Below are 115343 nucleotides of genomic sequence, written 5' to 3' on the forward strand. Positions count from 1 at the left end.
ATGATGGTCAATTTTAATAACATATGCACCCTTAGTATAGCGCTGGTCGTCAATTCGTTCCGTATTTGCCGTATCAGTAACGATTACTAATGCATTTTCAAAAACCGCATCTTCAATTGCATCGGGATGCGCCATAAACGATAAGGAATCATCGTGCTGACCAATGGCATAAACTTGCTTTTCAGGATAATTCGTTCGAATAAGCTCCGCTAGCCCCATTTGTGAACCGTATGCATCGGGATCTGGGCGAACATGGCGGTGCAGTATAATTTTGTCATACTGCTGAATTGTGTCGATGATTTGTCGTTTCAAAAGCTATTCCTCCTGGTGTATAGTGAATTCCATTCGCAATTTCCTCTAAAAATCGTTACAATAATATCAGCTTTGCTCTTGGGAGGTTCACTATGTTATTAAATTTAATTTTTGTATCTTTTATTGTTGTATCACTTGTTTTTTATTTTTATTTCAAAACGAAGCAATTTCGTGCCACGCTACCAATTCGCAAAAAATGGTATACAGCTAAAGCTGGTGTTGCGCTAGGCGTATTTATTATCGCCTTCGGATTAAATGCAACAATTATTTATCCAACGCTTGTTGGCTATGGTGTTGCTGCAGTATTCTTCATTTTAGGCATTGGCATGTCTGTTAATCATTTCAAACGTGCTCGCCATGAAGGGCAATATATTCAAGAAGAGTATGAACTTAATAAATAGTTTTATGTAAAAGTAATGTGCAAATGCACATTGCTTTTTTTAATCGCTCAGAAAGGACATCTTCTAACCTCTTTTGGGAAGGGATGTGTCTTTCTAATTACCGTTCGAGTAGCTGGAACATCATCATTGCCTTGCCGACAAGAATGGCTCCATTAAATACTTCAAAGTCCATTTTTACGAATTTACGACTCATGTCTAGTATACGCGGGCGGACAGTTAATACACTTTCCATTTGCACTGGTTTAATAAAGTAAATGGTCATATTTTCTGCAACAGCATCCCCGCGTTTACGGCGCTTCAGTGCAAATGAGCCCACTTCTGAAAGTAGCGTTGTGAATGCACCGTAGGATATGGCACCAAACTGATTCGTCATTTGCGGCGTTACCGTAAATTCAACGACCACATCTTCCTCGCCCATTACTCTCATTTCATTTTTCACGAGATCATCAATCGTCTCACCGTGATGTGGCTGACGCTGCGCAAGTTGTAGGGCTTTTAACACGTCCTGACGGCTAATCACACCTTGAAGTAGACCATCGTCATTTACAACTGGAAGTAAATCAATCCCTTCCCAAATCATACGATGACCAGCAGAGGCAACACTTGTTTTCATCGAGGCGGCGATTGGATTTTTCGTCATCACTTTATCAATTGGCTCGTCTCCCTCTTTACCAATTACATCCTTACTTGTCACCATCCCGACAAGCTTGTTTTGGCTTGTCACAACTGGATAAGCACCATGTGTAGTCCGGAAATTTTGTTTGTGGAAATCCGCTATCGTATGATCATTACGTAGCACCGCGGTATCTTCTATCGGTACATAAATGTCTTCAATTAATAAAATATCTTTCTTAATTAGCTGGTCGTAAATGGCACGGTTGATCATCGTTGCTACTGTAAACGTATCGTAGCTTGTTGATATAATTGGCAAATCTAGTGAATCTGCTAACTTGATCGCCTCTTCCGATGTATCAAAGCCACCAGTAATTAAAACTGCCGCACCTGTTGTTAAAGCAGATTCATGTGCTCGCGTACGGTTCCCTACGATTAATAAGCAACCTGCATCTGTATAGCGCATCATGTCTTCAAGCTTCATCGCACCGATAACAAACTTCGTCAACGTTTTATGCAAGCCTGATTTTCCACCTAACACTTGGCCGTCAATAATATTTACAATCTCAGCAAACGTTAAACGTTCAATATTTTCTTTCTTCTTCTTTTCAATACGAATTGTTCCTACACGTTCAATCGAGCTAACTAAACGGCGATTTTCTGCTTCTTTAATGGCACGATAAGCTGTCCCTTCACTCACTTGCATTTCTTTTGCAATTTGTCGCACCGAAATTTTATCGCCTACAGGAAGTGATTCGATGTATTGTAGAATCTTCTCATGTTTTGTTGACACATTATCACCTATTTCTCATCATTCGTTCCTGTCAATAGTGTACCATATTTTGTGTCAGTAGTTCTAAAAATCAAATTCTTCCCAGCGAATTGGGCGTCCAGATTTTGAATTAGGCTTGGACCAGCTTAGTTAGCCGTTGTCGTATGCATGCTAAGAATTTCGACTCCTTACAAAATTTATGACATCCACCAAGAAAGCAGCTACTATTTCTGTCTGGTTGTAGCGAAACTGCTGTTCAGCTGCTTTCTTTTTTTGCTTATAGCTTCACAAACTCACCCGCCTGCAAAATCTGTACATCGCAATTTTCAACAAGCTTTTTAAAATCATTTGGATCCTGCTTAATCGGGGGGAACGTATTGTAATGAATTGGCACAACGATTTTTGGCTTTAACAGCGACACCGCATACGCAGCATCTTCAAGCCCCATCGTAAAATTATCGCCAATTGGTAAAAACGCCACATCAATTGTATGACGCTCCCCGATTAATTTCATATCACCAAACAATGCCGTATCTCCTGCGTGATAAATCGTTAAGCCTTCTGCCGTAAATAAAATCCCACCCGGCATGCCCATATAAATAATTTCCTTTTGCTCTGTTATATAAGAATTGCTGTGAAATGCTTGCGTGTACTTTACCGTTCCGAAATCAAACGGATGCGCTCCACCAATATTCATCGCATGTACGTTAATTCCTTGCCACGATAAATAATTTGAAAGTTCATGTGATCCAACAACAAGAGCGCCACTTGATTTTGCAATTTCCACTGTGTCACCTAGATGTTCATTATGCCCATGCGTTAATAAAATTACATCCGGTTTTTCTGTTTCCACTTGCAGATCAGTTAAGTCATTTCCTCGAATAAATGGATCAATTAAAATCGTTGTTTCGTTCGTCTGAATTTTAACAATCGAATGCCCATGAAAAGAAATTTGCATAGAAATGCCCCCTTATGAATATTTTCAATTAAAGTTATTCGATAAAAATGCGATTTTCCCTTTAATTTGGTATGCTAATAAGGCACATTCATTGAATCTGTCAATTATGCAAAAATTGCTAGGAGGTTTTTCAAATGACAAAATTACAACAATTACAACGCTATTTAAATGAAAACAATGTAGATGCTGCATTTATTACAACACCTGATAATGTATTCTACTTTTCAGGATTTAAAAGCGATCCTCATGAACGCTTACTTGGCGTGATGGTATTTAAGGATGCAAAGCCATTTTTAATTTGCCCTCAAATGGAAGTGCCTGATGCGCTTGCGGCTGGATGGAATTTCGAAGCTGTTGGGCACCAGGATACAGAAAACGCATGGGATGTTGTTGCAAAAACGATTGCTTCTCGCAATTTAGAGATTTCTGCTATGGCAATCGAAAAATCTCATTTATCAGTAGAGCGCCTAGAAGAATTACAAGCGCGCTACCCATCGGCTACATTTACTCGTCTAGACGATAAAATTAATGCAATGCGTGTCATTAAAGACGAAGCTGAGCTAGAAAAAATGCGTAAAGCGGCTGCACTAGCAGATTTCGCCATTGAAGTAGGTGTAAGTGAAATTGCTGAAGGCAAAACGGAAATGGAAGTTTTAAACGCGATTGAGTCTGCGATTAAAGCAAAAGGCTATGCCATGAGCTTTGATACAATGGTTTTAGCTGGTGAAAAAGCTGCGTCTCCACACGGTCACCCTGGTGATCGTAAAATTCAACGTGGAGATATGATTTTATTCGACCTTGGTGTACTTTACGAAGGGTACTGCTCAGATATTACGCGTACAGTTGCATTTGGTGAGCCAAACGAAGAACAAAAAGCAATCTATAATGCTGTTCGTAAAGCAAATGAAGATGCAATTGCAGCAGTAAAACCAGGCGTGCGCGCAATGGACTTGGATAAAATTGCCCGTGATGCAATTACAGAAGCTGGCTACGGTCAATATTTTACACACCGTTTAGGTCACGGTCTTGGTATTTCCGTGCATGAGTTCCCTTCTATTACAGGTACAAACGAAGTGGCATTAAACCCTGGTACAGTTTTCACAATTGAACCAGGTATTTATAAAACAAATATTGCTGGTGTTCGTATTGAAGATGATGTTGTGGTAACTGAAGACGGCGTTGAAGTATTAACGAAGTACACGAAGGAACTAGTCATTCTTTAATTTTTTGACGTTGGTAAACACTGCTGTTGTATTATCAGCTAGTTACAACCGTACTACGTGCACAAACAGCATGACTTGCAGAGGACGTGCTGACTTTTGCGTTATCACATGAATGTTACACCGCAGAAGTTCTTCTTTAACCTAGCCAATTTAAAAAGAGTAGTTGCATGAAAATTTGCAACTACTCTTTTTATTTTTGAATATAGTACATAAAATTTCATAAACTATAATAATGAACCTTTTTTTACTACTATAGAAATACTATTTCTCTACTAAATTCTTCTTTTGACTGTTTATTTGAGTGTATATCCGTATTCTTTAAATAATTTTGGCATCCTAGTATTCCAGTTTTTTTGTAACTGTAGGCTTGCAAGATCGTTTTAAAGAAGTTTTAACCTATATGGAAACAGTGATGGAAGATGTTATTAACTAACTTCAACCTAATTTTTCAAACAACGTCCTGTGTACAACTGTAAGAGCTACCTTTTTGCCAATACAACAACAAAGGAGGATTTCCAGTTAAAAAATTACTAAGGATTTTATTGTTGTGTTCCATTTTCTTATTTTGGCCTTCATTTCAAGGGGAGCAAGATCATGTCTTTGCTGCGACAACACACTATGTCCATGCAAAGGGCGATATTATTTTACGTGACGCTCCTAACAAGGATGCAAAACAAATTGGTAAGGTGAAAAATGATTCACAAGTAACCGTTTTCTCTACATCCAATGGGTGGTCATACATTCAGTCAGGTCCACTAAAAGGCTATGTATATTCAACTGCACTTAAGAAAAAAAATCCACAAGAAAAAACGTCTCCTATTATCACGTCCGGCTTATCACCTACTGTCGGTAAAAGCTATACGTACGATCCCTCATTTGAAGAGAATGGGGAGAAAACAACTTATCAAGCATCAAAGCAATACGGGGTAACGGAGCTGTTGAAGGCAGACTTACAAGGCTATGCCTATTTAGAATCAGAAGAATTATTTGAAATGGGTGTTGCGAACTCCGATGTATTTTTCTTCTCGTACACATATCCAATGAAAGCTGGTAGCTCTATTTATGATATTGATTATTCGTTTGAGGGGAACGATGCGTACACGAAAGTATTCGTGGAAAGTACAACCCATACGTTAACAACTAAAGCTGGAACGTTTAAAAATGTCATTGTATTAAAATATCCGAACGATACAAAAGTTTATTTAGCAAAAGGGATTGGCGTAATTAAAATTGCAGATAAAAACGGCAACGCATATGTTGAATTAGTTTCAGTCAAATAACTATAGTTTCAAATTACAAAAAGCTGACAAAAGTGCCTCATGCACCTCGTCAGCTTTTTTATGGTTTGCAATATACATATTCATTTCAATTTAACACTGAAATGAAATCACTTGAAAATATATTTTATACTTGTGACAGAGCAGTTAGTGCTTCATCTACTGGTACATATGGTAAGCCTTGGTCGTCTGCAACAGCTTTGTATACTATTTTGCCGGCTAATGTATTTAACCCGAGCTTTAATGCTGGATTGTCTACACATGCTTTCACATAGCCTTTATTGGCAATTTGTAACGCGTATGGCACCGTATTATTCGTTAGTGCGACTGTTGATGTACGTGGTACCGCACCTGGCATATTCGCCACTGTATAATGAACGACCCCGTGCTTAATGAATGTTGGGTTGTCATGCGTCGTAACCCGCTCAGACGTTTCAAAGCACCCACCTTGGTCGATTGCGATATCGACAACAACAGAGCCTGGAGACATCGATTGAATCATTGCTTCTGTTACTAATTTCGGTGCTTTAGCTCCAGGAATTAATACAGAACCGACAACTAAATCCGCTTCTTTTACCGCTTGTGCAATATTGTACGGATTTGAAATTAATGTCTGTACATCACGACCAAAAATATCTTCTAGCTGACGAAGACGCTCTGGGCTTAAATCAATTACCGTTACGTCTGCACCCATACCGACAGCAATTTTGGCAGCGTTCGTGCCAGCAATACCGCCACCAATTACTGCTACTTTCCCACGTTGCACCCCTGAAACGCCTCCAAGTAAAATACCTTTTCCGCCTTCCATTTTCTCTAAATACTGTGCTCCAATTTGCGTAGCCATTTTCCCAGCTACTTCACTCATTGGTGTTAATAGTGGTAATGAGCGGTTCGGCAATTGAACAGTTTCATAGGCAATGCCGACAACTTTCTTCTCTAGTAAAGCTTGTGTCAATTCCGGCTCTGGTGCTAAATGTAAGTACGTAAATAAGATTAAGCCTTCGCTAAAATATTTATATTCGCATGCAATCGGCTCTTTAACCTTCATAACCATGTCAGCAGTCCAAGCTTCTTCTGCTGTTGCTACAATGCTTGCACCTGCTGCTTGATAATCTTCGTCTGTAAACGAAGAACCTAAACCTGCACCTGTTTCGATAATTACCTTATGCCCAGCAGTTGTCAACGTCACAACCCCAGCAGGCGTCATTGCCACACGGTTTTCATTATTTTTAATTTCTTTTGGAACACCAATCTTCATCAAATTCATCCTCCCCAGATGTGAAAATAATTGTACTATTGAATTACGGATGTAAATCATATCCATTCTACCAAGTTTATCATTAGAATATAAGTGCTTAAACAAGAAAATTAGGCATTTTTTAATTAAATTATATATTTATTAGAATTTTCTAGCTTCTTTTGTCTGTTTCTCACTTGATCTCTATTAAAATATGGCTAACAATAACTATTTATTTAAAGGTGTCAACTTTATGGCTTCTACATTCATCACATTATATACAAAATTTCTACGTTTCTAACAGAATATTAGTAAAACATTAGCAATACATGAGAATTATTTACATTTTTTCTATGTAGGGTATTTCCATATGGCAAACTTTTGATATAATGTAAGCAGATACAGTATAAGGAGGAAATGAAAATGGCAAATCACTATAAAAGTATTGTAGTAGCAGTAGACGGTTCTAAAGAAGCAGAATATGCATTCCGTAAATCAATTGATGTAGCAAATCGTAACGTAGGTGCAACATTAAACCTTGTAAACGTTATCGATACTCGCTCTTTCGCGGCTATCGAAGCATACGATCGTTCAATCGCAGAGCGTGCTCAACAACATTCTGAAGAATTATTAAATGGCTATAAAAAGCAAGCTGAAGAAGCGGGCGTAGCAACTGTAAACTTAGTAATTGAATATGGTTCTCCAAAAAACATCATCACTAAAGAGCTTTCAAAAGTTGTGGAAGCGGACCTAATTATTTGTGGCGCAACTGGTTTAAACGCAGTTGAACGTTTCTTAATCGGTTCTGTATCAGAAGCAATCGTTCGTTCAGCAAGTTGCGACGTTTTAGTAATTCGTACGCCTGAGTGATTTTCATTTAGTTGACAACCCTTTAGAAAGACACAACTCGTCCAAAATAGGACGAGTTCATGTCCTTACTTATGCGAATGGGAAAGTTATACTTTCTTATCCATTAAAAAAAGAGAAAGTTCGCCTAGGCGAACTTTCTCTTTTTATTTGCTTTCTTTCCACATTTGTACTTTTTCAAAGAACATAGCAAGTGCTTGCTTATTTGACATATTTGGCACTTTTGCTAGCAGCACTTCACGCGGTGCTTTTAACTGTGCACTTTGCTTTTGCAAAATTAAAATGCTCTTCTCATGCGCACGAGTAGAGAACATATTTTCAGGTAGCTGAATGACTGCTTGGATCCAAGCATGACCTTTTAAATATTTATGCAATTGTTTCGCCTGCTCTGATTCAAATAAATTCCCAGGAACTAAGAAAAATGCATAGCCACCCTCTTTTGTGTGATTCAATGATTGCTCAATGAATAGATGATGTGCATAGCTCATGCCCTCTGCCGCACAAAGTTCATAATCGAGTGCAACTTCCTCGTTTGGATAGAAGCCAACTGGTAAATCACAAATGACAGCATCGACTGGATCTACCAATAGTTTTTCTAGTGAATCTTGACGGAATAATGTTATAGGCTGCTCTACTAAATCTGCTGTTGCAGCTGCTAAGCGAATTAATAGTTCATCCACCTCTACACCTGTTGCATGTAACTTGCCGTCCATTGCATTCATTACGGTTAATAGTAAATTTCCTGTTCCAAGTGCAGGGTCTAATACAGAAACCGAACCATTTTCAATTTCTTTTTCAAAAAACTGTTCAACAAAATATCCTACTAGTAAACCAAGTGTATCTGGTGTCATTTGATGATTTGGCTGAGCGCTTTTTCGCATTCCTTTTAAAATCGCTATTTGAATTGCCTTACGCATATCTTCCTTCGTGGCACCTTCAACTTGCCACTCGAACTTGGCATCTAATGTATCTTCTAGCGTTTGTAGTAACGCCTCTAAATAATCTATTTCTTCATCAGTTGCAATCTTTTCTGCTTGGTCGTTAATAAATCCAAAAATTTGCTCAAACTTATCCATAAAGAACACCCTTTCAAACGAACAACCCACTCAAAAATTTGAGTGGGTGTCATTTTTGTCTATTTACACTTTACTATAAAACGTATAAAAACGAAATTATTTAGTCAGTGCTTTTACAGCTTCAATCGCTGCCTCGTAATTTGGGTGATCTGTTGCTTCAGGAACATATTCCACATAAGCAACTTTACCTTCTGTATCTACTACGAAAATAGCACGTGTCAATAGGCGTAAATGTTGAATATGTACGCCGTAAGCTTCCCCGAATGAAGCATCGCGGTGATCTGAAACCGTTTGAACAGCGTCAATACCTGCAGCTCCGCACCAACGTTTTTGGGCGAACGGTAAATCCATTGATACTGTATAAATAATTACGTTGTCGCCAAGCTCTGCAGCAACCTCATTAAATTTACGTGTTTGTGCGTCACATACACCTGTATCAAGTGATGGTACTACTGAAAACAAACGAATTTTACCTTCTGAGTCTTTTAAAGAAACCGGTGATAGATCATTTGCAAGCACTGTGAAATCCGGTGCCACGTCGCCTACTTTTACTTCGTTACCGATTAATGTTACTGCATTATTTTTGAATGTTGTTTGTACCATAATAACGCCTCCTTGTTATTCCCTTATATTACTAAAAACAAAACGAACAATGCAACTAAGTTACCTTAGTAAATAAGGTATTCGTACTCGTCCACATCCAAGTGGCGATAACATTGCATCCGTGCGACAGATGTTTTTGTTGTAACCACAATGGCCAACATCATATTGTCCTCAATCGTTACAACGGTGTAGCGCCAATGCTAAAACAAGGAAAATTTCACTAAACAAACGAAAAGCCGCCCTAGATTAGGCGACTGAACGTTAATAGGAATGTCTAAAGTTTAATCTTACCATAAGTTGCAGTAATTAAACCTATTACTATTCATAAACTTTCTCATGCACAACGGTTGTATCGGCAAAGTAATCAGCTACACTTTTATTTTTTGGCGTAAAGCCGACAATTAAGTACGGTAAATAAAATACAGCATTATTAATAAAACGACCAATGCCTTCACGGAATAACACTGTTACCCAGTCAAGCTCTTCCCCATTATCCTTTTGCACACGAAGCCCAAATACCATCTTGCCGAGCGTTTGCCTGCAGAACTTTGTCATAATAACGAAATAGGCATAGTAAATAGCTGCAGAGATAATGGCAATAGGCGCATACCATTCATCTCCCGCCAAACTCCAATCCATCAAATGGAAAATTGGCTTAATCGTAATCCCAATTATTGCACTAACAATGAGTGAATCCATCACAAATGCCCATAATCGCATCCAGAAGCCTGCTGTTTTATGCGAAAAAATCTGCTCCTTAGGCTGCGGTACTTCTAGAAATGTCTCTACTATTTCTGTCATTAGGCATCCTCCTTAGTGATCACCGTATAAATACATCATACGTGGTGAATTTGTTGAAGAGATGATTTTCGAGATATACTGTGATTCAGCTGAAGGCGCAAAAAATGACCCTACCTTCATACCAAGTAACGAAGCCCAGCTATCTGACTCTGCTACATATTCAAATAACGTAGCATCTTGAAGATCATAATCTGCTCGAATGGCAGCAATGACATCTTTTTCAGTACCGATTTCATCCACTAAGCCAGCCTTTAATGCTTGTGTACCACCTAAAATCCGGCCATCCGCTACTTTTTTTATCGTAGCTTCTGACATGCCACGTCCTTCTTCAATTACATCGACAAATTCCTCATAAAGCTCATCAATCATTTCCTGAACCATCGCTAATTCTTCATCTGTAGTTGCACGCGCGCCACTAAACATATCTTTATGCGCGCCGGATTTAATCGTTTCGAATTCAATACCTACTTTCTCTGCAAGCTTCTCGTAGTTATAAGACTGCATAATTACACCAATTGAACCGGTAATTGTTTCACGCTGCGCAAAAATTTTATCTCCAGGTGCTGCAATATAGTATCCTCCTGAAGCTGCCATAGAACCCATAGATACATAGATTGGAATTTGGCGCTCCTCTTTAATTTGTACCAATTTACTATGAATCTCTGCTGACTCTAATACACCGCCACCTGGAGAGTTCACTGATAGCACAATCCCTTTTACTGATTCATCGTTTAAAATGGATTCCAGTTGTTCAAGGAAATACTGATGATCATATTCTACACTTTCCCATAGCGCTGTTGGGCCGACATCCTGAATTACACCATTTACTGTTAAATGCGCAATTCGATTATCAAAATCCCCTTCTTCTACTATCTCTTCGTATGTCATCGCGTCCATATCCATAAGGCTTTCAAAGCTCGTAAAGAAATCTGTTTTGAAAACTGCAATAATTGCATTAAGCCCTAATGAGAAAAACAGTAGTACTGCTGCAATGCCTAATGCTGCCCATCGTTTCGAATTCATTGATTATCCTCCTTTATTTACTATATACGACTCTATACTACAAAAAGCTTCAGTGTATTCTTTAAAAAAGAGATGAGGAAGCAGACAAAATACTACTTCTTCACCTATTACCCGGGAAATATTAACTATTTAAGAGTTTATTTTCTTCATTTACACGTAATTCCACACGTCGAATTTTACCGGAAATTGTTTTCGGTAGCTCGTCTAAAAATTCGATTGCACGCGGATATTTATACGGTGCTGTTAATTTCTTTACGTGATCTTGTAATTCTTGAATAATGGTCGGGCTATTTTTTAATGTTGGATTAAGTAATACAACAAATGCTTTTACAATACTACCACGAATTTCATCAGGACTTGCGACAACCGCACATTCACTGACAAAGGGGTGTTTAACAAGCGCGTCCTCAACTTCAAATGGCCCAATTGTGTAACCTGAAGAAACGATAATGTCGTCTCCGCGTCCTTCAAACCAGAAGTAGCCCTCTGCATCTTTGCGTGCCCGATCTCCGGTCATATACCAGTCACCACGAAACTGCATTGCTGTACGCTCAGGATCTTTATAGTAGCGTTTAAATAATGCTGGCGTTGAGCGATGTACGGCAATATCACCGATTTCACCCACACCCACTGGCTCACCTAAATCATCTACTAGATCAACAATATTTCCTGGCGTTGGTTTCCCCATCGAACCTGGTCGTGCCTCCATGCCAACTAAAGTACCCACGAGTAATGTATTTTCCGTCTGGCCGTAACCGTCTCGAACTTGTAAATTAAATTCACGTAAAAATATTTCAATTACTTCGCGGTTTAAAGGCTCCCCAGCAGACACTGCACTTTTTAAATTTTCTAAATTATAGCTACTTAAATTATCTACCTTAGCCATAATACGATATTCCGTTGGCGTACAGCATAGTACATTAATTTGATGCTCTTGAAGCAATCCCAAATATGTAGGAGCTTCGAATTTTCCTTTATATACGAATGCCGTTGCACCACTACCTAATACTGCTAAAAACGGACTCCAAATCCACTTTTGCCATCCTGGTGCAGCTGTTGCCCACACGATATCACCAGCGCTTACGCCAAGCCAACTAGTTGCTGTCGTACGTAAATGTGCATATGCCCAGCCATGTGTATGCACCGCACCTTTGGGATTACCTGTTGTACCACTTGTATACGCAAGAAATGCTATATCTGATGAAGTGGTCCCAATTGGCTCGAATCTTGTTTCTTCAGTTTGTGCCAATTCCATAAGCGAAATCCAGTTTTCCTTCGCTTGGCCTGTTACAAAAAGCTTTAGACCATCTAAATGCTCGACATAATCGAATTCTTCAATATAGTTTTCAAAAGCAACAACGGCCTTTGCTTCAGCGTGTACAATTCGATAATCAATATCTTTTGCACGTAGTAATTCTGAACTCGGAATAATAACGAGTCCTGCTTTTAATGCACCGATATAAGTAACATAGGCTTCTACTGAACGCGGAACCATCACGAGAATTACGTCACCTTTTGTTAAGCCATTCTTTTTAAATACATTTGCAACTTGATTCGCTTTTTTCAATAATTCCGCATATGTATAATGCTCTGTTTCACCATTCTCATGCTGAATAATTAATGCTTTTTTATTTTCATTATTGGTATGTTTTTCGAATTCATCTACTAAATTATACAGTTCTGGTGCTATTAAGTCTTCACGATTCATCTTATAATCCTCCTCGGAATATTTTCATGACCTACTCCTATTATAAGGTTAAAAAAACAGCTTTTCAAAATAATCTACTGTATTATTTAAAGTTATGACTTTTGTCATTAAAAGAAGCTGACATTTATCAAAAAAATAACGCATAGTTTCGATTTCCTTACAACAAAATAAAAAGGACTGCGACAATTGGACATGTCGCAATCCTTTTATGCGTTGATAGTATTACTATCTTTCGCATAAGCCGTTATTTGGCTTTATTATTTTGTTATTAGTTAGAAGATCCTTTTAATTGTTGTTCAGCCATTTGTACAAGACGTTTTGTAATCTCGCCACCAACTGAACCGTTTGCACGAGAAGAAGCTTCTCCTCCAAGTTGCACGCCAAACTCTTGTGCGATTTCGTATTTCATTTGATCAAGTGCTTGTTGTGCACCAGGTACATATAACTTGTTTGAACTGCGGTTGTTTGAAGTCATGTCTCTCACCTCCTTGTGCAATTAGAATGCACCATAGAGAAAATATAATACATTAAAGATGAGAGGTAATTTGTTCATGTGTTAGTGAGAAATTACTATTAAAGTAAATCTGTAAATTTATCGACAGTCGCTTCTTTTTGTGGAAGAATATGGACTTCGCGGTTTCGTACAGCACGTTCGATTAATTCATCAAACTCCGTAAAGCTTTCGTAACGTTGTACTTTTTCTAATTTTGGTTTTGTTTTTGGACTTGCAGGGGTAAAGATGGTACAACAGTCTTCATAAGGCTGAATGGATGTTTCATATGTCCCTATCTGTTCGGCAATTTTAATAATATCTAGTTTATCTGCTGCAATTAAGGGACGTAAAATTGGCGTGCTCGACACGTCATTAATTGCGGTTAGGCTTTCTAATGTTTGTGATGCAACTTGCCCTAAGCTTTCACCTGTAACAATACCTAGTGCACCAATTTCCTCACGCACTTTATCTGCTACCTTCATCATCATTCGTCGTGTTGAAGTCATCGTCATATTTTCCGGTACGTTTTCTTTAACTGCTACTTGTAATTCTGTAAATGGTATGATGTGTAAACGGATGTTCGCTCCGAATTTTGTTAATTCATTCGCTAAATCTTTTACTTTTTGTAAAGCATTATCACTTGTATATGGAGGGCTAAAGAAGTGAATCGCGTCTAAACGAACACCACGCTTCATCATTAAATAACCTGCTACTGGGCTATCAATCCCACCAGACAACATTAATAACGATTTACCGTTTGAACCAACTGGCATACCACCAGCACCTTGTACAACCTGTGCCATCATGTAAACCGCATCTTCACGCACTTCAATACGTAGTGTTACATCTGGTTTACGTACTTGTACTGAGAGATTTTGGAATTGTGGTAATACTGCGCCACCCATTGCACGTTGTAATTCATGTGAATCCAGTGGGAATGTTTTATCTGTTCGGCGCACTTCCACTTTAAATGTTAGCTCCCCTTGATCACGGTACTGTTCCATAATTTTTATTGCTAATGCTTTCATGTCGTCTAAATCTTTTGAACAAGAAGCCACTGGACTAAATGATTGAATGCCAAATACTTCTGGTAAACGGTTCATTAGTACTGCAAACTTTTCTTCATTTTCAATCGTAATGAACATCCGATCGCGCTCAGCACGGATTTTTATCGGGGCAATATCATTAAATGAATAACGTACATTTTCACGAAGTCGGTTAATAAAATCTTTTTTATTGCGTCCCTTTGTTGATAGTTCTCCGTAACGTATTAAAATTTCTTTAAAAATCATCCTATTAATTCTCCTTTTAGCTCTTTCATGACTGTAGTGAATGCTTTTTTGAATGCGGCGATGTCCTCATCCGTTGTATACGCACCAAAGCTCATGCGAAGTACACCTTTTTTAAAGGCATTATCCAGATTTAATGCTTCCACAACATGACTTGTTTTCGTTTGCTTTGAAGAACAAGCACTTGAAGTAGACACAATAATATCACGTTTTTGTAAAGCATTAATTAAAATTTCGCCTTTTAAGCCACGCACACTGAATGAGAGAATATGCGGTGCGCTCTTTTCTGTTGACAATACGTGAATGTCTGTCCCAAACTGTTCTAAAAACGCGTACAGTTCTGCTGACCATTTTTTATAGTTTTGAATGGCTGCTGGCATAATTTGCACTGCTAGACGAGCAGCCTTCGCTAAGGCTACAGCTTGCGGGACCGCTACTGTACCACTGCGTAAACCAAATTCTTGACCACCACCAACTAGATGAGAAGCGATTTTTGTATGCTTACGGAAGGCAATAACACCGGAACCTTTTAGCGCATGAATTTTATGACCAGAAATCGAAATAATATCTGGACCAGCTTCACCAGTAAACCGAACTGGTAACTTCCCGAAGCTTTGTACAGCATCAACATGGAAGGCAGCCCGACTTTGTTGATGAATAATTGCACCCGCTTCTGCGATTGGTTGAATGGCACCCATTTCATTATTCACATGCATAATGCTTACTAAAATTGTATCTTTACGAACCTTTGAACGAAGCTCCTCTAATGAAATAATACCCGCTTCATCCACAGTTAAATACTCGACCTCATAGCCTTCCTCTGCAAGCCGCTTTACGGACTCTAATACAGATGGATGTTCAATTTCCGTCGTTAGTACATGTTTACCTTTATGTGTGTTCACTTTTGCGATACCAAAAATGGCAAAATTATTTGATTCTGTTCCACCTGCAGTGAAAATAACATCCTTTGCCTCTGTATGCAAAATATCCGCGATTTGTGTACGTGCACGTGTTAGTAATATATTTGCCTCAACACCAGCTTGGTGAATGGATGATGGGTTTGCATAATACATCTCGTTTACTTGAATAAATGTAGTTAGTACATCTTTATGAGGTTTTGTTGTCGCACTATTATCTAAGTAAATCATCTGATCCAACCTTCTTTTTTTATCTGTTATGGTAGCATTTTGCTATCCTTAATTAGTTCCATTAGAAAAACATATCTCGCCTCAAAACGGGCGCGAAGATGTCTTTACTTCTGTGGATTACGTTAGAAATGAATACTTCCCTTATCCACCAAGAAAACCACCTGCACAAAATATGCATGGTGGCCTTCACTTTTGTTGTTTTATTATAACGCTTCTATCGTTTAGATGTAACCGTTATGCTTATGATTTTACAAGTAGTTGCTCCTGTACAAGCTCCTCGATACGTTTAATAGCAGCCGGGTCCACTGATTCTACAGCCTTTGCTGCATCCTCTAGCGCTTTTACATAGCGGAACTGATGAAATGCTTCCTCAGCATCCAATAGACGATTATGTACTTGTGGATTAGACGCACGGTAACGATTGCCATACTGAATGAGGCGTTCAATAAGCATGACATTTTCAATCATTTCTTCTCCGCGCTCATTAACTTCTTCAATACACCTCTTGGCACTTAATAAATTTGCATTTACAAGTCCCATATTGAGTGGTACCTCTTGTAAACTTTGTAAAACAACGAAAATTCGCTCCTCTGCTTCTTCTAAGCGCGCGTCCATTTCTTCAGGAATACCAGGAATATTAGCCTTGCTTAGTAGTCGGTCTGTATTTTGTAACAAACGCTTTAACGTCTCTAATTCAGCACGAGCTTTATTTTCGTCTATTCGTAAATTTTTCAAGCTATTTGAGAAACGCTCCTGCTCCTCACCAATACGCTCAACTTCTTCTGTAATTTCTTTAAGTTCTTCTTGCAAACTAGAATATGCTGATTGTTCTTCCTGTACACGTGTTGATAACAACTCGTAGCGTTTTTGTAATACTTCAAGTTGCTTCAAGCCCGCTTTCGGGATTTCTGCTTCCTCTTCTGGTAAACGATAGCTATGCTGCACATAAGTTGCTTCACCGCTTATTTCCTTAGTGAGGCGCACAACGTCTGAAATCGTATAAAACATTGAATTACAGTTTCGATCTACATATTTTTTAGCCATAACCTCTTTTTCAAGTAAATCGTATAAATTATCGATTTCATCATTTATTTCTTGTATACGAGGGGCTACTGTTTGAATGTTTAAGTTGGCAATGGCTTCTTTTAAAGCTTCTAACTCGTTTTCTAATTGATTTAAGTACTCCGTTAATTCGAGATGACGTAAATAGTAGGATTGCTCCTCCATTTCACGTTGACCGTTACGAAGTTCATGAATCGCTGTTGGAATTTTTGCTTGAATGTCCGTTAACAGCGTTGGCACTTCACTTAGTAGGCTGAAAATATGCTGCGCCTCAACATTGAGCGAGAGCACAATTTCACGTGCCTGTAAGTAGTTACCTTCTGCTGTAAGCGTATCAAACTCTTCAAATTTAGGTGGGAACTGCTCAAGTTTCTTTTCAAGCTGTGATAGGGCAGGTCCGAATGAATGCTGATGTGCTAAAATCGTTTTACGTGCTGAACGGTAATACTCTTTTAGCTGCTCAACTTCGATGCGATTTTTTTCCTCGCTACCAATTAGTTCTTCAAGCTCTGCTAAAATTTCAACACGACTTTGCTCACATTTCGTAATATACTGATCAATTTCTCGTTCAATGTGCGTTGCTTTTTTGAATTTAAAGCGATCTATGTATTCTTCTGCATCAAATAACATTGAATCGATTTTAATCACATGAATATCAACGACCTCTAGCCAACGATTACGCCAGTTTTCAAATAACTCTTCAGTTTGCCCATTCATATTTAAAGCTTTCACTTTCGCTAGTTCTTCAAATATAGGATAATGCTGAATTTGCATTTTTTCTTTTTCTAATCGTCCTATTTCAACATTATGCTTGCGTCTTACTATTAGACCGGCAATTAATAATGCTAATAGTACGACGACAACAATGATGATATACTTTACCATTGTAAGCCCCCTATTCCACAATCTATGAATTGGCTATTTGTAACTATAATATACCATATTTTCAACTTTTGTTTTATATATTTCATGGTTTTTTAAATCTAACATGCACTCTAAATAACTAGGAGGAATTTTTTTTGAAAAAAGACGGTCATATTCACACACCTTTTTGTCCTCATGGCTCAACAGACAGCTTCGAACAATATATTGAAAAAGCAATTGAGCAAAACTTTGCAAGTATTTCATTTACCGAGCATGCACCATTACCTGCAGGATTTATCGATCCTACACCTGACCAAGATAGTGGCATGAAAGCAGCGCTACTTCAACCCTATTTACAGGAGCTTCGTACATTAAAAGAATTATATCAAGATAAAATCACTATTCATATAGGTCTTGAAGTGGATTATATTAGTGGTTTTGAATTAGAAACACGTCATTTTTTAAATGAGGTAGGTCCTTTTCTAGATGATGCTATTTTATCTGTTCATTTTTTGAAACATGACGATGCCTATTGCTGCATTGATTTTTCAGAAGAAGTTTATTTAAACTTTGCCAAGCAAATTGGTAGTATTAGGTCAATGTACGACTTATACTATAAAACAGTTCGTAAATCCATTGATGCTGACTTAGGCTCATACAAGCCGAAGCGTATCGGTCATCCAACACTTATACATAAATTCCAGCTTGCTCATCAGGAACAGATTGATGATGCTGCGCAAATTAAGCAGTTGCTTCGTTATATGAAGGTAGCCGGCTATGAGCTTGATGTGAACAGTGCTGGACTAAGTAAACCTTTATGCAAGGAACCTTATCCACCTTTCCCATTTATTGATTTTGCGAAATCAATCGAGCTTCCACTCGTTTTCGGTTCTGATGCGCACACAGCACAAGATTTACACCAACACTATAGTATTATTTTCCCATAACATCGAAATATTACGGAGGTTTCTTATGTTTTTAAAAATTAATTATGATGGCCCTATTTTCGCTCAGTACGAAACGGTATCAAAACAGCTGGATGTATTATTAGAAGGCGAAACAGATGCAATTGCAAACTTAAGCAATGCTTCTGCCTTACTAAACCAATTTTTAAACGAGATTAACTGGGTTGGATTTTATTTAATGAAGGACGGCGAGCTTGTGCTTGGACCATTTCAAGGCTTACCTGCTTGTTTCCGTATTCCAGTAGGACGCGGTGTATGCGGAACTGCAGCCCGTGACAAAGAAACACTTGTCATAGCAGATGTACATACATTCCCAGGTCACATTGCTTGCGATGCTGCTTCAAGTTCAGAAATCGTTATCCCTCTAGTGAAAAACGAGGTCGTTATTGGTGTACTTGATATTGATAGTCCGAATAAAAATCGCTTTTCAGAAGAAGATCGTAGAGGTCTCGAGCTATTCGTTACAACACTAATGAAACATATTTAATATTAGTAAGACATATCTCGCCCAACAACGAAGGATAGTTGATGTCCTTTATGATGGTGGTTTAGTAAGTTTTACTTTCTTATCCACTCAAAAAGGCTTACAGCGCTCAGACGCTGTAAGCCTTTTAAGATGAGTGAATTTGCATCGTATCATTAAAGACGCAAACTTGATTTTTACCATTATGTTTTGCATTATATAATGCTGTATCTGCATGCAAGAAAACATTTTGGAACTCAGGTCGATCTTTTTTGTTCCAAGTAATTAAGCCTGCTGAAATCGTTACAGAAGGGTTCGTCGCTTCTGGAATTACCTTCACAATTTGCTGCGCAATTTTTAATGCCTCATCCTCTAAAATATTGGGAATATAGACTGCTAGTTCCTCGCCGCCCCAACGTGCACAAATTCCGCGCGTACCAATTGTTTTGCGTAACTGCGCACCAATTTGTATTAACACTTCATCCCCAACTTGATGTCCATATGTATCGTTTACTCGTTTGAAGTTGTCGATATCGATTAATAGGAACATGCCGGAATCATCATTTTGCAGAGAACTTTCTACATAGCAATCAGAGTAGCTACGCGCATACAACTTCGTTAAATGATCTCGGTCTACCATCTCCTGCAGTTGATCACGTAATATAGAGTTCGAAATTGCTAACGATGAGTGATGAATTAATGACTGCATTAATTTAAAGCTATCAAACGAGAAAAAATACGGATCAGGATGCAATACAATACTAAAACCGTTAATATGTTCTTCTACTAGCATAGGTATTGCCATAATTGATTTATATTCCACTTCTTCAGAAATTAAACGACTGAAGTCCGCAATAAAGAGCGAGTCTTGGGTATTTTCAAAATGTTTTTTCACATGATCAATATACAATTGACCTTCTTGTGTTGTAAATAGTTTCGTACTCGCCTCAGTCAACTCATAGTGCTGACCCGCTTTGAATACAAAGCAAAGCTCCATCGGTTGGAAAGACTTCATAAGTTGCTTTTGCAAATACAACAGCATTTCATTAATATCAAGGTTCATATTTAAACGATGTGACGTTTCATTAATTAATTGTAAGTCACTAATTAATCGATGGGACTGATGATATAATTTCGCATTTTCTAATGCATTACCCGAAGCGTGGGCAAGCATACGAATAAAATCTTTTTGTGTCGTCGAAAATACATAAGCAGGAGGCGCACTTACTTGCAAGATACCATATATGGCTTGACGCCCTTTAATCGGCGCGTTTAATAACCGGCAATTCAAATCCGTTGCGTGCTCCGTCGTAATTTCACCAGATACAAATGCCTCAATTGTGGATGGACGTTCCGATAAATAATCAAACAGCTTAATTCGAACACGCGTTTGACGATCCTGGTCATTCGATAAAATGAGGTCTACCTCAAAATCCGGGAAATTCTCCTGTATCGTAATGAGTACATTTTCTAAAATCAAATCAATATCCATCGTTGAATGGAATAAATCTGTCATATTATATAGTTTTCGATATTGAAGTTCATTTTGACGGACTTCAATACTTTCAAGAAAATAATGAAAAATTTGCGCAATCAAATTAACTAAATCTTCGGTGAATTCAGAACCCGAAAATTCCTGCCACTTTGGAGTAGAACTGAAAAGAATTATTCCTCTAGGGTTCTTTTGACCTACTTGCAATAGCATCATATGCGTTAAATGCTGAAATTCTTGCTTTTCACTTAAGAAATAAGGAACGGCAACTACTTTTTGTTGATAAAAATAAGATTCAAATAAAGCCCAAGGAATTCCATTGAAGTGGTAATTAGTTGCATTCTCTTTATTTATAGGCTTTAAAGTATCCCCTTCATAGGACAAAAAGCAACATTCTTCAATATCAAAATGTTGATTTAGGCATTGTTTAAACAACGAAAAGTATTCGCTAAAGCTATTTAGTTCTTCAGCCGAACTAACACAAAGGCTCAATACGTCCGATTTGATATTTATTATCGTCTGCTGATGCTCTATCATTAAATCACCTTTTCTTTCAACTTCACGAATCCGAATCAATTACTATTAACTTATATCCAAGTATACACATATTATGCCTATTTGACTATTAATTTATGGCTATTTTTTCTAAAAATAGATTTCTGCTCAAAAACTATTAAACAAATATGTCAACCTAACTAGTAGACCTAAATCTTCTTTATTTTGAGTAGTGGCTACGTAAAAAACATGGTTGTTTTTATAAAAATAAAGATTAGTGGCGAAGACTTTCTACACCAGCACCTTACTACCAGGATCAACATCGAATTGACCTTTAGAAAGGTTTTTATAGCTAATAACCAACAGTAGTGTTCACAGTGCCTCAATATTTAGCAATTAACCTCATATCCATTCTTAATATCATAACTTTTATCGTTTCTTCCTTGACTGTAGTTTTAAAAAAAGTTACAATGGGGGTTGTGTAAAATGAATGCAGTAGTTGTATGACTTTATCGTTTGTATTTTATTCCTTCCTTAAATAAGCGAATGGTGTATTGTGTAACCCTACGGCTGCATGGGCGAAGATACATGAAAATAAAATACCGTTATTGTTGGGTACAACTGGTTTTTTCTTTTACAACAAAAACCAAACTCAAAGGAGGAGACACAATTATGTCTCGTTATACAGGTCCATCTTGGAAAATATCTCGTCGTCTTGGAATCTCTCTAAGCGGTACAGGTAAAGAAATCGAAAAACGCCCTTACGCACCAGGTCAACACGGCCCGAACCAACGTAAAAAATTATCAGAGTATGGTTTACAATTACAAGAGAAGCAAAAACTTCGCCACACTTATGGTATGACTGAACGTCAATTCAAAAACCTTTACAACAAAGCTGGTAAATTACAAGGTGTACATGGTGAAAACTTCATGATCCTTCTTGAAACTCGCCTTGATAACTTAGTTTACCGTTTAGGATTAGCTCGTACTCGTCGTGCAGCTCGTCAATTAGTTAACCACGGTCACGTATTAGTTGATGGTAAACGCCTTGATATCCCATCTTACAGCGTTAAACCAGGTCAAACGATTTCTCTTCGTGAAAAATCTCAAAACCTTACTGTTGTAGGTGAAGCTATCGAAGTAAACAACTTCGTACCAGAATACCTTTCATTTGATGCAGACAACAAAGTAGGTACATTCGTACGTCTACCAGAACGCTCTGAATTATCTGCTGAAATCAGCGAACAATTAATCGTAGAGTTCTACTCTCGTTAATCTAAAGATTCTTTCTCAAAACTTGTTCCACACTTTTGTGGGGCAAGTTTTTTATTTCCTCAAAAATATTTTCCAGCAAAATCACTCTTCCAAAAAACTATTCCACTACTTCTATTTTTTGAATTTAGCTTACAAACCTGCAAACATCTAATAAATATATGCCATATTCTCTTTTCCAGAAAAACAAATTAGTAATATTATGTCAAAAAAGTTAATTTATTGGTTGATTTTTATATTACTAACCGTTTAATATATTAATCGAGAGGTCGCACTTCTCGATTAAACAAAAGGGGTTGGATAAATGTCAAATGTTCTTACGCAATTCGCAATGCCATCTATCAATTTATTTGGAGCAGGGGCAATTCAAGAAGTCGGTACACGTTTACAAGACTTTCAAGTGAAAAAAGCGTTAATCGTAACAGATGAAGGATTACATCAATTAGGACTTTCCGAAAACATCGCAACAATTATTCGTGAAGCTGGAATTGAAGTAGCCATTTTCCCTAAAGCAGAGCCTAATCCTACAGATAAAAATGTAGAAGAAGGCGCTCAAGTTTATGAAGCTGAAGGCTGTGATGGGATTGTATCGCTTGGTGGCGGTAGTTCTCATGATGCAGCAAAAGGAATTGGACTTATCGCTTCAAACGGCGGACGCATTCATGACTATGAAGGCGTAGATAAGTCAATCAACCCTCTTGTTCCACTAATCGCAATTAATACAACTGCGGGTACAGCGAGCGAAATGACTCGCTTTACAATAATTACAGATTTAAGTCGTAAAGTAAAAATGGCAATTGTTGATAAGCATGTGACACCACGCGTTTCGATTAACGATCCTGAGTTAATGCTCGGTTTACCACCTGCTTTAACAGCAGCTACTGGTTTAGATGCGTTAACACACGCAATCGAAGCTTATGTATCAACAGGTGCTACACCAATTACAGATGCTTGTGCAGAAAAAGTGTTACAGCTTATTCCTAAGTATTTACCACGTGCTTATGCGAATGGCGGAGATTTAGAAGCACGCGAGCAAATGGTATATGCGCAATTTTTAGCAGGTATGGCATTTAATAATGCTTCTCTTGGCTATGTTCATGCGATTGCACACCAATTTGGTGGTTTCTACAATTTACCACACGGTGTATGTAATGCAATTTTATTACCACATGTATGTAGCTTCAATTTATCAAGCCGGACAGAGCGTTTCGCGAAAATCGCTGAGCTATTAGGTGAAAATGTCGTTGGCTTAAGTGCACGTGAAGCGGCTGAAAAAGCGATTTCATCAATCAAACGACTATCGAAAGACTTAAATATTCCATCTGGTTTCCGCGAAATGGGTGCAAAAGAAGAGGATATCGAAACATTAGCGAAAAACGCTATGCTAGACGTTTGCGCAGTGTCAAACCCACGTAAAGCTAATCTTGAAGAAGTAAAACAAATTATTACAAATTCAATGGGTCCTGTTGTAGCCAAACAACTAGAGGCCGTAACAAATTAATTAGAAAGACACATATCGCCTAAAAATCGAGATGATGTCCTTTATTATGTAGTTAAGAAAGTTATCCTTTCTTAACTACATACAAAACAGCCAGTTTGTGGAATAGTAATCCACTGCTGGCTGTTTTTTATTTGTTTGGCAATATTAAATTTCGTTGCAGTTTTTCAAGTAGTTATAAAATAATATCTTTCACCAAATACGATAGAACATCCTCGCTCTATTTTTTGAGAAATATATTTTCAAACGTGATTTGTCTCATTTGGCGAAATCGATATACAACTTATTCTAAATTAAGCGCCACTTACACTTATTTACAGGTAAGTTGTATCCTTAATTCGTTTATTTTTGTGTTCACTAATAGAGTTGTACCCCTGCAGCAGTACTTAACGCGAATAAAATAATAGCTAAGATAATGACAGCTATTATAAATGCAAAAAATGCTTTCCACTTTGAAAATTTATGTACTTCTGATATTCCAATGAGGGTGATAACAAATGTCCAAATGCCCATGATCATGACAAGTCCTGAGCCAACGAACTTCATTAGTACATCCCCTAGTATTTGATCTGCACTCGCCATACTAAAATACGATTGTGGTGAAAGCTGCATCCAAAATAGTAGTACCGGTAAAATCCAAATATACGGAATGACTGTCACACACATTGCACGGAACATCTCTTTAAATTTACCCCTTCCACCTAGAGTCTTCCCTAGCGTATGAAGAAGTGCAGAAATGATTACTGTCGTTAAAATAAATAACAAAACGCCACTAATAAACGAAGAATAGACGATATCCCCTAATGTAATGGCTGCATTATATTTCGTTCCAATAAAGCTCGCTAAGTTACTACTAAACGCTCCGATGATGCCGACAAATACAAAATACCGCAGCCCTTTATGCTGCAATACGTAACGAATCGTTTCACGTGGCTTTAGTGCTATAGATAAAATGGGTTGTCGGTCATCTACAAATGGTTCTACTTGCTGATTTTGCGTCAAAATACGTCCTCCTAAAGTTATATATAAATACTATTATACTAATAACTTACGGACGGTTCAAAACTATGCTCCGTAATCCACGTATTTCTACTACTATCTACACATAAAACCTCAACAATCAAGCACGCACTCTCTGAATTTAGCCAATTACTCCATTACCGGCACATACCCCGCTTGTTCAACTAACCGCTGACCTTCATCCGATAATACCCAATCAATAAACTTCTCTACATTCGGGTTACCTGTATTTGTCGTCACTGCATAAAAATCAGATGCAATCGGGTATGTCCCCGAACGAATCGTTTCCTTAGTCGGTGAGACACCACTAATTTCTAATAATTTTATCCGATTGTCTCCAACCATTTCCGTGGAATAAAATCGAAACGTATAACCAATTGCATTTTTATAATTTTTATATTGGGATACTTCGTTTATAATACCGCCCATACCTGTTGCCACGTCTTCTGTTGGCGCTTCCATAATCGGTGTATCGCCCATTAATGATTGCAGTGCCGTTTGCGACCCACTATCTTCGGGACGTTGGAACGCACGAATCGAATCATCGCCGCCTCCTACTTCAGACCAATTCGTTACTTTACCCGAATAAATGTCTTTAATTTGCTGAAGCGTTAAGCCATCAATGTCGTTTTTTTGATTCACGAAAAACACAAATGCTTCGCGACCAATCGGCGTTAGCTTGAACTCAAGGCCTAGCTTTTTTGCTCTTTCTCTTTGCGCTTCAGAAGGACCCGCAGTAAATATAACATCCACCCTACCACTAATTAAGTTATTATACGCATCGGGTGTGGTATTCACCATGACCTCACTTTGATAAGGATGATAGCTTTTTTCTGGATAAGTCGCTTGTACAAATGCGGAATACAATGGATACATTGCCGTTGCCCCGTCTATTTTAGGGAGATTATCAATTAGTTGTAATGACGCCTCATGATCTAATGTCGCAACTTTATGACTGTCCGTAAATGGTTCATATTCATAGACGTTTACTTCCGCATCAACAGTTGGTATACGATCTACATATGTATAATAAATTGGCTGCACTAAACTTCCTGCAAGCGCAATGCCTGCAATAGACCAGAAAATGCGCACTCGTTTCTTTGTTTTAAAAAATCGAAACATATGTAATACATATGCTACATACAAACTAACCGCCACTGTCAAAATGAGTGTCGTATAATGAATATTTCCGTTAAGTAATGTCATTAATAAAACGAAACCCGTAAAGAATACCACTCCGATAAGCATAAAAATTGATGCAAAAATCGGTACAATAATAGAATTACCTTCCATTCCAAATCTCCCCCTTAAATGCTACTTCGATGCCGCTCTCAAGAATTCCTTTTAATATAAAAGAACAAAAGGCATGAGCTTAGCACTATTCCGCTAAGCTCATGCCTTTTGTTGTCATAACTCTTTTAAATAAATAAATCTAAAACTATACGCCTGCTAAGCCAACAATCGAAATAATCGTTGTCATCACAGTCCAGGTTTTAAATGTTTTACCGATTGATAGATTGAAGTACTCTTTATAAATCCAGAACCCTGCATCATTCACGTGCGAGAAGCCGACACTCCCCGCACCAGCTGCCAATGTCATTAACTCTGGGCTTGCACCTGTAGCGGCCACTAATGGCGCTGCAATCCCCGCTGCTGTCATACCAGCCACTGTCGCAGAACCTAAGGCAACACGTAATACTGCGGCGATTACCCAAGTTAAAATGATTGGCGATAATGTCGAGCCTGTAATAATATCTGCAATGTATTTATCAATACCGCTATCAATTAGCACTTGTTTAAATGCTCCACCACCAGCAATGATTAATAAAATTAACGCAATTCCTGCTCCTGCTTCTGAAAAGGAGTTCATAATCTCTTTCATTTTAAAACCGCGGTTAATACCGAATGTAAACATCGCAATAATTACTGAAATTAAGAGTGCGGTACTCGCTGTTCCTAAAAAGTCTGTTGTAGGTCGAATGGCTGAATCCGGTGCAATGATTTCTACAGCTGCTTTTAGAGCAATTAAAATAACCGGCACAATAGCAGTAAATAAACTTGTAACAAAACCTGGCATTTCATGATCTTCAAAATGTTTTGGGTTGAATAAACCTTTTGAAATTTCAACTTCTAATTCTTCTTTTTTAAATAACTTCGTGAATAATGGTCCACCAATAATAATCGCTGGAATCGCGATAATGATTCCCCAAATTAATGTTTCACCAATATTGGCATTGAACACACCTGCAACCGCTGTTGGACCAGGGTGCGGAGGAACGAATCCATGCATTGTAATAAGCGCTGCGATTACTGGCATTCCAATATAAAGAATCGGTACTCCCGCTGCTGCTGCGATTGTGAATACTAAAGGAATTAATACTACGACACCTGTTTCGAAGAATAACGCGATTCCTACGACTGAGGCAGTAAGAACAGCGGCAAATTGAACGCGTTTATGGCCAAATGCGTTAAGTAGTGTCATCGCAATACGTTGCGCACCGCCCAAATCAGTCATTAATTTACCTAATACGGCTCCAAAGATAATAACCATTGTTAAATTTCCTAGTGAAGAACCTAAACCATTTTGAACTGAAGTCATCGCAGCTGCGGGCGACATCCCTTCTAAAATCCCTACGCTTAGTGATGCAATAATCAGAGAAATGAAAGCGTTTAACTTTAATCCCATCATAAATACTAATAGAAGAATAACTCCTATACAGATTGAAACGATTGGCATAACTGAACCTCTTTCTTTTTTATCGGAATGCCAATTACAAATTGGCATTCCACTTTTTATAGATTTAAACTACGGTAATGATGCTTTTTACGATTTAGAGCCCATTAATAAACGAACAAACTTCGTAATTACTGGTTCTATTGATTGTTGCATCGAAGCCATCACTGTAGAAAGATGCGCCTTTTTTTGTTGCTCATGTTGAAACAGCGTATGTAAATGAGCCGTTGCCACTAGCGATCTAAGACATATTTTTAAAGTTCGTTTATTACTAGAGGGCTATGCTGCACAGTATTGCGCTAACTATATTACCGAGGAAGCTCTACTAAGGTTAAAAGAGTGTGTAGAAATTGGTCGTGTGGGTTCCGTTGATGAAATTATGCATGCCAATCAGCAGTTTCACGAAATCATCGTACAAGAAACAAATAATCCAGTAATAATCGATATTATCGATAAAATGTAGTCCATTATTTATTTGTTCCGGAAAACAGTTGTCCATGAAAAAAGACCCCATTTAATTGAAGAACATGCCGCTATTTGTAATGCAATTGCTGAGCACAATGACGAAAAAGCGGAACAACTAATGATTGAACATTTACAAAAAGATTTAGAGTTTTGTTTAAATCGATTTAATATGTAAATGAAAAAAAGCACCGTAACTGTCGACAGTTACGGTGCTTTTAACAAAAGAATGAATTATCCTAAAAATTTTACCATATGATATTTTTTCTTACCGCGGCGAACGATTGTAAAGGCGTCTTCTAAGCGGTCTTTGCTATTTACTACATATTCAAGATCCGTTATTTTTTCGCCGTTAATTGAAATAGCACCATTCGTTACATCTTCACGGGCTTGACGTTTTGATGAAGAAATACCTGCTTCTACAATTAATTCCACGATATTTTTATCTTCTTTTGCAACTTCTACTGAAGGAACACCTGCAAAGGCTACTTTCATTTCTTCTACTGAAAGGGCTTTAAGATCACCTGAGAATAAAGCAGCCGTAATACGTATTGCTTGCTCTAAGCCTTCTTCACCGTGAATTAAGCGCGTCATTTCTTCTGCTAAAGCTTTTTGTGCTTTACGTAAATGTGCTTCTTCTTGCACGCCTACTTCTAACGCTTCGATTTCTTCACGCGTTAAGAATGTGAAGATTTTTAAATACTTAATAACATCTGCGTCTGCAGCGTTAATCCAAAATTGGTAGAACTCGTACGGAGATGTTTTCTGAGCGTCTAACCATACTGCGCCACTAGCGGATTTACCAAATTTTGTACCGTCCGCTTTTGTTACAAGCGGAATTGTAATACCGAATGCTTTTGCTTCTTCTTCATGTGTTTTACGAATTACTTCAAGACCAGTTGTAATATTGCCCCATTGATCCGAACCACCCACTTGAATGCGAACATTATGGTTGTCGTATAAGTGATTGAAGTCAATTCCTTGAATAATTGTGTACGTGAACTCAGTAAATGAAATCCCTGTATCAAGGCGCGATGCAATTGTGTCTTTTCCTAGTAGGTAGTTTACATTGACTAATTTCCCATAATCACGTAGGAATTCAATCAAGCTCATTTTGCCAATCCAATCATAGTTGTTTACAAGTGATGCAGTGTTTGCTGCATCACTACCAAAATCAAACAGACGCTCAAATTGCTTCTTAAGCCCTTGTACGTTTTTGTCGATTTGCTCTACTGTTTGCAATTGACGCTCTTCTGAACGACCAGATGGATCACCCACCATACCTGTTGCTCCGCCCACTAATAGTACCGGTTTGTGACCAGCTTTTTGGAAACGACGAAGTGTAAGTAATGGAACAATATGACCGATATGCATTGAATCGGCTGTTGGGTCAACACCACAGTATAACGATACCGACTGTTCGTTTAATAATTTTTCCATGCCTTCCGCGTCTGTTTGTTGGTATAACAGACCGCGCCAAGCTAAATCTTCTAATAATGCGTTTGTCATAATTTTTTCCTCCTAAATGTTTTTATATATTTCCCCTGATAATAAACACGCTGTTAAAAGCGACTGTTGATTTTTCAGTAAGAGTGCATGATTATCTCTTCCATATTTATCAACAATGAAATTTAACAAAGCCAAAATTAGAAAGACACAACTCGCACAAAATAGGACGAGTTGATGTCCTTACTTATGTGGATGGGAAAGCTATACTTTTTTACCCACAAAAAAGCCCCTACACGCAAATAATTTGCATGCAGGGACGTTATTAACACTTTAACGCGGTACCACCCGGCTTGAAGATTCGAGATCTTCCACTTAAGCGTCTTATCGCGACGACACGTTCGAGCTCCAAGAACGTAATTCATAATTACATTATGTCTAGCTTTCACCGGCCGCTAGCTCTCTACCTCAGGGAATGTAATCACTACTTCAATCTTTTCATTGCTCAAAAAACTATAATGCTAATTGTACTCGTTTTCTATATTATGTCAATATATATGTTCGATTTATAACGAAATGTGCTATAATAGACAAGATTTTAGGAGGTTGATGAAGTGAAACAATGGCTCGAAAAATTTAACGAAAAAATCGAATCACTCGCATCTTCTAAATGGATGCGAACAGTAAGAATTACCGGGGGCGTTATTTGGAATTTGGCGCTTTTATTTACAATATCATTAACTGCAACTGTCATTTTTATAGGCGCTGCTGGAGCAGGTTATTTTGCTTCTCTCGTTAAAGACGAACCACTTCGAACGAAAGCAGAAATGCGTGAGCAAATTTTCAATTACGAAGAAACAAGCGAAATTTACTTTGCTGACAATATTTACATTGGTAAACTTAGAACGGATTTAGATCGTCGCGAAACGTCTTTAACATCTGTTTCACCAATGGTCGTGAATGCTGTACTCGCAACAGAAGATGAATATTTCCGCGAGCATAAGGGCATCGTGCCAAAAGCGGTACTTCGTGGATTACTACAGGATGTAACAAACTCTGCTACTCAAACAGGCGGCTCTACTTTAACTCAACAATTAATTAAAAATCAAATTTTAACGAATGAAGTTTCCTACGAAAGGAAGGCCAAGGAAATTTTACTTGCGCTTCGCGTGGAGAAATTCATGTCAAAAGAAGAAATTTTAGAAGCCTATTTAAACATTATTCCTTATGGTCGAAATGCATCTGGTCGTAATATTGCCGGCATTGTGACAGCCGCAGAGGGAATTTTCGGGGTCAAGGCGTCCGAGCTGACATTGCCTCAAGCCGCTTATATAGCTGGTATACCGCAAGCACCTTATAAATACACACCTTTTACAAATAAAGGTGTGTTAAAAAGTGCAGAAGCAATTCAACCCGGGATTGATCGTATGAAAACCGTGCTTTTCCGAATGAAGGAAGCTGGCTATATTACAGAGGCACAATATGAATTTGCTGTAAATTATGATATTACACAAGATTTCAGTGAGCCTGAGGACCGCCCTGAAGATAAGTATCCTTGGTTAACAACGGAGCTGGAAACGCGAGCAAAAATTATAATCGCTGAGTTATTAGCTGAAGAAGACGGGATTGATCCGCAGCGTCTACAAGAGGAATCAAATCTCTATGACAAATATATCATTTTAGCGGATCGTGACGTTCGCTCAAAAGGATACCGAATTTATTCTACGATTAATAAAGAAATGTATGACGGTATGCAAGAGGCTGCACAAAACTTCCAGTATTATGGTCATACGTATACAAAAAAAGAAGTTGATAGCGAAACAGGAGAGGAAAAAGAAGTACAAGTTCCTGTTCAAGTCGGCAGTATTATGATTGAAAACACTACAGGAAAAATTTTAAGCTTTGTTGGTGGTCGCGATCATAAACTTGAAGCACTGAACCATGCAACCGGAGCATATCGTTCAAACGGTTCAACAATGAAGCCATTACTTGCATACGGACCTGCACTTGAATACGGCATAATCGGTGCGGGTAGTCCCGTTGTTGACGTGAAATTCACTCGTAGCTATGACAATTATAGCCCGTCTAACTATATTGAATCACAAGAGCTTGGGCTAATCCCAGCACGCGAGGCACTTGCTTCTTCCCAAAACTTAACAGCGTTACGTCTTTATGATTCAATTTTAGACCGGAGACCAGCTACATTCCTTGAAAAAATGGGCTTCTCTAGACTAACAGACGTCGATTACACCAACTTATCGACAACAATTGGTGGAATAACGCATGGAGCAACAGTTGAGGAAAACACAAATGCCTATACAACCTTTGCAAATGGCGGAAATTTTGTTGATGCGTACATGATTGAAAAAATTGAAGATTTAGATGGCAATATCATTTATGAACATAAAGTACAGCCTGTTGAAGTATTTTCTCCAGAAACGGCCTATCTCATGACAGATATGCTACGTGATGTCCTAACGGATGGTACTGCAACACGTGCAAAAAGTTTATTAAAATTCTCATCTGATTTTGCTGCAAAAACTGGTACAACACAAGATTATAAGGACGTTTGGTTAGTCGGTTATAATCCGAACATTTCACTCGGAGTATGGCTTGGTTATGATCAGCCGCGTTCACTTTATGCATTCAATAATACGTACTATCAACCAAGCACGCGCGTCAACATGCTTTGGGCTACTCTTATGAACAAAATGTACGAGATGAATCCCAAGCTTGTCGGTACAAAAGATAGCTTTAAGCAGCCTGAAAATGTTGTTTCCGCATCATTTTGTGGTATTTCTGGACTTGCACCTTCTGGGACATGTTCAGCAGCTGGTCTAGTACGTACTGATTTATTCAATAAGCTTGTATTTTTACCAACTGAGCGGGATGATAGCTTTATTTCATCTACGTCAGTCGTAGTAGGCGACCGGAACTATGCCGCCCTTCCTTCAACACCAGCAGAATTTGTTGAAAGAAAAGGCTACGGCCTGAATAAAGCATTCATGGACCGTATGTTAGGCAGATTAGGCGGAAATGCTTCAAAATTATTACCTTACAGTTCTAACAATAGTGTTGTAGCAGGTGCAACGTTTAAGGCAGATAATTTGCCGCCTGGAGCTGTTGTAACAGTACTTGAAGGCAATATGTTAACTTGGTCTAAATCCCCATCAAATGATGTAATTGGTTATCGCGTATATCGTATAAGCGATGAAGGGCGAACACTCGTTTCCACACTGAAAACATACGAAGGTCGTCGCATTCCTATTACTGTCGGTACACGCTACGTGGTTGTTGCGGTTGATATTACAGGATTAGAATCTGGCTATTCAAATGAAGTAGGTGAATCGTTGATACAACCAGAGGATAAGCCAATCGAAGAACCCGAGATTACGGAAGAAATTGAAGAAACTGATGAGATTGAAGATGAAATAGAAACTTATGAACCTTGAGATGATGTTTATTAATATGTTGTTAAGCAAGTTATATTGACTTAACTACCGAAAAACAAGCGCCTTATTCGTTTAAAAACATACGAATAAGGCGCTTTTCATGTTGCCGGCAAAGAAAAAAAATGTGGCAATCGTGCTGCCACATCTCTTCTATTACTCTAATATAGTAGATTTCAAAATTGCTACAGCTTCATCAATTTCTGCTTCACTTACTGTTAGTGGGGGTAAAAGACGAATCACTGTTGGACCAGCTGCTACTGTTAGTAAGCCCGCTTGATCTAGTTTGCCTACATACGGCGCTACATCTTCTCCGCCTAGACTTAAACCTAGCATTAAGCCTTTACCTTGAATTGTATATTGCTCTCCAGGGAACGCCTCTTTTAGCTTTTTAACAAGGTATTTGGATTTCTGTTGTACATTTGCTAAAAATTCTGGTTGAAATACATTATCTAATACCGTTTGCGCGACTGCCACCCCTAGTGGATTACCACCAAATGTCGTGCCGTGCGTTCCTGCATTAAATGTTTCAAATAACTCCGCAGTTCCTAAAATTCCGCCGATTGGAAAGCCTCCACCAAGTCCTTTTGCCATCGAAACGATATTCGGCTTTAACACGGTTTGTTCATAAGCAAAACGTGTTCCAGTACGTCCAATACCCGTTTGCACTTCATCGACAATTAGTAAAATATCGTTCTCATTGCAAATTTCTTGAATCGCTTCTGCAAATTCAGGCGTTACCGCATTGACACCGCCCTCTCCTTGAATAAGCTCTAACATAATTGCCGCTACTGAATCATCAATTGTCGCCTTTAACGCTTCTACATCATTAAAAGGCAATGTTGTAAATTTACTTACTAATGGACCGAAGCCATTGCGCACTTTATCTTGACCTGTTGCAGACATTGCACCAAATGTACGTCCATGGAATGATTGCTCGAAGACAAGAATATGGTGTTTACCTGTATGCTTCCGCGCAATTTTAATCGCTGCTTCATTCGCCTCGGCGCCGCTATTACAGAAAAACGCATGGGACAAATGTGTATCTTTCACTAAAGTTTCTGCCAATTTTTCTTGATCTGGGCTTTCAAACAAGTTGCTAACATGCCATAGCTTTTCACTTTGAGCTTGAATGGCACTAACAAGGGCAGGGTGGGCATGGCCTAAGCTACAAACCGCTATACCGCTCGTAAAATCTAAATAGCGTTTGCCCGTTGAATCATGAACGATTGTCCCCTTCCCTTCTACTATGCTAATTGGTCGTCTTGCGTAGTTTTGAAATAATGCACTCATTTTACTAGCTCCTCACTTAGAATAGTCGTTCCGGTTAATGTATCATTGACGATTTGAACGGAAGGGATTCCTGCGTTCAAACAAGCCAGTGCCCCCTGTACTTTCGGAATCATCCCACCGTAAATATGCCCATCTTCAATCCACTGACCAATTAATGCAGGCGTTACTGCTGTTTGGTATATATCTTCAATGCGAATACCGGCAACGTCTGTTACAAGTAGTAAGCTTTCTGCACCGACCGCTAATGCTACTTCACTCGCTACAGTATCACCGTTAATATTTAATGCCTGACCCTCTTGTGTGGCACCGATACAAGCGATGACCGGTACGATCCCTGCTGCAGTAAATGAGTCAATTAGCTTCGTGTTAACGCGTTTTACTTCGCCAACATATCCGTATGTTGACTCATCTAAAAATTCACTTTGTAGTAGCTCTCCGTCAAAACCGTTTAAACCTACTGCTGTAATTCCCGCAGCATTAAGTCCATGCACAAGTGCCGGATTTACTTTACCAATTAGTGTTGATTGTACAATGCCAATTGCCTTAGCACTTGTGACACGGATGCCGTTTAGCGTATGAGATTCAACGCTTTGCTTAGCAAGCTCTCTGTTAATGGCAGGACCACCACCATGTGTAATAATAACTTGGTAACCTTGATCCTGTAAGGCTTTGAAGTTACGAAAGAAGGCTTCGTTTAAGCCTTCTAGCGTACTTCCACCTAATTTAATGACAATTTTATGAGCGGTATGATGCGTTGATTTGAACGTAGTCATAAGTTAAATCACACCCCCATGCAAAGCCGTGCCCTCCGCCAACTCCGAGTGACACATAAATTTTTACTTCATGCATTTTTAAAATTTCAATCAATTCCTCTTCAGAGAACTTAGTCGGCTCCCCGTTTTTAACCATTGTTGCGCCACCGATTTTAATTGTAATTTTTTCTGGATCTACGGTTGCACCACTATAGCCAATCGCACAAATAATACGTCCCCAGTTTGCATCACAACCAAATACAGCTGTTTTCACAAGTGGCGAACCTACGACTGTTTTCGCAATTTTACGTGCTTCTTCATCCGAAATTGCCCCTTCTACTTCTACCTCAATTAACTTTGTTGCGCCTTCGCCATCACGAGCGATTAATTTTGCTAAGTCTTCTGATACAAGACGTAAAGCTGTATAGAAGTTTTCCCAATCTGGATGTGCGGGTGTTAACGTTGCGTTGCCAGCTAAACCGTTTGCCATCACAATAACAGTGTCATTTGTTGATGTATCACCGTCAACAGTGATTGCATTAAACGTTAGATTTGTAATTTCTGACAATGCTTTTTGTAGTTCGCTAGATTCAATATTCGCATCCGTTGTAATAAAGCCCAGCATTGTTGCCATATTTGGCTCGATCATACCGGAGCCTTTTGCTGTACCTGATACTAATACTTCCTTGCCGTCAATTATAGTTGCGTATGTTGTACTTTTCATTACTTTATCTGTTGTCATAATAGCCTGTGAGAAATCAATGCCACTCTCTAATTTTGCATTTGGTGCAAGCATTGCTACCCCATTTTTTATCGGCTCCATGTTCATAATTTCACCAATTACACCTGTTGAAGCAACGCCAATAAGTTGTGCATCAATGCCTAATTTTTCTGCCGCTAAACCTTGCATTTCATAAGCATCTGCAACACCTTGCTTGCCTGTGCACGCGTTGGCATTACCCGAGTTGACGATAATTGCTTGCATCTTCCCGGTGTTATAAACTACTTCCTTCGTTACCTTTATTGGTGCTGCTTGCACGGCATTTGTCGTAAAGACACCAGCTACACTTGCAGGTACTTCACTAAAAAGAATCGCTAAATCCTTTTTCTTATGTTTAATCCCGCAATGTACACCTGCTGCTGAAAAGCCTTTTGGTGATACGATATTTTTGCTCGCTAGTTTTTTCATCTCAATTGTTGATGTCATGAATTATTCCTCCCCTTAATCCTTAAATAAAGTATGGTACGACTTGTAAGCCTGTCGTCTGCGGTAAATTCATTTGAACGTTCATATTTTGAATCGCCTGACCTGCCGCGCCTTTTACTAAATTATCAATTACTCCAATAATCGTTGCGCGGTTCGTGCGTTCATCAAGCTTCACGTGAATATCACAATAGTTCGATCCTTTTACGCGATTTGTTCCCACTGCGTCAGCCTGTTCGATCACCCGTACAAATGGATGAATTGCGTAGGTTTCTTGTAAACAATTCGTTAATTGCTGCTGTGTTACACCTGCCGTTACCTGCGCGTAAGAAGTTGCTAAAATGCCCCGCGTCATCGGCACTAAATGTGTATTGAATGAGATTTTTGTGTCAACACCGGCAAACATCAAAATCGCTTGTTCAATTTCTGGTATATGCTGATGTTCATTAATTTTATAAATTGACAATGATTCATTTGCTTCACTGTAATGTGAACTTTGAGAAGGTTTATTTCCCGCGCCGGAAATCCCACTTTTCGCATCAATGATAAGGAAGCTCGGATCAATTAATTTCTCTTTTATTAATGGAAGAAGCGATAATAGAACAGCGGTAGGATAGCACCCAGGGTTTGCAATTAATTTCGCACCCTCAATATCTTTTTCGTTCCACTCAGTTAAGCCGTATACACTCTCTGCCACTGCTTCTGCTGGTGCAGGCACTTTTTTATACCAATCCTTGTAACATGCTAAATCCTTTAACCTAAAATCCCCCGATAAATCGATCAGCTTCGGCCCTGTACCTAATAGCGGAGGAAAAAGACTGCTCGAAACCCCTGAAGGCGTGCTAGCAAATACAACGTCATATTGCGCTAAGACATCATAATCAATTTTTTTCAGCGGTTGATCATATAAATCAACTAAATGCGGAAACCTCGCTGAAAAAACTGTACCTTCCTCTGATGACGTAAATAGTGCGATGTTTTCTACTTCTTTATGATTATGCAAAAAACGTATTAACTCTAAGCCACCGTACCCAGTAGCACCAATAATTCCAACTTTCACTCCACTCACCCCAAAAATTAGAAATTAACACCTCATTCAAAAAAGAGCGAGATGCAGTCCTTATTTATTTTTTTACCAAAGCCATCCTTTTTTAAAAAACAAGATAAAAATAGTATAGTTCTGTATATTTATATAGTCAACTGTATTTTTATATAATATATCAATATTCCGAATATTAAATATTTAGGCATTATTAATCGGAACAATTGTTTTATTGACTAATACAACCGAGCCAATGGTCAACATGATGCTGACCTTGGTACAATACGTTTCGCTACTAACATATTTATACATAAAAATAAAAATTTCATTAAAAATCGACAAGTTTTTCGAAACAAATTTAACATTTTCTTTATGCGTTAAAAGAAAAATCGGCAAAATCTATTAACTCTTAGATTTTGCCGTCCACTATATTTTATTAATTTCATTGCATAAACATTAACTTTACCTATCTTCTATAAAAAGCTATGAATTATTTAAATATAACTTCCAAACATAATATAGAAAACAATTAGTCTTCCATTGTTGATAGGTCACCTGCTGGAAGATTTAACTCCCACGCCTTTAACACGCGGCGCATGATTTTACCACTACGCGTCTTCGGTAACTTTTCTTTGAATTCAATTTCGCGAGGTGCTGCATGTGCAGATAAGCCTTTTTTCACGAATTCTTTAATATCCGCTTCTAAAGCTTCTGTAGGCTGCACACCTTCACGTAAAGATACGAAGGCTTTAATAATTTCTCCGCGTACCGGGTCTGGCTTACCGATAACACCCGCCTCAATTACATCTGGATGCTCTAGTAGTTTGCTTTCTACTTCAAATGGTCCAACACGCTCACCCGCTGTCATAATTACATCGTCAACGCGACCTTGGAAAAAGAAGTAGCCTTCATCATCCATATAAGCGGAGTCACCAGAGACATACCATTCACCCTTTAAGAAGTAAGATTCATAGCGTTCCGGGTTACCCCAAATTTGGCGCATCATTGCTGGCCAACCACGTTGAATGGCTAAGTTCCCCATTGTATAAGGCGGCACTACATTCCCTGAATCATCTACAATTGTAGCGAATATGCCTGGAACCGGTTTACCCATTGATCCTGGTTTAATATCCAAACTTGGGTAGTTACAAATCATATGGCCACCCGTTTCTGTCATCCACCACGTATCATGAATACGGTGATTAAGCTCGTCCATTCCCCAACGAATAACTTCCGGATTCAACGGTTCCCCAACCGATAATACATGACGTAATGATGATAGATCATAGTTTTCTAAAATATTCGGTCCTGCACCCATTAACATGCGGAAAGCTGTCGGGGCACTGTACCAAACCGTTACACGATAATCTTGAATCGCACCATACCAAGCTTGAGGACTGAAACGACCGCCTAATATTAAGTTCGTTACACCATTCAGCCAAGGACCAAAAATACCATACGCAGTTCCCGTTACCCAACCCGGATCTGCCGTACACCAGTAAATATCCTGTTCTTTTAGATCAAGTACCCACTGAGCTGTTTGATATTGCTGTACCATTGCATAATGGACATGCAATACCCCTTTTGGTGTACCTGTAGAGCCCGATGTGTAATGGAGAAGCATTCCATCTTCCTTATCTACCCATTCAATATCAAAATGACTAGATGCAGTTGCCATCTGTTTGTTGAAATCAACAATTTTCTCTGTTTCTTCAATGTCATCCCCTACAAGAAAAACAGTTTTTAAATGTGGCAATTTTTCTAACGGCACACGGTTAAGTAATGAAGGTGTAGTAACAATTGCTACAGCCTCACTATCTGATAGACGGTCATATATCGCGCCTTCCATAAATGCTTCAAATAATGGTCCAACGATAACGCCCATTTTTAAAGCACCAAGAAGTGAAAAATATAATTCGGGTGAACGTGGCATAAAAACAAACATACGATCACCTTTCTTCATATTTGTCGTACCTTTTAACACATTTGCTGCTTTATTCGTCATCATTTTCATGTCATTAAATGAATACGCTTCTTTGCGCACACCATCATTATAATATAGCGCCACTTTGTTTTTGCGGAATGTTTCAGTATGGCGATCAATAGCTTCGTACGCTATATTTACCTTCCCTGTCTCATACCACGAAAATTCTTTTTCTGTCTCTTTCCAATCATGATTCGCAGCTGTTTCCTCATAGCTTTTAAGGCTATGTTCCCCTGGAAGTGCAGCTAATTTCTCTAATGTCTTCATCCCCATGAAATTACCCCTTTCTCAATAAAACATAAATTCATTTTACAATAAATAAATTAACATTAGCAAAATATTTTTAATTTTTTTACAATTTAGTTATTTTAAGCAAAATTAAGCGTTTTTTCGCATAAAATCTTGTATAATGGAAATATCATATTCGGGTGGTGTAAGAATGAGACATATAAAAACTTTTAATAGTGTTGAAATGGAAACAAAACATGGTACTGTTTTTGTAGAAGGTCCTATTGGCTCTGAGGAACTAGCGCAATATACATTGCATGAAAACCTAGTTGCTTTCCGACCTTCTGAGCAACAAAAAGTAGCGCTCGTAGAAATCGCCAAGTTAGAAGAAGGCCGTATTATTATTATTCGCCAAGGCGATATAGTAGTTGGCTATGTAACTTATTTATATCCGGACCCGTTAGAGCGCTGGGCCGAGGATCGTATTGATAACATGATTGAGCTTGGTGCTATTGAAGTCATACCTGCCTTCCGCGGTACAGGCTCCGGAAAACAAATGCTTAATGTGTCCTTTATGGACGATGAAATGGAAGATTATTTAGTCATTACAACTGAATATTATTGGCATTGGGATTTGAAGGGTACCGGGTTAAACGTATGGGATTACCGTAAGATGATGGAGCGTATGATGAGCTCTGCAGGGTTTAGATACTTTGCAACCGATGACCCTGAAATTACGTCCCATCCAGCAAACTGCCTCATGGCTCGAATTGGCAAACGAGTCGAAGCAGACACAATGGAGCGTTTTGACAAACTCCGCTTCAGAGATCGCTTCATGTATTAATTCTTATGACAAAGGGGATTGTATGAATGATTGTTGAAGAAATTATGAAAACGGATGTACACACGTTACTGCCAGAAAACACTGTACGTGATGCTGTACGTATTATGCGTGAGAAAAAAATACGGCACTTGCCAATCGTGAATGGCAATAATGAAGTAGTTGGAATTGTAACGGAGCATGATATTAAAAATGCGTTGCCGTCCTGCTTACGCGAGGAGCCAAATTCTACGATTTATGATGCGCCAATTGACGATATTATGGTGAAAAATCCGATTGTTGGTCATCCGCTTGATTTTGTGGGGGACGTAGCTCTTACCTTTTATGATGCAAAAATAAGCTGCCTCCCAATTGTTTCTGGTGGTGAACTGATCGGTATTGTTACGACGACGGACTTATTATATACATATATCGAACTAACAGGTGCTCATAAACCTGGATCAAAAATCGATATTCGTGTAACTGACCGTTCAGGCGTCCTATTCGATGTGACGAAAATTTTCAATAATCATAAGGCAAATGTATTAAGTGTACTAATCTATCCAGACTCCGAGAATAAAGAGAATCGTATTTTAAGTATCCGACTGCAAGTGATTAATCCGCTAGCTATTATTAAAGATTTGCGTGCACAAGGCTTTGATGTGTTGTGGCCAAATCTTCCCGGAATTACTTTATGACAAAAAATGCAGTCTTCATTTATTCACCGGATCAGCTTGGATACAAATTTTCAGATTCTCATCCGTTTAACCATAAACGACTTATATTAACGATGGATTTATTAAAAAATATTGGCGCGCTTGATGATGAACATATTATTCCTGCACGTATGGCCACTGACGAAGAAATTGCGCTTGCTCATGATCCGCAATACATCGAGATTGTCAAACGAGCTGGTCGCGGCGAATTAACAAATCAGCAAGGGGAAGCATATGGCATCGGTACAGAAGATACGCCGATGTTTGAAAATATGCACGAGGCGAGTGCCCTGCTTGTTGGGGGTACTTTGCAGGCAGTAGATCAAGTTATGCAAGGAAAAGCTAAACATGCCCTTAATTTAGGTGGCGGACTACATCATGGTTTCCGTGGCCGCGCTTCTGGCTTCTGCATATATAATGACAGCAGCGTAGCCATTCGCTATATTCAAGAAAAATACGGCATGCGCGTGCTTTATGTTGATACAGATGCGCATCACGGTGACGGTGTACAATGGACATTTTATGATGACCCAAATGTATGTACACTCTCAATTCACGAAACCGGCCGTTACCTGTTTCCAGGTACGGGAAATATTACCGAACGCGGCAACGGTGAAGGGTATGGTACTTCATTTAACTTTCCCATTGATGCCTTCACAGAGGATGAAAGCTTCCTTGAGGTGTACGAGCAATCAATGCGCGAAGTATTCGAATTTTTCAAGCCAGATGTCGTGTTAACACAAAATGGAGCCGATGCACATTACTTTGATCCGCTCACACATTTATACGGTACGATGAATATTTACAAAGAAATCCCTAAATTAGCCCACAAATTGGCCCATGAATATTGCAATGGACGTTGGATTGCTGTTGGTGGGGGTGGCTATGATATATGGCGTGTTGTGCCTCGTGCATGGTCAATGGTTTGGCTTGAAATGAATGATCAGGAATTACCAAGTGGACCACTACCACAAGCATGGCTCGATCGCTGGCAGCCAGAGTCACCTGTTCCGTTCATTCCAACATGGGAAGATCCACATCCATTATACGAGCCCATTCCTCGGAAGGCCGAGATTCAAGAAAAGAATGCCCAAATGCTCGCAAAGGCATTACATATGGTCCGCAATGAAAAACGATAAGAAAAAGGATGGAGATGGTTCATATTTTGTGAGCCATCTCCCTTTTTATTTTGAGGAATAATCGAGGTATTTCGGGAGGCGCATCTTCTAAATATTCCCTCGTTTATTGTAAATAACTTTTTGCGTTTGAATCCGTCAAAGGCTTACGATTGATTTGATAAGTAATCTTAATGTCCATCTTCTCGAAAAGTTGTAAAGTAATGCAAAGCTTGTTTGGCCATAAAAAGAGTTAGACAACCCAGATCTATGCCCAGTTAACAGAAAACTTCGATAGGAATTTTTATGAGCGATATTACTAAAAACAAGGTGGTCTCGAAAAAACTATTCGAGACCACCTTGTTATTCTATATGCTTACAAATATCATCCACCAATATCGTCATCCATGCTTCTTGATACGCAGCTTTTCGATGCTTTTCCAGTTGTTCAATCTGTTTTGTGAATAAAGGCGAAGAAACACCTTTTAGCTTTGCAAGTCGCTTGGTGATATCTTCTTCCGATTTTCCTATTTCATACATCTGCTCATCCATTCGCCATAATGATATGTGTTTTCCGTAGCGTTGAATTAATTTATCCGCAATGAGGATTCCTTCTGGATCGATGTCCCCCGAATAAAATAGAGGGCACTGAAAAACTTACGTTTTTTATGATGGTTTCGTTTTTCAAATAAGAATAAGGCACTTTCTGTTCGAATCGAACGGAAAGTGCCTTATTTCTTTGTCTATTACTTACACTTTTTCATTTAGCAGTTTCAATATTCGTTTGAGATTCACCGCAAATATCGTTGTGGCACCTTGGATTTGCATGCCAAATAAACCCGCTGATATGGCTGTTTTATAGCCATGCGGATTTTTTAATTCACTATTTTTCGCCTCTATTTTATAACGGTTTTTCGCAAGCTGTTTAAATGCATCAGTTTCTTGGAAAGCAGCTTGTTCTTCATGTTCAATTGATTTAATGGTCACATTATAGGTTTTACTTTTTGCCTCATCCTTATAACAGCCCTCACGCATCTGGCAGACTTTACATTTTTCAATATCAAAATAAAATGCCATTTTCGGATTTTTATTCTTATTTTTATTCTTAGAAAGTGCCTTTCGAATAGCTAGATGCCCAGCTGGACAGACAAACATACCAGCATCTTTATTGTAATCAAATTCGATTTTTCGTTGTCCGCTACCGTTTGTAATGACTGAATTTAACTTTGAAATTAATTGGAGCTCTTTTGATTTAGCATATTGTAAGTTATCTTTCGCAGAATAAGCGGCGTCACCAATCACCGTTTCAATTTCCATACCTGCCTCTTTACTTTTTTCAACTAGTTCTTGAAGATAATGACCATCACTTTTTTCACCTGTTGTCACAACCGCAGCCGTAATAATTCGTTCATCACTCATCGCAATATGCGTTTTGAAACCAAAGAAAGCCGAGTCAGCCGACTTATGTCCAACCCGCGCATCGGGATCATTTGAATAGCTTAACTGATTCTCATAATCATCAATCACTTCTTTTAAAACATTTAATTTTTCTTTCACAGCCGGGATTTGTGCAACCTTTGATTGCGTTTCCACCACTTCAACTACTTGACGACAGTAATCTAATTCTTCTGTGACTTCATTTGACGTAGGCTTCTCAGGGAATTTTCCAACCATGTTTTCGTCGAGTTGATACACGGCTTTACGTACATTTTTAGATTTTTCCTGTAAAAATTCTTTTGGCGATTTTTGATTATAACGAGCCTTTGTATGGGTAGCGTCAACGATGACCATTTTACTTAGTAGTAGCCCTTTTTCTAAGGCAATTTCAACTGTTTTCTGAATCAGTAAATCTATTAAATTCACATCTTGGAGACGAAGTCGACGGAATTTTGTCAGTGAACTTGAATCGATTACATCATCTTCTGGTGCCATCTCTAAAAAATATTTAAAGGACATATCGTATTTTGAACGCTCGACAAGGTCGGCATCCGATAGATCATGAATCACTTTTAATAGTAAATATTTAAACATACGAATCGGTGGAATCGCGTTACGGCCATTATCTAAACAGTATTTCGATTTTAGTTCGTCTAGAATAAATGAGAAATCCACAAGTTCATTAATTTGGCGAAGCATATTGTCCTTTGGGATAATTAAATCGTACAACGCCATGTACGGGCTCAAATTGAATGTTTCCTGTTTAGAAATCATGGTCGCACCACCTTTTATTAGTACTTTAATTATACAAGAAATGTGTGCGATTATACGAGGGAAGAGCCCTTCTTGTGATGAAAGTAGTTCCAGTTGATTGGAATGGAGGCGGCGACTTCTGCGGGAACAGCACGAGCGGAAGCACCCGGACTGAGCGAAGCGAGGGAGAAGGCTGGAGCCGTGCCCGCGAAAAGCGTCCGCCGGAATGGAAATCAACGGCATCGAAGAAAAAAAGCGTCCAGTAACGAATTTCCGTTCTTGGACGCTCTTACTTATAGCTGAAGGACTTTTTCAGTGCCCTCATAAAATAACCGGCAGCCTTGCTCTATTAATAAATCTAACAAATACCAGGCTGCCATTCTTAATTGCCCATGTGTACAGATTATTGCAGCATTCGGACATGCATCCATTAATTCAGAGGCTACACTTGAATTTTCAACAATCCAAACTTTATTACCCTGAGCAGGGAAAACTTTTTGAACTTTTAATAATTCCTTCATCGGCATATTTAATGCAGCTTGCTCATTGTTCGATGCCTCCCATACCGGATGTAGTTTTTCGTGATGGATCGCTAGCAAACCAGAACACGTTACAAAATTCCATAAGTCATCCCGCAAAATCCCGAATTCCTCTAATAAAGTATTGCGCTCCTCAGTTGTTTTCGGAAAGGAAAGCTCACGATTTAATACACTGTTAGAATACGTATACATAATGTGTAGCAATAACTTCCCTTGATGCGTATTTAAATCGAAAGCATGCGGGTTCCCAGTCGTACGCTGAGCGAAAAATGGTAAGCGCTCATAGCCATTTCTTCCACGCTGACAGAACGCATTATAAACTAATAGGATGGTGTGAAATGCTTGCTCTGCATCTTCTTTAAAATAAGCCCAAATAAACCTGCTATCCGGCATACCTAGTTTAATATGCGTTACCCACCAACCTCCTTCAGGCATCGCATCGTATATACGATTCAAAAATGCTTGCTTCGTTAGTTGAAGCATTTCCTGCTCGTCTTTCTTTGTTTGTAGACGCTCGCCCAACACATCTTCCACTAGTTCAAGTAATGAATAGGAGGAAAATGAAGACTGTGCGAGTTGTTGTTCAAAGCTATTTAACGAGACAATGCCTTTACGAGCTAAAGCATGGGAAGAAACACCTAAAAAGCTCGCAATCGATTCAATTTCACTACTAGGGAAGTCTATTATCGAAACGGTGCCACTCATCCGTGCAAGAGAACGATATTTTTGCTTAAAAAGTTGAAATAGCTTGATGAAGGCCAGATCCGACTTGAAAATTTGTGTACTGCTCACACGATGGCCTCCTTATATACTCAACATGCGCTGTTTTCCGTTCCATTTATACGGAATTACGGTAACAAAATCTGCATTTTTCGGACGTACAATTTCTGCAATCGATAAACTTGGCACCGTATCATAATCTCCCCACAATGCTTGTGAGTTCATAATATAATTAAAGCCGAGCTGCTCCACTACCTCAAACATATCTCGAATGTTTTGTTCATCTACCCCTGCAAATGCTTCATCTAATGAAATAATATACGGTGCCATATCATGCGCCTCTTTGTAGCGAGAATAAGCGGCCGTAAAGAGCGGAATATACATCGCCATCGCTTTTTCACCGCCACTAAAACGGAAAAACGCATTATTTGTGAGTTCCCGTTTTTTCTCATTTACTCGACTAAATGACAGTATGAAAGTAAACCATTTCCGGTAGTCCAATACTTCTTTTAATACTTGATGGAGTGAGACACCTTCATTTCGCAATGAAATAAGCTCCTTCGCCCGCTCAATACGCGAACGGAAATGCTTCGTTATTTTATTTAAATCCTCTTCATTTAAAAATTTACTATTGCGCTGTAGCAATTGAATCAGCTCTCTAGTATCAAGTTCATCCTCAGTCTCAGCAGTTAACGGTTTCCAACTAATTGAAAAAAGTAGACCTGAAGAATTATCACGACTTGCCATAATTTGATCCATTTCCTTTACCCATTGCCCCGCACGTTCAATCCGACGACGTAATATTGTACCGACTGAGTTTACAATAATATCTTCATAGAGCTCTCGGTCCTGCTCATCCAGTAAATGCCTACTTTTTATCAATTCTTCATTTAGTACTTTATGAAGATAATACGGACTCACTCGCTGACCACGGTACTCCATTTGGATAATGCGGCGACCTCGCTTCTGATCAAACTCATTCACAAAAAGCTTAAATGTATCATCTGCTACTTCTACTAATTCTGGTAGCTTGTCTACATCTTCTGTGAAATCCATCATTCGGTATTCTGTTAAATATGCCTGCTCAGTTAAAAAGCTTTTTGATAATTGCTCGAGTAGCTTAGATCGCTCATATTTTTGTAAAATAGGTTTGAACTGCGCCGAAATTGCTACCGCATCATTTTGTTCTAATGGAATAAAACCTAGTTCTAGCTCAAAAGCAAGTGCCTGTTGCCATTGTGAGCTTAGCTGTTGCCAAAACATTACTTCTTTTTTAGTTTGCTCTATATTCTGCTCATTCGTTCTTAAATTTTGCTGTGCTTGTGGAAGTTCGTTATGAACATTATAAATTAGGTTATTTAGTTCCTTTAATTGTGTCTGAACTGTTTCAATGCGTTGGCGGATTTGTTCAATGCCCTCTAATTGTAATTGTTGCTCAATCGACTTTATTTTCGCTTTACTTTCACTAATGGCTTGTTCACAATCAATGCATTCATTATGGTATTCTTCAATATTTTCATCGATTTCATCTAGCCTTAGTTGAACATCTTTTATGCGTTGATTTACATTACGAATTTCCACATGCCACACTATAAACTGACTCAGTCCACTACGATAAGCATCCATCGCTTGAATCGCTTGCTCTAACACTTCCTTTGTTAAAGCTTTATTTAATTGCCCACTGATTTCTCTTAATTGTTGGCGTAATTTCATTAATTCATTTCTTGTTTTCTTCCACGTCTCATCAATTTTATCCTGCTCCTTCTTTTCACTCTCAAGTAGAAGCTGTTTACTTGAAATTTCGTCCTGGAGATCTTGTAAGTGCTTGTCACTCGGAAGCGTTTCTAGCCATGCTTGAACTTGAATGAGCTGTTCATGTAGCGACTCAATTTTTTGCTCCAGTAGCATGAGCTCATTCTTACACATAGTGATGCGTTGCTCGGTTTCCTGAATTTTCTCCTGTTGATAACGTTTTCTTGATGTTCTACCGATAAACTTTGATGGACCGTCATATGGCGCATGACCTACTAAGCAACCAATTGTGTAATGGCCCTGCTCATCAATTGAAAACATCTCTCCTTCGTTACTAATCGGGATGCTTCGTAACACTTCGTCCACTACTACGCTTGAAATACCGCTATTTCCATCCATATCTGGCTGTAAAAAATCAGCAAGTGTATAGCCAAGTAACTGCGGCTGCGGACGAATCACTGCATCTTCTTGCAACTTGATCGCATCCAATGTGAGAAGGCTATCTAAAATCCCTACTTTAGCTAAAGCCGCCTCTAGACGTTCCTTTTGCTGCTCTGTCACATGCGCTTGAAATTCAACCACCGCATAGAACGGAACCATTGGAATATTTTGTTGCGCTAGCTTTTCACGAAACGCTATTGTACCTAGTGCTCTTTCCGGCTCAATCATTTTTTCTGATTTCAAACTGATAAGATGTTCATGTAGCTCTTTCAACAGATGCTCTTTATCTGTTTTCACATGTTTTTCTAACTCAATCGACGCTAAAATGCTTCCCCGGTAGTGACTAATCACTTCATCTAAAAGGGTACGTACCTTATCAAATCGATTTTCATCATACAAACCATGAATTGCACGGGCTATTTGTTGTCTCTGCTCGGCAGTAAAGGGCAGTAGGGGGTGCTGATCAATCCACTGAAAAATGTCCACTTCTAGCTTTTGCTGCTCTTCGTCAAACCAGCGTCTACACTGTTCAAGTTCTTTTTGTAGTATATCGATTTACTGACGCTTTGCAGATGAATTATGCTCAAATTCTTTATATTCGTCGTGGTATAGTTGTTCTTTTTCAACTAACTTTTCTACTTGGCGCAGGTAATCTAAATGCCCCTTCGCTTCCTTCTCCCATAGTGTGAAGTCAAATGGTGTAGCTCTTGGTTTTTGCGAATCCTCTTTGTTAATCGCATGCTGAATGAAAGCCGATTCTTCCGCGTCATCACCCATTATATCGAGCTGTTCCTGCTGTTTTTTCTGAAACGTATATAGATCATCCTGTAGCTCTCTGTCTTCATCTACCGCATGACGATGCTTTTTCTTTTGCTCTTCTACTTTGTCTGAGTAATTTTGTAGCTGTTGTTCTTTCTTTAATAATTCTTCCGTCTGTGTTGTTAAATCCTTCTGCAATCGCCAAACTTCATGGTTCTGCAAGGATTGCTCTTCTTCCTCCGCAACCCCTTTTTCGATATAGTATTGCTTCTGGTCTAATTTAAGTTGCTCAATTAGTTGCTGCAACTGATGCGCCTCTGTTATTAAGCGTTCGTTCTCATTCGTAACATTCTCTAGCTTTGCTTGAGCCTGCGCTACTTTTTCTGCACGCTCGGCTAGCATATAGTGGTTGTACGGGTCATACTGCTTCATCAGCTTTTCATTGGCTGTAAATTCGCGTTCAAGCTGATCTAATTGCTGTTGTGTTTGATCCATACTTTCGATTGTTTCCGATAAATGACGTAGCTCCTCATCTGAAAGTGGAGGCAATGCCGATTCTAAAATTTCATAAATGACGGTCGGCTTAAAGTCCTTTGAGAGCTTCGGGCTGCGTAGCTGAATTAGTAGCTTGATTAAATCTTCATAGGCTTCTGTGGACTCAAAGCCAAATACATATTTATTTACTAATTCTAAATATTCTCGTTGTGAATGAACAACATGACCTCCTGTTGCAATTCGATTCTCGAGTTCCTTTGCAGATAATGGTACCGGCTCATCACCTGTTTTATGCGCAAGCTCAAAATCCATATGAATTCGACGGTTATCCGTAATAACGAAATACCAGGACTTTAACCCTTTATTGCGTCTTGCCTGCATGCCAATACCAGTTGTAATGTATTGTTCTGCCCCTTGCTTTTTATATTCAATAAAAAGATAGCCTGTCCGTTCTTCCCGATCGACAATTTCCTTTTCTCCTAATAAGTAATCTTCCATTCTTCTCGCCTTGGAGCCAAAAGGATCGAGTCGGTCCGGAGATTTTCGACCATCTAAAAGTACAGGAATAAAGCTTTGCATGGTAACTGATTTCCCTGACCCATTCGTTCCACGTAACAATAGCTTGCCATCTTCAAAATGAAAAATTTCCTCGTCGTAATACCAAAAATTAAGTAATCCTGCCCGATTCATCACCCATTTATTTGGATTCATCAAGTGTACCTCCTTCATAATCATTTGGATAACTGCCCGCCAGTACGCCTAATAGGGGCTTAATTTTTATAAAAGTATCATCGCATTCTGCCATTATCCATTCTTCTAATGCGCCGACTAGCTCAATACGAATTGCATTTGTTGATTTATCACGAAAATATTTCGACCACCCTAGACCGAACTGTTGTTTTAAATCATCCACAATCTGATTGAACTGGCTTTCTGTTAAAATGATTTCCCCATTTTCTCGTATTTGATAACGCTCGCTATGCGTATGGATATAGTGTGAAAGCTGTAATATTAGATCGGATACAGCCTTTGTATTTGGAAATTGTTGATGATGCTGCTTCGTATCCGTATGAGATAACAATGCAACATTTTTGAAGACATGTAACTTATATTCACTATGCTTTTCAATATCATCACTTAAACGATTACGGAAATTTCGAATATATAAAAAATCCGGATCGTTCTGACTTACCCGGTGCATACCTGGAGACATAAACAACCGACGATAAACACGTTTTCGGCGTTCATCATCTGTAGTAAACTTCAAATCCTCTTGTAGCAGCTGCTCCCAATGTGTGTAGCTCGTAAAATCATCTGGATATGTACGCATAAAATAACGGCTATAAATCGTCGCCTCGTATAAAACTTCTTCCTGGTCGTTATGATCAAACCGATTCAAATCCCCATCAATCGTACGAATTAGACTGAAATCTAGTAACGTCTTCATTACACGGATAAGTGTTTTTCTATGACTAAACAGCGTCCAATCAATTTCCAACTCTTCCGGACAATCTAAACGAATTTCCTCACATGCCTCAGATAATAAAAACTGTTCGTCCACTGACTTACTCTCTAAAAATCCGAGTGCACAGCAAAAAACAGTATAGTCCATCGTTTCTGAGAACTGCTTAATGCCCATCCAACTTTCAGCCATAACTGGAATCTTCTCTAACTTTATAAAATGCTGATGGACAATTAATCGCATTCCGAATTTTTCATCTATATAACGACGTAGCACTTTCTCACGCTCACGCACAATTCTATATATGTCAGGTTGTTCTTCACGTAAAATCCAATAATATTGCAATAAATAATCTAGTCCTTGTACAGCCTTTTCATCGAATAATAGTTCTTCAGCCATTCGCTCACCTCACGCTTCAAACTCAAAAAGCACATCAGGCATTTGTAACGTCCCATCTAGGGCATGTAATGTAATCCACTCTTCTAGAACCGTTACCTTTACCGTCATGCCGTAATCTGTTTTTACTTTATTTGTTTTACTAGCCCTTGCTTTGGCAATCCAGCTTAGTAGCAATTTCCGTATATACGGTTCTACTTCATTTAATGTAGAAAGCTGAATTTGATCCTCCTTAATATATCGCAACAACAATGCACGTTCCTTATCGCGCTCTGCCAAATAAGCCTCCTGCTGCTGTCGCTTTTGTTCAGTATTTAGACGCATCGCACTTGCCTTCGTCTTTTCTCGGTAACGATTTGTCCTTGGTTTAATTTCTACATAAACGGGCTGTTCTTCCCATGTATCAACATAGAAATTGTCCGTCGTATAAGTATCCACTTGTAAATGTTGTACAGACATAGCTCCAAATACAATAGATGAAAGCTCGTGTGCTTGTTGAAGTGTTTCACAACGGCTAAACCATTTCGATAAATGCAAATAATCATTTTTACGACTTTTAAAATGAAGCTGGCGTTCGCCAATACGCTGTACATAACGTGTTATACGACGAATCATTTCATTCGTTTGCCATTGCAATACGTCAAACTCACTTTTTTGTGCAGTCGTACCGATAAACCAGCGTTGAATAGTTTTCCAGTATTCTTCGTATTCAGTACGCCATTCTTCTTCAGTAGCAACAAGCTCTTCTAAGCGTGGTGCACTTTTCCTATGTGTAATAAGCTTAGCGAACAGAGGCTGTAACTTTGCTAACGACAATGTTTGCAGGACATCAATAATCTGCAAAGAAGTCTTTTGAAGTGACACGATAAAATCACGTAAATAATTTGTGAATTGATTTTTATATACGAGAAAGGCTTCCGTTTGCATTCGCTGATCTGTTTTTTCACTATTTATGTACGCAATATAATCGGCTGTACTCGTACGAATCAACTTAAAATATTGCAGGACATCCTCCCAAATACGTGTTGCTTCTTCAGGTGAAACCTCCTCACCCATCTGCACAAGCTTTAATAAGGCTGTGAACAAGCGATCAAATTGCGTTTTTTCAAGAGAGCCCTGAAACGTATCATCTACTTTACGCTCTAACTCTACTAACATCCGTTCAATTTCAATCGTATATGGCGTTGGCTGATAGCGGAATCGCTTCTTTTTATATTCCTCAATTGTTTTTGCATTCGTCATATCCTGTCTTGCCGATAAATTATTCCACTTTACGAGTTGCGCTAGTTGCTGATGTAGCTGTTCCTCCTCATAAAGGGTAAACGAGGGCATTGAGCGCAGATAAGAGAGGATTTCCTCTGGTGTTATAAAATCACGCATCCGTTCATGCTGACTGTAACAATAGCGTAAAATTGTTCGATATTGAGGGGCAGATTCTGCAGTTAAATAGCTTGCCTCTATAATCTTTCTCATCGGATGCTCCATGGAATCCCTCCAAAGTTAAATGTTCTTTCGAAATGTTTAATATGTTCAAAATAAAAGGCTATCTAAAAGTACAATACATACTTTACAGATAACCTACATATTATTCCGTCGAATCACGCACTTCAATACGGTGAGGCAATATCACCGTCTGCTCGTCGACTTCTTCTTTATTCATATATTTCGTTAATAATCGCATTGCTACAGCACCGATATCATATAAGGGAAGGACAATACTTGTTAGTTGCGGGCGCACCATGCGTGCCAGCTTCGAGTTTTCAAAGCTGATGACTTCCACATCCCCTGGAACTGTTTTTCCGCTATCCTGTATCCCGTGAATTAAACCAATTGCGAGTTCATCATTACCTGCGAAAATAGCAGTTGGTGGGTATTCTAATGTACTTAGCGTTTCCCATGCCGCAAGACCGCTGTCATATGAGCTGTTATCGGCAACGATTAATGCTTCATCAATAGCGATACCTGCATTTTCTAACGCCTTTTTGTATGCCTGTAATTTGTATTCACCGTTTACAGTATATTGTAATGGCCCAGAAACAAAGGCAATTCGCTCATGACCATTAGTTAGTAAAAGCTGAATCCCCTCGTACGCTGCTTGCTGATAATCAATATTGACAGTTGCAATTATTTCAGATGCAGCAATAGATCCCGCTAGCACAATTGGTACCGGTGAATGTTCAATAGCCTGCTGAATACGTGGAGTAACTTCATCACTCATCATCACAATGCCATCTACTTGCTTGCCAAGCATCGTATCTAAAAGGGTTAATTCTTTTTCTTCATTTTGGTCAGAGTTCGCTAAAATGATATTATAGCGGTACATTGTCGCAATATCTTCAATACCGCGCGCAAGCTCCGCATATAAATTATTTGAAATATCTGGGATGATAACCCCTACTGACGTTGTTTTCTTACTCGCTAAACCACGCGCTACTGCATTTGGTCTATACTCTAATCGTTCAATTACTTCAAGCACTTTTTTGCGTGTTGCTGGCTTCACATTTTGGTTGCCGTTTACAACTCGTGATACAGTCGCCATCGAAACATTTGCTTCACGTGCAACATCATAAATCGTGACAGTCAAAGGAATCTCCCTCCTTTACATCCATTCTTATTCCCATCATATAATACTTTCATTTCTATTTTCAATAATAATCAGAAGGAATAATTGAATATCGACTAAATATGTCGGATTTATTAATATCATGCGTCATCTCAGCGACTTATAGTTCATGATTACTCCTATTAAAAAAACAATTCCATTGCAACTCAATCCTTTCGTGCCTTTGATGTTGTGCACGTAGATTAAAACTATAATTTCTTATTTTTCATATTTGCAATAAGCTTTTTCTGCAAGTTTATATACTGTTTAAGTTCCTCATCATCAAATACTTCAAATAGCTCTATATACAATTTCTCACCAATTTTTTGGGCCTCTTTTAAGGCTTCAATACCTTTTGGCGTAATTTGTAAGTGAATTGTACGGCGATCATTGTCATCATAAAGACGTTCAGCAAGCCCTAAATCAACTAACTTAGTGGCGATATTCGTCATTGCACCTTTTGTATATCCAATTACTTCTGCTAAATCCACTTGCTTGCGTGGACCTTTCGCCCGTAATTCACCTAATACTAAAATTGGCGAGATACTAACCGGATATGGAAATTCTCTTGTAAAGCGGACAATATTTTCATTCCTCACTTGTTCAATCATATGAATCAATTGAAAAATACTCTTTTTTTCCATTATAAATCGATCCTTTTTAGGACATTATCGTAATTGAGAGCTACCCTGTCAACCATGATTGTTTGTCCTGTAATGTATTGTGAATCTTCGCTAGCTAAAAACACTGCTGCTACGTATGAGCGCACTGAAAAAGTTAATCTCTACTGAAAATTCTAATAAGTATGTGCTTAATAGCGATAGGTCATTGGTGCTCTGGCACTCGCTTTCCGCGGGCGGTGGCGAGCCTCCTCGTCGCTACGCTCCTGCGGGGTCTCACCTGTACCGCTTTTCCCGCAGGAGTCTAGCGCCGCCGCACCAATGCTTTCTGAATAAAATAAAACAGAAGCATAAAAATACTATGAAAAAATACTGCTTCGGGGTTTTTCAGTGCCCTTGCTACGTATGAATTTTTTGTTTCGGGATCATTTAAATCAACACCTGATGCAAAGTTAATAACCTTTCCTTTTGGCGTTTTAAGATGAAGGTATGCTGCTTGCATTAATTAGATTGTTGGATAAATGCCTGTATCGACTAATAGATTCATGTCTTCCTTTGATATTTTTCAAATTTCGCTTGAAGTGTTGCATGTACATTATTTACTAGCACTTTAAATTTACCACACTTTTCTATAACCATATCCACGATTTTGTATCAATTCGCATGATTTATTCAGTTTGCTAGGATAAACAATGATTTTGGCAAAATTGTTCATAATCCCGCTTAACGCTATATACCATTTTATTCATTTACACCAACGATCACAACGATAGCACCTACTTTAACCATCGACTTAGTGATAACGCTACCGAAACTGCTAACACCGTCTGTAAGAATCACGACTTTATCTTGTCATTTCTTCAACTAAACATCCCCCCTTTTTTGTTGATCTACAGATAATTTAAAATCAAACCATTAAACAATAAACTAAAAGAATTACCCCCAAATTGCTTTAAACAATTTGGGGGTAATTTGTTCATCTTATTAAACGCGTACTTCGTATTTCTTCATGAATTTTTGAAGTTCTTCGTAGTATGCATTGAAAGTTGGAATATCCATTTGTTGCTGTGAATCTGAAAGTGCTACAGATGGATCTGGATGCACCTCAGCCATTACACCATCTGCACCAATCGCGATTGCTGCTTTTGAACATGGTAATAATAAATCACGACGACCAGTAGAGTGCGTTACATCAACAAATACTGGTAAATGTGTTTCTTGTTTAAGAATTGGCACAGCTGAAATATCTAATGTGTTACGCGTTGCTTTTTCATAAGTACGAATACCACGTTCGCAAAGAATAATGTTTGTATTCCCTTTAGACATAATATACTCTGCTGCATGAATGAATTCTTCAATTGTCGCAGCTAAACCACGTTTTAATAGAACTGGTTTGTTCGTTGCCCCTGCAGCTTTTAATAATTCGAAGTTTTGCATATTACGTGCACCGATTTGGATTACGTCGATGTAATCTAGCGCTACATCTAGGTCCGCTGGTGTAACGATTTCAGTAATTGTTGCTAAGCCGTACTCTTGTGATACTTGTTTTAAAATTTTAAGACCTTCTAGGCCAAGACCTTGGAAGTCATAAGGTGAAGTACGTGGCTTGAAAGCTCCACCACGGATCATTTTTAACCCTTTATCTTTGATTGTTTGTGCAACAGCTGCCACTTGCTCATATGACTCAACTGCACATGGCCCGAATACGAATGAAGGATCGCCAGCACCAATTAATTCGCCATTAATATTAATGACAGTATCTTCTGACTTTTCTTTACGTGAAACAAGTAATTCTTTTTTCTGTTCAGCCTCTAGCTGCTTTAATGCTGTTTTGAAAATTTGTTTAAAAATATAATCAACCGTCATTTGGTTTAATGGTCCGTTATTATTCGCTTTTAATAAATCAAGCATATGGCGCTCACGTAGAGGATCGTAACGAAGCACTCCTTGTTTTTCTTTAATTTTACCAATTTCTTCTACAACTGTTGCACGTTCATTTACTAAACGTAAAATTTCTAAGTTTAGTCCATCAATCTGACTACGTAAGCTTTCTAAATCTTGTTGACTCATGTTTCGTTTCCCCTCTTCCTTGTACCACGCTCTTTCAGTTAACTGTAATGTGTGATACATTTTAAAATAATAACTTCATTATAATCAACTACTTCAAGAATGTCACGTGTTTTTAATTTAGCGCTTCAACTCGCTAAAGTGATTTTTAATATTATTAGAAAGGAAGCGTTTACAAATGAGCTCTAAACTTTTCGCTTTGGATATAGGTACACGTTCAGTTGTTGGCATAATTTTAGAAGAAAATAACGACCATTATCACGTTGCAGATATTTTAGTGAAGGAACATAAGGAACGTGCAATGGTTGATGGCCAAATACATAATGTACTGTTTGTTGCGCAGTTAATTAATGAAATTAAAACAGAACTTGAAATGAAGCACGGTCCATTAACAAAGGTTAGCGTTGCTGCAGCTGGACGTGCCTTAAAAACAGAACAAGCAAGCATCACAATTCCGATTAAAAATCGTCCAATTTTCACGGAAGAAGACATTAGCCGCTTAGAATTACAAGCAGTTCAGACAGCACAGCAGCAGCTCCTGCAACATAAGGAAGACGCCAAAACGAGCCATTATTACTGCGTAGGCTACTCGGTACTGTTTTACCGTCTAGACGGTGAGGAAATTGGCAGTCTTCTTGACCAACAGGGCGATGAGGCAGCAATTGAAGTCATTGCAACCTTCCTTCCACGTGTAGTTGTCGAATCGCTCCTCGCAGCACTTAAACGAGCTGATTTAGAAATGGAAGCATTAACACTCGAGCCAATCGCAGCCATAAATGTCCTCATCCCACCAACAATGCGCCGTTTGAATGTAGCGCTTGTCGATATTGGCGCCGGTACATCAGATATTGCAATCACCGATAAGAGCACAGTCGTAGCTTACGGGATGGTGCCAACTGCGGGCGATGAAATTACTGAGGCGCTAAGCGATTATTATTTATTAGACTTCCCTATTGCTGAGCTGGCCAAACGTCAAATGCATAAAGAAGAGCAAATTTTAATTCAGGATATTTTAGGATTTGATCAGTATTTCCCACGCGAGGAAGTACTGCAAGCCATCTATCCTGCGATTGAAAATTTAGCAACATCCATTGGTGAAGAGATATTACGTTTAAATAGTGGACAAGCACCGAAAGCGGTTATGCTCGTTGGTGGAGGTAGCTTGACACCTCATTTAACGGACGAGCTTGGAAAAATGTTAAATTTACCGGCGAACCGCGTAGCCGTACGTGGCATTGATGCGATTCAAAACTTAACACGTGATGAATCGATCGTTGCTACACCAGAACTAGTAACACCGATTGGCATTGCCATTGCGGCAAAAAAAGCACCCATTCCGTACATGTCCATTACAGTAAATAAACAAATTATTCGCTTGTTTGAGCTAAAAGAAATGACGGTAGCGGATGCTTTCCTCGCTGCGAATATTCGCGCGAAGCAATTATACGGCAAACCAGGTCACGGTCTATCGATTACTGTAAACGGCCAAGATATATTAATTCCAGGAGAGCATGGCCAACCTGCAAGTATTTTACTGAACGGCGAGGAGGCATCAACGAAATCACTTATTAAAAGCGGTGATACAATTGAGCTCATTGAAGGAAAAGATGGCACTACTGCAACTGTTAGCGTACGCGATATAGTAGACAGTGCATCCGTCAAAACAATTTCAATCCGTGATACTTTGTATATAGTAGAGCCGAAAGTATTTGTAAATGGCAAGATCGTTGCACTTGATTCTGAGCTAAATGACCGTGATGTTGTCGTAATGGAGACCGTAGAAACCGTGGAAGAAGTATTTAAGCATACGAACAATTTACAGCTGCTAGAAAAGTTCCGCTCATACTATATTCATATTGATGCAAAACCCGTTTACTTGCCTGAGTTTTCCTCTGAGCTTTTTATCAATGGCAAGCCTGGAAAAGTTCAATATCCAATTCAAAACGGAGATGCCATTACATTTGCACAAAGTTCATACCCTACTGCGGCGATGCTAGCGAATCACCTTAACGTCTTACTTGAAGATAAGATTGTCGTGACCTTCCAAAATGAGCGTGTCGAGCTAGTAAAAACCGCACGTGAAGTTGTTGTGAACGGAGCAGTTGTACAAGGCTATGCAACAATCCCAAACGGCGCGACCGTTCAATTAATAGATAAAGATCAAAGTAAGTGGATTTATCAGGATGTTTTCCGTTTCTCTACTTGGCAGCTACCAACTGCTTTTAAAGGACACTTTACAATTTTACGCAACGGCGCACCATCAACCTTTGACACAGAAATTTTTGGTGGCGACACATTGGAAATACAACTATCCGCACAACCTGCTAACATTTAAAAAAATATGAATGCCTAGAAAGAACAAAAGCGTGAAAGTGCCAGCTTAGCCACGACAAACCCTGGAGAGTCCAAGGTGAAGGCGCTTTTTGCCTTCGCCCGAGGACAGACCGCGACCTTGAGGGACTGGCACTTCCGCCTAGACATTGCATTTATTTATTTTAATGTTCTCCAAAATGCGAAATTTTATAATTTCCTTAACAATTAGAAAGACACAACTCGACCAAAATAGGGTGAGTTGGTGTCCTTACTCATATGGATGGGAACGTTATCCTTTCTTATCCAACAAAAAAAATTCGGTACCCGATAATGGGTGCCGAATTTTTTTAAATTGATGAAGGGCGTGCAAATTTAGTCATGTCTTACGCTTCTGCGCTTGTTAATACGTCTGTTGCTTGTTCCGCAACCGCTTTAATGCCTTCAGTCGCCTCAGTAACCACGTCTTCCACTGCATCTACCACTTCTTCTAATGGTTCTTCACCTTCTGAAGATACAGTGCCATCATCAAACACTGTTGGAGCTTTTGCTGTCTTCGCTTTCACTTTATCTACTAATTGAGTCGATTGCTCTTTTAGCTGACTCGAAAGTTGTACTGTTTTTTCCTTTGCAGTTGAAGAAAGCTCTACGCTTTTATCCTTTAGCGTTACGGCTTGTACAGCTACATCTCCACGCAAATCTTTTCCTGGTTTAGGCGCTAGCAATAATCCTGCTGCCGCACCTACAATGCCGCCTACTAAAGCCCCGATAACAAAATCTTTCATTTGCACAGTCTCCTCCTCATAAATCGAATCGTTCAGTTCTGTTAATTCTTGAGGTAAACCTACTTCTAACTGCTTTTGCAGTTCTTCAACAGCTGCTTCTTTTATAGACATTGACATTACCCCCACAAAAAATTATTTTCGTTTTAAGAAATTAAATTTAGACGACTTTGGCCCCGTCTCATAAATTTCCATATCTTCAGGGTTTAGCGGCTTGCGATGGCGCCATTGATCCGCGATGCCCATTGCTACGTTGCTCCACTGAACAACTTGTGCAATTTTTTCTTCATTTTTGCTAAGCTCTTTTGTAATGGATGTAGTAATATTTTGGACAGAGTCGTTTAAACCATTTACAGAATCTCCAATGCCTTTGACAGCATAAACAACCGAATTAAGTTTCTCTGATTTTTGAGAGATATCATCCGCTAGTGAATTCGTTTTTGTTAAAAGCGATGTTGTTTCACGCGTAATCCCTTCCATTTGCCCTTCAATACCGGCTACTGTTCCCGCAATATTATTTAATGTGTTTTTAAGCGAGAATAGTGTCATACCGATACTTACACATAATACTAAAAATCCGATTGCCGCGATGAGTGCCGCGATATAAAGTACTACTTCCATTTGATGACCTCCTACATGTAGTTATATTTTTAGTTCGACAAAAGTGCATACAATCCTTCTTTTTTTATTAGAAAGGCACATCTCGACCAAAAATAGGGCAAGATGATGTCCTTACTAATGGCTCCAAGATTGTTTTGCTTTCTTAATGACTGAAAAAACAGCCAACCCGAATCGGATTAAGCTGTTTCCTCATTCAATACGCGTTCAAAAGCATCTTGGAATTTATGAACGTCACCGGCTCCCATAAATAAGAACACAGCATCCGTATGTTTTTGCAATTTCGCAATCGTTTCTGGTTGAATAACTTCGCTACCTTTAATTAATGCGCTAAGGTCATTAATGGAAAGTGAGCCAATTTGTTCACGTGCAGAACCGAAAATATCACATAAGTACGTAGCATCCGCCTCACCCAAGCTGTCTGCAAATTGTTGAAGGAATGCTTGCGTACGTGTAAACGTATGTGGTTGGAAAATTGCAACAATTTCTCGTGTTGGGTACTTTTGACGTGCTGATTGAAGGGTCGCAGCGATTTCTGTCGGATGATGCGCGTAATCATCTATTAATACATTGTTCCCAATTTTCGTTTCTGTAAAACGTCTTTTTACACCGCCATAAGTCATTAAGCGTTCCTGAATTAAGTTCGCTGGAATGCCTTCATAATGACAAAGTGAAATAACCGCCAGTGAATTTAATACTGTATGATCACCAAATAGTGGAATGAAGAATTTACTATAAAATTCATTACGTACATACACTTCAAACTCTGTACCTTCTGTTGTCTTCACGATATTGCGCGCAGCAAAATCATTTTCTGAACCGAAGCCGTAATAGACTACCGGTACATTTGCTTGAATACGTTGTAATTGCTCATCATCACCACATGCAATAATTGCTTTTTTAACTTGTAGTGCAAGCGACTGGAATGCATCATAAACATCATCAATATTCGCAAAATAGTCTGGATGATCAAAATCGATATTTGTCATAATCGCATAATCCGGGTGATACGCTAAGAAATGGCGACGATATTCACATGCCTCCATGACAAAATAAGAAGCGTCTGACTTACCCGCACCTGTACCATCACCAATTAAGAAAGAAGTTGGCATATAACCCCCAACTACATGACTCATTAAGCCTGTTGTCGAAGTTTTACCGTGTGCGCCAGTAATTGCAATTGACGTGTAGCGGTTAATATAGTCACCTAGGAATTTATGGTAACGAATTATTTCTACACCAAGTTCACGTGCACGTACTAACTCTGGGTGCTCATCTGAAAAAGCATTGCCGGCAATAACCGTCATTCCCGGCTGTATATTGTTTTCATCAAAATTTAAGATCGTAATATTTCTATCTCGTAAAGGCTGTTCCGTAAAGTAATAAGTACCTACATCTGAGCCTTGCACTTCTTCGCCAGAATCAAAAAGAATTTGTGCAAGTGAGCTCATACCAGAGCCTTTAATGCCTGTAAAATGATAAAATGTCATTTTGTTAAAACCTCCTAGGATACAAGGACCCCATTGAATAATCAGTATAAAGTAACTTGTTAATTGTTATAAAACCTTATTTATTATAGCACTAATTACTCCGAACAATAAATGAACGACTTTTCAAACAATTGTATTTTCAGTATTATTACATATTTTATCGTACTTATTAATCCCCAAATTGCACAGTTAAATCCGCTTCTGTTATAAAGACATCCCTCGGTTTACTTCCCCTTGCTTCGGAGACAAAACCTTGTTTTTCAAGCATGTCAATTAATCGTGCCGCACGATTATAGCCAATATGATAACGACGTTGCAGTGAAGATGTAGAAGCCGAACCTTGCTCATAAACAAAACGGCATACCTCTTCAAATAATTCATCTTGTTCTTCCACTGCTTCCGCTTTTTTTAGCAGCTCCTCTTGTTGGAAAATATAATCAGGCTCTCCTTGCATACGCACATGCTCAATTATTTCTTCAATTTCCTCATCCGTCACGAACGTTCCTTGAATACGTGTTGGTGCTGACATCCCGTTACCTAAATACAGCATATCACCACGCCCAAGTAATCGTTCTGCACCTGCTGTATCAATAATTGTACGTGAGTCAATTTGTGATGATACCGCAAAGGCAATTCGCGTTGGAATATTCGATTTAATTAAACCGGTAATAACATCCACCGAAGGACGCTGCGTTGCGACAATTAAATGTATGCCACATGCACGTGCTTTCTGTGCAATCCGACAAATCGCTTCCTCTACATCGGCTGGAGACATCATCATTAAGTCCGCTAGCTCATCAATCACAATGAGCATATACGGTAGCTTTTGTGCATATTGACTGTTTTGATCACACATTTTGTTGTAGCGCGTAATGTCACGCACACCCGCATGCATAAAGAGCTGATAGCGTCGTTCCATTTCTTCTACGGCCCACTTTAACGCTGCTGTTGCGGCCTTTACATCCGTTATTACTGGACTTACTAAATGTGGAATATGGTTAAATGGTGCTAACTCTACCATTTTCGGATCGATCAGCATAAGTTTGAGTTCATGCGGATCGGCCTTATATAGTAAGCTAACTAAAATTGAATTAATGCAGACCGATTTACCAGACCCCGTTGCACCGGCTATTAATCCGTGGGGCATTTTACGTAAATCAAGCGTGACCGGCTTCCCTGTTAAATCAAGCCCAAGCGCTGCTTCTAACGGCGATTCTGATTCTTGGAACGATTTACTATCCGTCACTTCTGATAAGCGAACAGCGCGTGAAATACGGTTCGGAATTTCTATACCAATTGAGCGCTTCCCTGGGATTGGCGCGTCAATTCGGATATCTTTTGCTGCTAGTGCTAGCTTAATATCGTCCGAAAGATTCCGAACCTTACTCACCTTTGTTCCATGCCCAACCGTAATTTCAAACTGCGTTACTGCCGGCCCTTGCACAATCGACTCAATTTGGGCTACAACCTGGAAGTGAGACAGTGATTCTACTAGTCTCTCCCCCTGCTCCTCCATCCATTCACGGTCCTCTAGCTTTTCTTCTGGTGGGGATAAGAATTCTAATGAAGGCTTGATATACGGTTTGATTGGTTTCGGTTTAGCTCTTGGTGTTTCTAGTGTTTCTGGTGTTTCTGGTGTTTCTGGTGTTTCTGGTGTTTCTGGTGTTTCTGGTGTTTCTGGTGTTTCTGGTGTTTCTGGTGTTTCTGGTGTTTCTGGTGTTTCTGGCTGTGTTCGTTCGGTTGGAGCTAGAGTTGGTTTGTTCACATTCACGATTGGTTCACTCATAGCTAGAGTTGGTTCGCTCACGTTCACAGTTGGTTCACTCATAGCTAGAGTTGGTTCGTTCACGTTCACAGTTGGTTCGCTCATAGCTAGAGTTAGTTCGTTCACATTCACAGTTGGTTCGCTCATAGCTTCTTTTAGTTCACTCGGCTCTAAATCTACTTCCACGTCTTTCGTAAAAGACACTGCATCTCCTACTTCTCCCGGTAGATCTGTTTCGCTAGTAACAGCTTCTACAATCGTTGCCGCAGGAATATACAATTCATTTGCCTGCTCCTCTGGCTTGACAGTGCGGAACTGCTCGGATGCAATTTGTCTTGCTGCAAGCTTTTGCTTATCCGATTTTAACATTAATACGTTAAACGGTAGTCGGCTACCTGAAGTTGGCTGCGGTGATGTATGCTGTACAGTTGTTTCTTGTGCCATTTCTGCAGGTTCTACCGTTGTTACCGCAATTTCGGTTTGCCCGGCCTGTTCTACAGTTAATTGTCCAATATGAATTGTTGAATTTTCAATTGTTACGTGCTTTACTTGCACATCATTTAAAGGCTCCGAATGTTCCACAACTTCTTCGGCTAAAATCGGTGGCTTGTCGCTATTTTCATAAAAAATCGGGTCACCCTGCGCTGGATCTTGATGGCTATTTTCCACGTCTTCTAAGTCCAAATAGGAAATGACTTTTACATTTGTTTCTTCAGCCGCCAGTTCTTCCTCTACATAAGTTTGTTCTGCCTTTGCTTCATCAACAACTATTTCAACAAATTGTTCAGGCGCAGCTATTTCTATTTGTGAGGTCAAGAGTTGTTCGACTACTTTGGCTTCTGCTGCTATCATTGGAACTTCCGGAACTGCTTCTGCTTGTTTGACTTGTAGTGGTGTAACATTCGTTTCATCCACTGTTATTGTCTCTTTGCCCTGTACTGTATGTATTTCTTCAATGCCCTCTTTTTTCATGAGCTTTTCAATTGGTGTCGGCTTGTTGAAACCATGCACGGGTGATGGAACGTGTGTCGGAACAAATTTTTTGCGATTTGCTAAAGGATTAATAAATTCTTGATTCACGTTACGATTTTCGCGCATTGGATTTTTCGTTAGCATTACCCTTTCCTCAGGAGTCACCTGTGCGGCACGCTCTTTTACATGGCTGCTACGAATGACATTGGAATGACCTCTACCTTTTTGACGACGCTCTAGTAATTCACGAATACCGGAAACCTCAACATCATAAACTGAAGACTGATTGTTTTGTTGCAAATGCTTCGGGAGTTCAAATACATGATTGTCATTGAGTACATCACCTTGTTGCGCTACCCCTGATTTCGACGGCACTGGCTTTGTTACGGTATTTTCATCTGTAATTAATGGGAAGCGGAAAGATGATTTTCTAGCACCGCTCTCTTGCTCGACATCCAACTCGCGGTGGTCATAATTCGGTTCCCCCTGTGCCTCGTACATCTCTTCAATTTCATCTATATTTTCTTTATCAAATAATTTAGTTAACTGTTTTTTTATCCAACTCATAATCATTCACTTCTTTCCTAAAACATGACCATTTTATTATATGACACTTAATGGTACTTATCCGCATAAAGTTGGCAATCTTTTTAAAATCGCGCTGTTAAAACGCTATTGTTTTATAATTAGCCAATACAACCTTGCTAAAGGCCAACACGATGTTGGTCATTGGGGCGATGTCGTATGGAACGGGTGTTTTGCCAGTCACTCGCTATATATGGCATGGTTGAAATAAGTTATCACTTCTAATTTTTATTTCCTTAAAAACAACAATGTTAATTAACATAGCATTTTAAATAGTTCGTTACTTTCTATGCATCAAAAGCATATCATATTTGCCAAGCTTTATGTCAGTAACCGCATATGTTTTCACAATAAAAAAAGCTAGTATAAGATAAACTTTCATCTCATACTAGCCTACTTGAATTATCGAGTTGGAATTTCGAACGCAGTACCTGCCTCAGCAGTTTCTTCTAGTACTAAAATCCCTTTTTCAGATGGTGCATTTGGGATCTCTAACTCACGTGCAGAACATAACATCCCGAATGAATCGACGCCGCGTAAGTTACCCGCTTTAATTAATAAACCCGATGGCATTACTGCACCGATTTTTGCGACAACAACTTTTTGTCCTGCATCAACATTTGGTGCGCCACAAACGATTTGTACTGTTTCTTCGCCAATGTTGACTTTACACACGCTTAATTTGTCAGCATTTGGATGCTTTTCTTTTTCTTCTACGTAACCTACTACAAATTTTGGTGAGAAGTCAACGTCTAATGATAACCCTGCATTATTCTCATTAATTGCTGCTTCTAGCTTTTCAACTAGTACAGGTGTAACTTCTACGTTACCTGCTACGTCTAGTTCAACGTATTTGCTAGCATTAAACAGATTAAACGCTTTTACTTCACCCGTTGAAGCTTCTTTAAGAATTGCGAAGTCACCTACGCGCTCTACTTCTGTTGTTACGATTGCTTCCGTTGCTAATTGGACTAATAGGACATCGCCTACATATTGTTTGTTATACGCTACATTCATTGTTCATCTTGCTCCTTCTTAACTTTGTTTTTCGCTAATATAAAAATGGGTTCGAATTCGCCGTTTTCGTATACGAAAGAAAGCGACGTAATCGGCACAGCTCCGACAGTAAAGAAATGCATAGTCATCTGCGCTAATACATCATACCCTACTTCGTTGCGAATATCACCAATAATTAACACATCCTGATGCGGTACAGAAACGGTCATATCCCCTTCAATTTGAGCCGCCATTTCCTTTAGGAATGTATCATTTAGAATGCGACTCGCATCATACCCATCATTATGATTGAGAAAATAAAAAACATTGCCGCGCACTTCATCACGCTTCGTAACTGTCGGTAACTTCTTCACTGAAAAACGTGCAGCTTCACGAATTTGGTCGGCTGTGACATTTAGCTTTGGTAACATTGATTCGTCGATTAAGCGATATGTCGTGCCAAGATCAAGCGCGTAAAAAATGCGTGTTTCTGCTGTATGATCGGTTGTAACGAACACATGCCCTTCATTTGACTGTTGCGGGAATGACGTTGAACGAATAATCGGATACATGAGCGAAAGGTCCACAAACCCTTCAGACTGCTCACGCGCCATCGCTCGAAATGTTTGCTCAATTGTGTAAACAACCTCTTCAATGGCAGCTTCTTTTTTCGTTGTATATTTCGCCAAAATTTCAGGGAGTGAAATATCCATACCCTGCCCCAGTGTTTTATGATCAAGACGAACTTTATCTGTCTTCTCGTCAAAAGACCAATCAAATAGTTCCTCGCCAAGGCGTTTTTTTAACTCTGCAACTAATTGCGGTGATTCCATTTGTGTCACTCCTTTTCTAGACATTAGAAAAACGGCCCACATAAGTGAACCGTATAAAAGCTATTGCTATTGTATTTTATTGTATCAAAAATTCGTAGTAATTGTAGTAAATGGCACTTAAATGCTACTTAGAAATGTGTACAGAACGAACGATTTCCATCATTTCAGCAAGCTTGGCATCAATCTTTTTATCGGCAGATAGTGTCGTCATCTTCACACCACCGATACTCACTACTAATTCGTACTGTTCTTCGGAATGCTTTACAACCGCTGAAAAACCAAAAGCCCCATTTGTTTCAAATGTTTGCTCCTGAATAACACCATGTGCTGTATCACTCATTAAAATTTCGTAAAGAAGTTTGCTATCTTGATTTTCATTTGTATTAACGAATAAAATGTATGAATCTTTTTCTTTCGTTAAAGTAAAGTTCAGTTCATCTAGTCCTTGTTCAATTGTAAAGCCCTTTGGCAAATATAAATCAATATTGGCAATTGTTTTATTCGATGCTACAGGTGTTTCTTCAAAAGTTGTTTGTGCACTTGCAATCCCGATCGACACTTGCTCTTCGACCGATTTCCCACAACCTGCTAAGCTTAGTATAGCAAGTCCGATTAATATTCCATGAATCCATTTACGATTCATCTTATTCCCCCACTTTCTTTACCACAATTTATTTTAAAAGGTGCTACAGGTAGTTGCAAATGACTTGACTTCCATGTTATACAAATTCAAAAATTTAGCTTCATAATTTACGGTTATTTTCTAAGCGGTGTTTTTACCAGCCACCCACTCTGCAAGGAACGGGTGTAGTTAGTTTTTACTACTAATCTTAATTTTACAAAAAACACAATATTATTTATCAGAACCATTTTCTAAAAACAGTACTTGTCCTAGAAGCAGTTTGACAATGTGCTCGAACATTTCTTTACGGTCAATAAGTCCATTAGTAAATATGCCAATTGCACCTGAATGCTGACGAATATTTTCTTTATGTGTAAACGCGTCCATTACAGGGCCAAGCTCTTTTCCCGCGCGTAGTTGAACTGCAATTTCTTCGGGTAATATAAACTGTGCACCCGCTGCGCTAATAACCGTACCATCTTTTAATGCAACGGCGCCCCAATTACAACAGTACATTTGCCCGTCAACTTCGTGCACGCCACCTTCTAATCCGAAATTTAAATCAGCTGCCGTAGCTGTCAAAGTATGATTCGCACGATTAATCGCACCTTGTCTCGTTTCATACTGAGTAGATGGTTGCGCTGATACGCCGGATGTCACATCGCAATGTACGAATTCCACATTTTCATAATAAGCTCGGAGGATCTTTTCTACGGCTGCGGTTTTTGCCTTATTATGCGTTCCAATTGCTACTAACAAATTGATCATCTCCCCTATAATCCCTAATTATTATAAGTCATTCTTATTCGCCATGTGAATAGTAAAAAAAGGTACACTGGGCAGCAACAAAAAGAAAGAGCTAATACTCCCCTAAAAATACCTTAGTTTACGATTATCAGTTAGTTGATTATGTATTCATCACTTTGTACTAGCGCACATACATTGCGCTGAATAACATGGTTTCTACCATTATACTAAAATACAGTAAATGCAGGTGCTGGGCCCCATGATTTCAAATTCAAAAACCCTTAACCTAAGTCCATACATTGCGATTTTGAGATCGTTATGCCAAAAGATCACATGCTTCGCCAAATCAATGAACTTGTTGAGTTTCCGTTTATTTTAGAAGAGTTAAAAACAAACAATTATTTAGACAATGGACGGAACGCGATTCCCCCTATTGGTGTTTTTAAGTACTTATTATTAAAGGCGATTTATGATGTTCCAGACGTTGATTTATTTGGGCTACTCAATTAGAAAGCAATCCCACCTAACTTAGAACCCCAACACCCTATCCAAAACGTAGAGAAATCCGGACAACTCTCGCTAAATAACTGTCGACATTCACAGTCCATTAACGAAAGCGCCGGATTTCTCACAACTAAAAAGCAATAATTATTTAATTACACATTTGAACGGATGGATTCAATTGTTGAACGGTCCGCGGATTTTACTAATTTCACAAGTAATTCTTTTGCCGCAGCGTAGTCGTCTACGTGAATCATTGACGCGGATGTATGAATATAACGCGAGCAAATTCCGATTACCGCTGATGGAATACCGTCATTTTGCGTGTGTACTTTCCCAGCATCTGTCCCACCTGGTGATACGAAATATTGATACGGGATATTGTTTGATTCTGCTGTATCTAAAATAAATTCACGCATACCTCGGTGTGTCACCATCGTACGGTCAAAAATACGCAGTAACGGACCCTGCCCTAGCTGACCGAATTCATTTTTGTCGCCGGATGTATCATTTGCTGGTGAAGCATCCAGTGCGAAAAATAAATCCGGCTGAATCATGTTCGCAGACACAGCCGCTCCGCGCAGGCCAACTTCTTCCATTACGTTAGCTCCTGAGTATAGGTGGCTTGCCAGTTTTTCATCTTTTAACTCTTTTAATAGCTCAATTGCAAGACCACAGCCGTACCGGTTATCCCATGCTTTGGCCATAATCTTTTTCGGATTGGCCATTGGAGTAAATGGGCAAATAGGTATGATGGATTGGCCCGGACGAACACCCATCGCTTGTGCATCTTCTTTTGAATCTGCCCCAATATCAATGAGCATATTTTTCATTTCCATTGGCTTCGCGCGTTCTGCATCTGTTAGTAAGTGCGGCGGGATTGAAGCAATTACACCTGGAATTTCACGATCTTTTGTATAAACCGTCACGCGCTGTGCAAGCATTACTTGGTTCCACCAACCGCCAAGTGTTTGGAAACGAATCATTCCATTATCAGTAATTGAAGTAACCATGAATGCCACTTCGTCCATATGACCCGCGACTAAAATTTTTGGGGCATTTGCCTCTTCCGCTTTACGTACACCAAAAATCCCGCCAAGACGATCTTGTACAATTTCATCTGCGTATTTTTCTAATTCAGTGCTCATAAAGCTACGGACAGCACGTTCATTGCCTGGTGCACCTGGTAATTCAGTTAACGTTTTAAACATTTCTAATGTTTCTTTATTCACGTAAGACACCCCGTTATTTATAATATTCTGCCATCTTATTATACCATATTCTTCAATCGGTATTTCGCAAATCGAATTTCTCCTTTTTACACAAAATTCGATGTATGTTAAAGTAAAAATAAGTACAAGGGAGGGAAATACTATGAAATTAAAAGATTTCATGTTAGGCGTAGTAACTGGATTAGCAGCAGCAGTTGTTATTAAAGAAGTAAGCGAACGCGTATCACCTTATTTATCTGCAAATGATGTGTTAAACAATATTAAAGCAGAATTTAAAAAGCAATCTCCAATCGATGGTTCTTGGATTTATATGAAAACAGAAAACTTTAAAAATGGCTTTATGGAAGTACCGGTTTATCGCGGAGGCATTTCACGTATGTCAGACGGCGAAATGGAAACATTTGAATTCGCTGCCGACGCACGTTCTGGGTCTGTGTTGGAGTTAGTGAAAGTAGGATAAACGTTTTAGACTGCATCAAACGTGATTTTTCACTTTTGGTGCAGTTTTTTGATTGAATGAACGTACTATTACATCCACATGAAAAAGAGCGCCCTCGAATTCCTCCGAGGGCACTCGATCAGCTATTAAAATGTAATTGCCGCTTCATTCGAACGTTTCAAGCTATCAATTACTTCCTTACCTGTAGCATCCCACTGAATCATGCGGTAATAGGCATCATGATAGAAAATAAACTTATAGCCGTTCGCTAATGCTTCCTTCAAAATCTTTTCTTTAGCAAATACACTGGTCATCGGATAATCATCATATGCGAGTACCCATAACGGATTTTGATGCGCATGTGTTGGCATAATATCTGCCATATGTAGTGCGACCTCACCATTTTGCTCCAGGCGAATGATAGCATGTCCGTCACTATGACCACCTGTGTGAATCATCGTAATGCCTGGTGCTACTTCTAGTTCCCCATCAAATGTTTTCACTAAATGCTGTACCGGCTCCCAGTTTTCCTTCCAGTACGTATTACGTGAACGAATATTTGGGTTGCGCATTTCATCCCATTCAACCTGCGTCGTGTAAATCTGCGCCTTCGGGAATACCGGAACAAGCTCGTCCCCCTCCCAGCGTGTCAATCCACCTGCATGATCAAAATGTAAGTGCGTCATAAAAATCGCATCAATGTCTTCTGGCTTCATGTCGAGTTGCGCCAAACTTTGTTCAATTGATGACTCTTCAGAAACACCATAATTACGCAATTGCTTTTCGTTTAACTTACCAGCGCCTACACCCGTATCAATTAAGTAGTTTTTACCTTCATATTGAATTAACATCGGCTCGCATGCTAACTCGATTTGGTTGTGCTCATTTACCGGATATTTGCGTGACCAAAGTGCTTTTGGCACTACCCCAAACATGGCCCCGCCGTCTAGCGCGGTTACCCCGCCATTTAACCAAGTTAGTTTCATATTGTGAAATACGAATGAATCCATTCATTTCTCCCCCTCGTGCATTAGTTTGTTTTAAATTGACATTCTAAACGATAAATGGGCTGCCCCAATGATGAGAACTTTTCTTCATATTCTGTCATAACATTATCTTCTGGCATATTGGCATGTAAATCCAGAGATACATATTTTAATGCCATACCATACTCATTCATGCTCACTAAAGAATACTCAAAAAGGCCACGATTATCTGTTTTAAAATGAACTTCACCGTTTTCAATTAGAACATTTTCATATAATTTCAGGAAGCCCTCGTGCGTTAAACGACGCTTTGCATGGCGGATTTTCGGCCAAGGATCCGAGAAATTCAAGTAAACTCTGGTAACATCGCCTTTTGCAAAATAGTCTTCAAGTTTTGCACCATTGACCTTTAGGAGGCGCAAGTTTGCAGGTTTTTCAGCTTCCACAATACGCTCTAGTGCGCATACAATGACACTATCAAATAGTTCAATACCAATATAGTTAATATCCGGATTTTGACGCGCCATTCCAAGTACGAATTGGCCCTTCCCAGTTCCTACTTCAATATGAACCGGGTTGTCGTTACCAAATACAGCCTTCCAGTTGCCTTTAAAATCTTCAGGATTTGGAATAATTACGTCTTGATGCGCGTTAATATATTCTTCTGCCCATGGTTTATGTCTTAATCTCACTTGCTAGTTCCTCTTTTCTATGTTGTACGTTGAAAATTATTATATCTTAAAAATCGATTTTCCGCTTTTATTCATGCATTTTTATTTCGCTAAATGCCAAGCCTTCTTTTTCACTGTAAAGTCGAGCTGTTGTGGGCCTTTCCCAAGCAGCTGTTTTTCACCATCTGCATGGCATAACAGGTCAGCGTCAAATTGCAATGTAAATGCTTCACTACTTAGCTGCGTTATTTCTTTGAAGTTTGTATGCTTTGCAAAAAAGACCGTTCCAAAAATGAGCAGGAGTTTCCATTTTGATATTTGATTGACAATCGTTAATTCAAGAAAACCATCGTCTGTTTTTGACGTCGGGGAAAGATTCATGCCCCCGCCAAAATAAGGTTGATTGCTCACTGTCGCAAACCACACGTTTTGATACGTTTTCTTTTGACCATTCTGTAAAATACATATTTCAAATGTTTGAAACGTCATTAACGTACGCACAACATAGTATACATAGCTTAATTGACCAAGACCAACCTTATTTAATCGATTCTTTAGACGGGATTCATTGGCAGTTATTCCAACAAAGGCATCAAAGCCAACCCCGCAATTGTTCACAAATACACGTTTCTGCTGATTATGTTGAACGATGCCATAATCCCGAGCATCTGTTATAGGATTCAATACGAAATGCTCAATGTCCCGAGCATGTGTAAAAGTAGAAAAGCCACGTGCAAAATCATTGCCAGAGCCCGCCCCTACGACGCCAATATAAACAGACTGGTACTGCGCAGCTCCGTTTACTACTTCATGAATTGTTCCGTCTCCACCAATCGCAATAATGCATGCCTTGTCTCCAATATCCTCCGCTTGTTGGGCAATGGCTTGAGCGAGCTCAAACGCATGACCGCGATGCTGCGTCCAATGCACATCATAAGAAAGCGTTAACTCCCGCTGAAACTTTGTCCATATTTTTTTGCTCTTTCCATTGCCTGCATATTCATTAATAATAAAATGCAGCCGCAAGCGCTAGTCCTTTTTCTTCTCAACGTTCCAAATATCACGGTTAAATGATGTCGTTTGGACCGTTTTTAAAATTGTTTGTGAAGCGCGGATTTGCATATGTTTCATTGGAGAGGCGGTTTTCTTTAAGTTTAGCATCCATTCTGGAAATTTACGTTTATCAATAAACTGCATCCCGTACGCGGAACCAGGATAATCAATATAGCCATTACGTGTTAGTAATACCTTTTTAATCGGCATTTCAACGTCCTCCTGTACAAATAGCTGCGTAATGATCGATTCCATTCGATTTAATTGAATCATTGGATTAAGCAGTTTTTTTTCATTTTTGCCGACTTTTTTAACCCAAAATCGTTCGCTACTACCGACGTAAACAGCTTGATCCTCCTGTTCAAGTACGGTAACACAAATACATTCTGTAGGTGTCATAATAATGATGTCTAATTCAATCGGCGCCTTTTTCAAACGTAAAATCGGATAATAAAAAATCAGGTAATTATCCGGTAATGTTTGTAGCATTGAACGTAGTAAGGTATCACGCATATATTTCGGATCCACGTACGATTTTTCACGCAACGTTGAGCTCGCCCATTTCATTTGAAAATGGAAAAATTGATCAATAAACATTTTCTTTAATTCTTCTAATGTTTTTGGATTATATACTATATTCGGCTCAAAATGTAACGTGGTTTCTTCTTCTAAAATATATTCCTCTGCGCTTGTTAAATCATCCGTAACATCAACCGATTCAATATCTTCCGCCTCTTTTGCTTGGCGTAGTGGGAAAAACTTTTTCAAAAAAGAATACTTAGGTTTATGTATCGTTTCCTCTTCTTCTGAATCTACATGTTCCCAACGTGGAATTTCTTCACCTGTTTGCCACTGATATCTAACACGATCCCATTGGCCTTTTTTCAATCGAATAAATTGTGTAGGATAGCGCGCCAAATCGATTTGGTAGCGTGAAATATAATCTTGAATCTTTACTAACTGAGCCATTTCTATCTTCTCCCTATTTTTCCCTAGTTGTCATTGTGATTCATATTTTACATGAGCGCGCTAAAAAAAAATAGAGGACTGCACGTATGCAATCCCCAAAAACTGTAATTTAATTATTAAGAACGGATACCTGTTGGAATTTTTGTATCGAATTGCACTTGTAATTTACGTGTCCATTCACCTGGTTGTCCGCTACCAATTACTGTTCCATCTACTTCAATAATCGGCGTTACTTCAGATGTTGTTGATGACACGATTAGCTCGTCCATTTCAAGTGCCTCAGTTGTTGTAAATGCTTCTTCTTTCACCGGAAGCCCAATTTCTGCAGCACATTTTAAAATAACCGCGCGTGTAATACCATTTAAAATTAAATTATTTGCTGGGTGTGTGTAAAGAACGCCATCTTTAATACCATAAATATTTGAAGATGAGCCTTCAGTAATTGTTCCATCACGGTGCAGAATCGCTTCATAGCAACCTTTTTCATGTGCTTCTTGTTTTGCTAAAACAGCACCTAAAAGATTAAGTGATTTGATGTCGCAACGTAACCAACGAATATCGTCGACGAATGTTGCTTTAACGCCCGATTCAAAGTTAGCTACTGGACGCGGGTTCTCCTTCGCACTTCCTGATAACACGGGTGGCACATCTAATCCAGGGAAAATGTGATTACGTGGCGTTGCGCCACGTGTAATTTGGAAATATATATGACCTGTACCAAGATTATTTGCTTCTACTAATTCGTGAAGTAATTGATGTAATTTATCCTTAGTATATGGAATTGTTAAACGGATTTTTTCTGCGCTTGCATAGAAACGGTCTACGTGCTCTTCAGCAGTAAATAACTCTCCGTTATAGACTTTAACTACTTCGTAAATACCGTCACCGAACTGGTAACCTCGGTCCTCTTTATTTACTACGATTTCTTCATCCGCTACAATGCGGTCATTCCATAAGCTATAAGCCATCTACACTCATCCATCCTTTTCTCTACTACTATTTATTTACTTGCTAATTTTACGATTGCCTCTGCATAAATAGCAGCGGCCTTAACTAAATTTTCAACGATTACAAATTCATCTGCTTGGTGTGCCACATCAGGCTCGCCTGGGAATAACATGCCGAATGCAACACCTTTTTTCATAACGCGTGCATACGTACCGCCACCAGTTGATAATGGCTTCGAAAAATCCGCCGTATGGTTACGATATACTCCGAGTAGCGTTTGTACTAACTCGTCGTCCTCGCTTACATAGTGTGGAGTTGAATTATCTGCAATGTCCAGTGCGAATGGTTTTGTCCCTAGCAGTTGCTGCGCCTGCGTCATTTTCTCCTCGAAGGGATATGACACTGCATAACGCATGCTAACTTCTATTGAACCACCATTGTCACCAAATGTAACAATGCCGGGATTTAATGTTGTTTGTCCTGACATTTCATCAGAAAAATTTAGGCTTAGTGCTGAACCGTAATGATCGCCGTCGAATAGTTCTACCATAAAGTTAGCGAAATCATATCCTGCGCCCGCCTCAAGTTCCGTACTTAAAAATTTCGAAAGTAGGACTGCTGCGTTGCGACCTTTTTGTGGCTCCATCGCATGCGCCGATTTTCCTTTAATTGATATTATATAGCGTTCACCCTGTTCAGCGAAAGACCCTTCAGCGTCATTTTCTAATAAAAATTTCCGGAAATTCAATTCAGCATTTTCAGAGATTTTTTGAAGTGAGGCAATTGCTTTATCTGGTACCATATTTGTACGTTTCCCTGATTGAAAGGAAATTAATTGTTCTTCTGCATGACGTCGTGCTTTTTGTGAGAATACAATATGGGCAATTCCTTTTTCTGCGTTAATTAAAGGGAAATCCGCATCTGGCGCAAAGCCAATCCCCGGCATTTCTTCTTTTTCAAAGTAGCGATCTACACAGCGGAAACCACTTTCCTCATCCGATCCAATAATCATACGAACGCGTTTATTTAACGGTATTCCTGCATCTTTAATCATTTTCATTGCAAGCCAAGCCGCCATTGTAGGACCTTTATCATCGATAGCACCTCGACCAAATAATTTTCCGTCTACAACGCGGCCTTCAAATGGTGGATATGTCCAGTCACTCCCAACTGGAACTACGTCAACATGACACAAAATCCCTAGCAAGTCTTCTCCTTCGCCCATTTCAATATGTCCAGCCATATTGTCGATGTTTTTCACCGTCATGCCTTGTTCGGCACCTTTATCTAGCATGAAGCTTAATGCAGCAAGAGGACCATCACCAAACGGGACCACATCAGTTGCGTTTTCTTCATCTAATATACTTTCAATTTGAATTAATTGCTGAAGCTCTGCGACTAACTCTTGTTCTCTCGATTGTGCAGTTTTTAACCAATCCATATATACACCCCGATTTCTAATATCGTTATTGTACTCCTTCTCAACAAAAAAACAACAATAAACATAGATTGCACTGTTCTAACATATAATTCAATATAATCAATATTGAATTAGTGTAAACTTTTTAACAAATGCATATACCATATAGAAATCTGTTTAATTTTTCGCTATAATAATGGTGTCAGAATATTGACTCTGACCAAACTTTCAGAAAAGGGGATGTCTAAGGCATAATTTCAAAGCCGAAAGTCGCACCTCAAACAAAATGTCGTCCGCTAGTCTTATGCCATGAGAATTAAGATCGAAGGAGTGGTTTTTTATGAAACCAACTACTGACAGAATGCTTAATCGTATTAAAGACGTGTACATGTTTATTCTTAATAAAGGAGAAGTGTCTACACAGGATTTAGTCGAAGAGTTCAACATCACTCCTCGCACCATTCAAAGAGATTTGAATGTGTTAGCCTTCAATGACTTGGTAATGAGTCCAAGTCGAGGTAAATGGACAACGACGAAGAAAAAAGTAAAAATGACATCTTAGATTCTACAGCGTTTGATTCATATAAATATATGTTGTCAATCCGCGTATATACCATAGTAACAGGATTAAGCGCCCGCGTATCCTCGCCATCAAAAAACACCTTTGGCCCAAAAACCGGCCGAGATGATGTCCTTACTTTTGTGGATAAGAAAGTTATACTTTCTTATCCACAAAAAAAGAATGCCCTTTCGTCGGGGGCATTCTTTTTTTATTTATTCACGGTTCATTAACGTATCTAACTCTTCTTGCGTTAGCTCACGATAATCCCCTAGTTCTAGCTCTTCATCTAATTTTAAGCTACCCATTGATAATCGCTTTAAATATGTCACCGTTTTACCAACGGATTCAAACATACGCTTTACTTGATGGAATTTTCCTTCTTGAATCGTTAATTCAATTTCAGATTCCTCACCTGATTTTAAAATGACTAGATGACCTGGCTTTGTTACATAGCCATCATCAAGCTCCACACCTTGTTTAAACGCTTCGATATCAGACTCCGTTACGACGCCATCGATTTTTGCATAATAAACTTTTGGTACATGCTTTTTCGGTGATAGCAAATTATGTGATAAATTTCCGTCATTTGTAATAAGAAGCAGGCCCTCTGTATCTTTATCTAAGCGGCCGACCGGGAACGGTTTGAAATGCTGTGCTAACGGATCCAGTAAATCAATCACCGTTTTGTCATGCTTATCTTCGGTTGCCGAAATAACCCCGGGTGGTTTGTTCATCATTAGATAAATGAATTCCACATACTCCACGCGGTCTCCAAATACTGAAACGTCTTGCTTCACAGGATCAACATGCATCGCGGCATCCTTCACCACAACGCTGTCCACTGTAACAGCCTGTTGCTTTAATAAACCTTTTACTTCTTTGCGCGAGCCATAGCCCATATTCGCTAATAATTTATCTAAACGCATACGCGCCTCCTATTTAAATCCTAATTTCTTAGTAATTTTTGTGATTTTGTCACCTAAAAGCATTTGTGCCAAGCCTAATTTTAGTGATAGGAAGCCATAAATCGTTGCCCCTACGCCTGCACAAACTAAGGAATAAATGAGCGCCAGTAATTTCGAATCAGCTGGTGCAATAGCAGTCAATCCTGTATGCACAAGCCATACAGATACCGCCATTATTGCCGTTAACATACAAATTAATATAATACGACGAGACACAACCTTTGTCTCATAGTTTGTCACGCGATTAATAACCCCAATATTAATTCCAATCGACACAATATAGCCAAGAGTTGTTGCAAAAATTGCACCGTCCACAGCCCATAATTTAATAAACGGGATATTTAATACAAGCTTCACTAAAAGCCCTGTTAATAAACTAAAGACAATCCATTTTTGATAATCAATCCCTTGCATTAGTGCAGCAGTTACCGAGAATAATGCAAATAAAATTGCAACTGGTGCATAATGTGACAACACATGCGTACCCATCTCACTTTGCGAATACAGTATGTGATACAAATCCTCCGCTAAAATCGAAATCCCCACCGCAGCTGGAATCGTAATGAATAATAACACTTGGTACGTTTTATCCATTGCCAATCGAACCGCATCCATTTTCCCTTGCGTAAAGTACTGTGTAATCGTTGGGATAATGGCCATCGAAAATCCTGTAGCCAGCATGACCGGAATAATCACAATTTTATGCGTTAAAAAGTTTAACATTGTAAAATAAGTATCAGTCACTTGCGATAAACCAATCGAAATCATCGCACGGTTAAACGTTAGCATATCAACAAGTTGGAAAAGTGAATTTGCTAGCCCTACAAATACAAATGGAATCGAATACTTAAAAATCTCTTTATACATATCCTTGTATGGTAGCTTATGCTCTGGTTTATTCTTTACCTGCACCGCTTGAATATCCGGTTTAAGCTTTTTCCAATAATAATACAGTGTAAGAAGTCCACCAAGCGCCCCGATAAATGCTGCAAATACAGAGAAGTAAATCGCCGTTTCAGGTTCGCCATCAAGCACACTCACAACAATAAACGAGCCGCCCAGCAAGAAAATAATACGCACGATTTGTTCGATTAATTGCGAAACAGATGTTGGCATAAATTGGCCATAGCCTTGCAAGAAGCCACGCACTAAACTCATAAAAGGCACTACTAACAGCGCAAAGCTTACCCATCGTATAACTTTGGCAACCTGTTCTACTGAAAACATCTGCTCATCATCTGCGATAACAATATTGGCAATTGGGTTTGCTAATACATTTAATAGTAGAAATGAGACAATCCCTGTAATAACCATTAAGGCTGCACCTGTTTTTACTAAGCGCCTACCCGCATCAAAATCGCCGAGTGCATTATATTTCGATACAAATTTCGATACCGCGATTGGTAATCCAGAAATCGCAATCGATAGCATAATGTTGTAAGGAATATACGCATATTGATAAAGACCGATATTTTCCTCGCCAACAATCGCATAAAACGGGAAAATATATACGAGTCCTAGTAGTTTCGATAAAAATAACCCGACTGTTAAAATCGCGGTTCCCTTCATTAATGAAGACATAAAAAACCTTCCATTCTATAAAAAGTTATTCTTTATTATGTGGTTAAGAACGTACTATTTTCCTTACCACAAAAATAAATCGCCGACTGTACATAGTCGACGCTCACCAAACAAGGATGTTCCCTAGCCGATTTCTTATACAAGTTTACATGTGAAAGACCATTTACTCAAATAGTTTCTTCAATTCATGTATAATAGGTCTTACAAATAAAACACGGCATGCAAATTTTATGCACAGGAAAGTGAGTAAAGAACGATGATTGATGTAATAGTAATTGGTGGCGGTCCTTCGGGTTTAATGGCTGCAATCGCCGCTGCAGAGCAACATAAAAAAGTAACACTAATTGAAAAAGGCGCAAAGCTTGGCAAAAAACTAGCCATTTCTGGTGGTGGGCGCTGTAACGTAACCAATCGACTGTCGGTTGAAGAAATCGTCAAGCATATTCCCGGGAATGGACGCTTTCTTTATAGCCCGTTCACCGTCTACAATAACGAAAATATTATTGATTTTTTCGAAGGTCTCGGCGTTGCATTAAAAGAAGAGGATCACGGACGCATGTTCCCTGTCTCAAATCGCGCTCAAGATGTTGTGGATGCACTCGAAACAGAATTAAAGCGCTTAAAAATTGACGTACGTCTACATACTTCTGTCAGCAAATTATTAATGGATGACGAAAAAATCCATGGTGTACGTTTAGCAGACGGCACAGAACTTCGCGCAAAAGCAGTTGTTGTCGCAGTCGGTGGAAAAGCAGTACCCCAAACTGGTTCAACTGGAGACGGGTACCCATGGGCAGAACGCGCTGGACATACAGTCACGACGCTTTATCCAACCGAGGTTCCTGTTACGTCAAAGGAACAGTTCATTCAGTCGCGCGAATTGCAAGGACTAGCGCTGCGTGACGTTGCTGTTTCGGTATTAAATAAAAAGGGAAAAACACTGATTACACACCAAATGGACATGCTGTTCACGCATTTTGGCTTAAGTGGTCCTGCGATTTTACGTTGCAGTCAATTTATCGTCAAAGAACAGTTAAAAACAGGAAGTGCACCGGTGCAAGTACGTATTCAATCATTGACAGATTACAACGAAGAAACTTGCTTCCAAATGTTAAACAAGACGATTAAGGCAGAACCAAAAAAAGCGGTGAAAAACTTGTGGAAGTCCCTTGTCCCTGAGCGCTGGTTGCTATTTCTAATGGAGCGTGCCGGTATTGATCCTGCCTTAACAGGTATTGAGCTAGCACAAGAAAAAATCCGCAACTTAGCACGCGAATTAGTAGGCTTTACAATGGACGTGCACGGTACGCAATCGCTTGAAAAAGCTTTCGTTACAGGTGGGGGTGTTTCTGTCAAAGAAATCGAACCGAAAACGATGGCGTCTAAAATGAAGGCAGGCCTATACTTCTGCGGTGAAATTTTAGATATTCACGGCTATACAGGCGGCTACAATATTACCTCTGCGCTTGTAACAGGACGCATTGCAGGCATGAGCGCAGGGAAATCTAGCAGTAATTAGATAAATAGTTACTACCTAAAAGGTCCCTAACATGAAACAGGTGGAGAAAAACGAATTGTTTTTCTCCACCTGTTTTTGATTTTGGTGTAGAGCCATTAAAAGAATTATTAAGTTATTCACTCATTACCCTTTTGAAACAGCCCTTCCTTTTTTAGAGTGCTCACACTAGCACAACCTTCGCTATGGGAGTATGATTAAGATTGATAGTAAAAGCGAAAGACCGAATAGGGGGACAGCAACGATGGCACATGAAAATAATCCATTGTCCGACTTATATTTAGCAGTAGATGAACATATGCAGCTACATTTAGCCTGCTATTCTATGATCGATTACGATGAGGCATTTGGGTTCCTCATTCGAACAACTGGCTTAATCGTGACAGAAGATTTTTATGCTCGTGAAATCCCAATTGAGCTCGTCGTATCTTTAAATAAAGACGGTTCTGGCATCTCATCAGAAGCCAAATTATTAAATAAGGTAAACGTAAAGCCACTTCAGTTCACAAAAATTATTGAATGTATTCAAGCAAGTCCCGCCTATGCCGAAATTATTTTACATCGTTTAGATGAAATGCAGCGTCATAGTGAAGGCGAGCGATTCGAACAAATCAACTTGGCTACACAATATTTCCTTTCAACATTGCCTGACGGGATTACGCATTTTACAACGAATATGGCACCCAAAAAACTCGTTTGGATCTATAAACAGGACAAGCTCATATCCAATGTCAGTCCATTTACTGTCGATGAACAAGGGGGCCATTTATGCTTTGAGGTGCAAGCAGGTTTTACGAACGGGCTTATGCTCCAATGCTATAGGTTGGAATGTATGATGCATTTGTTTACGAACGAAGAAAAGCTTGGCTATTATTTCGAGCTCTTTTTAGATGAGGACGATTTTCACCATCAACAAATGTACCGTGAGCTACCCGAAAAATTTATGCATAACAAACGTTTTTTAAATCGCATATTACAGCTTATGCGCACATGTGACAGTGCACAGTATGAACACTATTTGAAAGACTTAATTGAGAAATTTAAAGCGGCCATTTAAACGGGAACCTAATAAAAGAGGATGAAAGGTTGTATTTAACACCTTTCATCCTCTTTTTCATTTCACATCATCAAATTGATTACCATAGCATTAATAAATAGCTCGATCCCAAAATCGCTGCTGTGCAATTGCGTCTACAAACGTTTTACCGAATTCAGGATTACCCGTAGCAAACACGATTCCTGGCCCTTCCTTCGCATTCGATGCTTTGAAAATACTCATTCCTGTCGTCGCTATGCCAATTGGTTTGTAATGTTGGAACGCTTCATTAATAAAATTCGTCATCTGTTGATTAAATTTGGCTTGATTGCCTGCAGTTCCAGCAACAACATATATTGAGTCGTATAATACTGGATCGGTTGTAAAAATGGCTGCATTCACTGTTAGGGGGGGACCTTTCGAACTTTTAACCTCATCTAGTTTTTCGCCGATAATCGTATACCTGACGCCGTATCTTGTGAATGTTTTGAGGACTTTATCTACTTCATCTGCATTAAAGCCATCACCAATGAGCACACCCACATTTAAAGTTTGAGGAAAATACTTGGTGTTCGCTTGGCTAAGTGCAGGGGAAGTTGCTGTAACGCCAGATTGTTCACCAGTCGGCCTATTCACACCTACATTATCCGCGATCATCGTCGCCATCGCTTTATCTACATGGACAAACATATCCACAACTTGTTGACGTACATCACGATTTTTCACTTTCCCCACTTCAAAAGAAAATGAATCTACAATATGTTGCTTTTCTGGAGGCGACATACTGTTCCAAAATAGTCGCGCTTGTGAGAAATGATCACCAAAAGATTCACTTCTTACTTGCGTTTTACGGCCTTCTACTTTTTCCTCATAATGAACATAACCACCTTCTTTTGCGGTGCTTGGTGAAGGTGTATTACCGGCTAATGAATTTTTGTGGTAGCTGACCTGGCCGACGTCAATTCGTTGCCTGCTATAGCCATTACGTTGATTATTATGGATTGGACAAACAGGGCGGTTAATCGGAATTTCAGTGAAATTCGGTCCGCCAAGACGAATGAGCTGTGTATCAATATAAGAAAACAATCTACCTTGTAAAAGTGGATCATTCGTAAAATCAATTCCTGGAACGACATTACCTGGGTGGAAGGCGACTTGCTCAGTTTCCGCAAAGACGTTGCTAACATTACGATTTAGCGTCATTTTTCCAATGATTTTTACAGGAACGATTTCTTCCGGCCAAAGTTTCGTCGCATCGAGAATATCAAAATCAAACTTAAACTCATCCGCCTCATCGATCATCTGCACACCAAATTCATATACTGGATAATTTCCACGTTCAATGGACTCCCATAAATCACGTCGATGGAAATCTGAATCCTTCCCGGCGATTTTTTGCGCTTCATCCCATACAAGCGAATGGATACCGAGCACAGGCTTCCAGTGAAACTTTACAAATTTAGCTTTGCCGTTTTCATTGACGAAACGGAATGTGTGAACACCGAATCCTTCCATCATCCTAAAGTTTTTGGGGATGGATCGGTCAGACATTTGCCACATGACCATATGAGCTGTCTCTTGATTATTCGCGACAAAATCCCAAAAAGTATCATGGGCAGAGGCAGCTTGTGGTATTTCATTATGCGGCTCTGGCTTTACCGCATGGATGAGATCCGGAAACTTCACCGCATCCTGGATGAAAAAAATTGGTATATTATTACCGACTAAATCGTAATTTCCTTCTTCCGTGTAAAATTTTGTGGCGAATCCTCGAACATCTCTTGCCGTATCAACAGAGCCTACGCTACCGACAACAGTCGAAAATCTTACGAATACGGGCGTTTTTGTTCTGGGTTTTTGTAGAAATCCCGCTTTCGTGAATTCTTTCATTGATTCATATAATTCAAATTCACCGTGCGCAGCATATCCTCTTGCATGCACAACCCGTTCTGGAATCCGCTCATGATCGAAATGCGTCATTTTCTCTCTAAAGTGAAAATCCTCCATAATGGTCGGACCTCGAACACCTGCTTTTAAAGAGTTCTCGTCATTGGATACTCTAAGCCCCTGGTTCGTCGTCAGCTTTTCCCCTTCATTATTTACCCGAAACTGTTCTAGATGTAGGTCCTTACTGTTTTTATTCGAAGATGGTTTATCCACGCAATCCCCTTTCGATTAGTCATTTCTACACCTAATTTAGGCCCTATATACAATATATGTTTTTGGATTTTAATCGTGCCGTTTAAAAAGATATACTTGGCAGTCCATTTAGAAAGACACAATTCTCACAAAATAGGGCAAGTTGATGGCCTGACTTATGCGGGTTGGAAAGTTATACATTCTTATCCACTAAAAAAAGCATGCGAAATCGTAATGATTCCACATGCCTACACTTCTTTTTATGCTTGTATTGTACGTGCCATTTTTTCTGTTAGGCGCGTCGTAACTTTCGGTAAGACCATTTTGATAACCGGTGTTAAAACAGCGCCAGATAAACCGCCTGCATTCACTTCAATTGTGCCGGTCATTGCTGTGCTACCAACCGTTTCTTCTGCTTTAAATTCTCCGCCACCTGAGAAATTATCAGAAATCCCTTTAATGTCAAATTTAATATTTGATGGTTCATTAAATTCAACAATTTTAATTTCCATTTCTACCGTTTTCGATATGCCTTTGAAGCTGCCTTCGAAAGTCCAAATAGATGTGCTTTCGTCAATATCTTTATGTTCTTTATATGCTGGAACTAATGTTGCCCATTTTTCAATATTGCTAACGAAGTCCCATACTTTATCTGAACTTACTGGGATTTGTACTGAGTGCGATGCTTGTGCCATGAATTCCACTACTTTCTCTTATGTATCGTTAAATGTAAATACATTCACGAATCTAGTATTACATAAAAGTAACTTCCTAGAAATAGTTATTTTAGACTGTTGTGGAGCGTTTTCACATAATGGTCAACATTATGATTTGGATAATAAGTTGCTAGGCGTTTTTGTTGTCCATTGCTAAATGTTGCGTAAAGTTGCAGTTGCTGATCTAGTGGGATATCCTTATACATTTCAATCCGAAAATCAAAGTGCGCGTTCGAATTCGCATCAATTGTTAACGGTAAGACATCAATCGCATAGGCACTCGCATAGCTCTCCTCCACGAAAACTTTTACAAGTTGGATTGCTTCCTCTGTACCATTATAAAAAGCAGCGGTGAAGTCATTTACCCCTTTTTTTATTATCTCACTAGTCGTCCATGCATGAAACACTTCTTCACTCGAATCCTCAATAACCGAAATACCCCCGAAGTTTTTCGTAAATAAATTGTGATCACTTATGAACACCGATATCGTTTCAAACTCCTTTGGCATATCCTCTAGCCCAGCTGCTGTATCATTTACCTTAAACAAAAGACTGTAGTAAGCTTGCTCGTCTAGCTCCACCCGCTCGCCAAGCTTAACTTCAAGCGCATTAAATGTGTAATCCCCTGTTTGTAGCGCTAAATAGGGTGCATTTCTGCGTAAGAATGCAGCCTGCTCATACGTTGTGACAAATTGAAAGGTAATAAAATTTTCTTGCACATTCATACGCAATTTTGTATGCATGGGGATCACGATTACCTCCTCCTCATTAAACGCATAATCCATTTCCGGAGGGGCAATTTTGACCGCACTATTATCATGGCTGCAAGCATATAAAAGTATGACGAATCCAAGCATTACTAATTTTTTCATTAAGTCTCCCCCTATAAAATAGCAAATAGCACAAAAATGAAAATGAGTGCCGCTACTCCGTTTATTAAACTTAAATAATAACGCTTATAACTTTTGGATAAATAATATTCGTTTAGAAAATCTAACAAAATGACCATTACAACGATAAAGATGATGATTCCTTTGTGGATCATGATACGATTTACCGCAGCATAAAAGAATACCATGTTTATCCCCAGCGTGAGGAGAACGCTCCGCAAACGATGCCATAAATTTTTGGACTCCTTCTCTCTTTTTGGCCATCTACACATTTCTGGTAACAATTTATTAATGGAAATCATTATCATAATTAATGTGATTCCTAACATGATACATACTTCTAATTTACTTAACCCAAAAGGAGTTGTATCCATTGTCACTTGAAATTCTTTTACAACTTTTCCTTCTACTTGATAAAAAAGTTTGGATTGTAAATCAGTTACACCGAGCCATGTCGTAAAATCTTGTATTTTCAATTTTAGTTGCTGACCATCTTCCATTTGTACGAGCACATCCGTCGTTCCACCGAACCCTACTGATACATCCTCCGTTAGCACCATTTCCTGTAATAACGTTTCCATCATTTGTACATCTTGATTTTTGGTAAATTTCCTGACGCCGACAAACCAACTTGAGTCCCTCACCATGTATTCATCCAAATGACTGGCATAACTGCTAACAAAAAACTTTTCTACTGCCGTTTCCTGAATCATTTCATCTAATGGCGAGTTGCTAACAGCACCTTGCTCCTCTGTTTGTTGCAATGGTCCGACAATGAAAAGCATGAGCGCTACTACGAAAATCGTGATGAGCGCAGCTGGATACTGCCAATTTCTTCGGACTGGTTTTTTCGCTTTTCTTAATATTTGCTGTTGTAGCTCGTTAGTAAATCGGCGCTTGTTCCCTAAATGCTGATCGATTCCCTGCTTCCATTTAGTCATGCAACAACACCTCCCACTCAGAATTTGTGAGCAATTCCCTCATCTTATCGCGGCCACGAACGAGCCTTGTTTTCACTGTATTTTCACTACAAGTTAAAATTTCCGCGATTTCTCGTATTTTGTAGTTATCATAATAATGTAAAATTAACACTTCGCGGTATTTAATCGGTAGTTGCAACAGTGCAGCCGTTAATTCATTTTGTTCATCACGAAGGATGGCGCCGTGTTCAATTGAGGCGGATTCCGTTTTCCCGTGAATAATATGTTGAAATTTACGCCGCCAGCTCCGTAAATAATCGTGACTTTTATGTACCGTAATTTTTACTAAATATGTTTTCAAAGAGGACCTACCTTCGAATTTATCGCGTCCTTGATAGTATGCTAAAAAAACATCCTGGACAATTTCTTCTGCCGCGGTCCAATCTTTCACATATAAATAAGCTACACGCATACAGTATTCGCCGTATTCATTCATCGCCTGCTGTAATTGCTCGCTCACGTATCCACCTCTTTTCACCTGTCATTTCTTTATAGTCTCAAATTTTCCCTATTTTGTTTCATTTTTTAGAAAAATTTTCTATGAAATAAAAAATTTCACCCCTTTTAATCCGCTCCCAGTTACTTCCCTCATACTTTTTAGTCTATGTAAATGTAAATGTCTTTGTAGTTTTTAAAACGCGAATAGCTCAATTGGCAAGATTGATATACAACTTATCGGAAATTAAGTGTCATTTTCACTTATTTGCGAATAAGTCGTATGTTCAATTCACCAATTCTTGTTTTCGGCAAAAAAATCTGCTTCTGAAAATAATAGCCTCATTATTTTCAATAAAAAAATCCCACGAAAGACGTGCTCTCGTAGAATTTCTTATTTTAGCTTATTGAAAATTTGTTGTTGCTGCTCGGTCGTTAGATGCGGCTTGCTGCAACGACACCTGATCTATCACAACAGCCTGTTTAATTTATTTCTGCACCGAAGTTGGTCGCATATTCTTCTATTAGTCGTGGAAATTCGTGCCTGATGTTACGGCTTTTACGTAGCCAGCGCGAATCGTGAAATCACCGAAGCGCTCGCCGCCTAAGCGTTCATTTGCATAGCGGAATAGGATCGGACGAAGCTCGGCTAAAATTTCTTCTTCACCGATATTTTCACGGTAGATTTTATTTAAGCGGTCACCCGTAAAACCAGCCCCTAAGTATAAATTATACTTGCCCGGCCCTTTTCCGATAAAGCCAATTTCACCCATAGCTGCACGCGAACAACCATTTGGACAGCCTGACATACGGATGACAATTTCTTCATCACGAATTCCAGCCTCATCTAAAATGACTTCAATTTTATCTATTAAAGATGGCAAGTAACGCTCTGCTTCTGCCATTGCTAGACCACATGTTGGCAAGGATACACATGCTATAGCGTTCCGGCGTAGTGCAGAATAATGTTCACCGTCCGTAATATTATATTGCTCAATTAATGCTTGAATACGACGTTTTTTCTGGGTGCTCACATTGCCAATGACTAAGTTTTGATTCCCTGTTAGACGGAATTCACCTGTATGGATTTTCGCAATTTCACGTAAACCTGTTTTCAGTGGATAGCCATCAAAATCTTTAATACGGCCATTTTGGATGAATAATGTGAAATGCCATTTGCCATCCTCACCTTTTGTCCAGCCGTAACGATCACCGGTATGCTCAAATTTAAATGGACGTTCCGCTTGTATTTCCCAGCCAAGTCGGCGGTGTAATTCTTCTTTAAACCAATCTAAGCCGCGCGCATCAATTGTATATTTAAAACGTGCATTTTTACGTTCTTTTCGATTCCCATAATCACGTTGAATGGTAATAATTTTTTCCGCTGTTTCAAGTAACTTATCTGGCGTAATAAATCCAATTAAACGTCCTAGCTGCGGGTAGGTCGAATCATCGCCATGCGTCATCCCCATGCCACCGCCAACTAATACATTAAAGCCTACTAGTTTATCATCTTCCACGATGCCGATGAACCCGATATCTTGTGAATAAATATCAACGTCATTCGCTGGAGGTACTGCAATGGCGATTTTAAATTTACGAGGTAAGTACAGCGATCCGTAAATCGGTTCAATTTCTTTTTCCTGTGTATCTACCATTTTTTCACCATTCAGCCATAGCTCATGATAGGCCGTTGTACGCGGTAGTAAATGCTCACTTAACTTTGCCGACCAATCAAAAATTTCCTGGTGAATAGTTGATTGGTACGGGTTTGCATTACACATCACGTTACGGTTTACGTCACCACAAGCTGCTAATGAATCTAGTAGCACATCATTAATATCTTGCATGAACTGTTTCACATTCCATTTTAATATTCCATGTAATTGGAATGCTTGCCGTGTCGTTAATTTTAGTGTGCTATTACCAACTCGATCCGATAATTCATCCATGACGAGCCATTGCTTTGCTGTTGCGACTCCGCCCGGTGTTCTTACACGTACCATGAACTGATAGGCTGGCTCTAGTTTTTGCTTTTGACGCTCCGTACGAAGATCACGGTCATCTTGCAGGTAGCTACCGTGGAACTTCATTAAGCGATTATCATCATCCGGGATACCTGAACTAATTGGGTAATCCATCGTTTGTTGCAATGTCCCACGTAAGTAATTACTTTCTTCTTTAATTCGTTCCACATCGCTAAATGGACCTGGTTGTGGTGGTAATACAATTTTCGTCATCCGTTTTCTCCCCTTTTAGTACACATCGCGTTGGTAGCGTTTTTGTTGTTGTAATTGTTTCACGAAGGTAACTGCTTCCTCACGTGATTGCTTCCCTTGCTGTTCAATAATTGTAATGAGCGTTTCATGAACATCTGTGCCCATCGTTTTTTCATCGCCACATACATAAATAACAGCGCCTTGTTGAATCCAGTCATATAGCTCTGCTGCATTTTGTTGTAGACGATGTTGTACATAAACTTTTTCCGCAGTATCACGAGAAAATGCTAAATTTAAATTCGTTAGTACGCCGTCTTTTAACCAGTTTTGCCATTCAACCTGATATAAGAAGTCCGTCACGAAATGCTGATCGCCAAAGAACAACCAAGACTTACCTTCAGCTCCGCGCTCCTCACGCTCCTGTAAGAACGAACGGAACGGTGCTACACCAGTACCTGCACAAATTAAAATAATTGGCGTTGCATCATCTTGTGGTAGCTTGAAGTTCGGATTTGACTGTACGTAAACAGCTAGTTTATCGCCAATGTTTACTCGAGATGAGATTGCGCCAGATGCCACGCCCTCTCTAGCACGACCATGCGCTTCATAAGCAACCGTACCAATCGTTACATGCACCTCTTCTGGGTATGTACGTAAGCTGCTTGAAATTGAATATAAGCGTGCCGGAATTTTCCGTAACGAGTCAATTAACTGCTGCGTATTCCATGACCATGGGCCGAAATCTTCCACAACATCGACTAAATCTCGGCCATATATATACGCTTTTAGCTGTTCACGATTTTCTAGTAATGTTTTCAACTCATCATTATTTGTATATTCAGATAGTTTTGCTAACAATGATTTTGATAAGGCTGTAATATCCAGCTTTTTGTGCAGTGCTTGCTGTAATGAAATTGACTGACCATCTAATTCCACAGCCGTTCCACCGTCAAACTGCAATGCCGTTAACAGCAACTCCACAAGCTTTTCATCATTTTCTGGATAAATAGCTAAACTATCTCCCGGTTCAAATGTCAGTCCTGAGCCTTCTAAAGACAGCTCTAAATGATTTGTTTCTTTATTCGAACCACGGCCATTTAAATTTATTTTTTCTAGCACTTCTGCATGGAATGGGTTCTTTCTTGAATACGTACTCGCACTCCCTTCTACCAGAAGTTCCTCTTTTGGTGCTGTAGATGACGTTGTTTGAATCACCTGCTGGACAGCTTCGAACCATTTTTGTGCATCCGCATCAAAATCAACATCGCAGTCTACGCGTGGAACGATCCGTGTCGCGCCAAGTTCTGCTAAGCGCTCATCAAAATCTTGACCTGTTTTACAGAAAAATTCATATGAGCTATCACCTAAAGCGAGTACCGAATATTTTACATGGTCAAGCTTCGGCGCTCGTTTACTATATAAATATTCATAGAAGCTAATTCCGTTATCAGGTGGCTCCCCTTCACCATGTGTGCTGACGATAATAAATAAATGATCTAGTTTCTTTAAGTTTGGCACTTTAAAACTTGCCATTGATGAAACCGTTACATTGGTCTGCTCCGATGCAACACTCGCTGCAAATTTCTCAGCTAGATGTTGACTATTGCCTGTTTGTGAACCGAATAATACCGTAATTTCCTTTGTTGGCACGGTAACAGTTGTTTCTTCTTGAACGACTTCTTCTAAAATAAACGGTGCGCTTAAATAACCGTTTAACCATATTTTTTGCTGTTCTGTTAATCTCGGTAATAATTCATTTAGGAGCTTTACCTGTTCTTCATTAAATGGACTGTTGATGACTTGTAACTTCAACGTTCTACACCTCACTCAATTATTTAAGACGAATTTTTTCATTTTTCTCGATTTGCACGACATAGTTATCTTGAATGACCAGTGTAATTGAACCATATTGCATTGAATTAACCATCTTTTTTATGTTTTCAATTGTTACTTCAACATTTTGCTTTCGATTCTCCATCTCATTCATCCCCCTTTATGCAATCGTTTCGTATACGCGCTCGATTAACACACGCTGAACGTTTAGGTCATAACCTAAACATTCACATAATACAATGGCTTCATTGTCCTTTTGGATCGCTGCAATCTTCTTTTCAATACTTGCCTTTAACAACCCTGTGAATAATAAGTACGGAATAATAAAAATAGGCTCTTGCTCCTGCTTTTGAAGTGCTTGAATGGTTTCTTCAAATGAAGCCCCGGCCCCGTACAGAAAGCACGTATCCACTTGCTTTAAATTTGCGCGCTTTTTCAAACAGTGCGCTATTGTAGTTAAATCCCGCTGTACAGCCAAATCGCTACTGCCTCGTCCGATTAGCAGCACTTTCGAATTTGAAAAAGATTGATTCGTTTGCTGCAACCGTTCATATAAGCTTTCCACGATTCGATCGTCAATACCGAATGCTTTCCCAACTGTTATTTCGATATGCGGAAATTGTTTTTGGGCTATAGCAATCTCTTTCGGTATATCCTGATTGAGATGATTTGCTGTTAATAATAAAATTGGTGAAACAGCAATTTTTTTGGCACCCCGCGCAACACATTTTTCAATGCCCTGCAAAATCGTTGGCTCCGCTAGCTCTAAAAAACTGATTTCTTGAATCGGCACATCAACTTGAGCGATCGTTTGCTGTAAAAATTGTTTGGCTTCCTCCACACCTTTTTTTACGCGACTACCATGGGCAATATAGAGTACTGCTATCATCACTTCACCTCTTATACGGATACTTCCTGCGCTAGCTGATTGAAATAGCTTTGTTTCTCAAACCACTGAATTTTATCTCGTACTTTGACCACTTCTCCAACGACAATCATGCTCGGGTTTTGAATTTTCTCGTTTTTCACAATTTGTACAATCGTTTCGAGCGTACCGGTCACTGTTTGCTGTGCGGCTGTTGTTCCCCAATGTATAAGGGCAACTGGAGTCGATTTGTCACGGCCATGGTTAGTCAGCTGCGCGCAAATATATGGTAAATTGCCAACTCCCATATAAATCGCAAGTGTATCAATGCCGTTCGCAAGCGCATCCCACTTAATAGAATCATCTTTCCCCTCTCGCATATGTCCCGTCACAATGGCAAAGCTGGATGCATGATCGCGGTGCGTGACAGGAATTCCTGCATAAGCAGGTGCGGCAATTCCGGATGTAATACCTGGAACAATTTCAAACGGAATCTTTGCCTCTGCTAACACTTCCGCTTCTTCTGCACCTCGACCAAACACAAATGGGTCACCCCCCTTTAACCGCGTCACTACCTTTCCTTGACGGCCATGTAAGACAAGTAGCTGGTGAATACGGTCTTGAATAACGCCGTGATAATTTGGTAGCTTGCCGACAAAAATTAGCTCAGCGTCAGGCTTAGCATATTCTAGTAGCTCCTTATTCACTAACCGGTCATACAAAATAACATCTGCTTCTTGAATACATTTCAGTCCTTTTAAAGTAATTAAATTCGGATCTCCAGGCCCTGCGCCGACTATGTATACTTTCCCCATTAGAATACCTCCATTTATAAAAAAACTTCTCCATGCCTATCGCTTATTTAATTTGAAAGACACATCTCATCCAATATCGAGTGAGATGATGTCCTTACTTATCTACTAAAAAAGACAATTTTAACCCTATAAATAAGATTAAAACTGCCTCTATTTGTTATAGTCAGCAATTACGTTTTAGCATTTTCCTATTTTTTAACAAATCCAAATATTAAAACTATAATAAGCGGTTAATCCCAATTAGTCAACTATGTTTTATAAGGATTTTAAAATATAACCTTGTAGAAAATTTATTTATTAGCACTCTAACATGCTTAAACACGACTTTTATAGATGGATATTTAGCTAAATTAATCAAAAAAGGCCGCAAGCTCCCGGATTCGGAACTGGCGGCCTCTAGTTGTCTAGTCAGCAATAATTCTTAGTATTCTTATATACATAATATTAATACAACGTTTTAATGTCAACAAGTTTTTTCCGAAAAAATAGGCTGTGCTACAAATTCGCACAGCCTGATCTTTTAATATAATCGATCTAACTCTTGATAGTCCTTCATGTACGGGCCTTCACCTGCTACGGCAGAGTGGTAAAGTGCCTTAACAGCTAAGTTCTTTTCCAGACCCATTTCTGTCTTTAATTTTTTTAATTCATCGTGAAGCTCACGGTTTTCGTTAATTAGCTTCAGCATAATTGTTTTATTGTATTTCATAAAATCGCATCCTTTAGTTTATTACTTGAATAATAACGACTTTTAAATAGTTAAATTCAGGGAAATTATGTGGCACCGCAAAATCTTCCGGTAGTTGGTGCTGTTCTAAAATTTTGTAGCGTGTGTTTGTATCTGTAAATGCTTTATCAATAAACGTTTTAAACTTCTTCATATTGAAGCTTGCATTATTTGTTGACGCAATAATCACACCGTTGTCTGCTGTAATCGCAAGCGCATCCTTTAGTAGCTTCGGATAATCCTTTGCTGTACTAAATGTCATTTTTTTCGTACGTGCAAAGCTTGGTGGATCTAGGACAACTACGTCAAATTTAAGATTGTTACGCGCTGCATAGCTAAAGTAATCAAATACATTCATGACTTTGATGTCTTGTGATTCGTAATCAATCCCGTTCACTGCAAACTGCTCAATTGTTTTTGATAAGCTACGTTTGGCAAGGTCTACACTTGTTGTTCCAGTTGAGCCGCCTAGAGCTGCCGCTACTGAAAAGGCACCTGTGTAAGAGAATGTATTTAATACCGTTTTACCATCAGCATACGTGTCGCGCAGTGCTTTACGTACGTTACGCTGATCAAGGAAAATCCCTGTCATGGCACCATCGTTTAAGTCTACTGCAAAATGCATGCCGTTTTCCATGACGATTAATGGAAACTCGCCCTTTTCACCGCTTACATAATCATCTTGCTCTACGTACTGACCATTCGTATTAAAACGTAATTTTTCGTATACGCCGCGTGCATTCACTACTTCTTTTAATGCTGCATAGACATCATTACGGAATGAATAAATACCTTCACTATACCAGCTCACCATGTAGAAGCCGTTAAAAAAATCTATTGTTAAACCGCCTATACCGTCGCCCTCACCGTTAAATACGCGGAATGCCGTTGTATCTTCAGATGCGAAAAAGTCTGCACGTTTTTCAGCCGCTTCACGAATTTTTTTCACAAAAAATTTCACGTCGATTTTTTCTTTTTCCTTGCGTGTTAAAATCCAGCCGATTCCTTTGTTTTGCTCACCGTAATAGCCTGTAGCAATATAGCCGCCCTTGCTATCGACAAGGTGTACTAAGCTACCTTCAGCAATCGTTACTTCTGTTGTTTCAATAGCATCTTTTAAAATTAGCGGATAGCCATTTGTTAAATCTTTAATAGACGTAGATTTTACTTGTAATTCAACTAACTGTCTCATATCTTCATCCTAACTTTTTCTTAGTCATTCTATTATCGCATTTCCATGTCAATTAAGCGATTAGAAAGGCACATCTCAACGCTAAATAAGGTGATAGGATGCCCTTTCTTATGTGGATGGAAAAGTTATACTTTATTATCCACCAAAAAAGAGATTCGTCCGCGAAAGACGAATCTCCGAATATAAATTATTTTACAACGATGTTTACAAGTTTGCCTGGAATAACAATAACTTTCACAATTTGTTTTTCTGCAATAAATTCTTGTACTTTTTCATCCGCAAGTGCTGTTGCTTCTAAATCCTCTTTCGAAATATCTTTCGCAACTTTCACTTTCGCACGAACCTTACCTAATACTTGTACAACTACTTCGATTTCGTCATCAACAAGCTTTGACTCATCATATGTTGGCCAATCTACATACGAAATACCCGCTTCATTGCCAAGGATTGTCCATAGCTCTTCTGCAACATGTGGTGCAAGAGGTGCTAGCATTTTCACGAAACCTTCAGCATACTGAGTCGGTATTACGTCTGCTTTATAGCACTCATTAATGAATACCATCATTTGTGAAATAGCCGTGTTGAAACGGATACCTTCGTAATCGTCTGTCACTTTTTTTACTGTTTGGTGATAGATTTTTTCAAGTGAGTTGTCTTCAGACGGTTGAATTTTCGCTGCTAGCTTGCCTTCATCTGTCGTGAATAGACGCCAGATGCGGTCTAGGAAACGACGCGCGCCGTCAAGACCATTTGTAGACCAAGCAACAGACGCTTCTAGTGGGCCCATGAACATTTCGTATAGACGAAGTGTATCGGCACCATGCGATTCAACGATTTCATCAGGATTTACAACATTCCCTTTAGATTTCGACATTTTTTCATTACCTTCACCAAGAATCATCCCTTGGTTGAATAATTTTTGGAATGGCTCTTTCGTGTGTACAACACCTAGATCGTACAGCACTTTATGCCAGAAACGCGCGTATAGTAAGTGCAGTACCGCATGCTCTGCCCCACCAATATAAATATCCACTGGTAACCAGCGTTTTAGTAACTCTGGGTCAGCGATTGCTTCCGTGTTTGTTGGATCAATATAACGTAGGAAGTACCAGCTTGAACCAGCCCACTGCGGCATTGTGTTTGTTTCACGGCGACCTTTTTTACCTGTTACAGGATCTACAACATTTACCCACTCTGCAATGTTTGCCAGTGGTGATTCACCTGTACCTGAAGGGCGGATATTATCTGTTTTCGGTAAAATTAATGGCAACTCTTCTTCTGGAACAGTTGTCATTGTCCCATCTTCCCAGTGAATAACAGGAATTGGCTCGCCCCAGTAACGTTGACGAGAGAATAACCAGTCACGTAGGCGGAAAGAAATCTTCTTTTCACCCACACCGTTTTCTTCAAGCCATGCGATTGCTTTTTCAATACCGTCCACTTTGTTTAAACCGTTAAGGAAATCAGAGTTAATATGTGCACCGTCACCAGTGAAAGCCTCTTCTTCGATGTTGCCACCTTCAAGAACAGCTTTAATTTCTAAGCCGAATTCTTTCGCGAACTCATAGTCACGCTCATCATGTGCAGGAACGGCCATAATTGCACCTGTACCGTATGTAGCAAGTACATAGTCAGCGATCCAAATCGGCATTTTTTCGCCGTTAATTGGGTTAACTGCATACGCACCAGTGAACACACCTGTTTTTTCTTTTGCTAAATCTGTACGCTCAAGGTCAGATTTCAGCTTTACTTTATCCAGATAAGCTTCTACTGCTACTTTTTGTTCAGGTGCAGTAATTTCTGCTACTAGCTTATGTTCTGGGGCAAGTACTGCGTAAGTTGCACCGAATAATGTATCTGGACGTGTTGTGAATACTTTAAATGTATGCTCGGTCCCGTCGATTGCGAATGTTACATCCGCACCTTCAGAACGGCCGATCCAGTTGCGTTGCATATCTTTAATTGATTCTGGCCAGTCAACTTCTTCAAGATCGTCAATTAAACGGTCCGCGTATTTTGTAATGGCAAGCATCCATTGTTTCATTGGACGACGCTCTACTGGGTGACCTCCGCGCTCAGAAACACCATCAATCACTTCTTCGTTGGCAAGAACCGTTCCAAGTGCTGGGCACCAGTTTACAGGAATTTCGTCAACATAAGCTAAGCCCTTATTGAATAACTGAACGAAAATCCACTGTGTCCATTTGTAGTACTCAGGATCTGTCGTGTTAATTTCGCGGTCCCAGTCATAGGAGAAACCTAGTTCTTGAATTTGACGCTTAAATGTTGCGATGTTTTTCGCTGTAAATTCAGCTGGGTCATTTCCTGTATCAAGTGCATACTGCTCTGCTGGAAGACCAAATGCATCCCACCCCATTGGATGAAGCACGTTATAGCCTTGCATACGTTTGAAGCGCGATAGGATATCTGTCGCTGTATAGCCTTCTGGGTGACCTACGTGTAGTCCAGCTCCTGATGGATAAGGGAACATATCTAAGGCATAGAACTTTGGTTTTGATGTGTCATTTTCAGTTTTAAATGTTTTGTTGTCAGCCCAATACTGCTGCCATTTTTTCTCAACTTGTTGATGATTAAAACTCATGGGTATTTCCTCCTCTAGTCTCGTTAAAACGATTGTTTATCATTAGCTTGCGGTACGTTTCCATTCATATTAGCTGAATTGACAAAATATTTAAAAAATAAAAAAACCCGCCCCATTCTATAAAAGAAGGGACGAGAGATATTTTTAGACTCCCGCGGTACCACCCACATTAGTGACACTGCACTCAGCTTAATTTCTTATCGCGAAAACACGGCTTTTAGCTACTTCATTCACTAAAGCTAACTCCAAGGCGAGTTCGATTTGACACTTACTAGCTTGCACCATCCGCTAGCTCTCTAAAAAGTGAGCCCCTCTACTATTCCTCATCACAGTCGTTAATATTATTTCATTCATTTTAATAGATACTTACAAAAAGTACAAGTGTTATTCAATGATGATTGCTTCCACTACTTGACTACAATCTACCTTTGCATCAATTGCTGAAATAACCTCATCAAGAGTGTAACCATCAAACACTTCTTTTAATACAAGTCCACCAGATGTTACCTCAATGAACGCGCGCTCGGTAATAATCGTATGTACTACCTGCTTACCCGTGAGTGGCAGTGTACATTCGCGTTTAATTTTTGGCGAGCCGTCCTTTGCTGTGTGCTCCATAATGACAATGACTTTTTTCGCACCATGCACTAAATCCATTGCACCGCCCATCCCTTTTATCATTTTCCCGGGAATCGTCCAGTTCGCAAGGTCACCTTTTTCAGACACTTCCATACCGCCAAGAATCGCTATATCAATATGTCCACCGCGAATCATCGCAAACGACTCCGCACTCGAGAATAACGCAGCGCCTGGAATTGTCGTCACAATTTCCTTACTAGCATTAATCAAATCTGGGTCAATTTCAGCTTCAGTTGGATACGGTCCAATGCCTAGTAACCCATTTTCAGATTGCAGTACTACTTGCTTATCGCCAATATAATTCGCCACAAGCGTCGGAATGCCGATGCCTAGATTGACATAATTGCCGTTCTGAATTTCCTTCGCAGCACGTCTTGCAATTTTTTCACGCACATCCATTTACAACGCCTCCCTTACTGTACGGCGTTCAATCCGTTTTTCCTGCGTCGCAACGAGTAGTCCCTGTACATAAATACCCGGTGTATGAATGGTATTTGGATTAAGATCACCTACTCTAACAAGCTGTTCTACCTCTGCAATGGTCACCCTACCTGCCGCTGCCATAATCGAATTAAAGTTTTGTGCTGTTTTATTAAATAGTAGATTGCCATACGTATCTGCAATATGCGCACGGATTAGAGAAAAGTCTGCAGTTAACGCTTCCTCCAGTAAGTATTCTTTGCCGTGGAAAGAACGCACTTCTTTACCTTCTGCAATAGGTGTCCCTATTCCAGCAGGTGTGTAAAATGCTGGAATCCCTGCTCCTCCCGCACGAATTTTTTCTGCAAGCGTTCCTTGTGGAAGAAGCTCGACTTCAATTTCACCAGCTAATGTTTGTCGTTCAAATTCTTTATTTTCACCGACGTAAGAAGCAATCATTTTTTTAATTTGCTTTCCTTTCAGTAATAGCCCAAGCCCCCAGTCATCCACACCACAATTATTCGAAATGATCGTTAATTCCTTTACACCGCTTTCAACAAGTGCCAAAATCGACTGCTCGGGAATTCCGCATAATCCGAAGCCCCCGACCATAATCGTTGCACCGTCTTTGATTTGAGATACTGCCTCCATTGATGTATTAAAAATCGTTTTCACACAACCACCCCTTGTCGTTAAAAACACTTTTTTCTACTTTATGTATCTATTTTAAATGAAGTAGGTGAAATAAAGAACTATAACTACGTAATATTTTTATTTTCCTGTTTTAATGGACGATCATAAAGTAAGGTTGGGATGATTGCGAACATACGCTTTTAGGCATAACTCTTCCTCCACAATAATTAGAATATCTCATAGTAAGATGTTTTTAACTAGGATTCAAGCATTATTTCCATTCAATTACTATCTAATTATTGCGATAAAATAACTTCAAAATGACGTGGCGCAAACGTCATGTTAAAATGAATTGTTAGAGGAGTGAAACGAAAAAATGACAGAACAACAATTTCCTTTCCCATCAGATGGAAAGCGCTATTATACATGGAATCGCTATTTACGTAATGAATTTGGTAAGAAGGTTTATAAAGTGGCCCTTGATGCTGGCTTTGACTGCCCCAACCGTGACGGTACAGTAGCATTTGGCGGCTGTACGTTTTGTAGTGCAGCCGGCTCAGGTGACTTCGCTGGAAACCGCGTTGATCCCATCGATGTACAATTTGCACAAATCAAAGAGAAGATGGAGCATAAATGGAAAGATGGCATGACAATGGCCTACTTCCAGGCGTACACAAATACACATGCCCCTCTTGAAGTATTAAAAGAAAAGTTCGAAGCAGCACTCGCATGTGAAGGTGTTATGGGCATCAGTATTGCGACACGACCGGACTGCCTACCGGATGATGTTGTTGAATATTTAGCTGAGCTACACGAACGCACGTATCTATGGGTAGAACTAGGACTACAAACAGTGCACGAAAAAACAGCGAATTTGATTAATCGTGCGCATGACTATACAACCTATGTAGAAGGTGTTGAAAAACTGCGTAAGCATGGCATTCGCGTATGTACACATATTATTAACGGTCTTCCTTTAGAAGATTACGATATGATGATGGAAACAGCGCGTGAAGTGGCAAAACTCGACGTACAAGGCATTAAAATTCACTTACTCCACTTATTAAAAGGCACACCTCTTGTAAAGCAATACGAAAAAGGGATGCTCCAATTTATGGACAAAGATGCCTATGTGAATTTAGTGGCGGATCAACTCGAAATTATTCCCCCGGAAATGGTCGTCCACCGTATAACTGGTGATGGCCCGATTGACTTAATGATTGGTCCCATGTGGAGTGTAAATAAATGGGAAGTATTAAACGGTATTGATGCGGAGCTAGAGCGCCGTAATTCTTGGCAAGGCAAACATTATAAAGTGGAAGTGAACGACTAATGAAGCTACAGCGTGTACTGCAATATGCGCAGTCTTTACTTGAACTGTCTGTAGGCGAAGGCGATATTGCCGTTGATGCAACAGCAGGCAATGGTCATGATACGTTATTTTTGGCAAATCTTGTCGGGGATGACGGCTATGTGTATGCTTTTGACGTGCAAAAGCAAGCGGTAGATGCTACGCTGCACCGCCTACTTGATAACGCGTTAGAACACCGCGCGATCGTGTTGAAAGACGGACACGAAAACGTAGCGAAATACGTAACAAAGCCAGTGTCTGGTGCGATATTTAATCTTGGCTACTTACCTGGTAGCGATCATGACATTATTACAAAGCCAAATACAACGATCCAATCTCTTGAAAGCTTGCTAAAACTCTTAAAAGTTGGTGGCATCATTGTACTCGTTATTTATCACGGACATGAAGGCGGCAAGGAAGAGCGCGATGAGGTCATTCGTTTCGTAAGTGCGCTACCGCAGAAATATATTCATGTACTGCGCTACGAATTTTTAAATCAACAAAATGACCCACCATTCGTCATTGCATTAGAGAAAGTTAAAGAGACAAATTTCACTCTAAAATAGGGAGAGATGATGCTCTATCTTTTGCGGATATTCCCAAAATCACACATACTAATACGTGAAAAGAGCTACGAGCCTCGGAATAATCCGAAGCAAGTAGCTCTTGTTTTATTTATTTCCGCGTTCTTTATTGTATTGAATCCAGAAATCTGCATTTTTGATACCGAGTTTTTCCGGATGGAAGGTCGGATCCTTGCCCTCTTTTTTCTGTTTCTCGTAATCTTTCAATGCAACGAGTGCCGGCTTCATTAAGATTAACATTGCAATAACGTTTATCCAAACCATGAGCCCAAGTCCTGCATCACCAAACGCCCAAGCGAGATCCGATGTTTTAACCGTACCGTAGAACGCTGAAGCTAGGAGTACAAACTTCATAATGAAGATTCCTATTTTTTCAGCCTTCCCTTCTAGCATATAGGAAACATTTGTTTCGGCAATATAATAGTACGCCATTAATGTTGTAAAAGCGAAGAAGAATAATGAAATCGCTACAAATCCAGATCCAAAATTATTTAATGATGGGAATGCACCATTTACTGCAGCTTGTGTAAAGCCACTATAAGTTATCCCTGGTGCATACTCGACAATTAACTCTCCATCTGCACTACCATTATTTGTATTATATGTACCCATAAACAGAATCATTAACGCTGTTGCTGAACATACAAGTATTGTGTCGATATATACTGAAGCTGCTTGCACTAAACCTTGTTTAACTGGATGAGAAACTTCAGCAGCTGCCGCTGGGTGAGCACCAGTACCTTGACCTGCTTCGTTTGAGTAGATTGCACGTTTTACACCCCAGAAAATCGCACTACCAATCATCCCACCAAATATTGCATCTGAGTTAAATGCTGAACGAACGATTAAACTTAACACTTCTGGTACAGCAGTAATATTCATAATAATAATAATTCCTGCTACTAATAAGTATGCTAATGCCATAAATGGAACTAAAACTTGTGCAACATTGGCAATACGTTTTACCCCACCAAAGATAATAATGCCTAGAAACACAATTGTTACTAAACCTGTAATCCAAGGTTCAATTCCGAATGCATTAGTAACTGCTCCTGCAATCGCATTTGCTTGAACTCCAGGCATTAATACCGCTACTGCTAAAATTGCCGAGATAGCAAAAAGAATACCGAACCAACGTTGACCTGTTCCTTTTTCGATGTAGAATGCAGGTCCACCGCGATAAGTACCATTTTTCTTTTCTTTGTAAATTTGAGCTAAAGTCGACTCTATGTATGCCGTAGACGCTCCGATAAATGCTGTTACCCACATCCAAAATACTGCCCCTGGACCACCAAACGCAATGGCTGATGCTGTACCAACAATATTACCTGTCCCCACACGCCCCGATAAGGCAATCGACATAGCTTGGAATGAAGAAACACCAGCGTCTGACTTTTCACCTTTAAACATAAGTACAAACATGTCTTTAATTAAACGTACTTGTACAAACTTTGTTAAAGTTGAGAATAATAATCCAACGATTAAAATTCCGTAGATCATTACTGGACCCCACAGTATACCGTTCAACCAACTTACAAAATCATTAATCATACTTCCACCCCTTTGTTTGAAATATTTTTTTAATTTAGAGTTCACTATATTACAAATCTATAATACATTCAATTAGTTTTTTGAATTTTCCGCAAAATCATTTTTAAATAATATATCCTTACTATATTTTCTCTGAAATCGAAAAATACCTAACAAGAAATTAATTCTTGTTAGGTATTTTTATTCATTCAACAATATATCCAAGTGATCGCAAAACATTATTAATAAAGTCTTCAGTATAGTAATATACTTCTTCACGCTCTAATTCAAAGTACAGGCTATGTAAGCAATCCGGCCATTCTTTATAGTGAAACTCCGATAATTTTTGCTTCAGTAACCACTGTTTCGTCACACCTATATCAGTTATCTGATCATGTCCACCTGTCATAAGTAACAGTGGGATGTCAGGGAAATGCAACTCCTGATCCTTGCGCGTTCTCATTAAATGTTGGAGCTCCCGATACCATTTCACTGTCACCACATTATTTAAAGGCATATGTTCTTCAATATCCGTGTACAAATCTGAATTTCTTGAAAAATGTTGGATGGAAAGTTCATGCCTTAGCTTTACATTTGAAGTTAAAGCACTAAAACTTGTTAATGCATTTGACAGCTTACCAGGTGATAGTTTTAAGCTCAACCACGGAGAAGTTAAAATGACACCTGCACATTCAAATTTCTTCTTTTGTAAAACTTGCATGGCAATTGTTGCGCCTAGCCCATTTCCTATAACAAACAGCGGTAAATTATATTCGAGTGCAACCGATAAGAGTTGCTTTGTAAATTTGTAATAGTCAGCAAAATCTTCATCATGGTATCGCGCATATTGACTTTGCTCGCCATGACCAGGTAAATCCCCCATTACAACGTGAAATCCCGCGCTTCGCAATTTTTCAATTAGCCATGCATACCAACGATGATGCTCATATGCACTATGAAGTATCGCAATAACTGCTTTCGGTTGCCCATCAGCTTCCCATTTCCACATTGTCAAACCTCCTTAGAAAAACACTTCTCGCCTCATTAAAAGTGAGTTGATGTCCTTACTTATGTCGTTGAGAAAGATGTGCTTTCTTAACGACTAAAAACACCGCATTATACTAATAATAAGCATACAAACGTTATGAAATATTATTTCAAAATTATCTAACATTTGATACGATTAGTATATTCACTATTATATCTTATCGGGAAAAGAGGAGATTACAAATGATTTACCCTTATAAAGATAAAAATCCGAATATAGACCCATCTGCCTTCATCGCTGATTATGTGACAATTACAGGGGATGTTACCATTGGAGCAGAAACGACCATTTGGTTTAATACAGTTATTCGCGGAGATGTTTCGCCAACAGTTATCGGTAAACGCGTGAGCATTCAGGATTTATCGTGCTTACATCAAAGCCCAGCATATCCGTTAATTATTGAGGATGATGTAACAATCGGGCATCAAGTAACATTACATAGCTGTACAATTCGGGAACGTGCACTCGTTGGTATGGGCTCGATCATTTTAGATGGTGCTGAAATTGGAGAAGGTGCTTTTATCGGAGCTGGAAGTTTAGTACCTCCAGGTAAAAAAATCCCTCCGAATTCTCTGGCGATGGGACGTCCTGCAAAAGTAGTACGAGAAATCACACCGGAAGACCGCGAAGATATGGACCGAATTATTCGCGAATACGTCGAAAAAGGGCAGTATTATAAATCTATTCAGGAACAAAAACGCTAAAGCGCCTGCTTAGCCCAGACAAGCTTCTTGCAACCCCGAAGCGAAAGTAAACGCTCCACCACTTTCCCCCAAGGAGCTGGCGCTTTCGCCTAGACGTTGGATGTGCTTATTTGAATGGTATCCACAAGGAAAAATTTATTATTTTTTTAACAAAAATAAACGGTGAGCTTACATTTTTTCGTAAGCTCACCGTTGCTATTTTATAAACCAGCTTTTTCTTTTAATACAGATGCTTTATCCGTATTTTCCCAAGGTACATTTAAGTCCGTACGACCGAAGTGACCGTAAGCTGCTGTTTGTTTGTAAATTGGGCGACGTAGGTCGAGCATTTTAATAATGCCTGCAGGACGTAAATCGAATAATTCACGAATCCATTCTACGATTTGGCTTTCAGCTACTTTACCCGTGCCAAATGTGTCAACCGCGATTGACACTGGACGAGCAACACCAATTGCATATGCAAGTTGTACTTCTGCACGATCAGCTAGACCTGCTGCTACGATGTTTTTCGCAACGTAACGTGCTGCGTATGCTGCTGAACGGTCAACTTTTGTTGCATCTTTACCAGAGAATGCGCCGCCGCCGTGACGAGCATATCCACCATACGTATCAACGATGATTTTACGCCCTGTTAAACCAGCATCGCCTTTAGGTCCACCGATTACGAAGCGGCCTGTTGGATTGATGAAGTATTTTGTGTTGGCATCGATTAATTCAGCAGGTACGACTGGTCCGATTACCATCGCTTTTAAGTCTGCTTGAATTTGCTCTAATGTTACATCTTCATCATGCTGTGTAGAAATAACAATTGTATCCACACGCAATGGTGTATTGTTTTCACCATATTCTACAGTTACTTGCGTTTTACCATCTGGTCGTAAATAAGTAAGCTCGCCTGATTTACGTACTTCTGTTAAACGGCGTGCTAATTGATGCGCTAAGCTAATTGGTAAAGGCATAAGTTCTGGTGTTTCGTTACATGCGTAACCAAACATTAAACCTTGGTCACCAGCACCAATTGCATCGATATCGGCATCTGTCATTGAACCTTCACGTGCTTCAAGTGCTTGGTCAACACCTTGTGCGATATCCGGTGATTGCTCACCAATTGCTACTAATACTGCTAGATTTTCAGCATCAAAGCCGTATTTACCACGCGTATAGCCAATTTCTGCTACTGTATCACGAACGATTCCTTTAATATCTACATATGTAGATGTTGTAATTTCTCCTGCTACAAGTACTAAACCTGTTGTTACAGTTGTTTCACACGCTACACGTGCATTTGGGTCTTCTGCTAAAATCGCATCTAAAATGGCATCTGAAATTTGGTCACAAATTTTGTCCGGATGCCCTTCCGTTACACTTTCAGATGTAAACAGTCGTCGGTTTGTCATTTGATTTCCTCCTAGTTATCCTTGCAAGTAAACTTGCGAATTTGAGACGGTACTCATATTCCCATGTTAAGTTCATGCCAATAGGATGAACTTCAAGCCTTTACTGCTTTTTTAACACGAGGATTTCGAAAGGTATATAATATTGAAAGAACTCATTTCATTCGAGTTAATTCCTATTTATTGGATAGACACCTCTCGCCCCATTACAGGACGAGATGATGTCCTTTATTATGTGGTTAAAAAAGTTAACCTTTCTTAAGCACTAAATAAAAAAATCCCTTCGCTCATTAATCGTACAATCGTACGTGAGGAAAGGAGTGTTGTTTTCGTTACCTTTCACTCTTATCGTTCAAGGGAATGTCCCTTGCATCAGGTTGGCACCAACACGTTACATGATTAACATGTATTGCAGGTTGCCGGGTTTCATAGGGCCTGACCCTCCACCAGCTCGGGATAAGAGTATCCGTTCAAGACTACATGTTACGTAATAATTCAAGTGATGTCAAATAATATTTGTCGATTTCTGTACAGGTCTTTACCAAAACTTGCGCTTTACCTAAAAGAAAGTGTACTATTTTATAAGCACATGGAACGGAAGGCGGCGAGTGTAGCTGACGGCATTCGCCTTTCGCTACAGAGCAAAGCTTCCTGCGGGAAAAGCATGCGAACCGAGACCCTGGACTGAGGTCAACACGATGTTGGTCACAAAGGCGTTGCCACAGGACGTGGCGTACTTAGCCTTTGTTCTTTTGTTCCACTGAAGCGGCTCGGTGCTTGCCCGCGGAAAGCGTCCGCCTGGAGTGGAATGTGCTGTCAAGTACAGATTTTGGTGTAGAGCCTTCTGTACAGTAAAAAAATCATTAAAATTAATTAAGAGTTAGTATAGATTATTTAACTCAATGTGTTATACTATTTTTGAAATAGGAAAAAGAAATCCCTTAAAACTGGGAATATTATAAAAAAGGATGGTATTTAATCGATGAATTCAGTAGAAATTGCTAACGAACTGAAGGAATTATTAAGCGGTGGAAACATCAAAGTTCAACTTTCAGTACCACAATTAGTAGAAAAAGCTACATCACGCGGAGAAGCAATGTTAACTGTAGACGGTGCCTTATGCGCTGAAACAGGTAAATATACTGGTCGTTCTCCTAAAGATAAATACATGGTAGAAGAAGATAGCTCTAAGGATAAAATTGACTGGGGCAAAGTAAACCGTCCTATTTCATCTGAAGTGTTCGATAATCTATATGTTAAAGTTGTAAACTACTTAAAAGAGCAAGACGAGTTATTCGTATTTAACGGTTTTGCAGGGGCAGATAAAGCTTCTCAACTTTCAATTAAAGTAATAAACGAATATGCTTGGCATAATCTATTCTGTCATCAATTATTTATCCGTCCAACAGAAGAAGAACTAGCTTCTCATGTGTCTGATTTTACAATTGTTTCTGCACCAAACTTTAAAGCAAATCCGGCTGTAGATGGTACAGATTCTGAAACCTTCATCATTGTTTCAATGGAGAAGAAAGTTATTTTAATCGGTGGTACAGAATACGCAGGCGAAATGAAAAAATCTATTTTTGGTATTATGAACTACTTATTACCAGAACAAGGTATCCTTTCAATGCACTGCTCAGCTAACGTAGGTGAAGCTGGAGATGTAGCGTTATTCTTCGGGTTATCAGGTACAGGTAAAACAACTTTATCAGCTGATAGCGACCGCAAATTAATCGGTGATGATGAGCACGGCTGGTCAGATACTGGTGTATTCAACATTGAAGGTGGCTGCTACGCAAAAACAATCAACTTATCAGCTGAAAAAGAGCCAGAAATTTATAATGCCATTAAATTCGGGTCTGTACTTGAAAACGTAGTCATTGATCCACAAACACGCGTTTGTGATTATGATGATGGTTCATTAACTGAAAATACTCGTGTAGCGTACCCAATCGACTACATTGACAATATCGTAACACCATCTGTGGCAGGTCACCCTAAAACAATCGTTTTCTTAACAGCAGATGCTTTTGGTGTGTTACCTCCAATCTCTAAATTAACAAAAGAACAAGCAATGTATCATTTCTTAAGTGGTTTCACTTCTAAATTGGCTGGTACTGAGCGAGGCGTTACTGAGCCAGAACCAGTATTCTCTACTTGCTTCGGATCTCCATTCCTTCCACTTCCAGCACAACGTTATGCTGAAATGTTAGGTGAGAAAATCGACGAGCACGGTGCACAAGTATTCCTAGTAAACACTGGTTGGACTGGTGGCGAGTACGGCGTTGGTAACCGTATGAAGCTTTCTTACACTCGTACAATGGTGCGCGCTGCAATCGATGGCAAGTTAAGTAATGTAGAAACAACTACTGACTCTGTATTTGGATTACACATCCCAACAGCGGTTGAAGGTGTTCCTACAGAAGTATTAAACCCACGTGATGCTTGGGCTGACAAAGCTGCATATGATGCAAAAGCGGCTCACTTATCAAGTTTATTCAACGAAAACTTCAAGAAATTCTCAGGTGTTTCTGAAGATATCGTATCTAAGGGTGGCCCTTTAGTTTAATCGCTACTGCGGCGCTAAACAAACTGACATAATCGTTTATTAAAACTTTATATCATATTAAAAATCCAACAACGGCGTGTACTACACTGTTGTTGGATTTTTTATTTGTAAATAACACTTACTTTCATTTTTACTGCAACTTCATCCACTCACATAAGCTTCTAACGGTTTCACGGTTTAATTTCTGTGGATAATGATGCTTTAAGCCAAAAGAATACCATGTTTCTACCGGCTTTCCCTCGTCCTGCAAGTAAAACTCTAGCAGGTACGCATGCTCAATATCTACATGCTCATCACTAGTACCATGAATTATTAATACCGGTGCTTGTATGTCTGCAACATCGTAAAGTGGCGTCCGTTCATCATATTTTTCGGGTACTTTATTCGGTGTACCGCCAACAATTCGCTTCAAGCCACGACGCATATCTACACGGTCCCAGTACGTTGCTGTTGCATCCGATACCCCTGCCCATGTAACGAGCGATTGAATATCATTACGTAAAATTGCCGTCCACAATACCATTAAACCGCCGCGAGAAAAGCCGTATAAATGGACTTTTTCTTTTGTCGTAAATTGCTTCAACACGTCCACCGCGTACACTGCATCATATCGGTCATGGCCAGCAAACTCATCCTTGCCTTCTCCGCCACGATTGCCCCGGTAATACGGAGCGAATACGATGAAACCTTGTGCAGCAAACTGTGCGATGCGTGCTGGTCTTACCATGCCAATTGATTGTAGACCGCCACGTAAATACAGCAACGCTTCATAATTTCCTGGCTTTTTTGGACGGGCAAGCAAGCCTTTTACACGTAGCCCTTGCGACCAATACGTAATTTCATCTAAACGAATATTCGGATTCGGTGATGGGTAATTACGCATGGAAAAAATTTTACCATTGTCGGCCATGTGTTTTCACTTCCTGTAACATCTTTTTCATGCCGGCATCGCGCATATAGAAGCTTAAATTTGGCTGCTGCCATAGCTCCTCTTCTGTGAGCCATGTCATCCCCGACGTTTCATAATCACCTACAAATGGGTCTATCGATCTCACCTTTCCAGTGAATACAGCCTTACAAAATGGCTTTTCATCGTGGACGATATAGTAGGCAAACCATTGTAAATCACCAATTTTCACTGATGTTTCCTCGTAAACTTCTCGAATAGCTGCCTGTTCAAGTGTCTCAGCCGGTTCTAGCTTCCCTCCAGGAACTTCGACACCACGTCTTTTATGTATAGTGCAGAGCCATTTTCCATTATGCTGCACTAGCACTAATACATGCTTTGGCTCCACATCAAATGGCCCTTCATCAAAACGTAAATCTACCTTAAATCCATTTTCATCGACAAATGTATACATGCTTCGGCTCAACTCCTATATAAACATAAGTGTAGCGAAGGATGTGCTAGCATTCAACTTAGAAACCCAGATTTTGCACAAAAATTAGGAGTGATACTGTCCTTTTTGGTGTGGGTAAGAAAGGTTGTACTTCCTTATCTACTAAAATAAGGTAATTGTTCAACGAATTTCTTTGTCTCAGCATCCCCAAATTCATGAATAAGGGCATAAACTTTTTTCAAACGAGTATCAATTTCGCTATTTAACTGATCTAGATGATATGGAATACACGGTAAATGGGCTCGAAAGGCATTTTTTTCTTCCAGTCGCTGAATTTGCTGAAATAACTTGGCAAACACATTTGCTTTAATTGGTTCGAGTTTTAACACAAATTCATTAGATGGACCAGGAAAGAAATTACACGTTAAATGGGCGATAGATACATAAACATTTGTTTTCTCCATAAAAGCACCTCCATTATTTTAGAATGTGCTTCCAAGAACATCTTTATTCATAAGACGCTATTAAACGCTACCATTGGTTAATTGCATAAAATCAGCAATGTTATTTTACATAGCCACTTTAAGAGTGTTAAAGCGCCTGCTTCGCCCCGACAAGTGTTGGAGAGTCCGTAGTGAAGATGAAATTGTATAACTCGCTTAAGTGTAAAAAAAAGCGACCCCGTATTGGAGTCGCTTCAAATCATTATTTCCCTAAGAAAGCTGATAGCATCCATGCATGCTTTTCCAGGATTTGATAATTTGCATTTAGTAAATCTTCTGTGCGATCATCGCCATCCTCTGCCGCTTGTTCCATTGCCTCTTTTAATGCATTCATAATCGTTTTAAAGTCAGCAATAATGATTTCGACCATTTGTTCTGTCGTTTCATTGCCCGTTGCTTCATCGATATGTGACAGCTCTAAATGCTCTTTTAATGTCGCAACAGGCTTGCCACCTTTTGATAGGATGCGCTCCGCAACTTCGTCTAAATTTAATGTAACTTCATTGTAGAGTTCTTCAAATTTTGTATGTAGCGTAAAAAATGAAGGTCCATTTACATACCAGTGATAATTATGCAATTTCGTATAAAGGACTGACCATGTTGCAACTAACTTGTTTAATTGTGTATTTAACTCATTGTTCGCCATGTCTATCACCTCATAAAATTTTTAATAACTGATAAGCGTTATCATTACCATTGTACATCTTCTTCCAACATTAGTATGTGACAAATTCACGAAAACTATTTATCCTCGCAAGACTCTTTCCCATAAAATTCAACATAACAGTGGAAATTATTATAAAATTAATTTAACAAGTTGAAATGGAGTGAAACAGTTGACAATCCCTCTAAATGTTTTAATCGTTATTTGCATAATAATAGTTGCCATCATTACAGCAATGACATTAATCGCGGTGAAATGGGGCTATAGCGTGAAGCATACCATTGATCCGATTGAAGAACATTCACCTAAAGAAAAACAGTAATTCAATTAGGCGATTCCTTGCAATTATTAAGAATTTTTGACAACTGTTCCGATGCTATGATTCCTATTAGAAATATTCTATAATACAAATAGAGGTGAATTATTTTGAGTCTTCCAATTGTACTAATTGTCATTGTTAGTATTATGAGTATTTTCGCTTTTGCTATTTTTATTATTGCGAAAAAAAGCAACTTTTCAACTCAGCAAACCATTGATACAAAACCGATTCGTGCGTTTAAAAATGGTGAGCAGGAGATAAAATGAAACATATTTTTATTTGGCTAATCCAACTATATCAAAAGTATCTTTCCCCAATGAAGCCACCTTCATGCCGCTTTCATCCTACTTGCTCAAGCTATGGGATAGAAGCATTTCAAAAGCATGGTATGATCAAAGGAGTTTTAATGACTATCATTCGCATATTAAAATGTCAGCCGCTACATCCTGGTGGGTTTGACCCGGTACCAGATAAATGGCCTTCGAAAAAAAAATAATTTCGAAGGTCTTTTTTTATTGTTTTTTAAGGATTGTTCATGTATGATTAAAAATGTCGAAAATACAAATCGTAATAATTACTATTTAAGAGGAGTTTAGGTATGAAAAATCTTCTATCAATATGTCTATTCACACTACTTGCTGTTGTTTTAGCCGCTTGTAGTTCTAATGATGCAAGCTCTACGACAAAAGAACAAGCATCAAACGAACAATTATCAATTTACACAACGGTTTATCCACTTCAATATTTTACTGAACGTATTGGTGGTGACTATGTAGACGTTAAATCAATTTATCCTACGGGGGCAAACGAACATTCATTTGAACCAACACAAAAAGATATGATGGCATTAGCAGATTCCGATTTATTTTTCTACATCGGACTAGGTCTTGAAGGCTTCGTAGAAAAAGCTAAGAAAACCTTAGCACATGAGGATGTGAAATTAGTTGCTACTGCAGACAATGTAACGGAGGAGCAATTACACATTTCTACTGGTCATACTCATGCTGAAGCGATTGGAGAGGATGATCATGAACACGAAGGTCACGACCACGCAGAGGAAGCTGTAGAAGTAGAGCCTAATGAGCATGCACATACAGATCATGATGCACATGTTTGGCTATCACCTGTAATTTCACAGGACCTAGCATTAGTTATTAAAGAAGAGCTTGTTGCAGCGATGCCTGAGCAAGCTGAACTGTTCACGTCGAATTATGAAGCGTTAGTTGCAGATTTACAAGTATTACACGATGATTTCGAAGCGATGGCAACTGCTACAACTTCTAAAACATTCTTCGTTTCTCATGCAGCTTTCGGTTTTATTGCAGGTCATTACGGATTCACACAAGTACCAGTTGCCGGTTTAAACTCGCAAAGTGAGCCTTCACAAAAAGAATTAACAGCCATTGTTGATTTAGCGAAAAAAGAAAATATTGACTATATCTTCTTCGAGCAAAATGTTTCATCTAATCTTGCTTCGGTCATCCAAAAAGAAGTGGGCGCGGATACATTAATTCTTCATAACTTAAGTGTATTAACGCAAGATGATATCGATAATGATGAAAACTACTTCTCATTAATGCGCAAAAATATCGATGCTTTACAGAAAGCATTAACTAGATAGACTCAGCTCGCCCTAGAAATTATTTCTAGGGCGTTTTTTATTTGCTCGAACGTTATTGGCTACTCAAAGACTTCTTTTCTTGATTGTAGACAGATGCTGTTATTTTTGAAATTTTTAATGTTTTTAAATCCATTTGATAGAATTCACTATCTTTTATATTTTTATAATATAAAGTTTGTCCTTTTGTGAAAGCTGAATCCACCACTTGCAAATAAGCGAAATTTTCTTTTGTTGCCGGTGGGTATTCTGCGTTTGACCAGCTATGTGTAGTTGCCATTTGGCTGTCTGATAATAGAAAATATTTATAACGCACCTCATTTTCTCGGTTTGGTACAGGGTCATCCCAAGTTACATCTACATGGTACCAAGCACCTTCTACCTTGGCTAAAACCCAAGCATGGCGCTCTCCACCAGCATGACCCTTTACATATTTCACTTCAACGTTTAGCTCCTCTAGCATTTTGTACATTAAGAGTGCATAGGCCTGGCATACTCCTTCATTTTCCGTTAGTAGGGTATACGTAATATACTGGCTATTTAGTGTGTTAGATGAATAGGAAGAATTCACAATAATATAGTCATGCACTGCCTTTACTTTTTCAAAATCACTTGCAGAGGCACTTACAATAGTGGGCAATAACTTTTTAGCTTGGGCACTAACATAATCCTCTTGCTCCTTTGATGTTAAATACGTAATTGTAAAATGAATTGTTGCAGTATTGCCAACATGGCGATAGCTCGCTTCCCATTTTGAAATATTTTCATATACATATGATTTCGTCTTTCGAAACTCATCCATAATCGAATTTAGCTGCGTTTTTAAATTATTTACGTCGCCAACATGATTAATTGAAAATGAGGTTTCAAAGTTGGCTAATGATTTATAAATTTCTCTTTTTAGGTTTTTCTCAGAAGAAGCGATCCAATGGCTATTTGCATACACAGTTTCAGGTGCATTCGTCAATAGTGCTACAGGTAGTGAGCTAAAGCATAATACAGCTGCTAAGAAATAGTTCATAAATCTCTTCATATCTGATACCTCCTATCAGTCGTATAAAATTTATATGCGAAATTTAATATTTTTATGATTCATATTAAGACTTAGGTAAAACTATCAAATAGCCTAGCATTAATAAGCTGCACACTCTATGCTACATACCTTCAGCACTAGAGTAGATGGCTTACTAACATATTAAACATGCTAATATAGCGTAAAATTAACATAAAAAAAACGAAAAAACCCCTTTTCTAAAAGAGGTTTTTAAAATTACTTATTTTATTTCCTTCAATTTCCTTCTCATTAGTTTATTAGAACCATTCCGAGGTAATTGTGCTACAAAAACGATTTCCTTTGGTATTTTATAGTTCGCAAGCTTTGTTTTACAAAAGTCTAAAATACATTCTTTATCTACATTTTCTTTCAAGACAATATAGGCAACTGGCACTTGTCCCCACTTTTCGTCAGCAATGCCGCATACTCCTGCTTCCTTCACAGCTGGATGGGCGAGCAACACATTTTCAATTTCAGCAGGATAAACATTTTCACCACCAGAAATAATCAAATCTGAACGGCGATCTACTACATATAAATATCCATCTTCGTCAAGATAACCGATGTCCCCGGTATGAAGCCAACCATTTTCAGTTGATGGTTTATTCTTAAAACGTCCTATATACCCTGGTGTAACATGGGGACCACGAACTAAAATCTCTCCCTCACGATCCGCTTCATTTGCTTTGTTAATTTTTATTCGATTGAAAAACAATGGTTTTCCGGAAGAACCAATTTTCTTAAATGCATCCTCATTCGCTAAAGTTGCCGTTTGAGAGGACGTTTCGGTCATACCATATGTTTGTGAGACGGGGAGATGAAGCTTTGCCGCACGCTGTAAATAATCTACTGGAATCGGTCCACCACCGGCAAGTATCGCATTAAAATTCGGATGTGCTTTCTGCTGCAGGCGTTCTAGCTCGCTTAAAATATGCTCTAACATCACAGCAACGACCGACATTTTTGTTACCGTACCGTCGATAATTTCCGCCGCACAAGACACGACATCAAATTTTTCATATAAACGTATCGTCATACCATAAAGCAAGGAACGCACTAAAATAGAAAATCCACTAATGTGGAAAATCGGTACTATGCAAAGCCACGTATCCCTTTCCACTAAACCAAGATTGAGTACAGAGCTAATCGCACTTGCACTATGATTCCCAACCGTTTGGCGTACGCCTTTTGGGAAACCTGTAGTCCCTGACGTATACATAATCGTTATTGTATCCTGTTCATCCCATTCCTGCTCAATCTCTACATTTGCCACTTCTACTTGTTGTAACTTTGAGAATGGAATGATTCGATCATCTGGTTGTAGTTTATGTAACTCCTGGTCCTGTACAAAAATCGCTTTTACGTCAGCATCTTCCACTTGATAAGCAAGTTCTTGCTCTGATAGCCGGCCGTTCAGCATGACCATTTCTAAACGAGCATGCATACAACCATAAATTACCATAATAAGTTCTGGAATTGACGGGGCGAGTAGTGCAACACGTTCTCCCCGCCTTAAACCTAACGTATTTATTTTCTGTGCAATGCTACTCGCTTCTTCGTGCAATTGTTGAAACGTCCACTGCTGCGTACCAAAACTTAAACCAATTCGTTCTGGTGTTAAAGAGGCGCGCTGCATAATCCAGTTTGGATGCATAATAATCCCTCCATGATATACAATGGTTTTATTTTAAACCTACATAAAAAAAAATAGCAAAGGAATTATCCTCTACTATTTACAAGTT

Annotated in this window: 98 protein-coding genes, 4 pseudogenes, 1 riboswitch and 2 other annotated features (2 of these 105 running past the window's edge); of the genes and pseudogenes, 27 read left to right on the top strand and 75 right to left on the bottom strand. The window is 39.2% G+C overall.

All coding sequences use genetic code 11. The features are described from left to right. Positions 1–312: the beginning of a DHH family phosphoesterase gene (locus MHH87_RS12835; protein WP_340749696.1), read on the bottom strand. 633 nt of this gene lie to the left of the window's left edge; only the first 312 of its 945 coding nucleotides appear in the window; its start codon is at positions 310–312; its stop codon lies beyond the left edge, outside the window. A 92-nt stretch (positions 313–404) separates the two neighbouring features. Here MHH87_RS12835 and MHH87_RS12840 point away from each other — a divergent pair, with 92 nt between their 5' ends. Then, positions 405–713 (top strand): YtpI family protein, encoded by a 309-nt coding sequence (locus MHH87_RS12840; RefSeq protein WP_340749697.1) that lies wholly within the window; start codon positions 405–407, stop codon positions 711–713. 97 nt (positions 714–810) lie between these two features. Here MHH87_RS12840 and MHH87_RS12845 read toward each other — a convergent pair whose 3' ends face one another. Further along, complete coding sequence (locus tag MHH87_RS12845) at positions 811–2118, bottom strand: DRTGG domain-containing protein (protein WP_340749698.1); 1308 nt, start codon at positions 2116–2118, stop codon at positions 811–813. Between the two features lie 256 nt (positions 2119–2374). Continuing rightward, positions 2375–3055: a metal-dependent hydrolase gene (locus MHH87_RS12850; protein ID WP_340749699.1), complete on the bottom strand. Its 681-nt coding sequence runs from the start codon at positions 3053–3055 to the stop codon at positions 2375–2377. A gap of 134 nt (positions 3056–3189) precedes the next feature. On the opposite strand from MHH87_RS12850, the gene MHH87_RS12855 reads away from it, so the two are divergent. Together MHH87_RS12855 and MHH87_RS12860 are read left to right on the top strand one after the other, a co-directional pair. Then, a complete protein-coding gene (locus MHH87_RS12855) occupies positions 3190–4278 on the top strand; it encodes a M24 family metallopeptidase (RefSeq protein ID WP_340749700.1) in 1089 nt (362 codons plus the stop codon). Positions 4279–4823: 545 nt separating this feature from the next. Beyond that, positions 4824–5558, top strand: coding sequence for an SH3 domain-containing protein (locus MHH87_RS12860; RefSeq protein ID WP_340749701.1), 735 nt, complete (start codon positions 4824–4826; stop codon positions 5556–5558). A gap of 124 nt (positions 5559–5682) precedes the next feature. Here the strand turns inward: MHH87_RS12860 and ald are convergent, their stop codons facing one another. Beyond that, on the bottom strand, positions 5683–6813 hold the full coding sequence (gene ald / locus MHH87_RS12865; protein ID WP_340749702.1) for an alanine dehydrogenase: 1131 nt from the start codon (positions 6811–6813) through the stop codon (positions 5683–5685). A 402-nt stretch (positions 6814–7215) separates the two neighbouring features. On the opposite strand from ald, the gene MHH87_RS12870 reads away from it, so the two are divergent. Next, on the top strand, positions 7216–7662 hold the full coding sequence (locus MHH87_RS12870; RefSeq protein WP_340749703.1) for a universal stress protein: 447 nt from the start codon (positions 7216–7218) through the stop codon (positions 7660–7662). Between the two features lie 143 nt (positions 7663–7805). Here MHH87_RS12870 and MHH87_RS12875 read toward each other — a convergent pair whose 3' ends face one another. From MHH87_RS12875 to ezrA, 9 genes are all read right to left on the bottom strand, one after another. Continuing rightward, positions 7806–8735 carry a class I SAM-dependent methyltransferase gene (locus MHH87_RS12875; protein WP_340749704.1) on the bottom strand — a complete coding sequence of 310 codons (930 nt, stop codon included), beginning with the start codon at positions 8733–8735 and terminating at the stop codon, positions 7806–7808. 96 nt (positions 8736–8831) lie between these two features. Then, the gene (gene tpx / locus MHH87_RS12880; protein ID WP_340749705.1) at positions 8832–9338 is read right to left on the bottom strand and encodes a thiol peroxidase; all 507 of its coding nucleotides are present in this window, start codon (positions 9336–9338) and stop codon (positions 8832–8834) included. A 318-nt stretch (positions 9339–9656) separates the two neighbouring features. Then, positions 9657–10139: an RDD family protein gene (locus MHH87_RS12885; RefSeq protein ID WP_340749706.1), complete on the bottom strand. Its 483-nt coding sequence runs from the start codon at positions 10137–10139 to the stop codon at positions 9657–9659. 12 nt (positions 10140–10151) lie between these two features. Next, positions 10152–11162: a signal peptide peptidase SppA gene (gene sppA / locus MHH87_RS12890; protein WP_340749707.1), complete on the bottom strand. Its 1011-nt coding sequence runs from the start codon at positions 11160–11162 to the stop codon at positions 10152–10154. 121 nt (positions 11163–11283) lie between these two features. Then, positions 11284–12870 carry an acyl-CoA synthetase MbcS gene (gene mbcS / locus MHH87_RS12895; protein WP_340749708.1) on the bottom strand — a complete coding sequence of 529 codons (1587 nt, stop codon included), beginning with the start codon at positions 12868–12870 and terminating at the stop codon, positions 11284–11286. A gap of 268 nt (positions 12871–13138) precedes the next feature. Beyond that, positions 13139–13345 carry an alpha/beta-type small acid-soluble spore protein gene (locus MHH87_RS12900; protein WP_340749709.1) on the bottom strand — a complete coding sequence of 69 codons (207 nt, stop codon included), beginning with the start codon at positions 13343–13345 and terminating at the stop codon, positions 13139–13141. Positions 13346–13443: 98 nt separating this feature from the next. Continuing rightward, positions 13444–14655, bottom strand: coding sequence for a tRNA uracil 4-sulfurtransferase ThiI (thiI, locus tag MHH87_RS12905; RefSeq protein WP_340749710.1), 1212 nt, complete (start codon positions 14653–14655; stop codon positions 13444–13446). After that, entirely contained in the window at positions 14652–15800 is a 1149-nt protein-coding gene (locus MHH87_RS12910) for a cysteine desulfurase family protein (protein ID WP_340749711.1), read from the bottom strand. Before MHH87_RS12910 ends, thiI begins: the two co-directional genes overlap by 4 nt. Before the next feature lie 240 nt (positions 15801–16040). After that, a complete protein-coding gene (gene ezrA / locus MHH87_RS12915; RefSeq protein WP_340749712.1) occupies positions 16041–17747 on the bottom strand; it encodes a septation ring formation regulator EzrA in 1707 nt (568 codons plus the stop codon). Between the two features lie 134 nt (positions 17748–17881). Here ezrA and hisJ point away from each other — a divergent pair, with 134 nt between their 5' ends. Beyond that, positions 17882–18673 (top strand): histidinol-phosphatase HisJ, encoded by a 792-nt coding sequence (gene hisJ, locus MHH87_RS12920; RefSeq protein WP_340749713.1) that lies wholly within the window; start codon positions 17882–17884, stop codon positions 18671–18673. Positions 18674–18698: 25 nt separating this feature from the next. Then, positions 18699–19178 carry a GAF domain-containing protein gene (locus tag MHH87_RS12925; RefSeq protein WP_340749714.1) on the top strand — a complete coding sequence of 160 codons (480 nt, stop codon included), beginning with the start codon at positions 18699–18701 and terminating at the stop codon, positions 19176–19178. A gap of 124 nt (positions 19179–19302) precedes the next feature. On the opposite strand, the gene MHH87_RS12930 is transcribed toward MHH87_RS12925, so the two are convergent. Beyond that, positions 19303–21222 carry a sensor domain-containing diguanylate cyclase gene (locus MHH87_RS12930; RefSeq protein ID WP_340749715.1) on the bottom strand — a complete coding sequence of 640 codons (1920 nt, stop codon included), beginning with the start codon at positions 21220–21222 and terminating at the stop codon, positions 19303–19305. Positions 21223–21813: 591 nt separating this feature from the next. Between MHH87_RS12930 and rpsD the strand changes: the two genes are divergently transcribed. Then, positions 21814–22416 (top strand): 30S ribosomal protein S4, encoded by a 603-nt coding sequence (rpsD, locus tag MHH87_RS12935; protein WP_340749716.1) that lies wholly within the window; start codon positions 21814–21816, stop codon positions 22414–22416. 301 nt (positions 22417–22717) lie between these two features. After that, positions 22718–23914 (top strand): iron-containing alcohol dehydrogenase, encoded by a 1197-nt coding sequence (locus tag MHH87_RS12940; RefSeq protein WP_340749717.1) that lies wholly within the window; start codon positions 22718–22720, stop codon positions 23912–23914. A gap of 354 nt (positions 23915–24268) precedes the next feature. On the opposite strand, the gene MHH87_RS12945 is transcribed toward MHH87_RS12940, so the two are convergent. From MHH87_RS12945 to MHH87_RS12955, 3 genes and pseudogenes are all read right to left on the bottom strand, one after another. Beyond that, positions 24269–24913 carry a Yip1 family protein gene (locus tag MHH87_RS12945; protein ID WP_340749718.1) on the bottom strand — a complete coding sequence of 215 codons (645 nt, stop codon included), beginning with the start codon at positions 24911–24913 and terminating at the stop codon, positions 24269–24271. A 147-nt stretch (positions 24914–25060) separates the two neighbouring features. Next, entirely contained in the window at positions 25061–26224 is a 1164-nt protein-coding gene (locus MHH87_RS12950; RefSeq protein ID WP_340749719.1) for a PstS family phosphate ABC transporter substrate-binding protein, read from the bottom strand. Between the two features lie 125 nt (positions 26225–26349). Beyond that, positions 26350–27668 (bottom strand): annotated as a pseudogene (locus MHH87_RS12955) (gluconate:H+ symporter). A gap of 247 nt (positions 27669–27915) precedes the next feature. Between MHH87_RS12955 and MHH87_RS12960 the strand changes: the two are divergent. Beyond that, a pseudogene (locus MHH87_RS12960) lies at positions 27916–28305 on the top strand (GntR family transcriptional regulator). Positions 28306–28361: 56 nt separating this feature from the next. Here MHH87_RS12960 and tyrS read toward each other — a convergent pair. After that, entirely contained in the window at positions 28362–29636 is a 1275-nt protein-coding gene (gene tyrS, locus MHH87_RS12965) for a tyrosine--tRNA ligase (RefSeq protein ID WP_340749721.1), read from the bottom strand. 249 nt (positions 29637–29885) lie between these two features. Beyond that, positions 29886–30084, bottom strand: a binding site (T-box leader). A 103-nt stretch (positions 30085–30187) separates the two neighbouring features. On the opposite strand from tyrS, the gene MHH87_RS12970 reads away from it, so the two are divergent. Then, positions 30188–33025, top strand: a complete 2838-nt coding sequence (locus MHH87_RS12970) for a transglycosylase domain-containing protein (RefSeq protein ID WP_340749722.1) — start codon at positions 30188–30190, stop codon at positions 33023–33025. A 153-nt stretch (positions 33026–33178) separates the two neighbouring features. Here MHH87_RS12970 and MHH87_RS12975 read toward each other — a convergent pair whose 3' ends face one another. From MHH87_RS12975 to acsA, 5 genes are all read right to left on the bottom strand, one after another. Continuing rightward, entirely contained in the window at positions 33179–34315 is a 1137-nt protein-coding gene (locus MHH87_RS12975; protein WP_340749723.1) for an acetylornithine transaminase, read from the bottom strand. Continuing rightward, positions 34312–35088, bottom strand: a complete 777-nt coding sequence (argB, locus tag MHH87_RS12980) for an acetylglutamate kinase (RefSeq protein WP_340749724.1) — start codon at positions 35086–35088, stop codon at positions 34312–34314. Before argB ends, MHH87_RS12975 begins: the two co-directional genes overlap by 4 nt. Continuing rightward, the gene (gene argJ / locus MHH87_RS12985; RefSeq protein ID WP_340749725.1) at positions 35051–36274 is read right to left on the bottom strand and encodes a bifunctional ornithine acetyltransferase/N-acetylglutamate synthase; all 1224 of its coding nucleotides are present in this window, start codon (positions 36272–36274) and stop codon (positions 35051–35053) included. The genes argB and argJ overlap by 38 nt, the downstream gene beginning before the upstream one ends. 22 nt (positions 36275–36296) lie before the next feature. Then, complete coding sequence (argC, locus tag MHH87_RS12990; RefSeq protein ID WP_340749726.1) at positions 36297–37331, bottom strand: N-acetyl-gamma-glutamyl-phosphate reductase; 1035 nt, start codon at positions 37329–37331, stop codon at positions 36297–36299. 511 nt (positions 37332–37842) lie between these two features. Then, complete coding sequence (gene acsA / locus MHH87_RS12995) at positions 37843–39570, bottom strand: acetate--CoA ligase (RefSeq protein WP_445683095.1); 1728 nt, start codon at positions 39568–39570, stop codon at positions 37843–37845. 166 nt (positions 39571–39736) lie between these two features. On the opposite strand from acsA, the gene MHH87_RS13000 reads away from it, so the two are divergent. The 3 genes from MHH87_RS13000 to MHH87_RS13010 are packed head-to-tail and all read left to right on the top strand — an operon-like array spanning position 39737 to position 42200. Then, the gene (locus MHH87_RS13000) at positions 39737–40369 is read left to right on the top strand and encodes a GNAT family N-acetyltransferase (RefSeq protein WP_340749727.1); all 633 of its coding nucleotides are present in this window, start codon (positions 39737–39739) and stop codon (positions 40367–40369) included. A gap of 26 nt (positions 40370–40395) precedes the next feature. Then, positions 40396–41043 carry an acetoin utilization AcuB family protein gene (locus MHH87_RS13005; RefSeq protein WP_340749728.1) on the top strand — a complete coding sequence of 216 codons (648 nt, stop codon included), beginning with the start codon at positions 40396–40398 and terminating at the stop codon, positions 41041–41043. Further along, complete coding sequence (locus tag MHH87_RS13010; protein ID WP_340749729.1) at positions 41040–42200, top strand: acetoin utilization protein AcuC; 1161 nt, start codon at positions 41040–41042, stop codon at positions 42198–42200. Before MHH87_RS13005 ends, MHH87_RS13010 begins: the two co-directional genes overlap by 4 nt. Positions 42201–42539: 339 nt before the next feature. Here the strand turns inward: MHH87_RS13010 and MHH87_RS13015 are convergent. The 10 genes and pseudogenes from MHH87_RS13015 to MHH87_RS13060 form a co-directional block, all read right to left on the bottom strand. Next, positions 42540–42812: pseudogene (locus tag MHH87_RS13015) on the bottom strand (DUF2399 domain-containing protein); the annotation flags it as partial. A gap of 114 nt (positions 42813–42926) precedes the next feature. After that, complete coding sequence (locus MHH87_RS13020; protein WP_340747541.1) at positions 42927–44387, bottom strand: IS1182 family transposase; 1461 nt, start codon at positions 44385–44387, stop codon at positions 42927–42929. Positions 44388–44659: 272 nt separating this feature from the next. Then, positions 44660–45697 (bottom strand): TIGR02679 domain-containing protein, encoded by a 1038-nt coding sequence (locus MHH87_RS13025; protein ID WP_340749730.1) that lies wholly within the window; start codon positions 45695–45697, stop codon positions 44660–44662. A gap of 12 nt (positions 45698–45709) precedes the next feature. Next, a complete protein-coding gene (locus tag MHH87_RS13030; RefSeq protein ID WP_340749731.1) occupies positions 45710–48304 on the bottom strand; it encodes a TIGR02680 family protein in 2595 nt (864 codons plus the stop codon). 69 nt (positions 48305–48373) lie between these two features. Further along, entirely contained in the window at positions 48374–49783 is a 1410-nt protein-coding gene (locus MHH87_RS13035; protein ID WP_340749732.1) for a hypothetical protein, read from the bottom strand. Further along, positions 49770–50933 carry a TIGR02678 family protein gene (locus tag MHH87_RS13040; RefSeq protein WP_340749733.1) on the bottom strand — a complete coding sequence of 388 codons (1164 nt, stop codon included), beginning with the start codon at positions 50931–50933 and terminating at the stop codon, positions 49770–49772. Before MHH87_RS13040 ends, MHH87_RS13035 begins: the two co-directional genes overlap by 14 nt. A gap of 9 nt (positions 50934–50942) precedes the next feature. Continuing rightward, a complete protein-coding gene (locus MHH87_RS13045) occupies positions 50943–52415 on the bottom strand; it encodes a TIGR02677 family protein (protein WP_340749734.1) in 1473 nt (490 codons plus the stop codon). Positions 52416–52515: 100 nt separating this feature from the next. Next, positions 52516–53514, bottom strand: a complete 999-nt coding sequence (gene ccpA / locus MHH87_RS13050) for a catabolite control protein A (protein ID WP_340749735.1) — start codon at positions 53512–53514, stop codon at positions 52516–52518. Positions 53515–53741: 227 nt separating this feature from the next. Then, positions 53742–54176, bottom strand: coding sequence for a MarR family winged helix-turn-helix transcriptional regulator (locus MHH87_RS13055; protein WP_340749736.1), 435 nt, complete (start codon positions 54174–54176; stop codon positions 53742–53744). A gap of 960 nt (positions 54177–55136) precedes the next feature. Continuing rightward, the gene (locus MHH87_RS13060; RefSeq protein ID WP_340749737.1) at positions 55137–56222 is read right to left on the bottom strand and encodes a bifunctional 3-deoxy-7-phosphoheptulonate synthase/chorismate mutase; all 1086 of its coding nucleotides are present in this window, start codon (positions 56220–56222) and stop codon (positions 55137–55139) included. A 175-nt stretch (positions 56223–56397) separates the two neighbouring features. Between MHH87_RS13060 and MHH87_RS13065 the strand changes: the two genes are divergently transcribed. Beyond that, a complete protein-coding gene (locus MHH87_RS13065) occupies positions 56398–58554 on the top strand; it encodes a cell division protein FtsA (RefSeq protein ID WP_340749738.1) in 2157 nt (718 codons plus the stop codon). 361 nt (positions 58555–58915) lie between these two features. Here the strand turns inward: MHH87_RS13065 and MHH87_RS13070 are convergent, their stop codons facing one another. The 8 genes from MHH87_RS13070 to MHH87_RS13105 form a co-directional block, all read right to left on the bottom strand. Beyond that, complete coding sequence (locus tag MHH87_RS13070; protein ID WP_340749739.1) at positions 58916–59425, bottom strand: YtxH domain-containing protein; 510 nt, start codon at positions 59423–59425, stop codon at positions 58916–58918. 21 nt (positions 59426–59446) lie between these two features. Then, on the bottom strand, positions 59447–59932 hold the full coding sequence (locus MHH87_RS13075; RefSeq protein ID WP_340749740.1) for a DUF948 domain-containing protein: 486 nt from the start codon (positions 59930–59932) through the stop codon (positions 59447–59449). A 176-nt stretch (positions 59933–60108) separates the two neighbouring features. After that, a complete protein-coding gene (gene murC, locus MHH87_RS13080; protein WP_340749741.1) occupies positions 60109–61419 on the bottom strand; it encodes a UDP-N-acetylmuramate--L-alanine ligase in 1311 nt (436 codons plus the stop codon). 169 nt (positions 61420–61588) lie between these two features. Then, positions 61589–64723, bottom strand: a complete 3135-nt coding sequence (locus tag MHH87_RS13085) for a DNA translocase FtsK (protein WP_340749742.1) — start codon at positions 64721–64723, stop codon at positions 61589–61591. A gap of 420 nt (positions 64724–65143) precedes the next feature. Beyond that, complete coding sequence (gene ytpR / locus MHH87_RS13090) at positions 65144–65758, bottom strand: YtpR family tRNA-binding protein (protein ID WP_340749743.1); 615 nt, start codon at positions 65756–65758, stop codon at positions 65144–65146. Further along, positions 65755–66570: a DUF1444 domain-containing protein gene (locus MHH87_RS13095; protein ID WP_340749744.1), complete on the bottom strand. Its 816-nt coding sequence runs from the start codon at positions 66568–66570 to the stop codon at positions 65755–65757. The genes ytpR and MHH87_RS13095 overlap by 4 nt, the downstream gene beginning before the upstream one ends. Positions 66571–66694: 124 nt before the next feature. Next, a complete protein-coding gene (locus MHH87_RS13100; RefSeq protein WP_340749745.1) occupies positions 66695–67213 on the bottom strand; it encodes a hypothetical protein in 519 nt (172 codons plus the stop codon). Between the two features lie 210 nt (positions 67214–67423). Then, positions 67424–67951, bottom strand: a complete 528-nt coding sequence (locus MHH87_RS13105) for a DUF84 family protein (protein ID WP_340749746.1) — start codon at positions 67949–67951, stop codon at positions 67424–67426. A 247-nt stretch (positions 67952–68198) separates the two neighbouring features. On the opposite strand from MHH87_RS13105, the pseudogene MHH87_RS13110 reads away from it, so the two are divergent. Next, positions 68199–68431, top strand: a pseudogene (locus MHH87_RS13110) (IS5/IS1182 family transposase); the annotation flags it as partial. Between the two features lie 164 nt (positions 68432–68595). Here the strand turns inward: MHH87_RS13110 and MHH87_RS13115 are convergent. Next, complete coding sequence (locus MHH87_RS13115) at positions 68596–69672, bottom strand: M42 family metallopeptidase (RefSeq protein ID WP_340749747.1); 1077 nt, start codon at positions 69670–69672, stop codon at positions 68596–68598. Between the two features lie 142 nt (positions 69673–69814). Between MHH87_RS13115 and MHH87_RS13120 the strand changes: the two genes are divergently transcribed. Next, complete coding sequence (locus MHH87_RS13120; protein ID WP_340749748.1) at positions 69815–70132, top strand: hypothetical protein; 318 nt, start codon at positions 69815–69817, stop codon at positions 70130–70132. A gap of 125 nt (positions 70133–70257) precedes the next feature. Here MHH87_RS13120 and MHH87_RS13125 read toward each other — a convergent pair whose 3' ends face one another. From MHH87_RS13125 to pepV, 6 genes are all read right to left on the bottom strand, one after another. Continuing rightward, entirely contained in the window at positions 70258–71121 is an 864-nt protein-coding gene (locus MHH87_RS13125) for a YtnP family quorum-quenching lactonase (RefSeq protein WP_340749749.1), read from the bottom strand. A 20-nt stretch (positions 71122–71141) separates the two neighbouring features. Further along, positions 71142–71789 carry a tRNA (guanosine(46)-N7)-methyltransferase TrmB gene (gene trmB / locus MHH87_RS13130; RefSeq protein WP_340749750.1) on the bottom strand — a complete coding sequence of 216 codons (648 nt, stop codon included), beginning with the start codon at positions 71787–71789 and terminating at the stop codon, positions 71142–71144. Between the two features lie 81 nt (positions 71790–71870). Next, a complete protein-coding gene (locus MHH87_RS13135) occupies positions 71871–72794 on the bottom strand; it encodes a diacylglycerol/lipid kinase family protein (RefSeq protein ID WP_340749751.1) in 924 nt (307 codons plus the stop codon). Positions 72795–72797: 3 nt separating this feature from the next. Further along, complete coding sequence (locus MHH87_RS13140) at positions 72798–73790, bottom strand: nuclease-related domain-containing protein (protein WP_340749752.1); 993 nt, start codon at positions 73788–73790, stop codon at positions 72798–72800. Between the two features lie 116 nt (positions 73791–73906). Further along, complete coding sequence (gene dat, locus MHH87_RS13145) at positions 73907–74758, bottom strand: D-amino-acid transaminase (RefSeq protein WP_340749753.1); 852 nt, start codon at positions 74756–74758, stop codon at positions 73907–73909. A gap of 32 nt (positions 74759–74790) precedes the next feature. Further along, positions 74791–76179: a dipeptidase PepV gene (gene pepV / locus MHH87_RS13150; protein ID WP_340749754.1), complete on the bottom strand. Its 1389-nt coding sequence runs from the start codon at positions 76177–76179 to the stop codon at positions 74791–74793. A 319-nt stretch (positions 76180–76498) separates the two neighbouring features. On the opposite strand from pepV, the gene MHH87_RS13155 reads away from it, so the two are divergent. After that, complete coding sequence (locus MHH87_RS13155; RefSeq protein ID WP_340749755.1) at positions 76499–76720, top strand: DeoR family transcriptional regulator; 222 nt, start codon at positions 76499–76501, stop codon at positions 76718–76720. 212 nt (positions 76721–76932) lie between these two features. On the opposite strand, the gene MHH87_RS13160 is transcribed toward MHH87_RS13155, so the two are convergent. After that, positions 76933–77646: a pseudouridine synthase gene (locus tag MHH87_RS13160; protein ID WP_340749756.1), complete on the bottom strand. Its 714-nt coding sequence runs from the start codon at positions 77644–77646 to the stop codon at positions 76933–76935. 9 nt (positions 77647–77655) lie between these two features. Next, the gene (locus MHH87_RS13165) at positions 77656–79266 is read right to left on the bottom strand and encodes a putative polysaccharide biosynthesis protein (protein ID WP_340749757.1); all 1611 of its coding nucleotides are present in this window, start codon (positions 79264–79266) and stop codon (positions 77656–77658) included. A 256-nt stretch (positions 79267–79522) separates the two neighbouring features. Between MHH87_RS13165 and MHH87_RS13170 the strand changes: the two genes are divergently transcribed. Together MHH87_RS13170 and MHH87_RS13175 are read left to right on the top strand one after the other, a co-directional pair. After that, positions 79523–80785 (top strand): BaiN/RdsA family NAD(P)/FAD-dependent oxidoreductase, encoded by a 1263-nt coding sequence (locus MHH87_RS13170; protein WP_340749758.1) that lies wholly within the window; start codon positions 79523–79525, stop codon positions 80783–80785. 241 nt (positions 80786–81026) lie between these two features. Next, a complete protein-coding gene (locus MHH87_RS13175) occupies positions 81027–81839 on the top strand; it encodes a cysteine methyltransferase (protein WP_340749759.1) in 813 nt (270 codons plus the stop codon). A gap of 90 nt (positions 81840–81929) precedes the next feature. Here the strand turns inward: MHH87_RS13175 and MHH87_RS13180 are convergent, their stop codons facing one another. The 15 genes from MHH87_RS13180 to MHH87_RS13250 form a co-directional block, all read right to left on the bottom strand. Then, entirely contained in the window at positions 81930–83978 is a 2049-nt protein-coding gene (locus MHH87_RS13180; protein WP_340749760.1) for a catalase, read from the bottom strand. 239 nt (positions 83979–84217) lie between these two features. Next, complete coding sequence (locus MHH87_RS13185) at positions 84218–84652, bottom strand: CoxG family protein (RefSeq protein ID WP_340749761.1); 435 nt, start codon at positions 84650–84652, stop codon at positions 84218–84220. A gap of 86 nt (positions 84653–84738) precedes the next feature. Beyond that, a complete protein-coding gene (locus MHH87_RS13190; RefSeq protein ID WP_340749762.1) occupies positions 84739–85545 on the bottom strand; it encodes a hypothetical protein in 807 nt (268 codons plus the stop codon). 11 nt (positions 85546–85556) lie between these two features. Then, the gene (locus tag MHH87_RS13195) at positions 85557–86504 is read right to left on the bottom strand and encodes a hypothetical protein (protein WP_340749763.1); all 948 of its coding nucleotides are present in this window, start codon (positions 86502–86504) and stop codon (positions 85557–85559) included. Then, positions 86497–87003, bottom strand: coding sequence for a sigma-70 family RNA polymerase sigma factor (locus MHH87_RS13200; RefSeq protein ID WP_340749764.1), 507 nt, complete (start codon positions 87001–87003; stop codon positions 86497–86499). The genes MHH87_RS13195 and MHH87_RS13200 overlap by 8 nt, the downstream gene beginning before the upstream one ends. 499 nt (positions 87004–87502) lie before the next feature. Further along, positions 87503–89218, bottom strand: coding sequence for an assimilatory sulfite reductase (NADPH) hemoprotein subunit (gene cysI, locus MHH87_RS13205; RefSeq protein WP_340749765.1), 1716 nt, complete (start codon positions 89216–89218; stop codon positions 87503–87505). A gap of 15 nt (positions 89219–89233) precedes the next feature. Beyond that, a complete protein-coding gene (locus MHH87_RS13210) occupies positions 89234–91009 on the bottom strand; it encodes an assimilatory sulfite reductase (NADPH) flavoprotein subunit (RefSeq protein WP_340749766.1) in 1776 nt (591 codons plus the stop codon). Positions 91010–91028: 19 nt separating this feature from the next. Continuing rightward, the gene (locus MHH87_RS13215; RefSeq protein ID WP_340749767.1) at positions 91029–91175 is read right to left on the bottom strand and encodes a YezD family protein; all 147 of its coding nucleotides are present in this window, start codon (positions 91173–91175) and stop codon (positions 91029–91031) included. Positions 91176–91190: 15 nt separating this feature from the next. Beyond that, positions 91191–91919 carry a sirohydrochlorin chelatase gene (locus MHH87_RS13220; RefSeq protein ID WP_340749768.1) on the bottom strand — a complete coding sequence of 243 codons (729 nt, stop codon included), beginning with the start codon at positions 91917–91919 and terminating at the stop codon, positions 91191–91193. Positions 91920–91930: 11 nt separating this feature from the next. Continuing rightward, positions 91931–92710 carry a uroporphyrinogen-III C-methyltransferase gene (cobA, locus tag MHH87_RS13225; RefSeq protein WP_340749769.1) on the bottom strand — a complete coding sequence of 260 codons (780 nt, stop codon included), beginning with the start codon at positions 92708–92710 and terminating at the stop codon, positions 91931–91933. Positions 92711–93230: 520 nt separating this feature from the next. Continuing rightward, the gene (locus tag MHH87_RS13230) at positions 93231–93419 is read right to left on the bottom strand and encodes a hypothetical protein (protein WP_340749770.1); all 189 of its coding nucleotides are present in this window, start codon (positions 93417–93419) and stop codon (positions 93231–93233) included. Positions 93420–93432: 13 nt separating this feature from the next. Further along, positions 93433–94629 carry a class I SAM-dependent rRNA methyltransferase gene (locus tag MHH87_RS13235; RefSeq protein WP_340749771.1) on the bottom strand — a complete coding sequence of 399 codons (1197 nt, stop codon included), beginning with the start codon at positions 94627–94629 and terminating at the stop codon, positions 93433–93435. Positions 94630–94816: 187 nt separating this feature from the next. Beyond that, positions 94817–97231 (bottom strand): leucine--tRNA ligase, encoded by a 2415-nt coding sequence (gene leuS / locus MHH87_RS13240; RefSeq protein ID WP_340749772.1) that lies wholly within the window; start codon positions 97229–97231, stop codon positions 94817–94819. Between the two features lie 124 nt (positions 97232–97355). Continuing rightward, positions 97356–97570: a binding site (T-box leader), on the bottom strand. 45 nt (positions 97571–97615) lie between these two features. After that, positions 97616–98269 carry a 3-oxoacid CoA-transferase subunit B gene (locus tag MHH87_RS13245; protein WP_340749773.1) on the bottom strand — a complete coding sequence of 218 codons (654 nt, stop codon included), beginning with the start codon at positions 98267–98269 and terminating at the stop codon, positions 97616–97618. Next, the gene (locus MHH87_RS13250) at positions 98270–98965 is read right to left on the bottom strand and encodes a CoA transferase subunit A (protein WP_340749774.1); all 696 of its coding nucleotides are present in this window, start codon (positions 98963–98965) and stop codon (positions 98270–98272) included. It lies immediately after the preceding gene. Between the two features lie 334 nt (positions 98966–99299). On the opposite strand from MHH87_RS13250, the gene MHH87_RS13255 reads away from it, so the two are divergent. Beyond that, a complete protein-coding gene (locus tag MHH87_RS13255) occupies positions 99300–100256 on the top strand; it encodes a TIGR01212 family radical SAM protein (protein ID WP_340749775.1) in 957 nt (318 codons plus the stop codon). Beyond that, positions 100256–100840: a class I SAM-dependent methyltransferase gene (locus MHH87_RS13260; protein WP_340749776.1), complete on the top strand. Its 585-nt coding sequence runs from the start codon at positions 100256–100258 to the stop codon at positions 100838–100840. Before MHH87_RS13255 ends, MHH87_RS13260 begins: the two co-directional genes overlap by 1 nt. 105 nt (positions 100841–100945) lie before the next feature. On the opposite strand, the gene MHH87_RS13265 is transcribed toward MHH87_RS13260, so the two are convergent. Both MHH87_RS13265 and MHH87_RS13270 read right to left on the bottom strand, forming a co-directional pair. Next, on the bottom strand, positions 100946–102409 hold the full coding sequence (locus MHH87_RS13265) for an alanine/glycine:cation symporter family protein (RefSeq protein WP_340749777.1): 1464 nt from the start codon (positions 102407–102409) through the stop codon (positions 100946–100948). A gap of 184 nt (positions 102410–102593) precedes the next feature. Further along, complete coding sequence (locus tag MHH87_RS13270; RefSeq protein WP_340749778.1) at positions 102594–103397, bottom strand: alpha/beta hydrolase; 804 nt, start codon at positions 103395–103397, stop codon at positions 102594–102596. 221 nt (positions 103398–103618) lie between these two features. On the opposite strand from MHH87_RS13270, the gene MHH87_RS13275 reads away from it, so the two are divergent. Continuing rightward, positions 103619–104140: a gamma carbonic anhydrase gene (locus tag MHH87_RS13275; RefSeq protein WP_340749779.1), complete on the top strand. Its 522-nt coding sequence runs from the start codon at positions 103619–103621 to the stop codon at positions 104138–104140. Positions 104141–104340: 200 nt separating this feature from the next. On the opposite strand, the gene metK is transcribed toward MHH87_RS13275, so the two are convergent. Then, entirely contained in the window at positions 104341–105537 is a 1197-nt protein-coding gene (gene metK, locus MHH87_RS13280) for a methionine adenosyltransferase (RefSeq protein ID WP_340749780.1), read from the bottom strand. Positions 105538–105876: 339 nt separating this feature from the next. Beyond that, positions 105877–105997: riboswitch (SAM riboswitch) on the bottom strand. A 519-nt stretch (positions 105998–106516) separates the two neighbouring features. Here metK and pckA point away from each other — a divergent pair. Then, positions 106517–108103 (top strand): phosphoenolpyruvate carboxykinase (ATP), encoded by a 1587-nt coding sequence (gene pckA / locus MHH87_RS13285; protein ID WP_340749781.1) that lies wholly within the window; start codon positions 106517–106519, stop codon positions 108101–108103. Positions 108104–108233: 130 nt separating this feature from the next. Here the strand turns inward: pckA and MHH87_RS13290 are convergent, their stop codons facing one another. From MHH87_RS13290 to MHH87_RS13305, 4 genes are all read right to left on the bottom strand, one after another. Then, positions 108234–109013, bottom strand: a complete 780-nt coding sequence (locus MHH87_RS13290; RefSeq protein WP_340749782.1) for an alpha/beta hydrolase family protein — start codon at positions 109011–109013, stop codon at positions 108234–108236. After that, positions 108997–109464 carry an NUDIX hydrolase gene (locus MHH87_RS13295; RefSeq protein ID WP_340749783.1) on the bottom strand — a complete coding sequence of 156 codons (468 nt, stop codon included), beginning with the start codon at positions 109462–109464 and terminating at the stop codon, positions 108997–108999. The genes MHH87_RS13290 and MHH87_RS13295 overlap by 17 nt, the downstream gene beginning before the upstream one ends. 134 nt (positions 109465–109598) lie before the next feature. Further along, the gene (locus MHH87_RS13300) at positions 109599–109907 is read right to left on the bottom strand and encodes a transposase (RefSeq protein ID WP_340749784.1); all 309 of its coding nucleotides are present in this window, start codon (positions 109905–109907) and stop codon (positions 109599–109601) included. A gap of 241 nt (positions 109908–110148) precedes the next feature. Next, positions 110149–110592, bottom strand: a complete 444-nt coding sequence (locus MHH87_RS13305; RefSeq protein WP_340749785.1) for a Dps family protein — start codon at positions 110590–110592, stop codon at positions 110149–110151. 190 nt (positions 110593–110782) lie between these two features. On the opposite strand from MHH87_RS13305, the gene ytzI reads away from it, so the two are divergent. From ytzI to MHH87_RS13325, 4 genes are all read left to right on the top strand, one after another. After that, positions 110783–110932, top strand: a complete 150-nt coding sequence (ytzI, locus tag MHH87_RS13310; RefSeq protein ID WP_340749786.1) for a YtzI protein — start codon at positions 110783–110785, stop codon at positions 110930–110932. Positions 110933–111036: 104 nt separating this feature from the next. Further along, complete coding sequence (locus MHH87_RS13315) at positions 111037–111195, top strand: hypothetical protein (RefSeq protein WP_340749787.1); 159 nt, start codon at positions 111037–111039, stop codon at positions 111193–111195. Beyond that, on the top strand, positions 111192–111425 hold the full coding sequence (gene yidD / locus MHH87_RS13320; protein WP_340749788.1) for a membrane protein insertion efficiency factor YidD: 234 nt from the start codon (positions 111192–111194) through the stop codon (positions 111423–111425). The genes MHH87_RS13315 and yidD overlap by 4 nt, the downstream gene beginning before the upstream one ends. 102 nt (positions 111426–111527) lie before the next feature. Then, positions 111528–112550: a metal ABC transporter solute-binding protein, Zn/Mn family gene (locus MHH87_RS13325; protein WP_340749789.1), complete on the top strand. Its 1023-nt coding sequence runs from the start codon at positions 111528–111530 to the stop codon at positions 112548–112550. A gap of 52 nt (positions 112551–112602) precedes the next feature. Here the strand turns inward: MHH87_RS13325 and MHH87_RS13330 are convergent, their stop codons facing one another. The 3 genes from MHH87_RS13330 to MHH87_RS13340 all read right to left on the bottom strand — a co-directional run. Next, complete coding sequence (locus tag MHH87_RS13330) at positions 112603–113580, bottom strand: transglutaminase domain-containing protein (protein ID WP_340749790.1); 978 nt, start codon at positions 113578–113580, stop codon at positions 112603–112605. Positions 113581–113821: 241 nt separating this feature from the next. After that, a complete protein-coding gene (locus MHH87_RS13335) occupies positions 113822–115255 on the bottom strand; it encodes an o-succinylbenzoate--CoA ligase (RefSeq protein WP_340749791.1) in 1434 nt (477 codons plus the stop codon). 75 nt (positions 115256–115330) lie between these two features. Further along, positions 115331–115343 carry the 3' portion of a diguanylate cyclase domain-containing protein gene (locus MHH87_RS13340; RefSeq protein WP_340749792.1) on the bottom strand. 1274 nt of this gene lie beyond the right edge of the window, so 13 of the gene's 1287 nt are visible here — the last part of the coding sequence; its start codon lies beyond the right edge, outside the window — the gene reads right to left on this strand; it ends in the stop codon at positions 115331–115333.

Origin of the sequence: Solibacillus sp. FSL H8-0538, assembly GCF_038003525.1 — a bacterium.
Taxonomy (GTDB): domain Bacteria; phylum Bacillota; class Bacilli; order Bacillales_A; family Planococcaceae; genus JBBOPI01.

Bases quoted from the DNA above. Each gene is read 5' to 3' on its own strand.
- cysI (WP_340749765.1), bottom strand. From the start codon at position 89,218: ATGACGAAAATTGTATTACCACCACAACCAGGTCCATTTAGCGATGTG.
- MHH87_RS13155 (WP_340749755.1), top strand. From the start codon at position 76,499: ATGAAACCAACTACTGACAGAATGCTTAATCGTATTAAAGACGTGTAC.
- sppA (WP_340749707.1), bottom strand. From the start codon at position 11,162: ATGAATTCGAAACGATGGGCAGCATTAGGCATTGCAGCAGTACTACTG.
- MHH87_RS13000 (WP_340749727.1), top strand. From the start codon at position 39,737: ATGAGACATATAAAAACTTTTAATAGTGTTGAAATGGAAACAAAACAT.
- MHH87_RS13120 (WP_340749748.1), top strand. From the start codon at position 69,815: ATGAAATTAAAAGATTTCATGTTAGGCGTAGTAACTGGATTAGCAGCA.
- MHH87_RS13060 (WP_340749737.1), bottom strand. From the start codon at position 56,222: ATGAGTCAACAAGATTTAGAAAGCTTACGTAGTCAGATTGATGGACTA.
- MHH87_RS12950 (WP_340749719.1), bottom strand. From the start codon at position 26,224: ATGGAAGGTAATTCTATTATTGTACCGATTTTTGCATCAATTTTTATG.
- MHH87_RS12875 (WP_340749704.1), bottom strand. From the start codon at position 8,735: ATGGATAAGTTTGAGCAAATTTTTGGATTTATTAACGACCAAGCAGAA.
- MHH87_RS13255 (WP_340749775.1), top strand. From the start codon at position 99,300: ATGACAGAACAACAATTTCCTTTCCCATCAGATGGAAAGCGCTATTAT.
- leuS (WP_340749772.1), bottom strand. From the start codon at position 97,231: ATGAGTTTTAATCATCAACAAGTTGAGAAAAAATGGCAGCAGTATTGG.
- MHH87_RS13170 (WP_340749758.1), top strand. From the start codon at position 79,523: ATGATTGATGTAATAGTAATTGGTGGCGGTCCTTCGGGTTTAATGGCT.
- MHH87_RS12900 (WP_340749709.1), bottom strand. From the start codon at position 13,345: ATGACTTCAAACAACCGCAGTTCAAACAAGTTATATGTACCTGGTGCA.
- MHH87_RS12940 (WP_340749717.1), top strand. From the start codon at position 22,718: ATGTCAAATGTTCTTACGCAATTCGCAATGCCATCTATCAATTTATTT.
- MHH87_RS13100 (WP_340749745.1), bottom strand. From the start codon at position 67,213: ATGAATCGTAAATGGATTCATGGAATATTAATCGGACTTGCTATACTA.
- MHH87_RS13195 (WP_340749763.1), bottom strand. From the start codon at position 86,504: ATGACTAAATGGAAGCAGGGAATCGATCAGCATTTAGGGAACAAGCGC.
- argB (WP_340749724.1), bottom strand. From the start codon at position 35,088: ATGACTACGTTCAAATCAACGCATCATACCGCTCATAAAATTGTCATT.
- MHH87_RS13160 (WP_340749756.1), bottom strand. From the start codon at position 77,646: ATGCGTTTAGATAAATTATTAGCGAATATGGGCTATGGCTCGCGCAAA.
- MHH87_RS13005 (WP_340749728.1), top strand. From the start codon at position 40,396: ATGATTGTTGAAGAAATTATGAAAACGGATGTACACACGTTACTGCCA.
- mbcS (WP_340749708.1), bottom strand. From the start codon at position 12,870: ATGAATCGTGAAGACTTAATAGCACCAGAACTGTATAATTTAGTAGAT.
- rpsD (WP_340749716.1), top strand. From the start codon at position 21,814: ATGTCTCGTTATACAGGTCCATCTTGGAAAATATCTCGTCGTCTTGGA.
- MHH87_RS12925 (WP_340749714.1), top strand. From the start codon at position 18,699: ATGTTTTTAAAAATTAATTATGATGGCCCTATTTTCGCTCAGTACGAA.
- ytpR (WP_340749743.1), bottom strand. From the start codon at position 65,758: ATGAATGTAGCGTATAACAAACAATATGTAGGCGATGTCCTATTAGTC.
- MHH87_RS13055 (WP_340749736.1), bottom strand. From the start codon at position 54,176: ATGGAAAAAAAGAGTATTTTTCAATTGATTCATATGATTGAACAAGTG.
- MHH87_RS12885 (WP_340749706.1), bottom strand. From the start codon at position 10,139: ATGACAGAAATAGTAGAGACATTTCTAGAAGTACCGCAGCCTAAGGAG.
- MHH87_RS13020 (WP_340747541.1), bottom strand. From the start codon at position 44,387: ATGATTTCTAAACAGGAAACATTCAATTTGAGCCCGTACATGGCGTTG.
- MHH87_RS13010 (WP_340749729.1), top strand. From the start codon at position 41,040: ATGACAAAAAATGCAGTCTTCATTTATTCACCGGATCAGCTTGGATAC.
- MHH87_RS13295 (WP_340749783.1), bottom strand. From the start codon at position 109,464: ATGTATACATTTGTCGATGAAAATGGATTTAAGGTAGATTTACGTTTT.
- MHH87_RS12975 (WP_340749723.1), bottom strand. From the start codon at position 34,315: ATGAGTGCATTATTTCAAAACTACGCAAGACGACCAATTAGCATAGTA.
- MHH87_RS13325 (WP_340749789.1), top strand. From the start codon at position 111,528: ATGAAAAATCTTCTATCAATATGTCTATTCACACTACTTGCTGTTGTT.
- ezrA (WP_340749712.1), bottom strand. From the start codon at position 17,747: ATGGTAAAGTATATCATCATTGTTGTCGTCGTACTATTAGCATTATTA.
- MHH87_RS13290 (WP_340749782.1), bottom strand. From the start codon at position 109,013: ATGGCCGACAATGGTAAAATTTTTTCCATGCGTAATTACCCATCACCG.
- MHH87_RS13230 (WP_340749770.1), bottom strand. From the start codon at position 93,419: ATGAAATACAATAAAACAATTATGCTGAAGCTAATTAACGAAAACCGT.
- MHH87_RS13260 (WP_340749776.1), top strand. From the start codon at position 100,256: ATGAAGCTACAGCGTGTACTGCAATATGCGCAGTCTTTACTTGAACTG.
- MHH87_RS13275 (WP_340749779.1), top strand. From the start codon at position 103,619: ATGATTTACCCTTATAAAGATAAAAATCCGAATATAGACCCATCTGCC.
- MHH87_RS12870 (WP_340749703.1), top strand. From the start codon at position 7,216: ATGGCAAATCACTATAAAAGTATTGTAGTAGCAGTAGACGGTTCTAAA.
- tpx (WP_340749705.1), bottom strand. From the start codon at position 9,338: ATGGTACAAACAACATTCAAAAATAATGCAGTAACATTAATCGGTAAC.
- MHH87_RS13040 (WP_340749733.1), bottom strand. From the start codon at position 50,933: ATGGCTGAAGAACTATTATTCGATGAAAAGGCTGTACAAGGACTAGAT.
- MHH87_RS13215 (WP_340749767.1), bottom strand. From the start codon at position 91,175: ATGGAGAATCGAAAGCAAAATGTTGAAGTAACAATTGAAAACATAAAA.
- MHH87_RS13165 (WP_340749757.1), bottom strand. From the start codon at position 79,266: ATGTCTTCATTAATGAAGGGAACCGCGATTTTAACAGTCGGGTTATTT.
- MHH87_RS13095 (WP_340749744.1), bottom strand. From the start codon at position 66,570: ATGGAATCACCGCAATTAGTTGCAGAGTTAAAAAAACGCCTTGGCGAG.
- MHH87_RS13330 (WP_340749790.1), bottom strand. From the start codon at position 113,580: ATGAAGAGATTTATGAACTATTTCTTAGCAGCTGTATTATGCTTTAGC.
- MHH87_RS13300 (WP_340749784.1), bottom strand. From the start codon at position 109,907: ATGGAGAAAACAAATGTTTATGTATCTATCGCCCATTTAACGTGTAAT.
- MHH87_RS13045 (WP_340749734.1), bottom strand. From the start codon at position 52,415: ATGGAGCATCCGATGAGAAAGATTATAGAGGCAAGCTATTTAACTGCA.
- MHH87_RS12850 (WP_340749699.1), bottom strand. From the start codon at position 3,055: ATGCAAATTTCTTTTCATGGGCATTCGATTGTTAAAATTCAGACGAAC.
- dat (WP_340749753.1), bottom strand. From the start codon at position 74,758: ATGGCTTATAGCTTATGGAATGACCGCATTGTAGCGGATGAAGAAATC.
- murC (WP_340749741.1), bottom strand. From the start codon at position 61,419: ATGACATTTTATCATTTTACAGGCATTAAAGGCTCTGGTATGAGCTCA.
- tyrS (WP_340749721.1), bottom strand. From the start codon at position 29,636: ATGACAAACGCATTATTAGAAGATTTAGCTTGGCGCGGTCTGTTATAC.
- ald (WP_340749702.1), bottom strand. From the start codon at position 6,813: ATGAAGATTGGTGTTCCAAAAGAAATTAAAAATAATGAAAACCGTGTG.
- MHH87_RS13175 (WP_340749759.1), top strand. From the start codon at position 81,027: ATGGCACATGAAAATAATCCATTGTCCGACTTATATTTAGCAGTAGAT.
- MHH87_RS13220 (WP_340749768.1), bottom strand. From the start codon at position 91,919: ATGATAGCAGTACTCTATATTGCCCATGGTAGTCGCGTAAAAAAAGGT.
- pepV (WP_340749754.1), bottom strand. From the start codon at position 76,179: ATGGATTGGTTAAAAACTGCACAATCGAGAGAACAAGAGTTAGTCGCA.
- MHH87_RS13265 (WP_340749777.1), bottom strand. From the start codon at position 102,409: ATGATTAATGATTTTGTAAGTTGGTTGAACGGTATACTGTGGGGTCCA.
- MHH87_RS13190 (WP_340749762.1), bottom strand. From the start codon at position 85,545: ATGAAAAAATTAGTAATGCTTGGATTCGTCATACTTTTATATGCTTGC.
- MHH87_RS13235 (WP_340749771.1), bottom strand. From the start codon at position 94,629: ATGAGACAGTTAGTTGAATTACAAGTAAAATCTACGTCTATTAAAGAT.
- yidD (WP_340749788.1), top strand. From the start codon at position 111,192: ATGAAACATATTTTTATTTGGCTAATCCAACTATATCAAAAGTATCTT.
- MHH87_RS13140 (WP_340749752.1), bottom strand. From the start codon at position 73,790: ATGGCTCAGTTAGTAAAGATTCAAGATTATATTTCACGCTACCAAATC.
- MHH87_RS12840 (WP_340749697.1), top strand. From the start codon at position 405: ATGTTATTAAATTTAATTTTTGTATCTTTTATTGTTGTATCACTTGTT.
- argJ (WP_340749725.1), bottom strand. From the start codon at position 36,274: ATGACATCAACAATTGAGATGAAAAAACTAGCGAGCAAAAATATCGTA.
- MHH87_RS13085 (WP_340749742.1), bottom strand. From the start codon at position 64,723: ATGAGTTGGATAAAAAAACAGTTAACTAAATTATTTGATAAAGAAAAT.
- MHH87_RS13305 (WP_340749785.1), bottom strand. From the start codon at position 110,592: ATGGCGAACAATGAGTTAAATACACAATTAAACAAGTTAGTTGCAACA.
- MHH87_RS13335 (WP_340749791.1), bottom strand. From the start codon at position 115,255: ATGCATCCAAACTGGATTATGCAGCGCGCCTCTTTAACACCAGAACGA.
- acsA (WP_445683095.1), bottom strand. From the start codon at position 39,570: ATGGGGATGAAGACATTAGAGAAATTAGCTGCACTTCCAGGGGAACAT.
- MHH87_RS13070 (WP_340749739.1), bottom strand. From the start codon at position 59,425: ATGTCTATAAAAGAAGCAGCTGTTGAAGAACTGCAAAAGCAGTTAGAA.
- MHH87_RS13270 (WP_340749778.1), bottom strand. From the start codon at position 103,397: ATGTGGAAATGGGAAGCTGATGGGCAACCGAAAGCAGTTATTGCGATA.
- MHH87_RS13065 (WP_340749738.1), top strand. From the start codon at position 56,398: ATGAGCTCTAAACTTTTCGCTTTGGATATAGGTACACGTTCAGTTGTT.
- MHH87_RS13075 (WP_340749740.1), bottom strand. From the start codon at position 59,932: ATGGAAGTAGTACTTTATATCGCGGCACTCATCGCGGCAATCGGATTT.
- MHH87_RS13245 (WP_340749773.1), bottom strand. From the start codon at position 98,269: ATGGATGTGCGTGAAAAAATTGCAAGACGTGCTGCGAAGGAAATTCAG.
- pckA (WP_340749781.1), top strand. From the start codon at position 106,517: ATGAATTCAGTAGAAATTGCTAACGAACTGAAGGAATTATTAAGCGGT.
- MHH87_RS13185 (WP_340749761.1), bottom strand. From the start codon at position 84,652: ATGGCACAAGCATCGCACTCAGTACAAATCCCAGTAAGTTCAGATAAA.
- MHH87_RS13035 (WP_340749732.1), bottom strand. From the start codon at position 49,783: ATGAATCCAAATAAATGGGTGATGAATCGGGCAGGATTACTTAATTTT.
- cobA (WP_340749769.1), bottom strand. From the start codon at position 92,710: ATGGGGAAAGTATACATAGTCGGCGCAGGGCCTGGAGATCCGAATTTA.
- thiI (WP_340749710.1), bottom strand. From the start codon at position 14,655: ATGATTTTTAAAGAAATTTTAATACGTTACGGAGAACTATCAACAAAG.
- MHH87_RS13125 (WP_340749749.1), bottom strand. From the start codon at position 71,121: ATGGATTCATTCGTATTTCACAATATGAAACTAACTTGGTTAAATGGC.
- MHH87_RS12855 (WP_340749700.1), top strand. From the start codon at position 3,190: ATGACAAAATTACAACAATTACAACGCTATTTAAATGAAAACAATGTA.
- metK (WP_340749780.1), bottom strand. From the start codon at position 105,537: ATGACAAACCGACGACTGTTTACATCTGAAAGTGTAACGGAAGGGCAT.
- MHH87_RS12910 (WP_340749711.1), bottom strand. From the start codon at position 15,800: ATGATTTACTTAGATAATAGTGCGACAACAAAACCTCATAAAGATGTA.